Genomic DNA, 115,343 nt, shown 5'->3' with positions numbered 1-115,343 from the left:
GACCGGACAGGTGGTCACCTGCGGCATCGGCCTGCACGCCCAACGGCACCGGGACACCCCTGCCCGTTGGCATTTCGTCGCCGACGGCCGCATCGGCGAGGACTTCTCGCTGCTCACCGACGACGACCGGCCGCTGACGAAGAAGCAGCTGGCCGCCGAACTCGCCCCGCTCGGCGTGGAACCGATCGCCTCGACCACCGACTACCGGGCCGCTGTCGACCAGCGGCTGTTCGGCCTCGGCCGGGAGCGCTACGAACAGCTGCTCACCCTCATCCTCACGCTGCGCCGACCGCAGCTGGCCAAGAACCTCGACCCGGTCAGGCTCTCCGACACCCTCACCGAGGGTCTGCGCCCGCTGGACGAGGACCTGATCGGCGAGGCCGCCCGCTCCTTCGACGACATGGAGTCCGTTCAGCGAACCCTGGAAGGTCTGGTCGCCGCCGACGAGGCCACTGGGTCATTTCTCGCCGCCTACTCGACGTACCTGCGGGTCAACGCCCGGGTCGCCGCCGACCGGCTCAGCGCACGGCGGGCCGAGAGCACGGAACGCGAACGCGCCCACGCCGCGGCGCAAACGGAACTCGACGAGGCCCGCGAGAAGCGGGCGGCGGCCGGCACCCGAGCCGACGAGGCCGAGGCGGCGCTCGGCGCGCTGCGCGCCCGCCTGGAGCAGCTGCGATCCTCGGCCGCCTACCAGGCCGTCGAGCAACTCGCCGACCTGGAACGCCTGGTACGCACCTGCGAGCAGACCGCCCGGCAGGCCACCTCTGAGCGCGAACGGCGCACCGCCGCCACCGGTCGGGCCCGCGCCGAGGCCGAACGCGCCGGGCAACTGGCCGCCGAACTCGCCACCGCCGTCAGCACCTCGGCAGCCGCCCTCGCCGACCACGCACACCGCGCCGGTATCGCCTGGAGTGCCGCCGACACCGCCCCCTCCGTGCTCACCGAACGTGCTTCGGCCCGCGCCGCTGCCCGCCACGAAGGCGTACGGGTGGTCCGGGCCGCCGGAGGGCACTTGAGGGACGCTGTGCGGACCCGCCAGGCGGCCCGCGCCGGACAGGAGCGTGCCCAGGAAGCGGCCTGGGCCGCCGAGCAGGAAGAACAGACGGCACAGGCCGCGCTCACTGCCGCGCACCAGCAACTGCGGGAGCAGTACGGGCGGTGGACCGGCCAGTACGGCGGACTGCTCCCCGAGGACGCCGCGGACCGCCTCGAGGCAGCCCTCGACGCGGCCGCCGAGCCGGACGGCGCGGGAGCTGGTACCCCCACACTCACCGACCTGTTCACCGAGGCCACCGCCCCAGCCGTGCAAGACCTGCGCGACCGCCTGGCCGCCCTGCGCACCCAGCGCGAGGCGCTTGAGGACCACCGGGCCAAGACCGAGGCCGAACGGACACGGATCGCCGCCGAGCACGACGACGCCCCGCCTGGCGCCCGCGGCCGCACCACTGACCGGGAAGGCCTGGAAGGCGCCCTGCCCCTGTGGCGCCTGGTCGACTTCGCCGACGGCCTCGACGACGCGGGGCGCGCAGGCGTGGAAGCGGCCCTGGAGGCGTCCGGCCTGCTCGACGCGCTCGTCACCTCCGAGGACCACCCTCAAGCCGCCGGCGACGGGTACCTCCGCGCCACCACCCCCGTCGACGGGCCCAGTCTCGCCGACCTGCTGCGCCCAGAGACCGGCACGTGCATCCCGGCCGCCAGGATCACCGCCGTCCTGGAGTCGGTAGCAGTCTCCGACGTGGCGGGGGCATCCACCGCCATCTGCCCGGACGGCCGGTACGCCGCCGGGATCCTCATCGGCGCCCACGCCAAACCGCACGCCGAGTACGTCGGCGCCACCGCCCGGATGCGCCGCCGCGCCGCCCGCATCGCCGCCTGCGACACACTCCTGGCCGAACTCGACACCCAGCTCGCAGAGGTGACGCGGGCCAGGTCCGGCTGCGAGCAGTCCCTCCAGGAGTACGACACCGCCCGCGCGGCCCTTCCCCGCACCACCGTCCTCACCCCACACCTGCGCGCCCTGGACCGGGCCGTCGCCGCCCTGCGCGCCAAGCGCGAGGCCGCGGACTTCGCCCAGTCGGCCTACGACGAGACCCAGGCCGCCTGCGCGGTCGCCGAACGCGCACTGCACCGCGCCGAGTCGGAGCACGGCGTCACCGCCACGGGCGCGGACGACACCGAGTCCGCCACCCGCGCCTTCGAGCAGGCGGCGAGCGAACTGGCCGTCCGGCGCCGTGAGCACACCCGGCAGACCGAGACCGCCGCGGCCGCCGCCGACCGGCTCACCACCGCCGCTGAGGACGAGGAGAGCACCGCCGAAGCCGAGCGTGCCGCCCGCCGCCGCCACGCCGAGGAAGCCGCCGGACTCCAGGCGCTGCGTGAGGCCGTCGGTGCCGAGGCGCAGCAGGTCATGGCCCGGGTCGAGGAGACCGGGAACAGCCTGGAGACCGCTGCGCAGGAGACAGAGGCCGCCCGCTCCGCCAAGGACGAGGCGATCGGCCGCCTGGCCGCAGCCGAGGCCCGCCGCACCGCCGCCGCCGAGGCCCGGCAGGTCGCCGTCGCCGAAGAGCAGGACACCGCCCGCGGCCTCGCTCCGTACGCGGCCCGCGAACTACTCGACATCCTGCGCTGCCCGCCCCACCTGGCGTGGCCCGCCCAGGAAGCCGACTGGATCGGCCAGGTCCTGCCGCCCGCCGCTGTCGCCGTCCACGAGGGGATCCTGACTGCCACCCGCGACCTGACCCCCACCGAGTCCAGCGTCAAACAGTCCGTCACCCGCCTCACCACGGCCCTGGAGGACCTGCACGCCCAGCTCGCCGCCGCAGGACAGGACTACCAACCCGCCTGGGACAGCTCCAGCGGCGTCATCACCGTCACCGTCGCCGACGAGCAGGGCCCGCTGCCCATCGCCGCCTTCGCCGAGAAGATCGCCTCCCACCGCCGAGACCAGGCCGAGCTCCTCTCCGACTCCGAACAGCGGATCCTTGAGGACGCCCTGCTCACCCGCCTCGCTCAGCAGATCCACGACCGAACCGTCGACGCGCGCGACCTGATCCGCCGTATGAACACCGACATGCGCGAACGCCGTATGTCCTCGGGCACCACCGTCGGTGTGAGCTGGCTGCTCGCCGACAGCCTCGACGACGAACAGCGCGCCGTCTGCGCCCTCCTGGACGCCGACGCGGCCCGCCTCGGCCCCGAGAAGCTGGCCCGGATGCGCACCCACTTTGCCGCGCAGATCAAGACCGCCCGTGCCCGGCAGCGCGAAACCCCCTATCGGCAGCTGCTCGCCGAGGTCCTGGACTACCGGCGCTGGCGCCAGTTCGCCTTCCAGCTGGTTCGCCCCGGCGGCGTCGAAGAACGCCTCACAAGGGCCCGGCACAGCCGCCTGTCCGGCGGCGAGCAGTCCGTCTCCCTGCACCTGCCGCTGTTCGCCGCCGCCCACGCCATGCTGAACTCCGCCCACCCCGGCGCGCCCCGCCTGCTCGCCCTCGACGAGGCCTTCGCCGGCGTCGACGACACCGGGCGCGGCGAACTCATGTCACTGGCCGCCCAGTTCGACCTCGACCTGTTCATGACCGGCTACGACCTGTGGGCCGTGCACAGCGCGGTCGGCGCCGCTGCCCACTACGACCTCGCCCACTCCGCCGTCGACCACACCGTCTCTGCCCTATTGCTCCTGTGGGACGGCGAGCGCCTGCACGCCGACGACACCGGTACCCTGAGCGCCGCACTCGGCTCACCGGGTACCCGCTCCGTACGTCGGGAGGCCCAGCTTGCCAACTGAGCCGCACCCCCCGTCGTACACGGAACTGGGTGAGGAGGGTTGGCAGCGCCTCCTCGCCGCCGCCCGTCGCCGCCTGGAACGCACCGGCGGCGCCCTCGACGGCGGCATCGGCCTCACCACCCCCACCGAAGCCGAACGCCGCGCAGTCATCGGCCTCACCGGCCGCTACCGCCCCGAGACCGCCAAACGCCTCATCGTCCCCCTGACCGACCTCGACAACTACCTTTACGGACGTTACGGAACCGGCCTGCTCAAGACCCTGGGCCGACTGCACGGGCCCCTGCGCGACCGGCCGGCCGAGCGCGCCGACGAGGCGTCCGCCCGTGCCCGGGCCCTCGAAGCCGCCCATGCCTCACCCCTCGCTGCCCAGGACTGGTACCCGGCCTGGCTGGAGGGGATCGCCGCTGACGGCACCCTCACCCGCTTGCTGCGGCGCGGCGACGGCGCCCTGCTCCAGGCCGCCGTCCGCGTCCTGGAGAAGCTGCCCGGGGCATGTGGAGACGCCGGCCGGGGCCTGCTCCCGCTGCCCGTTCTGGCGGAGTGGGCCACCGGAGACACCAAGGCCCTGCTTCCCGGCAGCCCACTCGAACAGCTCGTTCTGCGCGCCCTCGTCCTGCGCGCCACGCCCGGCGGTGACGAACCGGGCCATGTTCCACGTGACCGGGCCGGACGCCGCACCCTGTGGGAGAGCGCCGGAGCCGTCGTCGACGACCTCGCCAGCCAAGTCCTCGTCCTCAACATCGGCGCCCGGGGCGGCGACGTGGTCTGCGACTGGCTGCGCGACGCCGCCGACTTCGGTATCCCCTTCCGCCTCACCCTCCACCAGCTGGCTGTCTCCGATGTCGTTCCCGCCGCCCGTGAGATCCACGTCTGTGAGAACCCCGCCGTACTGCGCGCGGCCGCCGCCGAACTCGAAAACCGCGCCGCGGCCCTGGTCTGCACCGAAGGCATCCCCTCCGCCGCGTGCCACAAGCTCCTCGCCGGCGCTGCCCGATCCGGTGCCCGCCTGCACTGGCGCGCCGACTTCGACTGGACCGGTCTGCGTATCACCGCCGCCGCCATGGAACGCCACGGCGCCCTGCCCTGGCGCATGACCACGAACGACTACCGCGGTGCCCTGGAACGGGGCGAGTCCACCCCGCTGACCGGATCGCCCGCCTCCAGCCCCTGGGACTGCGCCCTCGCTCCCGCACTGAGCGAGTCGGGCCAGGCAGTCATGGAGGAACGGCTGCTTCCCGAACTCCTCTCGGACCTCGGCTGATGAGCTCGGTACGGGCGGCGTGCCGGCGGAGCCGTCGCTTTGCGCACATGAGGAGCGTGGCAGTCGTGAACTTTCTCGCCGAGGCGAGGCCCGGACCGATTCCCAGCGCCCCAGGATGTCGTCCGCCTGGCTACGCAGCGGTGGCGTTCCGGTGCTGCCAGACCGTTCCTCGGCGCTCGTACTCGAAGAGCTGGTCACCCTGGCAACGAGCCTCCTGACCCTGCGGCTACGCGTCCAAGAACGCGGCCGTATGTCCCATGACACCCTGGCGGCTGGCCAGGGTGTCACGCCATCCATCCGAAGATGTCCTCGGCGATGCCAGTGCCGCGGAGGTACGCCGGCGCGATCTTCCGCAGCGCCGCCGCCCTCGGCATGGACGCCGTGCTGCTCTCCCCGGACTGCGCGGACCCGCTCTACCGCCGCTCCGTCAAGGTCTCGATGGGCGCGGTCTTCTCCGTCCCCTGCGCCCGTCTCGACACCTGGCCCAAGGCCCTGGAGACCGTACGGGAAGCGGGCTTCGAACTGCTCGCACTGACCCCGGACGAAAAGGCCAGCAGCATCGAGGAGGCGGCACCGCACCGGATGGACAAGGTGGCGCTGATGCTCGGTGCCGAGGGCGACGGACTCTCCACCCAGGCCCTGGTCGCCGCCGACCAATGGGTCCGCATCCCGATGGCGCACGGCGTCGACTCACTGAACGTGGGAGCGGCCGCCGCGGTCGCGTTCTACGCCGTGGCATCGGGCCGCCCGCAGAGCTGACCACAGAGCCGGCCGACTACTGGACCCGCAGGCTCCGCATCGTCTCGCTCTCGCTCTGGCTCTGCGTCTGTGACTGGGGCTGCTCCGTGGGCTGCGTCCGGCCCGTGCCCAGACCGCGGGCCGGGCCCTGGCAGCCCTGCGCCGCCGCGATGCCCAGCGCCACCAGCAGCGTCACCACGACGAAGACCACGAGCCGCTGCCGCAGCAGCCGCGGATTGGCCGGACGGCGCCCCGTCGAGGTCTTGCGGGCCCCGGGCCGCGTACCCGGTCGGCCGTTCGTCCCGTTCGTGCCCTGCGGGCGCCTGCCGGACCGCGTGGTGCTGCGCGGGGGCTGGTGCGGGTGATGCTGCGCGGGGCGTGAACCACCGGTACGGGGCGACCCCGCCCGCGACGACGTGGCCTGCCGGCCGCTCTGCGGTTGCTTCTGCTGACGGGGTGCCGGAGGGGCCGTGCGCCGGGTGTGCTGCTCGGTGTACGGGCCGTCGAGACGGCCGGTCGGCCGGTCCAGCTCCCGCGCCGAACGCTGCACGGGCGGGCGGGTCTCGTGCAGCCCCTGCGCCTCCCTCGCCGCGATCTCCTTGAGCCGCATGGAGAGTTGAAGCGTGCTCGGCCGCTCCTCCGGGTCCTTCGCCAGGCAGGCGCTCACCAGTGGTGCGAGCGCGTCGTGCACGTCGTACAACTGCGGTTCCTCGTGCACCACGCGGTACAGCATCACCTCGGAACTGCCGTGCCCGAAAGGTGAGTCGGCCATCGCCGCGTACGCCAGCGTGGCACCGAGCGAGAACACGTCCGTCGCGGGCGTCACCGCCGCCCCGCGCACCTGCTCGGGAGCGAGGAATCCGGGCGAGCCCACGGCCGTACCGACATGGGTGAGCGTGGAGGCACCGGTCGCCCAGGCGATCCCGAAGTCGATGATCCTGGGGCCCTTGGGGGAGAGGAGGATGTTCGACGGCTTGAGGTCGCGGTGGACGACACCGGCCTCGTGCACCGCCACCAGGCCCTCGGAGAGCGCCGCCCCGATCGAGGCCACCTCGGCCGCCGACAGCGGACCCTCCTCGGCCACCTTGTCGTGCAGCGACGGCCCCGGGACGTACTGCGTGGCGAACCAGGGGCGATCCGCCTCCAGGTCCGCGGCCACCAGACGTGCCGTACAGCCACCGCGGATCCGCCGTGCGGCGGACACCTCGCGCGCGAACCGCGAGCGGAACTCCTGGTCCTCCGCCAGATCCGGCCGGATCACCTTCAGGGCCACCCGCTGGCCCCGCCGGTCGGAACCGAGATAGACGACCCCCATGCCGCCCGCCCCGAGCCGCCGGTGCAGCCTGAACGAGCCGACGACACGCGGGTCCTCGCGCCGGAGCCGCATCATCGCCATGTCTGCCCATCCCCGCTGCCTGGTACGCCTGACGAGGCACAGCTTACGTACCCGGCGCCCGGGGCGCTCAGAGGCCGCGCCCTCGCCCGCCGATCGATTGCCGGTGCGCGGCCCGGTCCATGACGGACAGTCGGCACGGACCCCTCCCCGCGACGCCGTGGCAACCCGTCCCAACGCGGTTGCGGGGGCGGGAGGTTGGCTGCCCGCAGGCGCCCCGACCGGCGGGCACGCGACCTCACCGGTCGCGGCCGCGCAGCCGTGGCCGGGGGCGGGGAGGCGGGGCGCGGGCGAGTGAGTGAAGTCACGGGGCCCCATGGCTGCGCGGGAACGCGGCGGGGTGTCCGTGCCCGGGGTCACCTTCGCGCCGTAGCCGCCGTAGCCGCCGTAGCCGCCGGGCCCGGACAGGCCCGAGGAGTCCACGGTCACCCTGAGGGTCACCGAGCGTCCCGGGGCCGGATCGGTGCGGCTGCGGTTCTCCGAGAGCCAGGTCACGTCGTCACCGGGGTCGTTCACCGTCCAGCCCTGGCGCGGCGTTGTCCCCGACCAGTTCTCGAATGCATCGGAGGTTGCCGGGCGCAGGACGTAGGGCGCCCCCTCCGGGAAGACCCCGGTACGAGGCGGCCGATCTCCACCCAGGGGAGTACATCGGCTACCCACGGCTCATCCTCCGGGAGGCCCGGCAATCGGTACGCGGGCATGACGTCGTACGTCTTCCGCTTCCCTAATGTTGAGGTCAAGCGGCGGGCGCTGCACTCGTCCCTCGAGGTCACACGCCCGCCGCCCCACATCGAGTCAGGAGAGGAACCATGGCGGACACGGCAACGCGGACCATGATCCGCACGCGGGGACGCAGGGTCCAGGCGTCGTTCGGCGGCCGCCCGTCGTCCGGCACGCGTCACCCGCTGGTGGCGACGGCGATGGTTCTTCCTCTGGCGGCCCTGCTCGTGGTCGTCTTCGGCGGCTGGGACGCAGTGGTCACACAGGCGTCGTCCGTGGGCGTGATGCTGGGGCGCTGAGCGGCGCCCCGGGTCCGGAAGAGCGGTCCGGACCGGGACATCCGGCCAACAACCCCGTGGGGACGGGGGTGCGGCGGACGGCAGCGTTTGTCCGGTCAGCTGGGGAGCTGACCGGACATCGCGCTGTCCGGGGCTTTCCGGGGCTCTTCACGACGACCCCCACGGCTTTCGCGCCGCCCACGGAGCTCACGCCGCCCAGGGCTTCCGTGGTGCCCGCGCCGTTCGCGCCGCCCAGGGTCTGCGCGGCGCCCACGGTGTTCGCGGGGCTTGCCGTCCTTGCGCCGCACGAGGGGCGTCGTCGTGCCCACGGCGTTCGCGCCGCCCCGCCGGCTCGTCCGCGGAACCGTCGCGGACCGAGCCGCCCGTACTCTCGTGGAGGCCCGACACAAAAGCCGGGCCGCCGCCCGCGCCTGCCAGCCACCGGGGAGACCGTGACCACCGCAGTCGTACGCGCGCTCGGCGCCCTCGCCCACCGGGCCGCCCATGTACACCCCGAGCACCCCTGCGCCTGCCCGCCCCCGGCGGTGCTCGCCGACCGCGCGGACGGCACCGTGGTCCGCAGCGGAGCCGTCGTCGCCAAGGCCCACGCCCCCGACGCGGACAGCGTCGACCTGCTGGCCCGCCTCACCCTCGCGAAGGACCCGCTCCTCGCCGGCATCCTGCTCGCCCCGCTGTCACCCTCCGCCCCGGCGACCCGGCCGCTGAGGCCGTCCGCCACTCCCATCGGGCCACCCGCGCCTTCCACCGCCCTCCGCGGCCGCCCCGTCACCCTGTGGCCCCATGGCGAGCCGGTCGACCCCGGCGACCCCGACGCCGCCCCCTGGCAGGAGGCCGCCGCGTTGCTGGCCGGGCTGCACCGGACCCCGCCCCCGCCCGCCCTCGCTCTCCCGCCGATGCGCGGTCCCGCCAAGGCCGCGTTCGCCGTCGCCCGGATGCGCGCCGCCCGGCCCGGCGACCCGGCCACCGCTCCCGTGCTCGAAGCCTGGCGCCGACTGCCCGCCTGGGCCCGCGGCGAAGCCGACGCGCCCCCGCACCGCTCACGCTTCCTCTGCCACGGCGACTTCCACCTCGGGCAGCTCGTCCGTCACCCCGCGCCCCGCGGCCCCTGGCTGCTCATCGACGTCGACGACGTCGGCCTCGGCGACCCAGCCTGGGACCTCGCCCGCCCCGCCGCCTGGTACACGGCGGGGCTGCTGCCCCCCGACGTCTGGCTTCGCTTCCTGGACTCCTACCGGGCAGCGGGCGGACCCGCCGTGCGCGCCGACGGCGACGTCTGGTCCGAACTGGACGCCCCGGCCCGGACCCTGACCATTCAGACCGCGGCGCTGGCGTTCGCCAAGTCCGCAGCAGAGGGGCGGGCTCCGGATGAGGTGGAGCGGACGATGATCAATGCCTGTGCCCGAATCGCCGCTCTCCCGCCCGAGTTGGCCGCAGGGCACTCGTCGTAGGCTGAACCGACCGTCGGCGGGCACGCATTCCGGCGACGGCGAACCGACGGCGAGGAGTGAGCCGAACCATGCAGTGCCCCAAGTGCCACGCGCAGATGCACACGTACAACCGCAACGGCATACAGATCGAACAGTGCAGCGGCTGCCGGGGGATCTTTCTCGACTACGGCGAGTTGGAGACCCTGACCCGGATCGAGGCGCAGTGGACCCAGCAGGCCCCGCCTCCGCCGCCCGCCCCGCAGGCGTACCCGGCCGCCCCGGCTCCGGCCTGGGGTGCCCCGCAGCACCACGGCGGTCACTACCGGCACAAGAGCTTCGGCCACATGCTCTTCTCGTCCTGACCGGCCCGACACCGGTGCGTGCCTGATCAAAGGCCCGGAAACCGGTGCGAGCCCGATCGTGGGCCCGGCGGCTCCTCGGCCGGGCCCGCGATGCGTTCCGTCGGTCGGCCGCTCACTGGTGCGTGCGCATCGTGGAACGTGGAACGACGAAGCCCCGGTCGTCGAGACGACCGGGGCTTTCGGTGGTGCGCGATACTGGGATTGAACCAGTGACCTCTTCCGTGTCAGGGAAGCGCTCTCCCGCTGAGCTAATCGCGCAGGGTGAAACTGCGTGTACTGCGTGCGCGATACTGGGATTGAACCAGTGACCTCTTCCGTGTCAGGGAAGCGCTCTCCCGCTGAGCTAATCGCGCGGGGATCCTTGTGGATCAGTGGACGATACTGGGATTGAACCAGTGACCTCTTCCGTGTCAGGGAAGCGCTCTCCCGCTGAGCTAATCGTCCGTGGAGGTGGAGACGGGATTTGAACCCGTGTAGACGGCTTTGCAGGCCGTTGCCTCGCCTCTCGGCCACTCCACCAGGAGTGAGGGTTCGGGAAGATCCCCCACTTTCTGCGAGCGGACGACCAGGTTCGAACTGGCGACCTCAACCTTGGCAAGGTTGCGCTCTACCAACTGAGCTACGTCCGCTTGTCCTTCCCGGTCCGCTTGCGCGTCCCGGCGACGTGTTGAACTCTAGCGGATTCCCGGGCCAGTACAAAAACGCGTTTGTGCAGCGTGCTGAGGTGCGTTCGCCCCGGCGCAGGTCATCGGGCGCCGTCCTAGACTCAACGGCGTGCACGACCTCGCTCCAATGGCCCGCTTCGGCGGCCTCGTCGCCTCCGATCTCCAGGACGTGACCAGTGATCCCGCAGCCCTCGACTCGTCCGGCTTCTGGGCCGTATCCGCCGATTTCGAGGGCCGCCTCGTCTGCGCGCGATTCGGCACCGTACGCACCGAGGAGGTGCCCGCCCCGGTGCGCGGCGCCTGGCGCGGGCCCGCGGCCGGTGACTGGAACTCGTCCCTGGGCCGTGCCGCGTACACCGAGGGCGTACGGCTGATCCGCGCGTACATCGCGGCGGGCGAGGTCTATCAGGCCAACCTTTGCCGGGTGATGACCGCGGAGCTGCCCGACCCCGCCGCCGCGGACGTGGACGCGCTGACCTCGCTGCTCGCGCGCGGCAACCCCGCGCCGTACGCGGGAACGATCCGGCTGCCCGCGCACGGCGTGGAGATCGCCACCGCGTCCCCCGAACTGTTCCTGAAGCGCGACGGCCGGACCGTCGAGTCCGGACCGATCAAGGGCACCGGACGGACCGAGCACGACCTGCTGGAGAAGGACCACGCCGAGAACGTGATGATCGTCGACCTGGTCCGCAACGACCTCGGCCGGGTCTGCGCCACCGGATCGGTCACGGTCCCCGACCTCTGCGCGGTGGAGAAGCACCCCGGCCTCGTCCACCTCGTCTCCACCGTGCGCGGAGCGCTCGCCGAGGGCGTCGGCTGGCCCGAACTCCTCGCCGCCGCGTTTCCGCCCGGCTCCGTCACCGGGGCACCCAAGTCCAGCGCGCTCAGGATCATCGAAGAGCTGGAGACCGCGCCGCGGGGGCCCTACTGCGGCGGTATCGGCTGGGTCGACGCCGACCGCCGCACCGCCTCCCTGGCTGTCGGCATACGGACGTTCTGGATCGACCGGACAGCGGCCGCCCCGGTACTGCGCTTCGGTACCGGGGCAGGCATCACCTGGGGCTCCGATCCGGAGCGCGAATGGGACGAGACCGAACTCAAGGCGTCCCGACTGCTCGCTGTAGCGTCGGGCACTTACGAAGCGACGGGAAGGACGGCGTGATGAGGATTTGGGTCAACGGCGAACTGCGGGACGCCGACGACGCCCGGGTGTCCGTGCTCGACCACGGACTCACCGTGGGGGACGGCATCTTCGAGACGGTCAAGACCGTCGACGGCAGGCCCTTCGCCCTCACCCGCCACCTCGACCGGCTGACCCGCTCGGCCCGGGGCCTCGGCCTCCCCGAGCCCGACCTCGACGAGGTGCGCCATGCCTGCTCCGTCGTCGTGGAAGCCAATCCGATGGCGCTCGGCCGGCTGCGCATCACCTACACGGGCGGACTCTCCCCGCTCGGCTCCGACCGCGGGGACACCGGCCCCGGCCTCGTCGTCGCCCTGGGGGAGGCGAGGCGCCGCCCCGACACCACCGCCGTGATCACCGTCCCCTGGACGCGCAACGAACGCAGTGCGCTCGCCGGGCTGAAGACCACCTCGTACGCCGAGAACGTCGTCGCCCTCGCCCGCGCCCATGAGCACGGCGCGTCGGAGGCGCTCTTCGCCAACACGATCGGGCGGCTCTGCGAAGGCACCGGGTCCAATGTCTTCGTCGTGCTCGACGGACAACTGCACACCCCGCCGGTCGCCTCCGGCTGTCTCGCCGGGATCACCCGCGCGCTGGCCGTCGAGTGGACAGGGGCTCAGGAGACCGACCTGCCCTTCGATGTCCTGGAACGGGCCGAGGAAATCTTCCTGACCTCCACGCTGCGCGACGTGCAGGCCGTCCACCGGGTGGACGACCGGGTGCTGTCCGGCGGACCGGGCCCGGTGACGGCCAAGGCCATGCGGATCTTCGAGGAGCGGGCCGGAAACGACCTCGACCCGTAGGACCCGTACCTCGGATCGGTAAAACCGGGTGACGGGCCCGGGGCCGGCGGATAGAAAGTTCCCGATGACCACGACCCTCCGGCCCACCGGGCCGATCCAGCAAGGCGCCGACGGCGCGAAGAGCCGCGCGTACGACGTGTGCGACAACGGGCGGCCCGTCGGCGCCGTCGAGATCGGCACCGATCCGAGGTTCGGTGCGAAGGCCGGTGAGCTCCGCTCCCTGAGCATCGACGAGCCGAGCCGGCGGCGGGGGCGCGGCACCATAGCCGCGCTCGCCGCCGAAGAGGTGCTGCGCGGATGGGGATGCGGCCAGGTGTCCCTCTCGGTACCGGCGGGCAATGAGGGAGCCCAGCGGCTGGCCGCCGCACTCGGCTACACCGAACGCAGCCGGAACATGCTCAAGGACCTCGACCGGACGGCTCCGGGGCTCCCGGACGGTGTCGCCGCCCGCCCGATGAGTACCGAGGAGTTCGCGCAATGGCAGCGCACCAGCGTCGACACGTACGCGCAGTCCTGGATCGACCAGGGCGTCCCCGCCGAGCAGGCCCTGCAGAAGTCCCGGTCCGACCACGCCCGTAACCTGCCGAACGGCATCGGCACCGAGGGCATGCGTTTCCATGTGCTCGTGCACGAGGGCGCGGTCGTCGGTCACGTGTGGGTGTCGGTGCACGAAGACGGCCCGAGCGGGACGACCGGATTCGTCTTCGACGTCGAGGTGGACGAGGAGTACCGGGGCCGTGGCCATGGACGTGCCCTGATGTGGCAGGCCGAGCGCATCACGCTGGACGCGGGTGCCCATCGGCTGGGACTCCACGTCTTCGCGTCCAACACACCGGCCCTGCGGCTGTACGAGTCGCTCGGTTACCGGACGACTCGGTACAACCTGGCCAAAGCGTTGTAGGGCGTTCGGAAGTGGCCCCGCCGGCCCCCAGGGTGGGCGGCGCCACCGGCACGTCCCGGGGCCCCTCGGCTCAGTCCCGCTCGGCGAGCAGCCGGTCGGCGATCTCCTCGATGCGGTCGCGCAGCCCGTCCTGGCTCTTTCCGCCGTCCAGCCGCTCGTCACCGATCACATACGTCGGCGTGCCGGTGACCCCGATCGCCTTGCCCTCGGCCTGGTCGGCATCGACGATCAGCATGTGGCGTCCGTCGATCAGAGCGGTGTCCATCTCCTCCGCGTCCAGGCCGAGTTCCCGCGCCACCTCGATCAGGAGTGGTTCACCGGCGCGGCCGAGGTCGGCGGTGCGGGCGAGGACCGCCTCGATGTACGGCCAGCCCTTGCCCTGTTCCACCGCCTCCTCGGCCGCCTGCGCGGCGGCGTAGGCATGCTTGTGCTTCTCCAGCGGGAAGTGCCGCAGTCGCACCTCGATGCGGTCGCCGTACTTGGCCCGCAGGGCCCGCACATCGGCGAGGGACTGGTGGCAGTCGGGGCACTGCAGCTCGCACCAGAGGTCGAGGACGACAGGGGCCGCAGGGGTGGAATCGCTCATGCGGCCAGTCTCCCAGGGCTCCCGCGCGCGTCCCAATCGGCACCCGGTCCGGCGCCGGCCCGGGATGACGGCGATGCCGCCGAATCGGCACCTGGGGATGATCCCGGCCCTGAAATGTCCCCGATGTGGGCCCGGACCGTGGCCGCTCGGCCGGTGGGCGGTGCAGGATGGAAGGGACGTTTCCCCTTGCGCCCTGGAGGCCCTGATGCTTGCCGAGACCATCTGCTCCGCGGTGTCCGCGGCGGGCTTGGGCATCGCCGCCGTCACCGCGTACCGGAAGCGCTTCCTCACCGCGGCCCGGATCGCCGCCTACTCCCTGGTCCCGATCGGCCTGGTGCTCACCGGGGTCGTGGACTGGGTCGTCGGCATCGCCTTCAAGCCGAGTGTGTGGCTCGGCTTCGGGCTGCTGGCCGTGGCCTGGTTGCTGTTCATGACCACGCGTGCGATCGAGCGCCGCGGCCTGGGAACCCGCAAGGAGCGCAAGGCCGCCGCGCGCGCGGCGCAGGGCGGGGCCGTCGCCCCCGCGGCTTCGGCACCCTCCCTGGGGTCCGGACTCCCGGCGACCCGCGCGCAGTCCGGCGCGAAGGCGAAGCCGGAGCGGTCCGCCTCGTCGGGCGACGACTTCAGTGACATCGAGGCCATCCTGAAGAAGCACGGCATCTGACCCCTGCCCCCGCCGTCTCCCGGCGGGGGGCACGCGTGCCCCTGATGGTGAATCGATTCATGGATCACCTTGGCACCACCTTGACGATGTACGGGAGGCAGCCGGCGTCCGAGGCCGGATTGAAGCAAGTCATTGCGCAGTGGCGACAGCGGGTGGCGGCCCGGGACGACGCAGTTCCGCGCAACCGCGTCCGTACGATGGGGCGATGCCGCGGACCCGTGCGGCAGCGGGCATCAGTGGGGCAGGGCAAGTGGCGCGTGTGGCAGGGATCAAGGATGTGGCCCGGCAGGCCGGAGTCTCCGTGGGCACCGTGTCCAACGTGATCAACCGGCCCGAGGCGGTGCTGCCGGAGACCCGCGCCCGGGTGCTGGCGGCCATCGAGGAACTCGGGTACGTCCGCAGCGAGTCGGCCCGGCAGCTCAGGGCGGGCCGCAGCCGGATCATGGCCCTGCTCGTCCTCGACATGGGCAATCCCTTCTTCGTCGACGTGGCCCGTGGCGCCGAGCGCGCCGCCCGTGCGGCCGGCCTCGGCGTCATGGTCTGCAACAGTGGCCAGAGCCCGGCGGAGGAGGCCGAGTACCTCGGACTCTTCGCCGAACAGCGGGTATGCGGCGTGCTGGTCACCCCGGCCGACGCGACCGGCCGCAATCTGGAGGCGTTCAGCCGCCACCGGATCCCCTTCGTGCTGGTGGACCGGGTGGCATCGGGCGCGGGGACCTGCGCGGTCTCCGTCGACGATGTGCGCGGGGGTGCGCTCGCCGTCGGTCATCTGGTGTCGGCCGGGCACCGCTCGGTGGCCTACGTCAGCGGGCCCGGCGACCTCCACCAGATCAGGGACCGGCGCCAGGGTGCCCTGTCGGCGCTGGCCGACGCCGGACTGCCGCCCGAAGCACTCGTCGAGATCCCCTCCGACCGCCTGGACGTGGCCGCCGGCCGCGATGCCGGGGCCCGGCTGCTCGGTCTCGTCCCCCGGCCGACCGCGGTGTTCTGTGCCAACGATCTGCTCGCCCTCGGCGTGCTGCAGGCCCTGTACGCGGCGGGCGTGCGCGTGCCGCACGACATCGCCATCGTCGGCTACGACGACATCGAATTCGCCGCAGCCGCTGCCGTACCGCTCACCTCGGTCCGCCAGCCCGCGGTCGTGATGGGCCGGATGGCCGCGGAACTCCTGCTGGAGGAAGCGGACGACGAGGACGGCACTCACGAACATCGCGGCGTGGTGCTCCAGCCGGAGCTCGTGGTGCGCGCCTCCAGCGCGGCGCCCCGCTGAGACCGCGGCCCGCCGGCTGTGCCCCCGCTCCCGCCGTCCCGGTCCAACTGTGCGACCGCGGAACGGAGTCCGGTGATCCGATCGGCCCCGGGCCTTCCGGTGGTGCGTCGGTGACCGGTCGGGCCGTCTTCCCGCGGTTCGAGAATTCGGTAGGTACGGTGCGGCGTTGGGCGACGCCCGGGTCCGGGCGGGGCCGTTCACCGGCCGTCGGGCCGAAAACCTGACGGCCGATCGGACGTCAGGGCGATTCCCGTTCGGTACCTGGGTGGGGGAACTCCCCGTGTGAACAGGCGTGTTGATCGCCAACGGGGGCCGAACTGAGTCATGATCGTCCCGAGATGGTGGACACCTCCCCGGGCGATGCCCCCGCACCCCCTGCCGAAGAGCCGCGCGGCTGCCTCTTCGCGCTTTCCCAGCCCCCTCTGATGATCTTCCTCGCGGTGATCGGCAGCCTGCTGCTGATGGCCGCGGTGCATGATCTCTTCATGCTGTGAACGGTCAGCCGGCCGCTTCCTTGCGGCGCGCCCGGTACGCGGCCACATGCAGACGATTACCGCAGGTCCGGCTTGAGCAGTAGCGGCGGGAGCGGTTGCGGGAGAGGTCGACGAAGGCGTGGCGGCAGTCCGGCGCCTCGCAGCGCCGCAGCCGTTCCTGCTCGCCCGCCACCACGATGAAGGCCAGTGCCATGCCGCAGTCGGCCGCGAGGTGATCGGCGATCGAGGCGTCCGGCGCGAAATAGTGCACATGCCAGTCGTAGCCGTCGTGATTGCTGAGCTGCGGCGTGGTGCCGGCGGCGGCCACGAGGGCGTTGACGAGCGAGGCCGCGATCCGGGCGTCGTCCGTCGCGAAGATCGCGGCGAAACGCGCCCGCACGTCCCGTACGGCGCGCAGGTCCTTCTCGTGGAGCTCGCCCACGCCGCTGATGCGATGGCGCCGCGCGAAGTCGTAGAGCGCTTCGATACCGGCGAGCCCGTCGGCCGGCCCGGCTTCCGGCTGCCCGCTCGCCGGCGGCTCGCTCTCCGGTGCGGTGTTCAGCAGATCGACCACCGTGTCGAGGGCGATCCGGGTGTCGTGGGGGATCAGCACGCTTTCGCTCCCTGGCCTCCGGCGGGCGGGTGTCCGCCGATGCCGGCTGACTCTACTGGCTCGGCGACGGCGCACAGAGGGCCGAGAGGGCCCGTGACGGGTGCGGGGAACGCTTACCGGCCACCCGGTGGTACGTGTGGGGTGCGGGCGCCCGCCCGGGCCGAGAGGGGCCCTCCGGGGCTTCGGGGCTTGCATCCGTGCGTGTGCGGCCGCAGGGCGACGCGCGCCGACGCCGTCACCACGGTGGATTCCGTGATGACGGCGTCGGTGTCAGCCCTATGAGGTTGTCCGCGCGGCGCCGTCTCCCCGAGTCGGACGGCGCCGTGCAGCTCTCGGCCTGGCTCAGCTCTCGGCCAGGATGTGTGAGAGCTCCGTGTCGAGGTCGAAATGACGATGCTCGGTGCCCGGCGGAACTGCGGCGTCGGTCCGCTTCAGGAACGACTCCAGCGCCCTCGCCGGGGCTTCGAGCAGGGCTTCGCCCTCTGGGGAGCTCAGTGCGATGCAGACGACGCCCTGGCCGTGACTACGGGATGGCCAGACGCGGACGTCTCCGGTGCCGGTGGGCCGGTGCAGCCCCTCGGCAAGGAGGTCGCGGGCGAAAACCCATTCGACCGTTTCCTCCGCTCCGGTGTGGAAGGTGGCGTGCACGGCATAAGGATCGGCCGTGTCATACCGCAGGCCCGCGGGTACAGGCAGTGAGGACTCGCTCGACACAACGAGGCGCAGGTGCAGCTCGCAGCTGACCGTGGTGTTCATAAGCGCCAGGGCCTTTCGCTCAGTGTGCGCTCGGGGATTCGCACGTCGGCGAAATCGACATGCCACCTACGGTGGCGTTGTAAACCCCTCTGACCTTTTTATGGCCCTTCAGGTAGCTCGTACGGCGGTGTGTAACTTTGGGTTATGCGGCCATTCCGGTGACGAAGGCCGTTCCGGTAGGTTGGCTCCCATGAACGCGGAGAGCGACGAGCGGGACGGGGGCGCCGTACCGGCGAAACTGTTGTCCGCCGCGGGGGACGTGACGGAGGGTGTGACCAAGGAGGTCCGGAAGCTCGGCTCCCGGGCGCCCGGATTCATCAAGGCCTCCAGGGCGCTGCATCTGAGCTGGCAGGTCGGCGTCTTCGTGGTCGGCCTCGCGGTGGTCGTGGCGGGGATCATCATGCTTCCGCTGCCCGGCCCCGGCTGGCTGGTGATCTTCGGCGGCATGGCGATCTGGGCGACCGAGTTCGTGTGGGCGCAGCTGGTGCTGCGCTGGACCCGCAGGAAGGTCACCGAGGCCGCTCAGAGGGCGCTCGATCCCAAGGTCCGGCGGCGCAACATCATCCTCACGGTGACCGGTCTGGTGATCATCGTGGTGCTGGTGGGGATCTACGTCTGGAAGTTCGGCGTCATCATGCCGTGGAAGATCCACGAGTGACCCGGGCGTGGTCATGGGGCACCGCTGACATGGGGTAATGTTTGGCCTGCGCCCGGGCGATTAGCTCAGTGGGAGAGCGCTTCGTTCACACCGAAGAGGTCACTGGTTCGAACCCAGTATCGCCCACCCGGAACAGAGGGCCCGTGAGACCGCAGAGTCTCACGGGCCCTTTGCGTTTCTTCATCCACTCAAAGGGCCGTGGCTCATCTACTCAATGGGCCGTGGCCGCGCGCATGGAAGGAATCCACCCTTCGAGAAGAATCGTCCGGATATCGGGATCGGGGCGGACTTCCACGGCCGCCCTGCCGGATCACGGGAATTGACCGGAAGGAGTTCGGACTCCGGACCTCGCTGGGCAATGCATCCCGATGCCTTGCGGAACTCCGCGCATTCGATCAGCGCGAAAAGCGCCTGCCGTGCGAATGCCAGGGGCAGTCGGGCCGTGTCTGCGTCCTGTCCGGTACGCCCCGATGGACGCCCTGACGACCACCCGCCGGCCCGAGCCCGTCAAGGCCCCGGACCGGCCGCGCGGCACACCGTCAACGCATCCGGCCCAGAACCTCCTTCAGTCGTCGGGCATCGCGCAGCCGCTGCTCGTACGTCGCGCCGACCATCAGCAGCAGCACCCCGGCCAGGGCGGGCGGCAGCCAGCGCGGCAGCGCGCCGACGACCTGGACCACGTACGGCGCGAGTTCGTGCAGAGCGACCAGCGCCAGCACCGCACCACCGAGCAGCAGCAGCGCCTGCAGCCGCAGCCGCGCGCCCGCCAGGGTGATCACCAGCGCCGCCACGCCGAGCAGGAGTGGCCGCAACCAGTGCGGATCGACCCACGCCGTGAAGAGACTCGGCACCAACGTCGCGGCGAGACCCGCCCCGTACGCCGTCCACGACGACGCCTGCGGATCACGGCGCCGACGCAGCACACCGACCGCCAGGGCGGGCACTGTCACCGGGAGGGTGTACGCCTCCGGGACCGACACCCCCGAAGCCGACAGCCGCAGCCAGGCAGCCAGGACGAACAGCACCATCGCCAGAGGGCCAGCCACCGGCCGCCGCTCGGGCCGCACACCTGTGCCCGCCGCCAGCACTCCGCACAGCGCCAGCACCAGCGCGAGGAACGGCAGGTCCGGCACCGCCATGCCCACCGCCACCACACCCGCGACGCCGCCGGTCAGCTCGACCGACAGAGCGGGCGGGCGGCCCCGCAGCCGCGCCCCGAGGAGCGCGGTCACCGTGGGGACGACCAGCATGACCGGCGCCGCCCGATACCCGGCGAGCCCCAGCAACTCCCCGACCGCGCGGGCCAGCACCATCGCGCACATCACCGCGCCGCACGCGGGTACTGCCTGCACGAGCTGCGACGTCCGTACCGCCCGCACCGCCTGGACGGCAGGGAGCGGCGGCAGCGCCCGCGCCGCGGAAGCCGGGGCGCCGTCGAGCACCACCGCGGCCGCCCCGAACACCATCAGCAGCACCGTGAACGCCGCGTACGTCGCGACCTCCGTGGCGAGCGACAGCATCCCCGCGCCCGCCGCACCGATCAGACCGCACACCAGAGCGGTCGCCCCCACCCCGCCCGGCCCGCCGCGCAGACCGCGTACCGCGACCGCGAAGACACCGGCGACCAGCGCCAACTGCATCGACACGGCAGCGGCGTACGACAACCCCAGCACCGCGGGGAGGGCGGTGAGCCCTGCCCAGCCGAGCGCCACCGCGCCGGCCCCCGCCGGGGCCCGCCACGCGGGCCCCGGCGACAGCACCGGTCCGGCTGCCCGCGATACCCGCTCCCAGAACCGGTGCACAGCCCCCAGCAGACCGGCCACCGCCAGCAGCGCGACCGGCGCGGAGACCAGGTGGGACCACGTCGGCCCCTCGGTGCCCAGTGCTCCCCGGACGCCGCCGTCGGGCGCCCCCGACCACACCCGGAACAGTTGCGTCACGGTACCGATCAGCGACATGCCGACCGGCGGCAGCGCGGCCAGCACCGCCCCCGCGGTCACCGCGGCCGAGGCCCACACCAGCCCCTGTCCGACCGGGCGCGGCAGCGCAGCGCGCACCGCCGCCAGCAGCGCCACCCCGCACAGGAGATACACCGGCACCGACCAGTCCCAGGTCATCCCGGCACGCACCACTCCGCCCACCGCCGCCACCCCGCACAGCCCGGCCACCAGACCACCGGCCACCGCCTGCGCCGACGGTGCACGCCACGCCCCGAGGACCGCGACCGCCGCACCCGCGAGCAACAACGCGCCCGGCGCCGAAGCGGCCCACATCCCATCGGCGGACACCGACTGGCCCAGGGCCACCAGCAGCCCCACCAGACCCGTCGCCCAGCCACCGACGCAGGCCGTCACCCGTACCGCAACGCCTCTGCCCCACAAGGCGATCGCGCAGTCCGACGCGGCCGTCAGCAGCAGCGCCCAGCCGAACGCCGTGGCACCCGCACCCGCCGACCACGCCCAGAGCAGCAGCGGCAGCTGCGCGCTCACCACCGCGAGCGGCAGTGGCAGCCGGAGCCGGCCGAGAAGCAGTCCGTAGGCCGTCCACAGCGCGGCGAGCACCGCCGCGGCGACCGCGGCGAACCCGCGTCCGTCGGCCTCGGGCACGGCCACCCGGTGCAGCGCATACGCGTCCAGCACCGTCAGCACCGCCGCTAGGGCGGCGAGCGACTCGGCCGTCGAGGAGAGCCCGCGCCGCAGCAGCACGGCAGGAGCGGCCAGCGCCGCCACCGTCACCACCGCGAGTACCGCCGAGCGGCCCGCGATCCCCATGTCGCCCCAGCTCACCAGGGTGAACGCGACAGCCGCGACGGTCAGCAACAGACCGCCCAGGGTGAGCAGCACATTCTGCGCACTGCGCGGCGGTCCGGCCGGTGCACCGGGGCGTCCGGGCGGAGCCGCGAACGGCGGGGCGGGCGGCGCGGCGGACGGTGCGACCGGGCTCCCGAGCGCACTCAGCAGCCAGGCACGACGCATCAGCAACTGGGACCGGCGGGCGTCCAGCCGGGCCAGCTCACGATCGAGGAGCGCCAATTCCTCGGCGGGCGGCGGCACATGTTCCATGAACCGGAGTGTGGCGCGAGCCACAGGATCGGACATGCGCTCGGATACTCAGTTCCCCGGCTGAGTACGAGCAGACTGGGGTCATGGACTGGAGTCACTACCGATTCGTGAGTGTCTGGGACCTGCCGGGACCGCCCGACACCGTGTACGAGATCCTCGGACGCCCCGACGACTACCCGTGCTGGTGGCCGCAGGTCCGTGAGGTCACCTCGGTCGACGACATCACCGGTACCACCCGGATCCGCTCCTTCCTCCCGTACGACCTCGTCATGACCGTCCGCGAACGCCGCCGCGACCCCACGGCCCGGGTCCTCGAAGCGGCCCTCGGTGGGGACCTCGACGGCTGGGCCAGGTGGACGGTCACCGCGCGCGATGGCGGCAGCCGGGCCACCTACGAGCAGGAGGTCGTGGTCCGCAGACCGCTGATGCGACTCCTGGCGGTGCCAGGGCGCGTCGTGTTCCGGGCCAACCACGCCCTGATGATGCGAGCCGGACGCCGGGGCCTCACGGCCAGGCTGGGAGCGGTTTGAACCGGACCCGCCGGGCCCTGTATGGTTCAACCCGTTCCCGGGCGATTAGCTCAGTGGGAGAGCGCTTCGTTCACACCGAAGAGGTCACTGGTTCGAACCCAGTATCGCCCACCCGGGAGAGGCCGGTCCGTCAGCAGAATCGACGGACCGGCTTCTGCGTGTCCGGACCCGGAAGCCGTGCCGGCGTTCACCGGCCCGCCCGTCCGGTCACGCCGCGGTGGGAAGCTCCGGGCGCAGCGGCCACGCAGGATCCACCGTCTCCGCCGTGCCGTTCTTCGCGAACCACGCCTGGAGGCCCCGCGCCTGCGCCGCGTGCCAGACGGCTTGCAAGGTGTGCAGCTCCGGCGGCGTGAGCCGCTCCAGGCGGGTCGAGAAGCGCCGGGCCACCGCCCGTACCAGCTCCAGCGAGGCCGTCGCGTCGGCCGCCGCGTCATGTGCGCCGTCCAGCACCACGCCGTACAGCTCGCAGAGATCGGTGAGAGTGCGCCGCCCCTTGCGGTAGCGGTCCAGATGCTTGTCGAGCACGCGTGGATCCAGCACGCACAGCGGAGAGTTCTGCAGATAGCCGGCGAGCGACGACGCGCGATGGCGCCTCAGTTCGCGGTCCAGCAGCGTCAGATCGAACGGAGCGTTCATCACGACGAGCGGGCGGCCGGCCGCGCACTGCTCGCTCAGCGCGCGGGCTATCTCCTCCATCACCGGCGCCGGCCAACGGCCGTTGCGCTGGAGGTGATCGTCGGTCAGGCCGTGTATCTCGGTCGCCCCGACGGGTACCGGAACCCCCGGATTCACCAGCCAACGGGTGACGCGCACCCGTCCGCCCGCCGTGTCCTGGACGACCAGGGCGGCCGAAACGATCCGGTCCTCCTCGACGTCCACTCCCGTTGTCTCGGTGTCAAAAGCGGCCAGTGGCCCCTCGTACCAATGAGTCATCCCCGAACTCCTCGTGCCCGAACGGCAGATGGTGTGATTCCCCTGCCCGGTCCGGTGATACCCGCCCCCTTTGCCTGATACGCCGTTTGCGAGCCGTCCCGTGCGGTGACAACACAAGTGACGGGCAGGAGAGTTGCCCGTCGTCCCCGCTCCGAAGAACCGATCGGCACAGCCCGGAAGGCACACGCAGCCATGGCGCTCGCGAAGCCCGAACCGAGCGGGCTGTTGCCCCAGCGGATCGCACCGCTGCGCGGCACACTCGCCACCACCGCCTGCATGGAGACTCTTCAGGTGGGCTACCTGCACGCGGTCGCGGCCGCGGCCGGATGTTCGCTGTCGCAGCCCTTCCCCGACAACGGCATCGACTGGCACGTCAGCCACGGCGCCCCCGGTCATGCCGTGGACGACGAGGTGACCATCAAGGTGCAGCTGAAATGCACCTACCAGATTCCGCCGCAACCGCCGGGACCGACGTTCGCCTTCACGCTCGACAACGCACACCTCGTGAAGCTCGCCCGTACCCCCGTCTCGGTGCACAAGATCCTGGTCGTGATGATCGTGCCGCGCAGCCAGGACGACTGGCTGCGCGCCGGACACGACCGGCTCGACCTGCGGCACTGCTGTTACTGGACCAACTTGGCCGGCCACGCGGTGACGGGCCGGCACCGGACCACCGTGCGGATCCCGACCTCGCGCATATTCGACGATCGGGCGCTCTGCGAGATCATGACCCGCGTAGGGGCGGGAGGGAGACCCTGATGCACCGGTCGATGGACGATTCCGCCGACGAAGCGATCCCGTCGGCCACCCGCCCGCACCCCGGCGAATCCGCGGCGCCGTGGCCCACTGCCTCCCAGCCGCCCGGGGACGTCCCCGACCCCGGCCGTGTCGACCCCGTGGTCCTCGGCGCCCTGCTCGACCGGCACGGCTGGCGTCGCCGCGGCGGGGCGGCCGGGCGCTACAGCCGCTGGACGCCACCGGGACCACCGGCCCCGCCCGGCGGGGGTACGAGCCTCCTCGTCCCCGACACCACTGCCTTTCCCGACAGCGAGGACCTCCTCGGCGAGGCGCTGACCGCGCTCGCCCGCAGCGCCGCCCCCTCCGCCCGAGAGGTCCTGATCTCCCTCGCCGTGCCCAGCGACGAGATCCGCTGGTGGCGCGAGGCCCCCGAACCGGTCGGGGGAGTGGCCGGAGCGGCCAGCTGGACGGGCGCTGAACAGCTGCGCACCGCCGCCCGGCAGATCCTGCTCGCCGGAGCCCTGGCCGTGCGGGGACGCACCGGCTACCACGGGGCGCGCCACCGTCGCCGGGCGCGCGCGGCCCTCGAAGGCATCCTCGTCGGACCCGTGTCCGACGGGTGCGACCTCACCGCGTTCGTCCCCGTGGAACCGGACCGCGCCGTCGCCGTACGGCTCCACCACGCGTTGCACGCCACGCGCGACGCCGTGGACTACCAGCGGGCCACCGGGAGGCTCGAAGCCTTCGACGCCGCCGTCGAGGCGGGCGTCAGCCGGGAACTCACCGAGGCCCTCATCACACTCGTCCGGGGTTCGGAAGGGGTCGGCATCGCGCTGGATTGGGCGCCCGCCGCCGGGGTTCCCGAGGGCTGCCCGGCGCGCCCCGAGCCGGTGGAATTCTCCCCCGGGGACCTGCCCGCCCTGCGCCGGGCGGGCGCCCGCTACCTGAGGGAGGAGCCCGCGGTGACGGTACGGATCACCGGCGCCGTCGTCCGGCTGCGCCGCTCGGGACCGCGTGGCGCCGGAGTCGTGCGGCTGCGGGTGCTGGCCGGCGCCGAGGTGCCGCACGTACGGCTGGAGCTGGACGAGGAGGCGTACCGGATCGCCGGCCACGCCCACCTGGTCGGGCTGCCGGTCCGGGTGGAGGGCAGGCTGGAGAGCCGCGGCGGTTTCCGGCGGCTGACCCGGGCCTCGCAGGTGGTGCCGGTGCAGGTGGACGAGGCGGAACGGGACCGGCTGATGAAGGCGCTCCAGGAGAACGTCGACTATTTCGAGGAGGCCTGCACCGGCGAACAGTGACGTGGGGGCGTGCCGCGGGGGAGCGCGGGGCCTTCGCGGCTCAACCGTTTCGCAGAGGGGGCCCGCGGCTCGGTACGATTCGTATCGCACGCGCACCACGCATTGCGTGCGTACCCCCTGAGTCAGGAGAGACCGGTGTCAGACGTCCGTGTGATCATCCAACGCGATTCCGAGCGGGAAGAGCGCGTGGTGACGACGGGCACTACGGCTGCCGAGCTCTTCCCCGGCGAGCGCACCGTCGTCGCCGCCCGGGTCGCCGGCGAGCTGAAGGACCTCGCGTACGCCGTCGCCGACGGAGAGGTCGTCGAGCCTGTGGAGATCTCCTCCGAGGACGGCCTGAACATCCTCCGGCACTCCACCGCGCACGTCATGGCGCAGGCCGTGCAGGAGCTCTTCCCCGAGGCCAAGCTGGGCATCGGTCCGCCGGTCAAGGACGGTTTCTACTACGACTTCGACGTCGAGAAGCCGTTCACTCCCGAGGACCTCAAGGCCATCGAGAAGAAGATGCAGGAGATCCAGAAGCGGGGGCAGAGGTTCTCCCGCCGGGTCGTGACGGACGAGGCAGCCCGCGAGGAGCTGGCCGGCGAGCCGTACAAGCTGGAGCTCATCGGCATCAAGGGCTCCGACTCCGTCGAGAACGCCGGCGACGGCGCGGACGTCGAGGTGGGCGGCGGCGAGCTGACCATCTACGACAACCTCGACCCGAAGACCGGCGCGCTGTGCTGGAAGGACCTCTGTCGGGGTCCGCACCTGCCCACCACCCGGAACATCCCGGCGTTCAAGCTGATGCGGAACGCCGCGGCGTACTGGCGTGGCAGCGAGAAGAACCCCATGCTGCAGCGCATCTACGGCACCGCGTGGCCCACCAAGGACGAGCTCAAGGCGCACCTGGAGTTCCTGGAGGAGGCCGCCAAGCGCGACCACCGCAAGCTCGGCAACGAGCTGGACCTCTTCTCCTTCCCGGACGAGATCGGCCCCGGTCTCGCGGTCTTCCACCCCAAGGGCGGCATCATCCGCCGCGCCATGGAGGACTACTCGCGACGGCGTCACGAGGAGGAGGGCTACGAGTTCGTCTACTCCCCGCACGCCACCAAGGGCAAGCTCTTCGAGAAGTCCGGTCACCTGGACTGGTACGCCGACGGCATGTACCCGCCCATGCAGCTCGACGACGGGGTGGACTACTACCTCAAGCCGATGAACTGCCCGATGCACAATCTGATCTTCGATGCGCGCGGGCGCTCGTACCGTGAACTGCCGCTGCGCCTCTTCGAGTTCGGCACGGTGTACCGGTACGAGAAGTCCGGCGTGGTGCACGGACTGACCCGCTCGCGCGGCTTCACGCAGGACGACGCGCACATCTACTGCACCAGGGAGCAGATGGCGGAGGAGCTCGACCGGACGCTCACCTTCGTCCTGAACCTGCTCCGCGACTACGGCCTGACCGACTTCTACCTGGAGCTCTCCACCAAGGACCCGGAGAAGTTCGTCGGCTCGGACGAGGTGTGGGAGGAGGCGACCGAGACACTGCGCCAGGTCGCCGAGAAGCAGGGTCTGCCGCTGGTCCCGGACCCGGGCGGCGCCGCGTTCTACGGCCCGAAGATCTCGGTGCAGTGCAAGGACGCCATCGGCCGCACCTGGCAGATGTCGACCGTGCAGCTCGACTTCAACCTGCCGGAGCGCTTCGACCTGGAGTACACCGGCCCGGACGGCAGCAAGCAGCGCCCGGTCATGATCCACCGCGCCCTGTTCGGTTCCATCGAGCGCTTCTTCGCGGTGCTCCTGGAGCACTACGCGGGTGCGTTCCCGGTCTGGCTGGCCCCGGTCCAGGCGGTCGGCATCCCGATCGGCGACGCGCACATCCCGTACCTCCAGGAGTTCGCGGCCAAGGCCCGGAAGAAGGGGCTCCGAGTGGACGTGGACGCCTCCTCCGACCGGATGCAGAAGAAGATCCGCAACCAGCAGAAGGCCAAGGTGCCCTTCATGATCATCGCTGGCGACGAGGACATGGCGAACGGCGCCGTCTCCTTCCGCTACCGCGACGGATCGCAGGAGAACGGCATCCCCGTCGAGGACGCCCTCGCCAAGATCCAGAAGGCCGTCGAGGACCGCGTCCAGGTCTGACGGCCCCGGGCCCGGATCCGGCCCGCGCGGAGTCCGGGCCCGACGGCACGGAGTGAGAGGCCCCCGGAGCGCTACCCGCCCTCCGGGGGCCTCTTCTCGTCCTCCCGTCTGAACACGTGCAGCAACCACGACGAGAACGAACCGGTCACCGCCCCCAGCAGCCCCAGCCCGCAGGCCATCAGGCACGCCGCGACGACGCGGCCGCTCGGTGTGACCGGCACCGTGTCCCCGTACCCCACCGTCGTGAGCGTCTCGCACGCCCACCACGCCGCGTCGCCGAAGGTAACGATCGAGGCACCCTGTGCCAGGTGTTCCTGGTGGTACACGGCGAGTGCGGCGGAGAAGCCGAGCAGCAGAGCGGTCGCACTCGCGTATGCGATCACGCGGGCGTACAGGCTCAGCCGCGGCTGTTCCCTGCGGCGCTGGACCGCGGTGTAGACCCGGATCAGGCGCAGCGGGCGCAGCAGGGGAAGCAGCAGGACCAGCGTGTCCAGCCAGTGCACCCGGAAGAAGCGGTGACCGAGCCCGCTGAGGCGGAGTCGTACGACGTAGTCCGCGGCGAAGAGCAGCCAGGTGGCACAGACCAGGGCGAGGGCGAGGCCGCGCCAGGGCTCCGCGTCGTGGGGAACCAGTACGCGGACCGCATAACCGAGCAGGAAGAGCAGCGAGGCGCCGAAGAGCGGCAGTTCCGTGCGCTGCTCCCAGCGCCTGAAAGGAAGAGGGACGGATTCCGCGGGCTGGTCGCTCATCGCCTCAGCATCTCCGGGCCCTGACGGGTGCGGCCCCGGCGACACGCTGCCGAGGGCTGAAGCAATATGCTGATCGGCATGACGAGTGAGCCGGAACAGCAGATCGGAGTGGGGACGCCCGACGCGTTCCAGCGCCTGTGGACGCCCCACCGGATGGCGTATATCCAGGGCGAGAACAAGCCGACCGGTCCGGAGGCCGGCGACGGCTGTCCGTTCTGTGCGATCCCGTCGAAATCGGATGAAGACGGGCTTGTCGTCGCGCGCGGCGAGAAGGTGTACGCCGTGCTGAACCTGTATCCGTACAACGGCGGGCATCTGATGGTGGTGCCGTACCGGCATGTCGCCGACTACACGGAGCTGGACGGTCCGGAGACCATGGAACTGGCCGATTTCACCAAGCGTGCGATGGTGGCCCTGCGGGCGGCGTCGGGCGCGCACGGGTTCAACATCGGGCTGAACCAGGGTGCTTCCGCGGGAGCCGGTATCGCCGCGCACCTGCACCAACACTTGGTGCCGCGCTGGGGCGGCGACACCAACTTCATGCCGGTGATCGGGCATACGAAGGTGCTGCCGCAGCTGCTCGCCGATACGCGCACGATGCTGGCCGACGCCTGGCCCGCGGCCTGATCCGAGCTCTCGCTTCCGTGTGGGCGCCCCGCTCGTGCCGGGGCGCCCACACCGCGTCTACGCGTCGTACAGGTCGGCCTTGCGCGGGGTCGGGTCCTGCACGGCACCGCTCAGAATCATCGAGCGGTTGTCGAAGCGTTCGGTGTCGACGCCGTTCTCCTCCAGGACGCGCAGGGCGGCGGTGTGCACGGCGCGCAGGACGGGGGTGGCGGCGCGCATCGCGTCATCGGCCATGAAGCGGTGGCGCCACGGCTTCTCGGCCCAGGCGTGGCGCAGCCCGAACGGCTCGGGCAGGGCGATCTTGCCGCCCAGGTAGTCGAGGAGCGGCGGGTACCAGGTGAACGGGGCGCGCAGGGCGAGGCGGACGACCTCGCGGGGCTCGACCAGCGCGAGGGTGATGTCGCGGGTCTCCCAGAACCGGACGGTCTTGTTGACCGTCTTCGTCTTCGCCGACGGCTTGCTGGTGAAGAGCGAGTGGACCGGTCCGAGCGCGTGTCCGGTGACCTCGATGCGCAGGGTTTCGTAGAGCACGGTGACCGTGATCATCATGGTGATGACCAACTGACCGTCCCAGAGGGTGAACTGGACGCCCAGGTAGTGCCGGTCGCCGCCGCCGAACTGCTGGTGGTTGCAGATCCGCTGTATCTCGTGCGGCTTGACCTGGAAGGTGGCGACGTCCTCGCCGTCGGGGCGGGAGATCGAGTCGGCGTTCTCACCGACGGGTGACACGATCCAGTGGGTGACCGACGGAGTGGGGAATCCTCCGGTGTTCAGCGGGCCGCGCTCCAGCACCTTGAGCTGGTCGTGGATGGCCCGAATCAGGTCCCAGCTGCGGAACTGATGGAATTCCTTGCCGGGCTCCTTGGACACGAGCTCCTCGGCGAGCTGCCAGCTGCCCCAGCGGGTGCCCATGCCGAGGATTCCCTTGGGGCCCGCGTAGAAGACCGAGTTGGACTGCTGCTCGGCAGAGAGCTTCTCCAGGCCCTGGCGCAGTGCCTCGCGGGCGGTCTCGTTGGGGTTCTTGGGGACGGCCTCGGGGATCTTGGCGATGACGCCGCCGCCGGAGAGCAGCCCTTCCCAGCGGGCGCGCATGTCCTTGGCGGAGGACTCGGCGATCCGCTTGGCGAGGAGCCAGCCGACGACGGGGGCGACGATCATCGCCCGTGCGTAGAGCGCCAGGAATCCGGTGAGCGGCAGCTTGACCAGGAAGAACAGGGCCACGATGCCGACGACCGGGAGCAGGGCGTTGCCCAGGGCCGCGAGGGCCTTGTCCTTGGTGCCGCTGAGCCCGTCGCGCAGCCGGAAGGTGATGATCCACAGGAGCATTCCGGGCAGGAAGAGAAAGCCGAACAGGGCGGTGACGGCGGTCAGTTTGGTATCGCGTGCCCTGCGGAGGCGAGTCGCGGACAGGCAGTGCTCGACGACCATCCGCGGGTCGGTCCCGAAGGACTGGACGAGGGCCTTCCGGGCACCGCCCAGCATCCGCTCCTGGACGGCACGGGAGAACGCCTCACCGAGATTGGGCTTGAAGTAGTCGGACTTCAGGAATTTGGAACGGCCGACCTTCACTTCGGACTTGTGCCACTCGCTGTTGGCGTCAAGGATCTGCTCCACCGGGCTGTCGCGGTACGCGGCCGAGGCGAGGGCGTTCGTCGCCACCGCCTGTCCGCCCGAGCCCTGGAGCGGGATCTGCGCTCCAGGAGAGAAATCGAATCCGTCGTTGGCCACTGTCGCCCCCACTCGCCGCCAAGCATCTGCTCCTGCGGCTGTTTCCCAACTGCCGTGCCCGGCACACCTTCTGAGCTGGGACCACAGCGTATCGTCCGGATCAATACGGCGCCCGCCCTTGTGGACAAGGACGGGCGGCACAGTCGATTACGCGTCGTTCGGGTTGTTTTGCTGCTGTTCGCGGATGCGTTCCGCGAGCTGTGGAGGCATGGCTTCATGCCGGGCGTACGCCCGGTCGAACCGGCCGGCGCCATGGGACAGGGAGCGCAGGTCGATCGCGTACCTGCCGATCTCCAGTTCGGGCACCTCGGCCCGGACGAGGGTGCGTCCGGGGCCGGACTGCTCGGTCCCGATCACCCTGCCGCGCCGCCCCGACAGATCGCTCATCACCGGCCCGACGTAGCCGTCCGGGACCAGGACCTGGACCTCGGCGACGGGTTCGAGGAGCTGGATACGGGTGTCCGCGGCCGCTTCGCGCAGGGCCAGCGCGCCCGCCGTCTGGAACGCGGCGTCGGAGGAATCCACCGAGTGGGACTTCCCGTCCCGCAGGGTGACGCGTACGTCGACGAGCGGGTGTCCCGCCGCCACCCCGCGGGCAGCCTGGGCGCGCACGCCCTTCTCGACGGAGGGGATGAACTGGCGCGGCACCGCCCCGCCGACCACCTTGTCGACGAATTCGATGCCCGAACCCGGAGGCAGCGGTTCCACGTCGATCTCGCAGATGGCGTACTGGCCGTGGCCGCCGGACTGTTTCACATGCCGGCCGCGCCCGGTCGAGGGGGCGGCGAAGGTCTCCCGGAGCGACACCTTGTGGGGTATGGCGTCGACCTGGACGCCGTAGTGGCTGCGCAGCCGGTCCAGGGCCACGTCCTGGTGTGCCTCGCCGAGGCACCACAGAACCACCTGGTGGGTGTCCTGGTTCTGTTCGAGGCGCATGGTCGGGTCCTCGGCGACGAGCCGGGAGAGTCCCTGGGAGAGCTTGTCCTCGTCGGCCTTGCTGTGTGCCTCGATGGCGAGCGGCAGCAGCGGGTCGGGCGCCGTCCAGGGGTCCATCAGCAGCGGCCGGTCCTTGGCGGAGAGGGTGTCCCCGGTCTCGGCGTCGCCCAGTTTGGCGACGCAGGCCAGATCTCCGGCGATGCACGCCGTGAGGGGACGCTGCTGTTTGCCGAAGGGGGAGGAGAGCGCGCCGACGCGGATCTCCGCCTCGTGGAAGGGCCGCGGCTCGTGGCCGGGGGCGGTCAGGCCGTGCCCGAACACGTGGACGGTTTCGTCGGGACGCAGGGTGCCGGAGAAGACGCGGACGAGCGAGACCCGGCCGACGTAGGGGTCGGAGGCGGTCTTGACGACCTCGGCGACCAGCGGACCCCGCGGGTCGCAGGTCAGGACGGGCCGAGGGGCCCCGTGCAGGGGGGTGACCTCGGGCAGCGGACGCTCCAGCGGGGTGGGGAAGCCGCCCGTGATCAGGTCCAGCAGTTCGACCGTGCCGATGCCCTGGCGGGCGCCTTCGGCGGCGGGGGCCGCGGTGAGCACGGGGTGGAAGGCGCCGCGGGCGACAGCGCGTTCCAGATCGTCGACGAGTGTTTTGATGTCGATCTGTGCCCCGTCCAGGTACCGGTCCATCAGGGTCTCGTCCTCGCTCTCCGCGATGATTCCCTCGATGAGCCGGTTGCGGGCCTCCTGGAGCCGGGGCTGCTGGGCGTCGGCGGGTGGGGTCTCCCGTCGCTCGCCCGAGGAGTAGTCGAAGATCCGCTGGGTGAGCAGTCCGGTGAGCCCGGTGAGCGGCGCGTGCCCGTCGGGGCCCTCGGAGCCGAGGACGGGCAGATAGAGCGGGAGTACGGCGTCGGGGTCGTCGCCGCCGAAGATCTCTCCGCAGACCCGGGTCATCTCGTCGAACGAGGTGCGCGCCGTGTCGAGGTGGGTGACGACGATCGCCCGGGGCATGCCCACGGCGGCGCACTCCTCCCACACAGCGCGGGTGGCGCCCGCCACGGCATCGGCCTCCTGGGCGGCGGACACCACGAACAGGGCCGCGTCCGCCGCCCGCAGACCGGCCCTGAGCTCCCCGACGAAATCGGCGTATCCGGGGGTGTCCAGCAGATTGATCTTGTACCCGTCCCATTCGACGGGCACCAGGGAGAGCTGTACGGAACGCTGCTGGCGGTGCTCGATCTCGTCGTAGTCGGAGACCGTGGCGCCGTCTTCGACGCGGCCGGCCCGGTTGACCGCCCCGGCGGCCAGTGCGAGGGCCTCGACGAGGGTGGTCTTGCCGGAGCCGCTGTGGCCGACCAGCACCACATTCCGTACGGATGAGGGCCGGTCGGCCGTCGCTGCCCTGCCGGCGGCCCCGGTGTGTGCGTGTGTCCTGTCGCCCATGATGCGTGCCTCCCAGTGAGTGGCGCGGAGCGGGAAGAAGAACCGGCGCGATGGGGGAGAAGATGCTCGGGCATGTCCAGCCGCCGCGGCGGCCACGGCGACGCCCGCGGTAATTCGAGCTTTCCACTCGGGCCGGATTGCGTCCATACGTCGTGCCCCGCCGCGCGAGGCCGGGTGCCCGGACGGTGGAGTGCGGCGGGCGTGACTACGATGGGCCAGCCGGTGGCTAAGGGGCCGCTCGGCCCACCGACCCTCGGGAAGGCCATGCTGAACAAGTACGCGCGTGCATTTTTCACGCGTGTCCTCACACCGTTCGCCGCACTGTTGCTCCGTCTCGGCGTGAGCCCTGACGCGGTCACTCTGATCGGTACGGCCGGGGTGATGGCAGGTGCGCTGGTCTTCTTCCCGATGGGAGAGTTCTTCTGGGGCACGATCGTCATCACGATCTTCGTGTTCTCCGACCTCGTCGACGGCAACATGGCCCGGCAGGCCGGCATCTCCAGTCGTTGGGGCGCGTTCCTGGACTCGACCCTGGACCGGGTCGCCGACGGGGCGATTTTCGGCGGGTTCGCGCTCTGGTACGCGGGCAAGGGCGACGACAACGTGCTGTGCGCGGTCGCGATCTTCTGCCTGGCGAGCGGCCAGGTGGTCTCGTACACGAAGGCGCGCGGCGAGTCGATCGGGCTGCCGGTCGCGGTCAACGGGCTCGTGGAGCGCGCCGAGCGGCTGGTGATCTCACTGGTCGCAGCCGGATTCGCCGGTCTCCACAAGTTCGGCGTCCCGGGGATCCAGATCCTGCTGCCGATCGCGCTGTGGATCGTCGCCGCGGGCAGTCTGGTGACGCTCGTGCAGCGGGTCGTGACCGTACGCCGCGAGTCCGCGGAGGCCGATGCGGCCGATGCGGCCAAGGCCGCCGCTGCGGACCGGGGGAGCGGGGCCGCGCAGTGAGCGGCGCACCGGGCGAGGCGCGAACCGGCCTGCGGGACCGGCTGACCGACGGGCTGTACGGGCTCGGCTGGGCGGCGGTGAAGCAGCTCCCCGAACCGGCCGCCCGCGCTCTCTTCCGCACCATCGCCGACCAGGCGTGGAAGCGCCGGGGCAAGGGCGTGCTGCGGCTGGAGTCGAATCTGGCGCGAGTGGTGCCCGGGGCGACCCCGGCTGGGCTCGCCGCTCTCTCCAAGGCCGGGATGCGCTCGTACATGCGCTACTGGATGGAGTCGTTCCGGCTGCCCACCTGGAGCCCGGAGCGGATCAAGGCGTCCATAGAGGTGACGGACGCGTACCGGCTGACCGACGGGCTGGAGGCCGGCCGCGGCGTCATCCTCGCCCTCCCGCACCTGGGGAACTGGGACCTCGCGGGAGCGTGGGTCACCACCGACCTCAAGGTGCCCTTCACCACGGTCGCGGAGCGGCTCAAACCCGAGACGCTGTACGACCGGTTCGTGGCCTACCGCGAGGGGCTCGGCATGGAGGTCCTGCCGCACAGTGGCGGCGCGGCCTTCGGCACCCTGGCGCGGCGGCTGCGCGCGGGCGGCCTGGTCTGTCTGGTCGCCGACCGCGATCTGTCGGCGTCCGGCGTCGAGGTGACGTTCTTCGGCGACACCGCGCGCATGCCCGCCGGACCGGCGCTGCTGGCCCAGCAGACCGGGGCCCTGCTCCTGCCGGTTACACTCAGTTATGACGACACGCCCGTGATGAAGGCGCGCATCCATCCGCCGATCGAGGTACCGGAGTCAGGCAGTCGTGCGGAGATGACGTCCTCGATGACACAGGCGCTGGCCGATGCCTTCGCCGTCGGGATCGCCGAGCATCCGGAGGACTGGCACATGCTGCAGCGGCTCTGGTCGGCCGACCTGGAGAACCGGGAGGACCGACCGTGAAGATCGGCATCGTGTGTCCGTACTCCTGGGACGTCCCGGGCGGCGTGCAGTTCCACATCCGGGACCTGGCCGAACACCTGATCCGTCTGGGACATCAGGTGTCGGTGCTGGCGCCCGCCGACGACGAGACGCCGCTGCCGCCGTACGTGGTCTCGGCCGGCCGGGCCGTGCCCGTCCCGTACAACGGCTCCGTGGCCCGGCTGAACTTCGGCTTCCTCTCGGCCGCCCGGGTGCGCCGCTGGCTGCACGACGGCACCTTCGACGTGATCCACATCCATGAGCCGACCTCGCCCTCGCTGGGCCTGCTCGCCTGCTGGGCCGCGCAGGGACCGATCGTCGCCACCTTCCACACCTCCAACCCGCGCTCCCGGGCCATGATCGCCGCGTACCCGATCCTGCAGCCCGCGCTGGAGAAGATCAGCGCGCGCATCGCGGTGAGCGAGTACGCGCGCCGGACCCTGGTCGAGCACCTGGGCGGCGACGCGGTCGTCATCCCGAACGGGGTCGACGTCGACTTCTTCGCCGAGGCCGAACCCAAGGCCGAGTGGCAGTCGAAGGGGGCGCGAGGCCCGCTTGAGGGTGCTGGTGGGAGACGGGAGGGTGGCACGATCGGCTTCATCGGGCGCATCGACGAGCCCCGCAAGGGCCTGCCCGTCCTGATGAGGGCGCTGCCCGCGATCCTCGGCGCATGCCCGGACACCCGGCTGCTGGTGGCGGGCCGGGGTGACGAGGAGGAGGCCGTCGCCTCGCTGCCCGGGGAGATGCGAGGACGCGTCGAATTTCTCGGCATGGTGAGCGACGAGGACAAGGCACGGCTGCTGCGCAGCGTCGATCTGTACGTCGCCCCCAACACGGGCGGCGAGAGCTTCGGCATCATCCTGGTCGAGGCGATGTCAGCCGGCGCGCCGGTCCTCGCGAGCGATCTGGACGCGTTCGCGCAGGTCCTGGACCTGGGCTCGGCGGGCGAACTCTTCGCCAACGAGGACGCCGACGCGCTGGCGGCGGCGGCGATCCGGCTGCTCGGCGACTCGGAGCGGCGTGCCGAGCTGCGTGAGCGGGGCGCGGCGCACGTGCGGCGCTTCGACTGGTCGACGGTCGGGGCGGACATCCTCGCCGTGTACGAGACGGTGACGGACGGAGCGGCATCGGTGGCGGCCGACGAGCGCACGGGCCTGCGGGCACGCTTCGGACTGGCGCGGGACTGAGAGCTGTCCCGTAATCCCTCGGCGGGCGCGCAGGGTATTTCGCCCGGATCATGCCGGGCTCGCGCGCCCCGGTGCCGCAGTGGCCGGGGTGCCCGGCGGCGACGCCCGTCCGCCCGCGCCGCATCCGCGCCCCGGTGGGACGGTCACACCGCCCGCGGGCCGACGGTAGCCTTGCCGCCCGTGATCGAAACCCTCATCTGGATCGCCGTCGCGGTGGTCGCGATCGGTATGTACCTCAGCTGGACAGCCGGACGGCTGGACCGCCTGCACACCCGCATCGACGCCGCCCGTGCCGCCCTCGACGCCCAACTCCTGCGCCGTGCCTCGGTCACCCAGGAACTGGCCACCTCGGGTGTCCTCGACCCGGCCGCGTCCATCGTGCTGTACGAGGCGGCGCACGCCGCCCGGCAGGCGGAGGAGGAACACCGCGAGGTCGCGGAGAGCGAGTTGAGCACCGCGCTGCGGGCGGTCTTCGGCGAGCCGGCCCAGGTGGAGACCGTGAAGGAGATCCCCGGCGGCGAGGAGGCGGCCGTTGAACTCGCCGCCGCCGTGCGCCGGGTCCCGATGGCCCGGCGGTTCCACAACGACGCGGTGCGGGCGGCGCGTGCGCTGCGGCGGCACCGCACGGTGCGGTGGTTCCGGCTGGCCGGGCACGCGCCCTTCCCGCTCGCCTTCGAGATGGACGATGAACCACCGGTCGCCCTCGCGGACCGCCCCGTCAGCTGACCCGGCGGCCCGCCCCACCCCGTACGTGACCGGGCTCACAAGCCATCCCGTACACGTTCAAAACGATCCACCGGCCTTCCATTGGCCCTTGCTGTGGACTGGTCCCGGAGAGTTTGCTCAGCACTGCATCAATCAGCGCTTTCAGCGACTTTTTCTCCGAGTGAGGTCGATCCGTGTCCACGCTTCCCACCACCCCGCAGTCCGCCGACTCCCCGGCCACCGGCACCGCGCGCGTCAAGCGTGGCATGGCCGAGCAGCTCAAGGGCGGCGTGATCATGGACGTCGTCAATGCCGAGCAGGCGAAGATCGCCGAGGACGCGGGCGCCGTGGCCGTCATGGCCCTGGAGCGGGTGCCGGCCGACATCCGCAAGGATGGTGGCGTGGCCCGGATGTCCGACCCGAACATGATCGAGGAGATCATCGAGGCCGTCTCCATCCCCGTGATGGCGAAGTCGCGCATCGGGCACTTCGTCGAGGCCCAGGTCCTGCAGTCCCTCGGTGTCGACTACATCGACGAGTCCGAGGTGCTCACCCCGGCCGACGAGGTCAACCACAGCGACAAGTTCGCCTTCACCACCCCGTTCGTCTGCGGCGCCACCAACCTGGGCGAGGCCCTGCGCCGTATCGCCGAGGGCGCGGCCATGATCCGCTCGAAGGGTGAGGCCGGCACCGGAAACGTCGTCGAGGCCGTCCGTCACCTGCGCCAGATCAAGAATGAGATCGCCCGGCTGCGCGGCTACGACAACAACGAGCTGTACGCCGCCGCCAAGGAGCTCCGCGCCCCGTACGAGCTGGTCAAGGAGGTCGCCGAGCTCGGCAAGCTGCCCGTCGTGCTGTTCTCCGCGGGCGGCGTCGCCACCCCCGCCGACGCCGCGCTGATGCGCCAGCTCGGTGCCGAGGGCGTCTTCGTCGGATCCGGCATCTTCAAGTCCGGCGACCCGGCCAAGCGCGCCGCCGCCATCGTCAAGGCCACCACCTTCTTCGACGACCCGAAGATCATCGCGGACGCCTCCCGGAACCTGGGCGAAGCCATGGTCGGCATCAACTGCGACACGCTGCCCGAGGCCGAGCGCTACGCCAACCGTGGCTGGTAAGCACTGATGAGCGACACCCCTGTGATCGGAGTCCTGGCTCTCCAGGGCGACGTACGGGAACATCTGATCGCCCTGGCCTCGGCGGACGCCCTGGCCAGGCCGATCCGGCGTCCCGAGGAACTCGCCGAGGTCGACGGCCTGGTCATTCCCGGTGGCGAGTCCACCACGATGTCCAAGCTGGCGTCCCTGTTCGGCATGCTGGAACCGCTGCGCGAGCGGGTACGGGACGGAATGCCGGTCTACGGCACCTGTGCCGGAATGATTCTGCTCGCCGACAAGATCCTCGACCCGCGCTCGGGCCAGGAGACGGTCGGCGGGATCGACATGATCGTGCGCCGCAACGCCTTCGGACGGCAGAACGAGTCCTTCGAGGCGGCCGTGGAGGTTGCCGGTGTCGAGGGCAGCCCGGTGGAAGGCGTGTTCATCCGGGCTCCGTGGGTGGAGTCGGTCGGTGCTCGGGCCGAGGTGGTGGCCGAGCACGGTGGCCACATCGTCGCCGTACGTCAGGGAAACGCCCTGGCGACGTCCTTCCATCCTGAACTGACCGGGGACCACAGGGTTCACGCGTTGTTCGTGGACATGGTGCGCGCAGTCGGCTGACTCGATCCCGGTAGGATCTCCCGGGTTCGGATCGATTTTTGGTGACGCGAAGGAGAAGGCAGATGTCCGGCCACTCTAAATGGGCTACGACGAAGCACAAGAAGGCCGTGATCGATGCCAAGCGCGGCAAGCTCTTCGCGAAGCTGATCAAGAACATCGAGGTCGCGGCCCGTACCGGAGGCGTGGACCCCGATGGGAATCCGACCCTCGTCGACGCGATCCAGAAGGCGAAGAAGAGCTCCGTACCGAACAAGAACATCGACTCCGCGGTCAAGCGCGGCGGTGGTCTCGAAGCGGGCGGCGTCGATTACCAGACGATCATGTACGAGGGTTACGGCCCGAACGGCGTCGCGGTGCTCATCGAGTGCCTCACCGACAACCGCAACCGTGCCGCGTCCGACGTGCGTGTCGCCATGACCCGCAACGGCGGTTCGATGGCCGACCCCGGTTCGGTCTCGTACCTCTTCAACCGCAAGGGCGTCGTGATCGTCCCCAAGGGCGAGCTGACCGAGGACGACGTCCTGGACGCCGTGCTCGACGCGGGCGCCGAGGAGGTCAACGACCTCGGTGAGAGCTACGAGGTCGTCAGCGAGGCCACCGACATGGTCGCGGTCCGCACCGCGCTCCAGCAGGCCGGCATCGACTACGACTCGGCCGAGGCCAACTTCCTGCCCACCATGCAGGTCGAGCTGGACGAGGAGGGGGCGCGCAAGATCTTCAAGCTGATCGACGCGCTGGAGGACAGCGACGACGTCCAGAACGTCTTCGCCAACTTCGATGTCTCGGACGAGGTCATGGAAAAGGTCGACGCCTGAGCCACGCTCAGCGCAGCCCTCACGGACGGGCCGACGGGGACACACCCCGTCGGCCCGTCGCATTGTCAGTGCGAGCCGATAGCCTGCGGGAACAGTTGACCGATCGGTACGGAGGGGGCGTCCATGCGGGTAATCGGTGTCGACCCGGGGCTGACCCGGTGCGGTGTCGGCGTCGTCGAGGGCGTAGCCGGTCGGCCCCTGACGATGCTCGGCGTGGGTGTCGTCCGGACCTCGGCCGATGCGGAACTCGGCCACCGGCTGGTCGCCATCGAACGCGGCATCGAGGAATGGCTCGACGAGCACCGGCCCGAATGCGTCGCCGTGGAGCGGGTGTTCAGCCAGCACAACGTCCGTACGGTGATGGGCACCGCCCAGGCCAGTGCGGTCGCCATGCTCTGCGCGTCCCGGCGCGGCATACCGGTCGCCCTGCACACGCCCAGCGAGGTCAAGGCGGCCGTCACCGGCAGCGGCCGCGCGGACAAGGCGCAGGTCGGCGCGATGGTCACCCGGCTGCTGAGACTCGACGCCCCGCCGAAACCCGCCGACGCGGCCGACGCCCTCGCGCTCGCCATCTGCCACATCTGGCGAGCACCCGCCGTCAACCGCCTCCAGCAGGCGCACGCGGCAGCGGCCGCGGCGGCCCGCACCCCGCGCGTTCCCCGTACACCCGCAGTTCCCGTCCGGAAGGTCCCCCGATGATCGCCTTCGTCAGCGGCCCAGTCGCCGCACTCGCCCCGACCACGGCCGTGATCGAGGTCGGCGGCATCGGCATGGCCGTCCAGTGCACGCCGGACACCCTCGCCGGGCTCCGGATCGGCAAGGAGGCCAGGCTGGCCACCTCCCTCGTCGTGCGGGAGGACTCGCTGACCCTGTACGGCTTCGCCGACGACGACGAGCGGCAGGTCTTCGAGCTGCTCCAGACCGCCAGCGGGGTCGGCCCCCGGCTCGCCCAGGCCATGCTCGCCACCCACAGCCCGGACGCCCTGCGGATCGCGGTCGCCACCGGCGACGAGAAGGCGCTCACCGCCGTCTCCGGCATCGGCAAGAAGGGCGCGCAGAAACTCCTCCTCGAACTGAAGGACAGACTCGGCGAGCCCCTCGGCGCCCACATCGGTCAGCAGGGCATCGGCACCGCCGTCACCTCCTCCTGGCGCGATCAGCTGCAGGCCGCCCTGATCGGCCTCGGCTACGCCACCCGCGAGGCCGACGAAGCGGTCGCCGCTGTCGCCCCGCAGGCCGAGGCGGCTCTGGCCGAGAACGGACAGGCGCCCGTGCCGCAACTGCTGCGCGCCGCGCTGCAGACCCTCAACCGCGCGCGCTGACCCGGGCGCGGCACATCCGGGGACACCCCGACGCCGGGCCGGGCACCGCACGGCACCGAAACACCCGAGGCGGGACAGACTGAATGAACTGGGACGAGACCGGACCCGACACCGACGAGCGATTCGACGAGCGCCTTGTCGCCGCCGGCGCGGACGGCGAGGACACCGCGGTCGAAGCGGCACTGCGGCCGAAGGATCTCGACGAATTCGTCGGCCAGGAGAGGGTGCGCGAACAGCTCGACCTGGTCCTCAAGGCGGCCAGGGCCCGCGGCGCCACCGCCGACCACGTCCTGCTCTCCGGCGCGCCCGGCCTCGGCAAGACCACCCTGTCCATGATCATCGCGGCCGAGATGGGCGCGCCGATCCGGATCACCTCGGGCCCCGCGATCCAGCACGCGGGTGATCTCGCCGCGATCCTCTCCTCCCTCCAAGAGGGTGAAGTCCTCTTCCTCGACGAGATCCACCGCATGTCGCGGCCGGCCGAGGAGATGCTCTACATGGCGATGGAGGACTTCAGGGTCGACGTCATCGTGGGCAAGGGCCCCGGAGCCACCGCCATCCCGCTGGAACTGCCCCCCTTCACCCTGGTCGGAGCCACCACCCGGGCAGGACTGCTGCCGCCCCCGCTGCGCGACCGCTTCGGCTTCACCGGGCACATGGAGTTCTACGCCCCCAGCGAGCTGGAACGCGTCATCCACCGCTCCGCGCGCCTCCTCGACGTGGCGATAGACACGGACGGCGCAGCCGAGATCGCCGGGCGCTCCCGCGGCACCCCCCGTATCGCCAACCGGCTGCTGCGCCGCGTCCGGGACTACGCACAGGTCAAGGCCGACGGACGGATCGACCGCGCCGTCGCCGCCGTGGCGCTCGGGGTGTACGAGGTGGACGCCCGCGGCCTCGACCGGCTGGACCGCGCGGTGCTCGGCGCCCTGCTCAAGCTTTTCGGCGGCGGTCCTGTCGGGCTGTCCACCCTCGCGGTCGCCGTGGGCGAGGAGCGCGAAACCGTGGAGGAGGTCGCGGAGCCCTTCCTGGTGCGCGAAGGGCTGCTGGCCAGGACGCCGCGCGGGCGTGTCGCGACACCCGCGGCCTGGGCCCATCTCGGTCTCGTGCCTCCACAGCACGGCGGAAAGGGACAACAGGGCCTGTTCGGGGCGTGATGCGTCACAGGTTCACCCGGACAGGAACCACCGGGCGTCGCGGGGCGTTGTTCCATCGATGCGGACTCGCTTAGACTCCGCCGATGCCGCCCTTAAAGGTCGGTGTACCCACCCCCGTAGATCAGGCCGCCTTCCAGCGCGGTCGTGCGAAGGAAACTCGTCCCGTGAATCCCGTGACTCTCCTCCCCTTCATCGTGCTCATCGGGGCCATGTTCCTGATGACGCGGTCCGCCAAGAAGAAGCAGGCGGCCGCCGCCCAGATGCGCAATGAGATGCAGCCCGGCACCGGCGTCCGGACGATCGGGGGCATGTACGCCACCGTCAAGGAGCTTCACGACGACACGGTCCTCCTTGAGATCGCGCCCGGCGTCCACGCCATCTACGCCAAGAACGCCATCGGCGCCGTCCTCGACGACGCCGAGTACAACCGCATCGTTCACGGCGACGGCGAGGACGCCCTCGACCTCGACGGCACCGTCGTGCCGGACGACGCCTCCTCGCTGACCGAGGCGGGCGACGACGAGGACACCTCGGACGACGACGCCAAGATCGACCTGGGCAAGAAGGCCGAGGCCGACGACGCAGAGCCGACGGACGCCGGGTCCGACAAGTCCGACAAGAAGTCCGAGGGCAAGACCGACGGCGAGGCCGACGCGAAGTAACCCACGACCCGGGGAGTGTCGTGGGCCCACCGGCGCCCGGCACTCCCCGGACCGTGCGATCTTCTGCGGGGGCGGGTCCCCACTACACTTCGTGGCCGCTCGGGCGCGCACCCGGCGCGGGGCGGTTGGACAGGGAGAAACGAGAAGGTGGCAGCACCGAAGAAGAGCCGAGGGCCGGCCGGCGGTCAGGGCAGGCCGGGGCGTTCCCTGGCTCTGATCCTGATCGCCATGGTCGCGCTCACCGGCGGGATGTTCCTGGCGCATCAGCCGACGCCACGACTGGGCATCGACCTGGCGGGCGGCACGTCCATCACGCTTGAGGCGAAGAGCGAGCCGGGGCAGGAATCGGCGATCAACAAGACCAATATGGACACGGCGGTCCAGATCATGGAACGCCGTGTCAATGGTCTGGGTGTCTCCGAGGCCGAGGTCCAGACACAGGGCGATCGCAACATCATCGTCAACATCCCCAAGGGCACGAACTCCGCCCAGGCCCGCGAGCAGGTCGGCACCACCGCCAAGCTCTACTTCCGGCCGGTGCTGACCGTCGCTCAGGGCACACCCACTCCGACGCCCAGCGCCTCGTCGTCCGGCAAGCCCGATGCGTCCACGAGCCCGAGCGCCTCGGCGGGTGACAAGGGGAAGGCGACGCCGAACGCGAGCGCCACGACCCAGGGCCGCGCGGTCACCGACGGCCTCAAGGCCGACTCCACGCCGGACCCCAAGGCGAGTGGTTCCGCCGCCACGACGCCGTCGCCCTCCGCGTCCGCTCCCTCGGCCGAGGAATCCGCGGCCGCCACCAAGCTGCAGCAGCAGTTCGCTGACCTCGACTGCTCCAGCAAGGCCTCCCGCTCGAAGGCCGCACAGGGCGCCAAGCCCACGGACACGGTCGTCGCGTGCAGCTCCGAGGGCGACGCCAAGTACGTTCTCGGCCCGGCCGAGGTGTCCGGCACCGAGGTCAACAACGCCAAGGCCGGCTTCGACCAGCAGCGCGGCATGTGGATCGTCAACATGGAGTTCACCAAGAAGGGCTCCAAGGAATTCCAGACGATCACGAAGAAGCTCTCCGCGCAGCCGTCCCCGCAGAACCAGTTCGCCATCGCCCTGGACGGCGAGGTCGTCTCCGCCCCTCAGGTGAACACGACGCTCAGCGGCAGCGCCGAGATCTCCGGCAGCTTCACCCAGCAGTCCGCCGATGACCTGGCCAACGTGCTCTCCTACGGTGCGCTCCCGCTCTCGTTCAAGGAGCAGAGCGTCACCACCGTCACCGCCGCACTCGGTGGCGAGCAGCTCCAGGCCGGCCTGATCGCCGGTGCCATCGGTCTGGCTCTGGTCATCATCTACCTGGTGGCGTACTACCGCGGACTGGCGTTCATCGCGCTCCTGAGCCTGCTGGCCTCCGGCATCCTGACCTACACGCTCATGTCGCTGCTCGGCCCGGCCATCGGCTTCGCGCTGAACCTCCCGGCGGTCTGCGGCGCCATCGTGGCCATCGGTATCACCGCGGACTCCTTCATCGTGTACTTCGAGAGGATCCGCGACGAGATCCGCGAGGGACGAACGCTCCGCCCGGCCGTCGAGCGTGCCTGGCCGCGTGCCCGGCGCACCATCCTGGTCTCCGACTTCGTGTCGTTCCTCGCCGCCGCGGTGCTCTTCGTGGTCACCGTCGGCAAGGTCCAGGGCTTCGCGTTCACGCTGGGTCTCACCACCCTGCTCGACGTGGTCGTGGTCTTCCTCTTCACCAAGCCCGTCATGACGCTGATGGCCCGTACGAAGTTCTTCTCCAGCGGTCACCCGTGGTCCGGACTGGATCCGAAGCGGCTCGGCGCCAAGCCGCCGCTGCGCCGCTCGCGCCGTGTCAACGCCCCCACTGACCCGAAGGAGGCGTGAGATGTCGCGACTCGGCAGTCTCGGCGCCCGTCTCTACCGAGGCGAGGTCGGCTACGACTTCATCGGCAAGCGCAGGATCTGGTACGGGATCTCGATCCTGATCACCATCACGGCCATCGTCGGCCTGGCGGTCAGCGGCCTGAACATGGGCATCGAGTTCAAGGGCGGCGCGGTCTTCACCACGCCGAAGACGAGCGTGGGTGTCACCGACGCGGAGAAGCTGGCGACGGAGGCCTCCGGACACCAGGCGATCGTCCAGAAGCTCGGCAACGGCGGTCTGCGCATCCAGATCACCGAGGTCGACACCGCGAAGTCCGACCAGATCAAGGACCAGCTCTCCGAGGACCTCAACGTCCCGACGGAGAAGATCGCCGCCGACCTGGTCGGCCCCAGCTGGGGTGAGCAGATCGCCAACAAGGCCTGGACCGGCCTCGGCATCTTCATGGTCCTGGTCGTGATCTACCTGGCCATCGCCTTCGAGTGGCGCATGGCCATCGCGGCCCTGGTCGCGCTGATCCACGACATCACCATCACGGTCGGGGTCTACGCCCTCGTCGGCTTCGAGGTCACCCCGGGCACCGTGATCGGTCTGCTGACCATCCTCGGCTACTCCCTCTACGACACGGTCGTCGTCTTCGACAGCCTCAAGGAGGGCACGCAGGGGATCACCAAGCAGACCCGGTGGACGTACAGCGAGATCGCCAACCGCTCCATCAACGGCACGCTGGTCCGCTCCATCAACACCACCGTCGTGGCGTTGCTGCCGGTCGCCGGACTGCTGTTCATCGGTGGCGGTGTCCTCGGTGCCGGCATGCTGAACGACATCTCGCTGGCGCTCTTCGTCGGCCTCGCGGCCGGTGCGTACTCCTCGATCTTCATCGCCACGCCGCTCGTCGCCGACCTCAAGGAACGCGACCCGCAGATGAAGGCCCTGAAGAAGCGGATCCTCGCCAAGCGTGCGGCCGCGGCAGCCAAGGGTGAGTCCGCCGAGGAAGACCGGCCGGACGACGGCTTCCCGGCGGACGCCGCACCCGCCGCCGCGGTCGTCGGCCAGCGCCAGCAGCCCCCCAGGGGCCACGGCCGGACCCCGGGGAAGCGTTGATGACCAGCACCACCGCGACCACCCGCGAGCTCCTGCTCAGCCGGATCCGCGATGTGCCGGACTATCCGAAGGAGGGCGTGATGTTCAAGGACATCACCCCCCTGCTCGCGGACCCGGCGGCGTTCACGGCCCTCACCGACACCCTCGCGGAGCTGTGCGTACGGCACGGCGCCACGAAGATCGTCGGCCTTGAGGCGCGCGGCTTCATCCTGGCCGCCCCGGTCGCGGTCCGGGCCGGGATCGGCTTCGTACCCGTCCGTAAGGCGGGGAAGCTGCCGGGGGCCACGCTCAGCCAGGCGTACGAGCTGGAGTACGGCACCGCCGAGATCGAGATCCATGCGGAGGACCTGTCCGCTGACGACCGGATCATGGTCATCGACGACATCCTCGCCACGGGTGGCACCGCCGAGGCCTCGCTGGAGCTGATCCGGCGGGCCGGAGCCGAGGTGGCGGGCGTCGCGGTCCTCATGGAGCTCGGCTTCCTGGACGGGCGCGCCCGTCTGGAGCAGGGTCTGCGCGGTGCGCCGCTGGAGGCTCTGATCACGGTCTGAGCAGCAGCCGACCGCAGATGGCAACGGCTCATGAGCGAAGGACGGGCACCCGGGAACAACCGGGTGCCCGTCCCGCGTTGTCAGGGGTCCCACGGTCCCCGGGGGAGGTCCGGCCACAGGATCGATACGATGGCCTTTCCGGGTATCCGGATCCGCATGAGGAGCGCTCTTGCCAGACGAGGCCCAGCCAGTCGCCGCCCCGCAGCCCGACAAGCACGCGGCGGCCCCAGCCGCGCCTGGGAAGAAGCAGCCCGCACAGAAGCCGAAGCCCCCGGCCCCCGAGCCCGGCACGGGCCCGGAGCGGGCCGGTGCCGCGACGCTGCGCCCGGCGCCCGCTTCCCCCGCTCAGCCGGTCGCCCCCGCCTCCCCGGCCGCGTCCGCCCCGAAGCCCCCGGCGAAGCCGGTGACCCCGGCTGCTCCAGCGACCCGCTCGGGCGGCTCCTCCAACCGGGTCAGGGCCAGGCTCGCCCGCCTGGGCGTGCAGCGCTCCAGCCCGTACAACCCGGTCCTCGAACCGTTGCTGCGCATCGTCCGCAGCAACGACGCCAAGATCGAGACCGCCACGCTGCGCCAGATCGAGCGCGCCTACCAGGTCGCCGAGCGCTGGCACCGCGGGCAGAAGCGCAAGAGCGGCGACCCGTACATCACGCACCCGCTCGCCGTCACCACGATCCTCGCCGAGCTCGGCATGGACCCGGCGACGCTGATGGCGGGACTGCTGCACGACACCGTCGAGGACACCGAGTACGGCCTGGACACCCTGCGCCGCGACTTCGGCGACCAGGTCGCGCTGCTTGTCGACGGCGTGACCAAGCTGGACAAGGTCAAGTTCGGCGAGGCCGCACAGGCCGAGACCGTACGCAAGATGGTCGTCGCCATGGCCAAGGACCCCAGGGTCCTCGTCATCAAGCTCGCCGACCGGCTGCACAACATGCGCACCATGCGCTACCTCAAGCGGGAGAAGCAGGAGAAGAAGGCCCGCGAGACGCTTGAGATCTATGCCCCGCTGGCACACCGCCTGGGCATGAACACCATCAAGTGGGAGCTGGAGGACCTCGCCTTCGCGATCCTCTACCCCAAGATGTACGACGAGATCGTCCGCCTGGTCGCCGAGCGGGCCCCCAAGCGCGACGAGTACCTCGCCATAGTGACCGACGAGGTCCAGGCCGATCTGCGCGCCGCCCGGATCAAGGCCACCGTCACCGGCCGGCCGAAGCACTACTACAGCGTCTATCAGAAGATGATCGTGCGGGGCCGGGACTTCGCGGAGATCTACGACCTGGTGGGCATCCGGGTCCTCGTCGACACCGTCCGCGACTGCTACGCGGCGCTCGGCACCGTCCACGCGCGATGGAATCCGGTCCCCGGCCGGTTCAAGGACTACATCGCGATGCCCAAGTTCAACATGTACCAGTCGCTGCACACCACGGTGATCGGTCCCAGCGGCAAACCCGTCGAGCTGCAGATCCGCACCTTCGACATGCACCGTCGCGCCGAGTACGGCATCGCCGCGCACTGGAAGTACAAGCAGGAGGCCGTCGCGGGCGCCTCCAAGGTGCGCACCGACGTCCCCAAGAACACCGGGCGGGGCCAGGACACCGTCAACGACATGGCGTGGCTGCGCCAGCTCCTGGACTGGCAGAAGGAGACCGAGGACCCCAGCGAGTTCCTGGAGTCCCTGCGCTTCGACCTCTCCCGCAACGAGGTCTTCGTCTTCACGCCCAAGGGCGACGTCATAGCGCTCCCGGCGGGTGCGACGCCGGTCGACTTCGCGTACGCCGTGCACACGGAGGTCGGCCACCGGACCATAGGAGCGCGGGTCAACGGGCGGCTCGTACCGCTCGAATCGACCCTCGACAACGGCGACCTGGTGGAGGTCTTCACCTCCAAGGCGGCCGGCGCCGGGCCCTCCCGTGACTGGCTGGGCTTCGTCAAGTCCCCACGCGCCCGCAACAAGATCCGCGCCTGGTTCTCCAAGGAGCGCCGCGACGAGGCGATCGAGCAGGGCAAGGACGCCATCGCGCGTGCCATGCGCAAGCAGAACCTGCCGATCCAGCGCATCCTGACCGGTGACTCCCTGGTCACCCTCGCCCACGAGATGCGCTATCCCGACATCTCCTCCCTGTACGCGGCGATCGGCGAGGGCCACGTGGCCGCCGCCGGTGTCGTGCAGAAGCTGGTGCAGGCGCTCGGCGGAGAGGACGCCGCCAACGAGGACATCGCCGAGAGTTCGCCGCCCTCGCGCAGTCGCAACAAGCGCCGCTCCAACGCCGATCCGGGGGTCGTCGTCAAGGGCGTCGAGGACGTCTGGGTCAAGCTCGCGCGCTGCTGCACGCCCGTGCCCGGCGACCCGATCATCGGCTTCGTCACCCGCGGCAGCGGCGTCTCCGTGCATCGCGCCGACTGCGTCAACGTCGACTCCCTGTCGCAGCAGCCGGAGCGGATCCTGGACGTCGAGTGGGCGCCGACCCAGTCCTCGGTCTTCCTGGTCGCCATCCAGGTCGAGGCCCTGGACCGGTCGCGGTTGCTCTCCGACGTCACCCGCGTCCTGTCCGACCAGCACGTCAACATCCTGTCGGCGGCCGTGCAGACCTCCCGGGACCGGGTCGCCACCTCGCGCTTCACCTTCGAGATGGGAGACCCGAAACACCTCGGGCACGTACTGAAGGCGGTACGGGGTGTGGAGGGTGTCTACGACGTCTACCGGGTGACCTCGGCGCGCAGGCCGTAGCAGGCGCTTTGCCGCTCAGCCCGGCTCCCTCGGGTTCCTCCCGGACAGCGGCTCGCGCGGGACGACCCCGCCGGGCGGAGCCGCCGGGGGGAGAGCCGGACACGCTGTCGGGCCGACGTGTGGAGCCGGTTCCCCGCGGACCCCGTGGTCAAGGTGCGCGAGGCATTCCGCCATGCCCCTCGACCGCGCGGAGAAGAGCAGCGGCCCGGCTGCTGCCGCCCTGCGACCGGGGACCGGGCGGGCCCCCTCGTACACGAAGAGGGCCGGCGGGCCCCCTCGTACACGAAGAAGAAGGGGCCCCTCGCACACGTCCCGGGAGACGTGTGCGAGGGGCCCTGCCGCATGCCGATCAGCGGATGAGGCCGGTCGGCGGCGGGTGCTGCCTGCTCAGCCGCCGAACTCCTCCAGGCCCTTGAGCGCCTGATCCAGCAGTGCCTGCCGGCCTTCGAGCTCCTTGGCCAGCTTGTCGGCGCGGGCGTTGTTGCCGGAGGCGCGGGCCGTGTCGATCTGCGTACGCAGCTTGTCCACGGCCGCCTGCAGCTGACCGGTCAGACCGGCGGCACGCGCACGCGCCTCCGGGTTCGTCCGGCGCCACTCCGACTCCTCGGCCTCCTGGAGCGCCCGCTCCACCGCGTGCATCCGCCCCTCGACCTTCGGACGGGCGTCACGCGGCACATGGCCGATGGCCTCCCAGCGCTCGTTGATGGCCCGGAACGCGGCCCTGGCCGCCTTCAGGTCCTTCACGGGCACCAGCTTCTCGGCCTCGACCGCGAGCTCCTCCTTGAGCTTGAGGTTCTCGCCCTGCTCCGCGTCCCGCTCGGCGAAGACCTCGCCGCGGGCGGCGAAGAAGACGTCCTGGGCACCGCGGAAGCGGTTCCACAGATCGTCCTCGGCCTCGCGCTGGGCGCGGCCCGCCGCCTTCCACTCCGTCATCAGGTCGCGATAGCGGGCGGCCGTCGCTCCCCAGTCCGTGGAGCCGGAGAGCGACTCGGCCTCGGTGACCAGCTTCTCCTTGGCCTTACGGGCCTCCTCGCGCTGGGCGTCCAGCGAGGCGAAGTGGGCCTTGCGGCGCTTGGAGAACGCCGAGCGGGCGTGCGAGAAGCGGTGCCACAGCTCGTCATCGGACTTGCGGTCGAGCCGCGGCAGGCCCTTCCACGTGTCGACGAGCGCACGGAGCCGCTCGCCCGCGGAGCGCCACTGCTCGCTCTGTGCCAGCTCCTCGGCCTCGGCGACCAGTGCCTCCTTGGCGTGCTTCGCCTCGTCGGTCTGCTTCGCCTTCTGGGCCTTGCGCTCCTCGCGCCGCGAGTCGACCGTCGCGACCAGCGCGTCGAGTCGCTTGCGCAGCGCGTCGAGGTCTCCGACGGCGTGATGCTCGTCCACCTGGAGCCGCAGATGCTCGATGGCGGTCGTGGCGTCCTTCGCCGACAGATCGGTGGTCTTCACCCGCCGTTCGAGGAGGCCGATCTCGACCACAATGCCCTCGTACTTGCGCTCGAAGTAGGCCAGAGCCTCCTCGGGGGAACCCGCCTGCCACGATCCGACGACCTGTTCGCCATCGGCTGTACGCACGTACACGGTGCCCGTCTCATCGACGCGGCCCCACGGGTCGCTGCTCACAGCGCCTCCTCCACCTGATGCCCGCGAGAGGGTTCGCCCCCCTGGCATCGTCCACAGTTTCCTGGGGCGGGCAGCGCCCGCCCTGCACAACGCCAATCTAGGCGACCGGCCGCCCGGCTGTCCGCACTCAGCGCGGCCGAAAATAATCCGGCCCACCTCGTCGTACCGGCCGGCCCGGTCCCGTCACGACTTGTCGACAGCGGCCTTCGAGATGTCCACGGCCTTCTTCGGCGCACCATCGGCGGCTCCGCCGGCCACCCCCGCCGCACCGATGCCCTTGACGGCCTTCAGCGAGGCGTCGTTCATCGTGCCGAACGGCGTGTAGGTGGGCGGCAGTTTGCTGTCCTTGTACACGAGGAAGAACTGGCTGCCACCGGAGTGCGCCTGGCCGGTGTTCGCCATCGCCACCGTGCCCGCCGGATAGGTGACCGTGCCGTCCTTGCCCGCCTTGCCCAGCGCCGTCAGATTCTCGTCGGGAATCGTGTAGCCGGGGCCGCCCGTGCCGTCTCCCTTGGGGTCACCGCACTGCAGGACGAAAATGCCCTGCGTGGTCAGCCGGTGGCACTTCGTACCGTCGAAGAAGCCCTTGTCGGCGAGCGACTTGAAGGAGTTCGTGGTGTGCGGGGTCTTCGCCGCGTCCATCGTGAACGCGATGTCGCCCTGGCTCGTCTTGAGCGACATCGTGTACTTCGCCGTTTTGTCGATCTCCATCGCGGGCTCGGGCGTGCTGCTCTTGCTCGGCGACGGGGAGTCCGACGGGCTCGCGGCCGCGTCGCTCTTGTCCTTCTTGCCGTCACCGTCCAGGGCGAGATACGAACCGACCCCGACGACCGCCACCACGGCCACCGCGGAAGCGATGACGACGGTCAGCCGCCGCGTCCTGCGGCGAGCCTCCTCCCGGCGCTGCTGCTGCCGCTCGAACTTCTCCCTGGCGAGCTGCCGCCGCCGCTGATCGCTGCTGACCACCGGGTGATCTCCTTGTGGGTCGTGTGATGGGGCCTGGGCTGCCCGTACCGTATATGGGTTAGCTGTGGAATGAGGAGCGCCGGTAGGCTCTGGAGTGCTGCGACCTCCTCAGTCGCGATTCGCCGTCGGACGACCATTAAGGACGATCGTGCTCATTGCCGGGTTCCCCGCCGGGGCCTGGGGGACCAACTGTTACCTGGTCGCCCCGGCCGCAGGCGAGGAGTGCGTGATCATCGACCCCGGCCATCAGGCCGCGTCAGGAGTCGAGGAAGCACTGAAGAAGCATCGGCTGAAGCCCGTCGCCGTCGTACTGACCCACGGCCACATCGACCATGTCGCCTCGGTCGTCCCGGTGTGCGGCGCGCACGACGTCCCCGCCTGGATCCATCCGGAGGACCGGTACATGATGAGCGACCCGGAGAAGGCCCTGGGCCGCTCCATCGGGAGGCCGCTCATGGGTGAGCTGACGGTGGGGGAGCCGGACGACGTCAAGGAACTGAGCGACGGCGCCCTGCTGAAGCTGGCCGGTCTGGAGTTCGGTGTCGCGCACGCGCCGGGCCATACCAAGGGGTCGGTGACGTTCAGGATGCCCGAGGCCGCGGATGTTCCGCAGATCCTCTTCTCGGGCGACCTGCTCTTCGCCGGCTCCGTCGGACGTACCGACCTGCCCGGCGGCGACCACGCCGAGCTGCTTGAGTCGCTGGCCCGTGTGTGCCTGCCGCTCGACGACTCGACCGTGGTGCTGTCCGGCCACGGCCCCCAGACGACCATCGGCCGCGAGCGCGCCTCGAATCCGTATCTGCACGGTATGGACGCGCCCCGACGAGGAATGTGACGAGAGAAAAACCCGTGAGCACCTTCAAGGCCCCCAAGGGCACGTACGACCTGACCCCGCCCGATTCCGCGAAGTACCTCGCGGTGCGCGAGGCGATCGCCGCACCCCTGAAGAACTCCGGCTACGGCTACATCGAGACGCCCGGCTTCGAGGACGTCGCCCTCTTCTCGCGCGGTGTCGGTGAGTCCACCGACATCGTGACCAAGGAGATGTACACCCTCACCACCAAGGGCGGCTCCGAGCTGGCGCTGCGCCCCGAGGGCACCGCGTCCGTGCTGCGCGCCGCTCTGGAGGCCAACCTCCACAAGCTCGGCAACCTGCCCGTGAAGCTCTGGTACTCCGGCTCGTACTACCGCTACGAGCGCCCGCAGAAGGGCCGCTACCGGCACTTCTCGCAGGTCGGTGCCGAGGCCATCGGCGCCGAGGACCCGGTGCTGGACGCCGAGCTGATCATCCTGGCCGACCAGGCGTACCGCACGCTGGGCCTGCGGAACTTCCGCATCCTGCTCAACTCGCTGGGCGACAAGGAGTGCCGCCCGGTTTACCGGGACGCGCTCCAGGGCTTCCTGCGCGAGCTCGACCTGGACGAGGAGACGCGTCGCCGCATCGAGATCAACCCGCTCCGGGTCCTCGACGACAAGCGGCCCGAGGTGCAGCAGCAGCTGGTCGGCGCCCCCGTGCTGCGCGACTACCTGTGCGACGCCTGCAAGGCGTACCACGAGGAGGTGCGCGACCTGCTCTCCGCGGCCGGTGTGGTGTACGAGGACGACGAGAAGCTCGTCCGCGGCCTCGACTACTACACCCGCACCACCTTCGAGTTCGTCCACGACGGGCTCGGCTCGCAGTCCGCGGTGGGCGGCGGTGGACGCTACGACGGCCTGTCCGAGATGATCGGCGGCCCGGCGCTCCCGTCGGTCGGCTGGGCGCTCGGCGTGGACCGTACCGTGCTCGCGCTGGAGGCGGAGGGCATCGAGCTCGAACTGCCCGCGACCACCAGCGTCTTCGCCGTACCGCTGGGCGAGGAGGCCCGGCGGGTGCTCTTCGGGATCGTCACACAACTGCGCCGTGAGGGCGTGGCGGCGGACTTCGCGTACGGAAACCGCGGCCTCAAGGGTGCGATGAAGAGCGCGAACCGGTCGGGAGCGCGGCTGACGATCGTGGCGGGCGAGCGGGATCTGGCCGAGGGACTCGTCCAGCTCAAGGACATGGAGTCCGGCGAGCAGACGGCGGTGCCCCTGACGGTCGTGACCGAGGCGATCCGGGAGCGACTGGCCTAGGTTTTCCGCTCGGATCCCGCCGGACGGACCCGAGTGGCGCGGGGCTCGCCGGACGGGCCGGAACACCGGCTCGTCCGGCGGTCACGCGCGGGGCCGACCGGCGTCACCCCGTTCATCGGCGTCACCCCGCTCAGTGGAGCCGTTCAGTGGCGGACGGTCCGTCCAGCGGACCGGCGTCGGGCATGGCACAGGACAGCCGGCCCGAGTACGGGACACCCGGTGCCGATGTGATGACGTCCCCGTAGCCGCGCGGCCCGGGGAGACGGTGGGCGAAGCGCGTCATCGCCTCGCATGCGTCAACTCGGCGGCCGTGGATTCACCCTGCCGGACGGTTCCCGCCCGCTGTCCCGACGGCGGTTGGCGGATACCGGGTCCACGCCGAGCACCGGGGCCCTCTCCGCGCCGAGCCACGACGGCCCCCGGGGACTGCCAGGCGGCGCTCCTTGCGCCCGTGCCCGGCCCGAGCGCTCCCCGCCTCGACGGATCCCCAGGTCCGAGACGTCGACCACGGCCGGTCCGCCGCAGCGCCCGCGCGGGACGCCCACCGCCACCCCGGCCCCGGTGCGGCCCGGGGCCGTACCCGGACCCGAGTGTTCCGATCCGGTCGTGCACGGAGCTTCACGTACACCTTTATGTCCATCGAACAGAAGCCCAGTGGTGTGGTGCGGCACAATGACCGTGCCCAGCAGGCCACTCACTGATGGAACGGCGATATGACGACTGCAGCGGTTGACCATCCCTCCTCCGACCAGGACGAGGACGGCGTGACGAGGACCATCGGCGGCAGTCGGGCGTTCGCACTGCTGCTGGTGATCACGGGCGCCGCCGGACTCCTCGCCGCCTGGGCCATCACGATCGACAAGTTCAAGTTGCTGGAGGACCCCAACTTCACCCCGGGCTGCAGTCTCAACCCGGTCGTCGCCTGCGGCAACATCATGAAGAGCGAGCAGGCCGCCGCCTTCGGCTTCCCGAACCCGATGCTCGGTCTGGTCACCTACTCAGTGATCATCGGCATCGGTCTGGCGCTGCTTGCGGGCGCCCGCTTCCGCAGCTGGTACTGGCTCGGAATGAACGCCGGCACGCTGTTCGGCGTCGGCTTCTGTACCTGGCTCCAGTACCAGTCGCTCTACAACATCAACTCGCTCTGCCTGTGGTGCTGCCTCGCCTGGGTCGCCACGATCTTCATGTTCTGCTACGTCACCACGCACAACATCAAGCACCGGATCATTCCGGCGCCGAACTGGCTGCGCAGCGGCCTGACGGAGTTCCACTGGGTGCCGCCGGTCCTGTGGATCGGCATCATCGGCATGCTGATCCTGACCCGCTGGTGGGACTTCTGGACCAGCTGACCGGCGCCCGCCGCCCGGCCCCCCGCCGGGCGACCGGCCCGGCAGGGGATGTCAGTGCCGTGACATAGGGTTCAAAACGTGGAGCCCGACCTCTTTACCGCAGCCGCCGAAGACCGCCAGGACAAGGACCCGTCCAGCAGCCCCCTGGCTGTCCGGATGCGCCCGCGCACCCTCGACGAGGTCGTCGGCCAGCAGCATCTGCTCAAGCCGGGCTCGCCGCTGCGCCGTCTCGTCGGCGAGGGGAACGGCGGGCCGGCGGGCCCGTCGTCCGTGATCCTCTGGGGCCCGCCCGGCATCGGGAAGACGACTCTCGCGTATGTGGTCAGCAAGGCCACCAACAAACGCTTCGTCGAGCTCTCCGCGATCACCGCCGGCGTCAAGGAGGTGCGGGCCGTCATCGAGGGCGCCCGTCGTGCGACCGGGGGCTACGGCAAGGAGACGGTCCTCTTTCTCGACGAGATCCACCGCTTCTCCAAGGCGCAGCAGGACTCCCTGCTCCCGGCCGTGGAGAACCGCTGGGTGACCCTGATCGCCGCGACCACCGAGAATCCGTACTTCTCGATCATCTCGCCGCTGCTGTCGCGCTCGCTGCTGCTCACCCTGGAATCCCTCACCGACGACGATCTGCGCGGCCTGCTGCGGCGTGCCCTGGGCGACGAACGCGGACTCGGCGGCGCGGTGGCCCTGCCGAAGGACGCCGAGTCGCATCTGCTGCGCATCGCGGGCGGCGACGCCCGCCGGGCGCTCACGGCGCTGGAGGCCGCGGCCGGTGCGGCGCTGTCCAAGCAGGAGAAGGAGATCAGCCTCCTGACCCTGGAGGAGACCGTCGACCGCGCCGCCGTCACGTACGACCGGGACGGCGACCAGCACTACGACGTGACGAGTGCGCTCATCAAATCGATCCGCGGCTCCGACGTGGATGCCGCGCTCCATTACCTGGCCCGGATGATCGAGGCGGGGGAGGACCCCAGGTTCATCGCCCGGCGGCTGATGATCTCGGCGAGCGAGGACATCGGACTCGCCGACCCCACGGCGCTGCCCACCGCCGTCGCGGCAGCCCAGGCGGTTGCCATGATCGGATTCCCGGAGGCGGCGCTCATCCTGAGCCAGGCCACGATCGCCCTGGCGCTCGCCCCCAAGTCCAATGCGGCGACACTGGCGATCTTCGCCGCCCAGGAGGATGTACGGAAGGGACTCGCGGGCCCCGTCCCGGCGCATCTGCGTGACGGCCACTACAAGGGCGCTGCCAAACTGGGCCATGCCGTGGGCTATGTGTATCCGCACGATGTCCCCGGAGGTATCGCCGCCCAGCAGTACGCCCCGGACGCAGTCCGTGACCAGCGGTACTACCAGCCCACGCGCTACGGCGCGGAGGCGCGCTACGCGGATGTGGTGGAGCGGGTCCGTGGGCGGCTCGGCCGCACGGGCCCCGACGGCGGCGCGAGCCCGTCCGCCGGCTGAGCACGACGGAGAAGGGAGCTCGGGGGCCGCTGAAGACGTGCAGGGCCTTGAAGCGCGGGGGTCTTTCGGCTCAGCTCGCCGAGGCCTCGAAGAGCGTGTGCATGGCGTGGCGCAGCTCGCCGATGTCGTGCACCGGCCCGGGGAACTCGAAGCGTGCATCGAAGCAGCGGTCGCGGTCCTCGCACAGACGCACCCGCAGTCCGTACCGGTCCAGCGCGAGCGGCACCACGGAGGACCGGCGGGCCGCGCGGGAATGAGCCGGACGCTCGCCGAGCAGCCCGTACAGCGCGTCCAACTGTTCGCCGTGCGCCGCGTGCAGATGCTGGAGCAGCTCCGCCTCGTGTCCGACGAGCGGGTCGGGGGCCGCGTCCCGGAACGCGTCGGGTTCGACCTCCTCGGCGCCCCACAGATCGTCGATGTACGCCTTGCCCGTCTCCAGCCGCAGCGTCGTCCGGCCGGGCCCGGACAGGCCCGGTACGGTGGTGAGCCGGCCGGAGACCCACGCGCGAGCGCGGATGCGGTGGGGCACGGAGACCGGGGCGACGTCCGTGAGCTCCAGCACAGCGGTCAGCTCGTCGTCCTCGGCGTGCGGCGCCGCCCGTACGGCCGGGGAATCCGCGGGGAGTTCGAGGAACAGATCCCCGTCGGGGCCCACGTGCCTGGTCAGCGGCATCAGCTGATGCGGACCTGCGGTGTTCAGCCCGGGGACGAGCAGTACCGCCGAACAGGTACTCTGTACGAGAGTTCGTGTGCGCTCGGCTGCTGACGGCATCCGAGTGTTTTCAAGCCCGCCGGGACGCGGCTGACCACGATCTGATCGGTCCTCCGTCGTATCGGCACCCTGAGAGGTGTCGACGCTGTCAGTGCTGTCCGTGATGTGTGTGGTGTTCCCCGGGCGAGACATGCGATCTCCTCAAGTAAGGTGAGCCTAACCTAACCTACAACGGAGGTCTGGAGAACGTGCCTAACCAGTCGCGTCCCAAGGTCAAGAAGAGCCGCGCGCTCGGCATCGCGCTGACGCCGAAGGCCGTCAAGTACTTCGAGGCCCGCCCCTACCCGCCGGGCGAGCACGGCCGTGGCCGCAAGCAGAACTCGGACTACAAGGTCCGTCTGCTGGAGAAGCAGCGCCTGCGTGCCCAGTACGACATCAGCGAGCGCCAGATGGCGCGTGCCTACGACCGCGCCAAGAAGGCCGAAGGCAAGACGGGCGAGGCGCTCGTCGTCGAGCTGGAGCGTCGCCTCGACGCCCTGGTGCTGCGTTCGGGCATTGCCAGGACCATCTACCAGGCCCGCCAGATGGTCGTCCACGGTCACATCGAGGTCGACGGCCACAAGGTCGACAAGCCGTCCTTCCGTGTCCGTCCCGACAACATCGTGATGGTCCGCGAGCGCAGCCGCGACAAGCACCCCTTCCAGGTTGCCCGCGCCGGTGGCTACGCCCCCGACGGTGAGACCCCGCGCTACCTGCAGGTGAACCTGCAGGCCCTGGCCTTCCGTCTTGACCGGGACCCGAACCGCAAGGAAATCCCCGTGATCTGCGACGAGCAGCTCGTCGTCGAGTACTACGCCCGCTGATCCAGGCATAGCCGCCCTCAGCAGCGCTCCGGCCCGCCCCTCCCCGATGTACGGGAGGCGGCGGGCCTCCGCGTTTTCCCGGGGCCGGGCAGCCGGACCAGCGGCTGCGCCGGTTGCGCGGGCCCGCTCCTGAGCGCCCTGGCCACCGCCGCGTCCAGATCGAGCTGCCCACCCGCCCGCAGCCCCGACTCGTAGGGACCGTCGCCCAGCTCCCGGCGGGCCAGCTCCTCGCACATGTCGTCCGTGAGGAGCGCCAAACACCCCATCCGGTGCACCGCGTACGCGAGCGCCGTGGAGTCGCCCGCCCGGTCCGCCTCGTCCCGGCACTCCTGCAGCGCGCAGACCGCACCGACCGGGTCGCCCTGCAGCACGGCCACATGTCCGAGCACCCACAACGCCTTCAGCCGCGAGGAGTCGTACGATGACTCCTCCTCCAGCACATGGTTCAGCCAGTGCCTGCCCTCCGAGAGGCGTCCGCATCCCACCCAGAGGAACCAGAGGGTGCCCGCCAGATACTGCGCGAGATGCGCCTCGCCCGCGCTGTCCAGCGAACACTCCATCGCCCGCCGCAGATTCGGCAGTTCGCTCTCCACCCGGGCGGCCGCCTCGTCCTGCCGCGGGCTGAACCAGTCGAGCTCGCACATCGTCGCAAGCCCCAGGAACCAGTCCCGGTGGCGGCGTCTCAACCGGTCCGTCCCACCCGTGGCCGCCAGCCACTCGGCGCCGTACTCGCGCACCGTGTCCAGCATCCGGTAGCGGGTGCCGGCCACCGAGTCCTCACGCAGGACGACGGACTGCGTCAGCAGCCCGGACAGCACGTCGAGCACCGATTCGGCCGGCAGATCGGCGCCGCTGCAGATGTATTCGACAGCCTCCAGATCGAACTGCCCGGCGAACACCGAGAGCCGCGCCCACAGCAGCCGCTGCTCCGGCGCGCAGAGCTCATGACTCCAGCCGATGGCCGTACGGAGTGTCTGGTGGCGCGCCAGCGCGCTGCGGCTGGAGCCGGTCAGCAGCTGGAGGCGGTCGTCCAGGCGCTGCAGCACCTGCTCGGTGGACAGGGCGCGCAGCCGTCCGGCGGCCAGTTCGAGCGCGAGCGGGATTCCGTCCAGCCGGTGGCACAGCTCGCGCGCGGTCGTGCGGTTGTGGTCGGTCAGCCGGAACTCCGGCCGTACCGCGGCGGCCCGCTCCTCGAAGAGGAGCATCGCGTCCTCGTCGGTCATCGGCGCGAGCGGGAAGGTGACCTCGCCGTCCAGTTCCAGGGGCAGCCGCCCGGCGGCCAGCACCCGCAGTCGGGGGGCCCGGCGCAGCAGTTCACGTACCAGCTCGGCGCAGGCGTCCACGAAGTGCTCGAACCCATCGATCACCAGGAGCAGTTGGCGCCCGGCGAGATGTTCGAGGAGTGTCGTGCGCGGTGGTCTGCCGGTGTGATCGGTGAGTCCGAGGGCGTCGACCAGTGCGTGGTCCAGCAGCTCCGGATCGTGGAGGGCGGACAGCTCCACCATCCAGACGCCGTCGCAGTACCGTTTCTCCAGAAGTGTCGCGATCTTGGCTGCGCAGCGGGTCTTGCCCACTCCGCCGACCCCGACCACGGTGACGAGCCTCGACTCGTTCAGCAGCCGACCGAGGTCGGCCAGTTCGTCCTTCCGCCCCACGAATCTGTTCAGTTCCGCCGGGAGATTGCCGAGGGCGCCGGCAGGGCCGCTCGGATCGTGGGGGGTCGGGCGGGAGCGCTGGGGGCGTCGCATGAAACACGCAGAGTATTGGTTCGGAAGCTCTCCGTACAATCTCCTTATGGCAACTCGGGCCTTCCCGCCGGTAATGCGGTACGGGGCGCGACCACCGGCGCGATAGGCTCGGGAGGCGACGGCTGGCTGTGGTGACAGCGGTCGCCGGACCGAGCAGAGACAGACAGTACAGAGACAGCGACAAGCTAGAGAGCGGTGCACTGTGTCCGGTGGAGAGGTGGCCGGGATCCTGGTGGCCGTCTTCTGGGCGATCCTGGTTTCGTTCCTCGCCGTCGTACTGGTGAGGCTGGCCCAGACGCTCAGGGCGACCACCAAGCTCGTGGCGGACGTGACCGAGCAGGCGGTCCCGCTGCTTGCCGACGCCTCCGCCACCGTGCGTTCCGCGCAGACCCAGCTCGACAAGGTCGACGCGATCGCGACGGACGTCCAGGAAGTCACCTCGAACGCCTCGGCGCTCTCCACCACCGTCGCCTCGGCCTTCGGCGGCCCGCTCGTCAAGGTCGCCGCGTTCGGTTACGGGGTACGGCAGGCCATCGGCCGCAAGGCCGATCCGGAATCCGAATCTGCCCGTCGGCCGGCCCGTCACACGGTGATCGTCGGCCGCACCGTGCCGTCCGCGCGCGGCAGGAAGCGCAACGGCAGAAACTCCCGCGGATCTAAGGACTGACGCAGCGATGTTCCGCCGTACGTTCTGGTTCACCGCCGGCGCAGCCGCCGGTGTCTGGGCCACCACCAAGGTCAACCGGAAACTCAGGCAGCTGACCCCGGAGAGTCTCGCGGCGCAGGCCGCGGACAAGGCGATCGAGACCGGCCACAAGCTCAAGGACTTCGCTCTGGACGTCCGTGAGTCGATGGCCCGGCGAGAGGCCGAACTGGGCGAGGCGCTGGGCCTGGAGGCGCCGGTCGACCCCGACCTCCCCGTACGACGTCATTTCGCCGTCGAGGCGGCCGAACCCGTCGGACCGGACAGGCCCCTCGACGTCGGCAACCACCGCAAGCTCCCCTACAACTCGTACAACCGGAATGAGGACCACTGATGGAGTCGGCTGAAATTCGTCGCCGCTGGCTGAGCTTCTTCGAGGAGCGCGGCCACACCGTCGTCCCTTCGGCGTCGCTCATCGCGGACGACCCGACTCTGCTGCTGGTCCCCGCGGGCATGGTCCCCTTCAAGCCGTACTTCCTGGGCGAGGTCAAGCCGCCCGCGCCGCGGGTCACCAGCGTGCAGAAGTGTGTCCGTACGCCGGACATCGAGGAGGTCGGCAAGACCACCCGGCACGGCACGTTCTTCCAGATGTGCGGCAACTTCTCCTTCGGGGACTACTTCAAGGAAGGCGCCATCAGCTACGCCTGGGAGGCTCTGACGAGCTCCGTGGCGGACGGCGGCTTCGGTCTCGACCCCGAGCGGCTGTGGATCACGGTCTATCTGGACGACGACGAGGCCGAGCAGATCTGGCGCGACAAGATCGGCGTACCGGCTGAGCGCATCCAGCGCCTGGGCAAGAAGGACAACTTCTGGTCCATGGGTGTCCCGGGTCCGTGCGGCCCGTGCTCCGAGATCAACTACGACCGCGGCCCCGAGTTCGGGGTCGAGGGCGGCCCGGCCGTCAACGACGAGCGGTACGTGGAGATCTGGAACCTGGTCTTCATGCAGTACGAGCGGGGCGCCGGTGACGGCAAGGAGGACTTCCCGATCCTCGGCGACCTGCCGTCGAAGAACATCGACACGGGTCTGGGCCTGGAACGCCTCGCCATGATCCTGCAGGGCGTACAGAACATGTACGAGACCGACACCCTGCGCGTCGTCATGGACAAGGCCACCGAGCTGACTGGTGTGCGGTACGGCGCCGACCACGGCTCGGACGTCTCGCTGCGCGTGGTCGCCGACCACATCCGCACCTCCGTGATGCTCATCGGTGACGGCGTCACCCCCGGCAACGAGGGCCGCGGCTACGTGCTGCGCCGCATCATGCGCCGAGCCATCCGCAACATGCGGCTGATGGGTGCCACCGGACCGGTCGTCCAGGACCTGGTCGATGTCGTGATCGACACGATGGGGCAGCAGTACCCGGAGCTGCTTACCGACCGCAAGCGTATCGAGACCGTCGCCCTCGCCGAGGAGGCCGCGTTCCTCAAGGCCCTCAAGGGCGGCACCAACATCCTCGACACCGCCGTCACGGAGACCAAGGCCGGCGGTGGCAAGGTCCTCGCCGGCGACAAGGCGTTCCTGCTCCACGACACCTGGGGTTTCCCGATCGACCTCACCCTGGAGATGGCCGCCGAACAGGGCCTCTCGGTCGACGAGGACGGCTTCCGCCGCCTGATGAGGGAGCAGCGGGAGCGGGCCAAGGCCGACGCCAAGGCGAAGAAGACCGGCCATGCCGACCTCTCCGCCTACCGCGAGGTCGCCGACCACTCCGGCATCACCGAGTTCACCGGCTACACCGCCACCGAGGGCGAGTCGACGATCGTCGGCCTGCTCGTCGACGGCGTGCCCTCGCCCGCCGCCTCCGAGGGTGACGAGGTCGAAGTCGTCCTGGACCGCACCCCGTTCTACGCCGAGGGCGGCGGCCAGCTCGCCGACCAGGGTCGGATCCGGCTCGACAGCGGTGCCGTCATCCAGGTCCGCGACGTCCAGCAGCCCGTCCCCGGCGTCTCCGTCCACAAGGGTTCGGTGCAGGTCGGCGAGGTGACCGTCGGCGCCAGTGCCTACGCCGCCATCGACAACACCCGCCGCCGCGCCATCGCCCGCGCCCACAGCGCCACGCACCTCACGCACCAGGCGCTGCGTGACGCGCTGGGACCGACGGCCGCCCAGGCCGGTTCGGAGAACTCGCCGGGCCGCTTCCGCTTCGACTTCGGTTCGCCCGCCGCCGTACCCGGCACGGTACTCACCGACGTCGAGCAGAAGATCAACGAGGTGCTCGCCCGCGAACTCGACGTCCAGGCCGAGGTCATGCCGATCGACGAGGCCAAGAAGCAGGGCGCCATCGCCGAGTTCGGCGAGAAGTACGGCGAGCAGGTCCGGGTCGTCACCATCGGCGACTTCTCCAAGGAGCTCTGCGGCGGCACGCACGTGCACAACACCGCCCAGCTGGGCCTGGTGAAGCTGCTCGGCGAATCGTCCATCGGTTCCGGCGTGCGCCGCATCGAGGCCCTCGTCGGCGTCGACGCGTACAACTTCCTCGCCAGGGAGCACACGGTCGTCGCCCAGCTCCAGGAGCTGGTCAAGGGCCGTCCCGAGGAGCTTCCGGAGAAGATCGCCGGAATGCTCGGCAAGCTGAAGGACGCCGAGAAGGAGATCGAGAAGTTCCGCGCGGAGAAGGTCCTCCAGGCCGCTGCCGGACTGGTCGATTCCGCCAAGGACGTACGCGGCGTCGCCCTGGTCACGGGCCAGGTACCGGACGGCACCTCGGCCGATGACCTGCGAAAGCTCGTCCTGGACGTCCGAGGACGCATCCAGGGCGGCCGACCGGCCGTCGTGGCCCTGTTCACCACCGCCAACGGCCGTCCCCTGACCGTGATCGCCACCAACGAGGCCGCCCGGGAACGCGGGCTCAAGGCCGGTGACCTGGTCCGTACGGCCGCCAAGACCCTCGGCGGCGGTGGCGGCGGCAAGCCGGACGTCGCCCAGGGCGGCGGCCAGGACCCCGAGGCCATCGGCGCGGCCGTGGCCGCGGTCGAACGCCTCGTCACCGAGACGGCGTGACGGCGGGGATGACGCGTATGCGCCGCGGTCGTCGGCTCGCGATCGATGTCGGGGACGCCCGGATCGGGGTCGCCTCGTGCGACCCCGACGGGATCCTCGCGACGCCGGTGGAGACCGTTCCGGGGCGCGATGTCCCGGCGGCCCACCGGCGGCTCGGACAGATCGTCCAGGAGTACGAGCCGATCGAGATCATCATTGGCCTGCCGCGGTCCCTCGGCGGCGGTGAAGGACCCGCCGCCGCCAAGATCCGCGTTTTCGCCCAGGAGGTCGCCCGCTCGGTCGCACCCATTCCGGTGCGACTGGTGGACGAGAGGATGACCACAGTAACGGCGAGTCAGGGACTGCGCGCCTCGGGCGTGAAGTCCAGGAAAGGCCGTTCCGTCATCGATCAGGCTGCCGCTGTGGTGATCCTTCAGAACGCTCTGGAGTCCGAACGGGCGTCAGGCAGAGCCCCGGGCGAAGGCGTCGAAACGGTTGGCTGATCGCGATACGGTAACGTTCCGCGCGATGTGGCGGTGTTCGAACAAATACCGCACAGCAAAGAGGCGGAACGTCGTCTCGCGGCTCTAGGGGATCGATGACTGAGTATGGCCGGGGCCCCGGCTCCGAACCGTGGCATCCCGAGGACCCCTTGTACGGGGACCAGGGGTGGGGAGGGCAGCAGTCCGCCCACGGCCAGAACCAGTACGGCGGCGGGCAGCAGCCCTACCCTCAGGACCCGTACGCGCAGCAGTCGCACCCGCAGCAGCAGGACCCGTACGCGCAGCAGGATCCGTACGCGCAGCAGCAACAGCAATTCCCGGACTCGTACGCACAGCAGCAGCCTAACCAGCCGCAGCAGCCGGCGTACGGGGTCCCGCAGGATCCGTATGCGCAGCAGCAACCCCAGCAGCCTCAGTACGACAACGGCGGCTGGGACACCGGGCAGCAGTCCGCCGGGATGCCCTACGACCCCCAGGCGCCGGCCGACCCCTACGACGGCGGGCAGCCCGGTTACGGCGAGACGCCCGACCACTACGGCACGCCGGAGGCCTACCCGCCGCCGCAGCCCCCGGGCCGCCGGCAGGCCGTTCCTGAGCAGCCCCCCGCGCAGAGTCCCGACTGGGACCCGGAGGTCCAGCCGGAGGAGACCCACCCCTTCTTCACGGGCGCGGACGACGGGGGCGACAAGGACGACGAGTACGACGACGACCCGCGTGAGTCACGCCGCGGCGGTCGCGGCGGCAACGAACGCCGGGGCAAGGGCAAGAAGAAGAGCCGCAGCGGCTGCGCGTGCCTGGTCGTCTCGCTGGTCCTGGTCGGCGGCCTCGGGGGAGTGGGCTACCTCGGATACTCGTACTGGCAGGACAAGTTCGGCGCGGCGCCCGACTACACCGGGACCGGCACCGGCGACGTCGAGGTCGAGATCGCGAAGGGCGCCCTCGGCTACGACATCGGCAACATCCTGAAGCAGAAGGGCGTCGTCAAGAGCGTCGACGCGTTCGTCGCCGCGCAGAACGACAACCCCAAGGGCAAGTCCATCCAGGCAGGCGTCTATCTGCTCCACGAGAAGATGTCCGCGGCCGAGGCCGTGAAGATGATGCTCGACCCGAAGAGCCAGAATCTTCTGATCATTCCCGAGGGTTCCCGCAATGTCGCCGTCTACGCGTTGGTCGACAAGAAGCTGGGTCTCAAAAAGGGAACGACCAAGGGAATTGCCACGTCCCAGGAGTCCGGCCTCGGTCTGCCCGATTGGGCGAGCAATGGCAAGGACATCAAGGACCCCCTGGAAGGATTCCTTTACCCGGCCGCATATCCGGTCACCAAGGAAACCAAGCCGGAGGCTCTCCTCAAGAAGATGGTCTCCCGCGCCAACGAGGAGTACGACAAGCTCGACCTCGAGGGAACGGCCAAGAAGTACAACCTGGACGGTCCATGGCAGGTTCTCACTGTCGCCAGCCTGGTCCAGGCGGAGGGCCTCACGCACGACGACTTCCGCAAGATGGCCGAAGTCGTCTACAACCGCTTGAAGCCGGACAACACGGTCACGAACCGTAAGCTTGAATTCGACTCCGCATTCAATTACCTCAAGAATCAGAGCGAGATCAAGATCCGGTCGAGTGAGATCCGGACCAATCCGGACCCGTACAACACCTACTACCACGCCGGTCTGCCGCCCGGTCCCATCAGCAATCCCGGCGACGAAGCCCTGCGTGCGACGCTCAATCCCACCGGCGACGGGTGGATGTTCTTCATCTCGCTCGACGGCAAGAAGACCCAGTTCACCAAGACGGCCGCCGAGCACGAGAAGCTCAACCAGAAGTTCAAGGAACAGCATGACCTCGGCTGACCCGCGTCACCGGGCGGCCGTTCTCGGCTCGCCCATCGCCCACTCGCTCTCCCCAGTCCTGCACCGGGCCGCGTATGCCGAACTCGGCCTCACCCACTGGACATACGACCGGTTCGAGGTCGACGAGGCGGGCCTGCCCGCCTTCATCGAGGGGCTTGACTCCGCCTGGGCCGGGCTCTCGCTGACCATGCCGCTCAAGCGGGCGATCATCCCGCTGCTCGACTCCGTCAGCGAGACGGCCTCCTCGGTCGAGGCTGTGAACACGGTCGTGTTCACTGAAGCTGGCCGTCGTGTCGGCGATAACACCGACATCCCCGGTATGATCGCGGCTCTACGCGAGCGAGGCGTGGAAAAGGTGGAGTCCGCCGCCGTCCTCGGCGCCGGAGCCACCGCCTCCTCGGCCGTTGCCGCCCTCGCGGCGATTTGCACGGGGCCAGTCACTGCCTACGTACGCAGCCGGGAACGCGGCGACGAGATGCGCGGCTGGGGGGAACGGATTGGCGTCCAAATGCGCACCGCTGATTGGGCGGATGCGGCTGAGGCTTTCCGGGCACCGCTGGTTATCGCGACGACACCTGCTGGCGCCACGGACGCGCTCGTGACTGCGATCCCCGCACGGCTAGGTGTCCTCTTCGACGTGCTCTATGACCCGTGGCCGACTGTCCTGGCGGCAGGTTGGTCGGCACATGGCGGTGCCGTGATCGGTGGCCTCGACCTGCTGGTGCACCAGGCTGCCCTTCAAGTGGAGCAGATGACACACCTCCCACTGCTTCCGCTTGCCGTTATGCGTGCCGCAGGGGAGGCAGCACTTTCATCCCGATGAATCGGAGGTCTGCGGTGCTCTGCCTGTGCCTCTACTGAATTCGCCCTGGCCGACTCCGGCCAGGGCGAATTCATGATTTATTGAAATTTTACTGGCGCTGTTCAGCCGCAGTTTCCAAGTGGGCTCGTGTATGTTTCGTACCAGCCGCTAGATGCGCCACTCTGGAATGTGTTGCCCCAAAACTGTACACACTTCCCGGCGGCGTTGACGTAAACTGGGCCAGCGTAATAGGCGTATGAGCCTTCGTCCTTGACCCAGGATCCGCCCTCGGCGCGGATTCCGGCGCCCAGAGTGGTCTTGCCTCCGTAGAAAGACGACGAATTTGGGTGCTTCAAGGTGACTGCGCAGTTCCGCTTGGAGCCGGAGTTGTAGAGCTGGAAGGAGGTGACGCCCTGCGTAGCGCTACTAGACAGTTGCTGAGATCTTTGGACGTAGTAGCCTGACCCGCAAATTGATACAGCCGTGTCTGCGAGACTTGCGGCGTGGGCTGGACTCCCGAGGAGTATTGAACTGAAGAGCGCTGTGGTGGCTCCAACTGTGGAGACTCTTCGGGCTGCTGTCAGCATGAATTCCTCATCTCTGGAATTATCAACCGATTCGCGATGGCTGTCGTTGATCCTATCTGATTGATCGCGTTGATGGGTGGTAAATTTCCCAATCGTAGTTTGTGTCAATTTTCGTTGTATGCTCTCAAGTTTCTTTATCTGTTAATTTTCAACGCTTTGGGCGTCTCGGTTGTTTCACCGTGACCGCTTTGCACGCGTCCGTCTGCTGGACCGGCGACCGGTTCACGCCCGCGGGCGTGGGAGGATCGAAGGCGGCGGGCCAGGGTCGCGCACCCGGTCGCGCCGTCGCAGTTCCAGGCGCGAGCATGAGGAGCACCGTTGAGCAGGTTGCGCTGGCTGACCGCGGGGGAGTCGCACGGCCCCGCACTCGTGGCGACGCTGGAGGGTCTTCCCGCCGGCGTCCCGATCACCACGGAGATGGTGGCGGACGCACTCGCCCGGCGGCGGCTCGGATACGGCCGCGGTGCGCGGATGAAGTTCGAGAGGGACGAGGTCACCTTCCTCGGCGGGGTGCGCCACGGTCTCACGATGGGCTCCCCGGTCGCCGTGATGGTGGGCAACACCGAGTGGCCCAAGTGGGAACAGGTCATGGCGGCCGACCCGGTCGACCCTGAGGAACTGGCCGCGCTGGCCCGCAACGCCCCGCTGACGCGCCCGCGGCCCGGTCACGCTGACCTCGCGGGCATGCAGAAGTACGGCTTCGACGAGGCCCGGCCGATCCTGGAGCGCGCCAGCGCCCGTGAGACGGCGGCCCGGGTCGCGCTCGGCGCCGTCGCGCGGTCGTACCTCAAGGAGACCGCGGGCATCGAGATCGTCAGCCATGTCGTCGAGCTGGCCGCGGCCAAGGCTCCGTACGGCGTCCTGCCGACGCCCGCCGACGTCGAGCGGCTCGACGCCGACCCGGTGCGCTGCCTGGACGCCGACGCGAGCAAGGCGATGGTCGCCGAGATCGACCAGGCCCACAAGGACGGCGACACCCTCGGCGGTGTGGTCGAGGTGCTGGCGTACGGGGTGCCCGTCGGCCTCGGCTCGCACGTGCACTGGGACCGCCGTCTCGACGCCCGGCTCGCCGCGGCCCTGATGGGCATCCAGGCCATCAAGGGGGTCGAGGTCGGCGACGGCTTCGATCTGGCCCGGGTTCCCGGCTCCAAGGCGCACGACGAGATCCTGGTCACCGACGACGGCATCAAGCGCGCATCCGGCCGCTCCGGCGGCACCGAGGGCGGTCTGACCACCGGCGAGCTGCTGCGGGTCCGTGCCGCGATGAAGCCCATCGCGACCGTGCCCCGCGCGCTCGCCACCGTCGACGTCGTCACCGGTGAACCCGCCAAGGCTCACCACCAGCGCTCCGATGTCTGTGCCGTTCCGGCTGCGGGCATCGTCGCCGAGGCGATGGTCGCGCTGGTCCTGGCCGACGCCGTGGCCGAGAAGTTCGGCGGGGACAGCGTCCCCGAGACCCGCCGCAATGTGCGGTCGTACCTCGACCACCTCCAGATCCGATGACCGGCCCCTTGATCGTCCTCGTCGGCCCGATGGGCGTGGGCAAGTCCACGGTCGGTGAACTGCTCGCGGACCGGCTCGGCACCACCTACCGGGACACCGACGCGGACGTCGTCGCCACGGCCGGCAAGCCGATTCCGGAGATCTTCTACGACGAGGGCGAGGAACACTTCCGGGAGCTGGAGCGACAGGCCGTGCACGCCGCCGTCGCCGAGCACACCGGTGTCCTCTCCCTCGGCGGCGGTGCCGTGCTGGACGACACCACCCGAGCGCTGCTCGCCGGTCACCCCGTCGTCTATCTCTCGATGGACGTGGAGGAGGCCGTCAAGCGGGTCGGCCTGAACACCGCCCGCCCGCTGCTCGCCGTCAACCCTCGCCGCCAGTGGCGCGAACTGATGGACGCCCGCCGCCACCTGTACACCGAGGTGGCCCGCGCGACCGTCGCCACCGACGAGCGCACCCCCGAAGAGGTCGCCCAGGCGGTCCTCGACGCACTGGAACTGCCGGAACGCACGGACGACCCCGTCACCCCCGGCCGGGAGAACACATGACCGAGCAGGGCCCCACCCGTATCCGGATCGCCGGCAGCGCGGGCACCGACCCGTACGAGGTGCTGATCGGCCAGCAGCTGCTGGGTGAGCTGCCGGCGCTCGTCGGCGACCGCGCCAAGCGGGTCGCCGTCCTGCACCCCGAGGCGCTCGCCGAGACCGGTGAGGCGGTCCGCCAGGACCTCGCCGCGCAGGGCTACGAGGCCATCGCGATCCAGCTGCCGAACGCCGAGGAGGCCAAGACCGTCGAGGTCGCGGCGTACTGCTGGAAGGCGCTCGGGCAGACCGGTTTCACCCGCACCGACGTCATCGTCGGCGTCGGCGGCGGAGCCACCACCGATGTGGCCGGATTCGTCGCGGCGACCTGGCTGCGCGGGGTGCGCTGGATCGCCGTGCCCACCACCGTCCTCGCCATGGTCGACGCGGCCGTCGGCGGGAAGACCGGCATCAACACCGCCGAGGGCAAGAATCTCGTCGGCGCCTTCCACCCGCCCGCCGGGGTCCTGTGCGACCTCGCCGCCCTGGACTCGCTGCCCGTCCACGACTACGTCAGCGGCATGGCCGAGATCATCAAGGCCGGCTTCATCGCCGATCCGGTGATCCTCGACCTCATCGAGGCCGATCCGGAGGGCGCCCGTACCCCCACCGGGCCGCACACCGCCGAGCTGATCGAACGCGCCATCCGGGTCAAGGCCGAGGTCGTCTCCAGCGACCTCAAGGAATCCGGACTGCGCGAGATCCTCAACTACGGCCACACCCTGGCCCACGCCATCGAGAAGAACGAGCGCTACAAGTGGCGTCACGGCGCGGCCGTGTCGGTGGGTATGGTCTTCGCCGCGGAGCTGGGCAGGCTGGCCGGACGCCTCGACGACGCCACCGCCGACCGGCACCGCGCGGTCCTGGAGTCCGTCGGACTGCCGCTCACCTACCGCGGCGACCAGTGGCCCAAGCTGCTGGAGAACATGAAGGTCGACAAGAAGTCCCGCGGCGACCTGCTGCGCTTCATCGTCCTCGACGGGCTCGGCAAGCCCACCGTGCTGGAGGGCCCCGACCCGGCCGTGCTGCTCGCCGCCTACGGGGAGGTGTCGGCGTGACCCGCCGGGTTCTCGTCCTGAACGGTCCGAATCTCGGCCGGCTCGGCTCCCGCGAGCCCGATGTGTACGGCGCCACGTCGTACGCCGGACTCGTCGAAACCTGTCAGGCTCTCGGCAAGGAGCTCGGTTTCGATGTCGACGTCCGGGAGACCAACGACGAGGGAGAGCTGATCCGCTGGCTTCACGAGGCAGCGGACGGTTCAGTTCCGGTCGTTCTCAACCCGGGGGCGTTCACCCACTATTCGTACGGAATGCGGGACGCGGCGGCCCAGCGCACCGCCCCGCTGATCGAGGTGCACATCTCGAATCCGTACGCACGGGAGGAATTCCGCCACAACTCCGTGGTCGCACCGGTCGCCACGGGAACCGTGGCCGGATTCGGCATCGGTTCCTACCGCCTCGCCCTGCGTGCTCTCGCCGACGAGCTGACCGACTGACGGACCGGCACACCGGCACACCGGAAGGCCGAGCGGCCGACCGGGCACTGTGCGCCGTCCCCGACCGTTGCCTCTGTGGCGGCCGGGGACGGTACGGTTGCCGTTCCACCAGCGGCAGCCCCTAGTTGCCTGTACGAGACGGAGTGGCACCGGATGCAGCACGCAGTGGGGGCCCCGCTGCCGCCGCCCCAAGGCCCCGGAGGCGGACCTGTCGGCTGGACGCACCAGGCCCGACATCCCGGACCGCCGGGGCCGCCGCCCACCACCCCTCCCACGCCCCAGGGCTGGAGCGGACCTGCCCCGCAGCACGCCCCGCCTCCCTCCAGGGAGACCGCCGGACACGTCCAGCTGCCGCCCGGCGGCCCCGTCCCGTTGCCCGCGCGGCCTGCCGAGCCCAGCACCGGCAGCGCGACCCTCGCCGTCCTCCTGATCGGCCCAGCGGGCGCCGGCAAGACCACCGTGGCCAAGCTCTGGGCCAGCCGCCGCCGGGTTCCCACGGCCCACGTCAGCCTCGACGACGTCCGTGAATGGGTCTGCTCCGGCTTCGCCGACCCGCAGGCCGGATGGAACGACCACTCCGAGGCCCAGTACCGCCTCGCCCGCCGCACCTGCGGCTTCGCCGCCCGCAACTTCCTGGCCAACGGCATCTCCTGCATCCTGGACGACGCCGTCTTCCCGGACCGGCCGGTCGTCGGCCTCGGCGGGTGGAAGCGCCATGTCGGCCCCGGGCTGCTGCCCGTCGTGCTGCTGCCCGGTCTGGAGATCGTGCTGGAACGCAATGCGGCCCGCAGCGGCAACCGCCGCCTCTCGGACGAGGAGGTCGCCCGGATCCACGGCCGGATGGCCGGCTGGTACGGCTCCGGACTGCCGATCATCGACAACTCGACCTACGACGTGGAGACCACCGCCCGCGTCCTGGACGACATACTCGCCCGTTCCATAGCCAGCCCGCCGGCCTGGTGAACCCCGGGGGACGCTGAGCAGGCCCGGTGACGAGTCCGGCCGCGGCCCCCGGTCGGATGCGCTGACCGAGCAGGCACGCGCAAGCGCTCGTAGGCTCGTGACATGTCAGACGTGTACGCCGTCCGCCGCGGGCTGCTCCGCGACCGGTGCGCCGCCGTCGGATCCGCGGCCGCTCTGGTCTCCCGCCCCGCCAACGTCCGCTACCTCGCGGGCGGAGCGCCCCCCGGTGCCGTGCTGCTGCTCGGCCCCGGCGAGGACGTCCTGCTCTGCGCCCGCGAGCCGACCGGCGAGCCCGCCGAAGGACGTACCGACGATCAGCTGCGGGTGTCCTCGCTGCCCGCCACCGACGGCGATCCGGCGGTCGCGGCCGCCGATCTGGCCGGCGCCTCGGGTGCGGAGTCCCTCGCCGTCGAGGAACACCATCTGACGGTTGCCCGCCACCGGGCCATGGGCTCGGTCGCCCCCCGGCTCCGGCTGGCCGATCTCGGAGCCACGGTCGAACAGCTGAGGGTCGTCAAGGACGAGGAGGAGATCGCCTGTCTGCGGATCGCGGCGGAGATCACCGACCAGGCCCTGGGCGAACTCCTCGAATCCATCCTGGTGGGGCGCACCGAACGGCATCTCGCCCTGGAGCTGGAGAGGCGCCTGGTGGACCACGGCGCCGACGGCCCCGCCTTCGCCACCTCGGTGGCCACCGGGCCGAACTCCGGCCAGGGCCGCCACCGGCCCTCGGACCGGCGGGTGGAGGAAGGGGATTTCCTCTCCGTCTGCCTCGGTGCGAACTATCGCGGCTACCGCTGCGAGATCGGCCGTACGTTTGTCATCGGGACGACGCCCGCCGACTGGCAGATCGAGCTCTACGACCTGGTTTTCGCCGCTCAGCGGGCCGGACGCGAGGCCCTCGTGCCCGGTGCCGCGTACCGCGATGTGGACCGCGCCGCCCGCCATCTCCTGGACTCGGCGGGCCACGGCGGGGGTCTCGTGCCCTGGACCGGGCACGGGGTGGGGCTCGAAATCGACGAGGACCCGCAGCTGACACCTGCAGCCATGGGTAAACTGGACGCTTGTGTGCCGGTCACCGTCGAACCGGGGGTCCACCTCCCGGGCCGGGGCGGGGTCCGGATCGATGACACGCTCGTCGTGCGCCCCGAGGCGGACGGCGGACCCGAGCTACTCACCATTACGACCAAGGAGCTGCTCGCGCTCTAGCGCGCATCCTCGGTCGTTCCACCAGCTTCAGTCCAGGAGATTCCGCAACCGTGGCTTCCACGAACGACCTCAAGAACGGCCTGGTGCTCAAGCTCGACGGAGGCCAGCTCTGGTCCGTCGTCGAGTTCCAGCACGTCAAGCCCGGCAAGGGCCCGGCCTTCGTGCGCACCAAGCTCAAGAACGTGCTCTCCGGCAAGGTCGTCGACAAGACGTTCAACGCCGGCGTGAAGGTCGAAACGGCCACCATCGACCGTCGCGACATGCAGTTCTCGTACATGGACGGCGAGTACTTCGTCTTCATGGACATGGACACGTACGACCAGCTCATGGTCGACCGCAAGGCTGTCGGCGACGCCGCCAACTTCCTGATCGAGGGCTTCACCGCCTCCGTCGCCCAGTACGAGGGCGAGGTGCTCTACGTCGAGCTGCCCGCCGCCGTCGAGCTGACCGTCCAGCACACCGACCCGGGCGTCCAGGGCGACCGCTCCACCGGCGGCACCAAGCCCGCCACGCTGGAGACCGGCTACGAGATCGGTGTCCCGCTCTTCATCACCACCGGTGAGAAGATCAAGGTCGACACCCGCACGGGCGACTACCTCGGCCGGGTGAACAGCTAACCGTGGCTGCTCGGAACACGGCCCGCAAGCGTGCCTTCCAGATCCTCTTCGAGGCCGATCAGCGCGGTGAGTCCGTGCAGACGGTCCTCGCGGACTGGGTGCGGCACTCGCGGACCGACAACCGTCAGCCGCCGGTCACCGAGTACACGATGGAGCTCGTCGAGGGGTACGCGCAGTACGCGGACCGGATCGACGACCTCATCGTGACCTATGCCGTGGACTGGGAGATCGACCGCATGCCGGTCGTCGACCGGAACATCCTGCGGCTCGGTGCGTACGAGCTGATCTGGGTGGACGGGACCCCGGACGCGGTGGTGATCGACGAGGCTGTCCAGCTCGCCAAGGAGTTCTCCACCGATGAATCCCCGTCCTTCGTGAACGGGCTGCTGGCCCGGTTCAAGGACCTCAAGCCGAACCTCCGCCGGGAGCAGTAGCCGCCGGTGGCGTTCAGCCGACGAAGGGCCCACGGTCACTCGACCGTGGGCCCTTCGGCATGAGGCGTCCGACCGCCGCGGACAGAAAAGCCGTGCCGGCGCGGGCGCCCGGACGGGCGACCCGCACCGGCACGGCGGTACGTTTCTCCAGAGGGCTGTCAGCCCTCCTCGTGGGCGACGGCGCGACGCGCGTCCGCGTCCAGCACGCCCCAGCTGATCAGCTGTTCCGTGAGCACGGACGGCGACTGGTCGTAGATCACGGCCAGCGTGCGCAGATCGTCCTGACGGATCGAGAGCACCTTGCCGTTGTAGTCACCGCGCTGACTCTGGATCGTCGCGGCATAGCGCTGCAGCGGTCCGGCCTTCTCCGGCGGGACGTGGGCGAGGCGCTCCAGGTCCAGGACAAGCTTCGGCGGCGGCTCGGCGGCACCGCCGGGCGTCGTACCGGGCAGGAGCTCCTGCACCGGAACCCCGTAGAAATCCGCGAGCTCGGCGAGGCGCTGCACGGTCACGGCACGGTCGCCGCGCTCGTACGAACCGACCACGACGGCCTTCCAGCGGCCCTGGGACTTCTCCTCCACGCCGTGGAGGGAGAGGCCCTGCTGGGTGCGGATGGCACGGAGTTTGGCCCCGAGCTGCTTTGCGTATTCGCTGGACATAAGGCTCCCCGGACGCTGGAACAGTGCGCGGCTCCGCCGCGTGGCTGGTAACTCACTGTGAGGTTACGCAGCGTTACTTGGATGCGTCAAGCCGAATGGTCCGGACCGGCACCTCCCGGGGCGTGACCTGGGCCCGGCGCAAGCCCTGGTAACGTTGATGACGCAATTTCGACGTCCTTTAAGGTCCGTCCAGTGAGGCGGAGAAGGAGGTCCGTTTCTTATGGACGCACAGCACGAAGCCACCGGCAACGCGGCACGCCCCGTTCTGGAGGCTCCCGACATCGCCCGGGTAATGACCCGGATCGCCCACGAGATCGTCGAACGCGCCAAGGGCGCCGACGACGTGGTGCTCCTCGGCATTCCGACGCGAGGTGTCTTCCTCGCCCGTCGGCTCGCCGAAAAACTCCAGGAGATCACCGGCCGGAAGATGCCGGTCGGCTCCCTCGACATCACCATGTACCGCGACGACCTTCGGCTGCGTCCGGCGCGCGCCCTGGCCCGCACCGAGATCCCCGGCGAGGGCATCGAGGGCCGTCTGGTCGTCCTCGTCGACGATGTCCTCTTCTCGGGCCGCACGATCCGCGCCGCGCTCGATGCGCTGGGCGACATCGGCCGCCCCCGCGCGGTCCAGCTCGCGGTCCTCGTCGACCGTGGGCACCGCGAACTTCCGATCCGTGCCGACTACGTCGGCAAGAACCTCCCCACGTCGCTGCGGGAGACGGTCAAGGTCCAGCTCGCCGAGGAGGACGGCCGCGACGCCGTGCTGCTCGGTGTCCAGCGGACCGCCCCGGCGGACGCGCAGTAGCCGCAGCACACCCATACGGGCGACGCCGAGCCCGTAGGGCGGTTTCCGCACGCCCGTATGCCTGAATCCTCCAGCCACCCGGAGAACACCCAGATGAAGCGTCACCTCATCTCGGCCGCCGACCTCACCCGCGACGACGCCGTCCTGATCCTCGACACCGCCGAGGAGATGGCACGGGTCGCGGACCGGCCGATCAAGAAGCTCCCGACCCTGCGCGGCCGTACTGTCGTCAACCTCTTCTTCGAGGACTCGACGCGTACCCGCATCTCCTTCGAGGCCGCCGCCAAGCGCCTCTCCGCCGATGTCATCAACTTCTCCGCGAAGGGCTCGTCCGTCTCCAAGGGCGAGTCGCTCAAGGACACCGCGCTGACCCTGGAGGCGATGGGCGCCGACGCCGTCGTCATCCGGCACGGCGCCTCCGGCGCCCCGTACCGCCTCGCCACGTCCGGCTGGATCGACGGCGCCGTCGTCAACGCCGGTGACGGCACCCACGAGCACCCCACCCAGGCTCTCCTGGACGCCTTCACCATGCGCCGCCGCCTGGTCGGGGCCGACGCCGGTCTCGGCCGGGACCTCGAAGGCCGCCGGATCACCATCGTCGGCGACATCCTGCACAGCCGGGTGGCCCGCTCCAACGTCCACCTGCTGACCACGCTCGGCGCCCGCGTCACTCTGGTGGCCCCGCCGACCCTCGTCCCGGTCGGCGTCGAGCAGTGGCCGTGCGAGGTCAGCTACGGCCTCGACGAGGTGCTGCCGAAGTCCGACGCGGTGATGATGCTTCGTGTGCAGCGCGAACGGATGAACGCCGCGTACTTCCCCACCGAGCGCGAGTACTCCCGCCGCTACGGCCTGGACGGCGACCGCATGGCGAAGATGCCCGAGCACGCCATCGTCATGCACCCCGGCCCGATGGTCCGCGGCATGGAGATCACCGCCGAGGTCGCCGACTCCGACCGGTGCACGGCCGTCGAGCAGGTGGCCAACGGCGTCTCGATCCGCATGGCCGTCCTGTACCTGCTGCTGGGCGGCTCCCAGCCCGCCGCCCCGGCCCACCCGTCGCCCGCCACCCCCGCCCGTACCGAGGAGAACAAGTAACCATGAGCAAGATCCTTATCCGCGGCGCGAAGATCCTTGGCGGCGAGGCCCAGGACGTCCTGATCGACGGCGAGACCATCGCGGCGGTCGGGACCGGGCTGGACGGCGGCGACGCGACCGTCATCGAGGCCGCGGGCCAGATCCTGCTGCCCGGCCTCGTCGACCTCCACACCCATCTGCGCGAGCCCGGCCGCGAGGACTCCGAGACCGTCCTCACCGGCACCAAGGCCGCGGCCGTCGGCGGCTTCACCGCCGTGCACGCCATGGCCAACACCTTCCCGGTCGCCGACACCGCCGGTGTCGTCGAGCAGGTCTGGCGGCTCGGCAAGGAGTCCGGCTACTGCGACGTGCAGCCGATCGGCGCCGTCACTGTCGGCCTGGAGGGCAAGAAGCTCGCCGAGCTCGGCGCCATGCACGACTCGGCCGCCGGGGTGAAGGTCTTCTCCGACGACGGCAAGTGCGTCGACGACGCGGTGATCATGCGCCGCGCGCTGGAGTACGTGAAGGCCTTCGACGGTGTGGTCGCCCAGCACGCCCAGGAGCCCCGCCTCACCGAGGGCGCCCAGATGAACGAGGGCGTCGTCTCCGCGGAACTCGGTCTCGGCGGCTGGCCCGCCGTCGCCGAGGAGTCGATCATCGCCCGCGACGTCCTGCTCGCCGCCCACGTCGGCTCCCGGGTGCACATCTGCCACCTGTCGACCGCCGGCTCCGTCGAGATCGTCCGCTGGGCCAAGTCCAAGGGCTGGGACGTCACCGCCGAGGTCACACCGCACCACCTGCTTCTCACCGACGAGCTCGTACGGTCCTACAACCCCGTCTACAAGGTGAACCCGCCGCTGCGCACGGAGGCCGACGTCATGGCCCTGCGCGAGGCGCTCGCGGACGGCACCATCGACTGCGTCGCCACCGACCACGCCCCGCACCCGCACGAGGACAAGGACTGCGAGTGGGCCGCCGCCGCCATGGGGATGGTGGGTCTGGAGACCGCGCTCTCCGTCGTCCAGCAGACGATGGTGGACACCGGCCTCATCGACTGGGCGGGCGTCGCCGACCGGATGTCGTTCCGCCCGGCCGCCATCGGCCGGCTCGACGGACACGGCCGGCCCGTCTCGGCCGGTGAGCCCGCCAACCTCACCCTGGTCGATCCGTCATACCGTGGTGTCGTGGACCCCGCGGGCTTCGCCTCCCGCAGCCGCAACACTCCCTACGAGGGTCGTGAGCTGCCGGGCCGAGTGACCCACACCTTCCTGCGGGGCCGTGCCACGGTCGTCGACGGGAAGCTCGCGTGACATCACTCACCCCCCTGTACCTCCAGCTCGCCGCCGAGCAGAAGTCGGCCGAAGTGACCGACTGGTCCGCTCGCATCAGCTGGGTCGTCGGACTGCTCGTCCTCATCGCCTTCGTCTACTGGCTGATGCGCCAGGGATGGAAGTGGCGCGGGAGCCTCCAGTCCGATCTGCCGGAACTCGAATCCACGCCCGAGGGGTTCGCGGACAGCGAGCCGCTGCTGACGCTGACCGGCCGGTACCACGCCTCGACGACCGCCGGACAGTGGCTCGACCGCATCGTCGCCCACGGCCTCGGCACCCGCAGCCGCGTCGAGCTGACCCTGACCGACCAGGGCCTCGACGTCGTACGACCCGGGGCAGCCGACTTCTTCGTACCGGCCGCCGCCCTGCGCGAGGCCCGGCTCGACAAGGGCATCGCCGGCAAGGTCCTCCCCGAGGGCGGCCTGTTGATCATCACCTGGGCGCACGGCGACAAGCTGATCGACTCCGGCTTCCGCTCCGACCGTTCGGCCGAGCACCCGGCCTGGGTCGAGGCCGTCAACCATCTCACCAGCTCTACGGAAGGCACCGCACGATGACGATCTCCACCCGGGGAGCCGGCAAGGCTCCCGCCGTACTCGTCCTGGAGGACGGCCGCGCCTTCCGCGGCCGTGCCTACGGGGCCGAGGGGGAGACCTTCGGCGAGGCGGTTTTCTCCACCGGCATGACCGGCTACCAGGAGACGCTGACCGACCCCTCCTACCACCGCCAGGTCGTCGTGATGACCGCCCCGCACGTCGGCAACACCGGTGTGAACGACGAGGACCCCGAGTCCGGACGCATCTGGGTCTCCGGCTACGTCGTCCGCGACCCCGCCCGGGTGCCGTCCAACTGGCGCTCGCGGCGCTCGCTCGACGAAGAGCTGGAGCGCCAGGGAGTCGTCGGCATCAGCGGCATCGACACCCGCGCCCTCACCCGCCACCTGCGCGAGCGCGGCGCCATGCGCGTCGGCATCTTCTCCGGCGACGCCCTCGCCGACGAGGCCGCGCTGCTGGCCCGCGTCCAGCAGGCCCCCGAGATGGTGGGTGCCGACCTCTCCACCGAGGTCGCCACCAAGGAGACGTACGTCGTCCCCGCGATCGGCACCAAGAGGTTCACCGTCGCCGCGATCGACCTCGGTATCAAGGGCATGACCCCGCACCGGATGGCCGAACGCGGCATCGAGGTGCACGTACTGCCCGCCACCGCCACCCTGGAGGAGGTGTACGCGGTCGAACCCGACGGCGTCTTCTTCTCCAACGGCCCCGGCGACCCGGCCACCGCCGACCACCCGGTCGCCGTGATGAAGGGCGTCCTGGAGCGCGGGACCCCGCTCTTCGGCATCTGCTTCGGCAACCAGATCCTGGGCCGCGCGCTCGGTTTCGGCACGTACAAGCTGAAGTACGGCCACCGCGGCATCAACCAGCCCGTGCAGGACCGCACGACCGGCAAGGTCGAGGTCACCGCGCACAACCACGGCTTCGCCGTCGACGCCCCGCTCGACCAGGTGTCCGACACGGAGTTCGGTCGTGCCGAGGTGTCCCACGTCTGCCTGAACGACCAGGTCGTCGAGGGACTCCAGCTCCTCGACCGACCGGCCTTCAGCGTCCAGTATCACCCCGAAGCGGCCGCGGGCCCGCACGACGCCGCGTACCTCTTCGACCGCTTCGTTTCCCTGATGGAGGGCCAGCGTGCCTAAGCGCTCCGATATCCAGTCCGTCCTGGTCATCGGCTCCGGCCCGATCGTCATCGGGCAGGCCGCCGAGTTCGACTACTCCGGCACCCAGGCCTGCCGCGTCCTCAAGGCCGAGGGCCTGCGTGTCATCCTGGTCAACTCCAATCCCGCGACGATCATGACCGACCCGGAGATCGCCGACGCCACCTACGTCGAGCCGATCACCCCCGAGTTCGTCGAGAAGATCATCGCCAAGGAGCGCCCGGACGCGCTGCTCCCGACCCTGGGCGGCCAGACCGCCCTCAATACCGCGATCTCGATGCACGAGAACGGCGTCCTGGAGAAGTACGGCGTCGAGCTCATCGGCGCCAATGTCGAGGCCATCAACAAGGGTGAGGACCGCGACCTCTTCAAGGGGGTCGTCGAGGCCGTCAACGCCAAGATCGGCCACGGCGAGTCCGCCCGCTCGGTCATCTGCCACTCCATGGACGACGTCCTGGCGGGCGTCGAGACGCTCGGCGGCTACCCCGTGGTCGTCCGACCCTCCTTCACCATGGGCGGCGCCGGCTCCGGCTTCGCCCACGACGAGGAGGAGCTGCGCCGCATCGCCGGTCAGGGCCTCACGCTCTCCCCGACCACCGAGGTGCTCCTGGAGGAGTCCATCCTCGGCTGGAAGGAGTACGAGCTGGAGCTGATGCGCGACAGGAACGACAACGTCGTGGTCGTCTGCTCCATCGAGAACTTCGACCCGATGGGCGTCCACACGGGTGACTCGATCACCGTCGCCCCGGCGATGACGCTCACCGACCGCGAGTACCAGCGGCTGCGCGACATCGGCATCGCGATCATCCGCGAGGTCGGCGTCGACACCGGCGGCTGCAACATCCAGTTCGCCATCGACCCGACCGACGGCCGGGTCATCGTGATCGAGATGAACCCGCGCGTCTCCCGCTCCTCGGCGCTCGCCTCGAAGGCCACCGGTTTCCCGATCGCCAAGATCGCCGCCAAGCTGGCTGTCGGCTACACGCTCGACGAGATCCCGAACGACATCACCGAGAAGACCCCCGCCTCCTTCGAACCGACCCTCGACTACGTCGTGGTCAAGGCCCCGCGGTTCGCCTTCGAGAAGTTCCCCTCCGCCGACTCCACCCTCACCACCACCATGAAGTCGGTGGGCGAGGCCATGGCGATCGGCCGGAACTTCACCGAGGCCCTCCAGAAGGCCCTGCGCTCCCTGGAGAAGAAGGGCTCGCAGTTCGCCTTCACCGGCGAGCCCGGCGACAAGGCCGAGCTGCTGGCCGAGGCGGTCCGCCCGACCGACGGCCGGATCAACACCGTCATGCAGGCGATCCGGGCCGGTGCCACCCAGGAGGAGGTCTTCGACGCCACGAAGATCGACCCCTGGTTCGTCGACCAGCTCTTCCTGATCAAGGAGATCGCCGACGAGCTGGCCGCCGCCGACGAGCTCGGCGCCGAACTGCTCGCCGAGGCCAAGCGGCACGGCTTCTCCGACGCCCAGATCGCCGACATCCGCAGCCTGCGCGAGGACGTCGTACGCGAGGTGCGGCACGCGCTGGGCATCCGCCCGGTCTACAAGACCGTCGACACCTGCGCCGCGGAGTTCGCCGCGAAGACGCCGTACTTCTACTCCAGTTATGACGAGGAGACCGAGGTCGCGGCCCGCACCAGGCCTGCGGTGATCATCCTGGGCTCCGGCCCCAACCGCATCGGTCAGGGCATCGAGTTCGACTACTCCTGCGTCCACGCCTCCTTCGCACTGAGCGACGCGGGCTACGAGACCGTGATGGTCAACTGCAACCCGGAGACCGTCTCCACCGACTACGACACCTCCGACCGTCTGTACTTCGAGCCGCTGACGCTGGAGGACGTGCTGGAGATCGTGCACGCCGAGTCCCTGGCGGGCCCGGTGGCCGGGGTCGTCGTCCAGCTCGGCGGCCAGACCCCGCTGGGTCTGTCCCAGGCGCTCAAGGACAACGGCGTACCGGTGGTCGGCACGTCTCCGGAGGCGATCCACGCCGCCGAGGACCGCGGCGCCTTCGGCCGCGTCCTGGCCGAGGCCGGACTCCCGGCCCCGAAGCACGGCACCGCCACCACGTTCGACGAGGCCAAGGGCATCGCCGACGAGATCGGCTACCCCGTCCTGGTACGCCCCAGCTACGTGCTCGGCGGCCGGGGCATGGAGATCGTGTACGACGAGACGCGGCTCTCCTCGTACATCGCCGAGTCCACCGAGATCAGCCCCACCCGGCCGGTCCTGGTCGACCGCTTCCTCGACGACGCGATCGAGATCGACGTCGACGCGCTCTACGACGGCACCGAGCTCTACCTCGGCGGCGTCATGGAGCACATCGAGGAGGCCGGTATCCACTCCGGCGACTCCGCCTGCGCGCTGCCCCCGATCACACTCGGCGGCTACGACATCAAGCGGCTGCGCGCCTCCACCGAGGGCATCGCCAAGGGCGTCGGCGTACGCGGACTGATCAACATCCAGTTCGCGCTCTCCGGCGACATCCTGTACGTCCTGGAGGCCAACCCGCGCGCCTCCCGGACCGTCCCCTTCACCTCGAAGGCGACCGCGGTCCCGCTCGCCAAGGCCGCCGCCCGGATCTCGCTGGGCGCGACCATCGCCGAGCTGCGCGCGGAGGGCCTGCTCCCGGCGAACGGCGACGGCGGCACCCTGCCGCTCGACGCGCCGATCTCGGTCAAGGAGGCCGTCATGCCGTGGTCGCGCTTCCGCGACATCCACGGCCGCGGCGTCGACACCGTCCTCGGCCCGGAGATGCGCTCCACCGGCGAGGTCATGGGCATCGACTCGGTGTTCGGCACGGCGTACGCCAAGTCGCAGGCTGGCGCCTACGGCCCGCTGCCCACCAAGGGCCGCGCCTTCATCTCGGTCGCCAACCGCGACAAGCGCTCGATGATCTTCCCGGCGCGTGAACTCGTCGCCCACGGCTTCGAGCTGCTCGCCACCTCCGGCACCGCCGAGGTCCTCAAGCGCAACGGCATCAACGCCACGACCGTGCGCAAGCAGTCGGAGGGCGTGGGCCCGCAGGGCGAGAAGACCATCGTCCAGCTGATCCACGACGGCGAGGTCGACCTGATCGTCAACACGCCGTACGGAACCGGTGGCCGGCTCGACGGCTACGAGATCCGTACCGCCGCCGTGGCCCGGTCCGTGCCGTGCCTGACGACGGTCCAGGCGCTCGCCGCCGCCGTCCAGGGCATCGACGCGCTCACCCACGGAGACGTCGGCGTCCGATCGCTCCAGGAACACGCGGAACACTTGACCGCGGCCCGCGACTAGCAGCAGGCAGGGGGACACCGGAAACGGTGTCCCCCTCTCTGTGAGGACACCGAGGACACCCCGATGTACAAATTCTTCTTCCAGCTGGTCTTCAAGCGGATGGACCCGGAACAGGCGCACCACCTGGCCTTCCGCTGGATCCGTCTCGCCGTACGCATCCCCGTACTGCGCACCTTCGTCGCCGCGGCGCTCGCTCCCCGCCACAAGGAACTGCGCACCGAGGCCCTCGGCCTGCGGATGCACGGCCCCTTCGGCCTCGCCGCAGGCTTCGACAAGAACGCCGTGGCGATCGACGGCATGGCGATGCTCGGCTTCGACCACGTCGAAATCGGCACGGTCACCGGCGAGCCGCAGCCCGGCAACCCCAGGAAGCGCCTCTTCCGCCTCCTCGCGGACCGCGCGCTGATCAACCGCATGGGCTTCAACAACGAGGGCTCGGCCGCCGTGGCCGCACGCCTGGGCGCCCGCAGGCCGGTCTTCAGGACCACGGTCGGCGTCAACATCGGCAAGACGAAGGTCGTGCCGGAGGCCGAAGCGGCCGACGACTACGTGAAGTCCACCGAGCGCCTCGCCGCCCACGCCGACTACCTCGTCGTGAACGTCTCCTCGCCCAACACCCCCGGTCTGCGCAACCTCCAGGCCACCGAGGCGCTCCGGCCGCTGCTCGGCGCGGTGCGCGAGGCGGCCGACCGGACCGTCACCGACCGGCGGGTCCCCCTGCTCGTCAAGATCGCCCCCGACCTCGCGGACGAGGACGTCGACGCCGTCGCCGATCTCGCGGTCGAGCTGGGTCTGGACGGCATCATCGCCACCAACACCACCATCGCCAGGGACGGCCTCGGCCTGAAGTCCTCGCCGTCCCTGGTCGCGGAGGCCGGCGGACTGTCCGGTGCGCCGCTCAAGGCACGGTCCCTGGAGGTCCTGAGCCGTCTGTACGCGCGAGTGGGCGACCGGATCACCCTGGTGGGTGTCGGGGGCATCGAGAACGCCGAGGACGCCTGGCAGCGCATCCTCGCCGGGGCCACCCTCGTCCAGGGCTACAGCGCCTTCATCTACGAGGGGCCCTTCTACGCCAGGGCGATCCACAAGGGCCTGGCCGCGCGCCTGGCCGCCTCCCCGTACGCCACCCTCGCCGAAGCCGTCGGCGCAGAAACCAGGAAGGCCACCGCATGATCCCGGAACCGTTCGGCGCACGCCTGCGCCGCGCCATGGACACCCGCGGCCCGCTCTGCGTCGGCATCGACCCGCACGCCTCGCTCCTCACCGCCTGGGGCCTGACCGACGATGTCGCGGGGCTGGAGCGCTTCACACGTACGGTCGTCGAGGCGCTGGCGGACCGGGTCGCCGTGCTCAAGCCGCAGTCCGCGTTCTTCGAGCGGTTCGGCTCGCGCGGCATCGCGGTCCTGGAGAAGGCCGTCGAGGAGGCGCGGGCGGCCGGCGCGCTCGTCCTGATGGACGCCAAGCGCGGTGACATCGGCTCCACCATGGGCGCCTACGCGGCGACCTATCTGGACCAGGAGTCGCCGCTGTTCTCGGACGCGGTCACCGTCTCGCCGTACCTGGGCTTCGGCTCCCTGCGCCCGGCGCTCGACGCGGCGGTGCTCTCCGGCGCGGGCGTCTTCGTGCTGGCCCTCACCTCCAACCCGGAGGGTGCGGAGGTGCAGCGTGCCACTGCCGCCGACGGCCGGCCGCTGGCCCAGCTGATGCTCGACCACATGGCCGCCGAGAACGAGGGGGCGACGCCGCTCGGCTCCGTCGGCGCGGTGGTCGGAGCCACACTCGGCGACGCGGGTGTGAATCTCGCCATCAACGGTCCGCTGCTCGCCCCCGGGATCGGTGCCCAGGGCGCGACGCCCGCGGATCTGCCGGGAGTCTTCGGCGACGCGGTGGGCAACGTACTGCCCAGTGTGAGCCGCGGCGTACTGAGCCGGGGGCCGGACGCGGCGGGGTTGCGCGCGGCCGCCGATCGGCTCACGGACGAGGTCCGGACGGCCGTCGCGGGTGGATGACCGGGCCACGTCCACAGCGTGTTGACTGAATCCTGACCAAAAAACTCGGTTGTTATGCCTGAAATGTCCTGGTCGGCCAAGGCTGACCAGGACTTTTCGTTGGTTCTCGCTGACTCGGGCGGTCTTGGCCGCTAGTCTCCGTCGAGAGCCGACGTACACGCGTTGTCCGTCGCTCACCTGGTGTGGAGCGTCCAGCTTCCGCACCGGTCCGTATCCGACAGATCGACATCCGAGGTGACGTAGGCGTGGCTCTTCCGCCCCTTACCCCTGAACAGCGCGCAGCCGCGCTCGAAAAGGCCGCCGCGGCTCGCCGGGAGCGGGCCGAGGTCAAGAATCGACTCAAGCACTCCGGCGCCTCCCTCCACGAGGTCATCAAGCAGGGCCAGGAGAACGACGTCATCGGGAAGATGAAGGTCTCCGCCCTCCTGGAGTCCCTGCCGGGCGTGGGCAAGGTCCGCGCCAAGCAGATCATGGAGCGGCTCGGCATCTCCGAGAGCCGCCGGGTCCGGGGTCTGGGCTCCAACCAGATCGCATCCCTGGAGCGTGAGTTCGGCAGCAAGGCGGCCTGAGGTTCTCGGGCACGCCCGAGAACCTGGATAATCGCTCCATGGCTGCAACATCCCGGGGGACGTCCCCCGTACCCCCGGACGTACGTCCGCGGCTGACCGTGCTCTCCGGCCCCTCAGGGGTCGGTAAGAGCACGGTCGTCGCTCATATGCGCAAGGCCCACCCCGAGGTATGGCTCTCGGTGTCGGCGACGACCCGCAAGCCGCGCCCCGGCGAGCGCAACGGCGTCCACTACTTCTTCGTGGACAACGACGAGTTCGACAAGCTGATCGCCAACGGCGAACTGCTGGAGTGGGCCGAGTTCGCCGGCAACCGGTACGGCACGCCCCGCCGCGCCGTGCTCGACCGCCTGGAGGCGGGCGAGCCGGTGCTGCTGGAGATCGATCTCCAGGGCGCGCGGCTGGTCCGGCAGTCGATGTCGGACGCCCGGCTCGTCTTCCTGGCCCCGCCGAGCTGGGAGGAGCTGGTGCGCCGGCTCACCGGTCGGGGCACCGAGTCCGCCGAGGTGATCGAGCGCCGGCTCGCCGCCGCCCGGATCGAACTGGCCGCCGAGTCCGAGTTCGATACGACACTGGTCAACACCTCCGTCGAGGACGTGGCGCGTGAGCTGCTAGCCTTGATGATGGATTCTCCCGGCCACCGCGCGGGCAGCGACTGACGCAGCCGGCATGGGCGGTACCACGGAATTCCGCACCGTCAAAGGTTTCTTTGATCTTTACCCCCTTCGGAAGGCAGAGAGTGTCCTCTTCCATCACCACGCCCGAGGGCATCATCAACCCGCCGATTGATGAGCTCCTTGAGGCCACCGACTCGAAGTACAGCCTCGTGATCTACGCCGCCAAGCGCGCGCGTCAGATCAACGCGTACTACTCGCAGCTCGGCGAAGGTCTCCTGGAGTACGTCGGTCCGCTCGTCGACACCCACGTGCACGAGAAGCCGCTCTCGATCGCGCTCCGCGAGATCAACGCGGGCCTGCTCACCTCCGAGGCCATCGAGGGCCCCGCGCAGTAAGCAGGAGTTGCACCTTCACCACAGGCCCGGCGGCCGCGACCGCCGGGCCTGTGGTGTGCCCGGGGCGACAGCACCGGGCCGGGGGCGGTGAGGCAGCATGGGGGTGTTCGTATCCGAGTGCGGGGAGACGCAGTGGAGAAGCCGAAGGTCGTTCTTGGGGTCAGCGGGGGCATCGCCGCGTACAAGGCGTGCGAGCTGCTGCGCCGGCTGACCGAGTCCGGTCACGACGTCAGGGTCGTCCCGACCGAGTCGGCGCTGCACTTCGTGGGGGCGGCCACCTGGTCGGCGCTCTCCGGCTACCCGGTCGCCACGGAGGTCTGGAACGACGTCCACGAGGTGCCGCACGTCAGGACCGGTCAGAGCGCCGACCTGGTCGTCGTCGCCCCCGCCACCGCAGACATGCTCGCCAAGGCCGCCCACGGTCTCGCCGACGACCTGCTCACCAACACGCTCCTCACCGCCCGCTGTCCGGTCGTCTTCGCGCCCGCCATGCACACCGAGATGTGGGAACACCCGGCCACCCGGGAGAACGTGGCCACGCTGCGCCGCCGCGGCGCCGTCGTCATCGAACCCGCCGTCGGCCGGCTGACCGGCGTCGACACCGGCAAGGGCAGGCTCCCCGACCCCGGGGAGATCTTCGAGGTGTGCCGCCGGGTGCTGACCCGCGGGCCCGCCGAACCCGATCTGGCGGGCCGACACGTCGTGATCAGCGCGGGCGGTACGCGGGAGCCCCTCGACCCGGTGCGCTACCTCGGCAACCGCTCCTCCGGCAAGCAGGGCTACGCACTGGCGCGCACCGCGGTCGCCCGCGGTGCCCGGGTCACGCTGATCGAGGCCAACACCGGCCTGCCCGATCCGGCCGGTGCCGACGTCCGGCACGCCGGGACCGCCGTACAGCTGCGCGAAGCCGTGCTGAAGGCAGCCGCGGACGCCGATGTGGTCGTGATGGCGGCGGCGGTCGCCGACTTCCGGCCCGCCGAGTACGCGCCTGGGAAGATCAAGAAGAAGGACGGCCAGGAGCCCGCGCCCATCACGCTCGTCCGGAATCCCGACATCCTTGCCGAGGTCGCCGGTGCGCGCGCCCGGCCGGACCAGATCGTCGTCGGTTTCGCCGCCGAGACCGACAACGTCCTCGCCAACGGCCGGGAGAAGCTCCGCCGCAAGGGCTGCGATCTCCTCGTCGTCAACGAGGTCGGTGAGCGCAGGACCTTCGGCTCCGAGGAGAACGAAGCGGTGGTGCTCGCGGCCGACGGCGGCGAGACGCCGGTGCCGCACGGTCCCAAGGAGGCGCTGGCCGACACGGTCTGGGATCTCGTGTCGTCGCGATGGGCATGAATTTCTCGATTCGCGCCTTCGAACAGGCCGAAACCCTTGAAATATGGGGGTAAATGGCTTTCTCGGCAGGCGATTTTCGTACAGCCGCCGGCCGTGCCACAGGTCACAGAACTCCCAAAGGGCGAGACACGCTGTCCGCTGAACGAAAGCGACAGATAAACTGGTCCCGGACCGTGTCGGGCGCAGCTCCCGGCGGTCCGCCAAATGATCAGCCAGCAGCCGCTGCAACCCCAGGGAGCGATGTGTCCCGCCGTCTCTTCACCTCGGAGTCCGTCACCGAGGGCCACCCCGACAAGATCGCTGACCAGATCAGCGACACCATTCTCGACGCGCTGCTCCGTGAGGACCCCCGGTCCCGCGTCGCGGTCGAGACCTTGATCACCACCGGTCTGGTGCACGTTGCGGGTGAGGTCACGACCAAGGCCTACGCCGACATCCCCACCCTCGTACGCAACAAGGTCCTCGAAATCGGCTACGACTCCTCCAAGAAGGGCTTCGACGGCGCCTCCTGCGGTGTCTCGGTGTCCATCGGCGCGCAGTCGCCCGACATCGCGCAGGGCGTCGACACCGCGTACGAGAAGCGGGTCGAGGGTTCCGCCGCGGGCGAGGAAGACGACGAGCTCGACAAGCAGGGCGCCGGTGACCAGGGCCTGATGTTCGGGTACGCCTGCGACGAGACGCCCGAGCTCATGCCGCTTCCGATCTACCTCGCGCACCGGCTCTCGCGCCGGCTCTCCGATGTCCGCAAGAACGGGACCATCCCGTACCTGCGCCCGGACGGCAAGACGCAGGTGACCATCGAGTACGACGGCGACAAGGCAGTCCGTCTCGACACGGTCGTCGTCTCCTCGCAGCACGCCAGCGACATCGACCTCGACTCGCTGCTCGCGCCCGACATCCGCGAGTTCGTCGTCGAGCACGTGCTCGGGCAGCTCATCGAGGACGGCATCAAGCTGGACACCGAGGGCTACCGGCTGCTGGTCAACCCGACCGGCCGCTTCGAGATCGGCGGCCCGATGGGCGACGCCGGTCTGACCGGCCGCAAGATCATCATCGACACCTACGGCGGCATGGCCCGCCACGGCGGTGGCGCCTTCTCGGGCAAGGACCCGTCGAAGGTCGACCGCTCCGCCGCGTACGCCATGCGCTGGGTCGCCAAGAACGTCGTCGCCGCGGGTCTCGCCGCTCGCTGTGAGGTGCAGGTCGCGTACGCGATCGGCAAGGCCGAGCCCGTCGGTCTGTTCGTCGAGACGTTCGGCACCGCCGCGATCGAGACCGAGAAGATCGAGCACGCCATCGGCGAGGTCTTCGACCTCCGCCCGGCCGCGATCATCCGCGACCTCGACCTGCTCCGCCCGATCTACGCCCAGACCGCGGCGTACGGCCACTTCGGCCGCGAGCTGCCCGACTTCACGTGGGAGCGCACGGACCGCGTGGACGCGCTGCGCACGGCGGCCGGGCTGTAGGCCCGCCGCCCTCCGTCTGTACGCCGGGGCCCGGACGCCGCACAAGGTGTCCGGGCCCCGGTGCGTGCGGGCCGCCGGGTGGGACGCCAAGGCCGCTTGTCAGTGGTGTCTGGTAGGAATTTGGCTGTGAGCAGCGACAACGAGCGATCCGAGGACCCCGAGCGCGGGGCCCCGGAGCAGCTTGCGCTGATTCGGGAGACGGTACGGCAGGCGAAGGTGCCGCGGGCCAAGCCCCGGACCTGGCGCGGCGCCGCGCTCGCCAAGGAGCTGCCCGTCGCCCGGGTGCTCGTCAACAAGGGCGCGCTCCATCTCGACCAGTACTTCGACTACGCCGTGCCCGAGGAGCTGGACGCCGATGCCCAGCCCGGAGTGCGGGTGCGGGTGCGGTTCGGGGCCGGGGCGCGCCATGTCCGCGGCGGTCGGCGCGAGGGGGGCGGGCTGATCGACGGATTCCTCGTCGAGCGGCTCGCCGAATCGGACTACACGGGAGCCCTCGCCGCGCTCGCCTATGTCGTTTCGCCGGAACCGGTGCTGGGACCGGAGCTGCTCACCCTCGCACGGGCCGTCGCCGACCGCTACGCGGGCAGCCTCGCCGATGTGCTGCAGCTGGCTGTGCCGCCCAGGAACGGACGGGCCGAGTCCAAGCCCTCGCCCGCCCCCCTGCCACCGCCCCCCGCGCCCTCGGCGGGGAGCTGGGAACGGTACGCGCAGGGGCCGGCGTTCCTGCGCGCGCTGGCCGGCGGCGGTGCGCCCCGGGCCGTATGGACCGCGCTGCCCGGACCGCACTGGCCCGAGGAGATCGCCAGGGCCATGGCCGCGACGCTCGCCTCCGGGCGCGGCGCACTCGTCGTCGTGCCGGACGGGCGGACCGCGGGGCGGGTGGATGCCGCGCTCACCGGACTGCTCGGCAAGGGGCATCACGCACTGCTGACCGCCGACTCCGGACCGGAGAAGCGGTACCGGGAGTGGCTCGGCGTGCGGCGAGGCTCCGTGCGGGCCGTCGTGGGGACGAGGGCCGCGATGTTCGCGCCCGTCACCGATCTCGGCCTGGTCGCCGTCTGGGACGACGGGGACTCCAGCCACAGCGACGACCACGCCCCCTTCCCGCACGTCCGCGAGGTGCTCGAACTACGGGCGGCGCACGGCCGGTGCGCATTCCTGCTCGGCGGTACGAACTGCACCGTGGAGGCCGCCCAGCTGGTGGAGAGCGGCTGGGCGCTGCCGCTGCGTGCGGACCGGGAGCAGCTGCGGATCGCCGCGCCGTTGGTGAGGACGGTCGGCGACGGGGAGCTGGCGCGGGACGGTGCCGCGCGGGCGGCCCGGCTGCCCAGTCTGGCCTGGCAGACGGTACGGGACGGGCTGCGCAGCGGCCCCGTCCTGGTCCAGGTGCCGCGCCGCGGCTACGCGCCGCGGCTGGCCTGTGAGCGCTGCCGGGAACCCGCTCGGTGCAGGCACTGCGCCGGACCGCTGCAGGCACCGGACCAACGTGATCTCAACTGTGCCTGGTGCGGGCGGGCCGAGACCGCGTGGCACTGTGTCGCCTGCGGGTCCGATCGGCTGCGGGCCCGCATCGTCGGCGCCCGCCGGACCGCCGAGGAGCTGGGCCGGGCGTTCCCCGCCGTGCCCGTACGGACGTCGGGCCGCGATCACATCCTGGATTCGGTGCCGCAGGCGCCGGCGCTGGTGGTCAGCACGCCGGGTGCCGAACCCGTCGCCGAGGGCGGCTACGCGGCGGCGCTGCTGCTGGACGGCTGGGCGATGGTCGGGCGCCCCGACCTGCGGGCGGGCGAGGAGGCGCTGCGCCGCTGGACGGCCGCGGCCTCGCTGGTACGGGGACAGCCGGAGGGCGGCACGGTGGTGATCGTCGCCGAACCGACGCTGCGGCCGGTGCAGGCCCTGGTGCGCTGGGACCCGGTCGGACACGCCCGCCGCGAGCTGGCGGAGCGCGCCGAGCTCGGCTTTCCGCCGGTGTCCCGGATGGCCGCGGTGACGGGCTCGCCGGACGCGCTCGCCGCGTTTCTCACGGCTGCGGAACTGCCACCGGAGACCCAGGTGCTCGGCCCGGTCCCGGTGCCCGGTGCCGAACCCGGCAGGCCCCGCCGGTTCGGCGACGCACCGCCGGGGGAGTCCTGGGAGCGGGCGCTGCTCAGAGTCCCTCCGGGGTGCGGGGCAGCGCTCGCGGCCGCGTTGAAGGCGGCGCAGGCGGCGCGGTTGTCCCGGGGCAGTGGTGAACAGGTCCGGATCAGGGTGGATCCGCCGGACATCGGGTGACGGCGAGGTGCTGCCGGGCGCGGGTCGACCGGGGGCCGGGCGTGGAGACGCGGCTGCCCCGCCGTGCGTGGGGCGCGGCGGGGCAGGAGTGGGGTGGTCAGCCGTTGCGTGGGCCGGGGAAGACCCCCGGGCGCAGGTCCTCGCGCAGTGTCGGACGCTCCGCCGACGGCTGCGGGGGCATGGAGCGTGCGGCGGGCACGACGGGCAGGCTCGACGCGTTGGAGGGGCCGGGGGCGGCGGGCAGTGGGCGCGGCACCGCGGTCTCCGCGACGGCCTCCGCCGCCCCCGGCTGACGGGTGTTGCGGCGAGCGCCGTAGCGGCGGTGGACCGCCTGCTTGGTGACTCCGAGCGCGGAGCCCACCGCGTCCCAGGAGAAGCCCAGCGAGCGGTCGAAATCCACCGCTGCGGTGACCAGGGTCTCGACGCTGTCGCGCAGTTCCTGTGCCAGCCTGACAGTGGGGGCCGGGGCCCTGCCGTAGACGACGAAGCCCGTGGACGGGCCGGAGCGGCGCGGACGGTAGACGTTGCCCAGTTGGGCGGTGAGCGTGCGCAGCGCGTCCACCTGCCGCCGGACCCGCTCGATGTCCCGCACCAACAGGTGCAGGCTGGCCCGCGCTTGAGCGTCGTGGGTTGCGTGGTCGGCCATGAAGAAGCCTCTCGAACCGGCGTTGAAAGGGATAGGGCCGCTCCATGGCGGCTCGCTTCGGTCAATCTCTCTTGACCAACGCGGCAGCCGGGGGTCTGGTCACGCTGGAGGGGCGCGTGCGCATGTCCAAGGGGCGCGCAGTGATGCGTACGCCCCCCGGTCGCGTGGCCCATAGACTTGTGCGTTGCTCGTCACCGTACGTTTCGGCCTGAGAGGCAGTCAGCCACCCATGAAGCTCGTCTTCGCAGGCACCCCCGAGGTAGCCGTACCCGCCCTGGACGCACTGATCGCCTCCGACCGGCACGAGGTGGCCGCAGTCGTCACCCGGCCCGACGCCCCTGCCGGGCGAGGCCGCCGCCTGGTCGCCAGCCCTGTCGCCGAGCGCGCCGAGGAGGCCGGGATCGAGGTGCTCAAGCCCGCCCGGCCGCGCGACGAGGACTTCCTGGCGCGGCTGCGGGAGATCGCCCCGGACTGCTGTCCGGTCGTCGCCTACGGGGCGCTGCTGCCCAAGGTCACGCTCGACGTACCCGCCCACGGCTGGGTCAACCTCCACTTCTCGCTGCTGCCCGCCTGGCGCGGCGCGGCCCCCGTGCAGCACTCGATCATGGCCGGGGACGAGGTGACCGGCGCGTCGACCTTCCTGATCGAGGAGGGGCTCGACTCCGGCCCGGTCTACGGCGTCCTCACCGAAGAGGTACGGCCCATCGACACCAGCGGTGATCTGCTCACCCGGCTGGCGTTCGCCGGTGCCGGGCTGCTCGTCGCGACCATGGACGGCATCGAGGACGGCACGCTGCACGCCGTGCCGCAGCCCGCCGAGGGAGTCACCCTCGCACCGAAGATCACCGTCGAGGACGCCCGGGTGCAGTGGTCCGCCCCTGCCCTGCGGGTCGATCGTGTGGTGCGCGGCTGCACGCCCGCTCCCGGTGCGTGGACGGTGTTCCGGGGGGAACGGCTGAAGCTGATCCAGGCGGTGCCCGTGCTGGACCGCGCGGATCTGGCGCCCGGCGAGCTGTCCGCCGCCAAGAACAATGTGTACGTCGGCACCGGGTCGCACGCCGTCGAGCTGCTCTGGGTGCAGCCGCAGGGCAAGAAGCCGATGCGGGCCGCCGACTGGGCCCGCGGGGTGCGGATCGTCCACGGCGAGCTGCTGGGGAGCTAGTGCCCCTCCCGGCAAGCTTTGCCCCGTCGCGCCGCCCAGCGCGCACGCTCGCCGCGTTGGCCAAAAGCCCTGGTAGCTCCGCTACAAGGACTTCCGACCGCCTTGCGATCGCACGCACTGGACGACGCTCCTTCCGGGCAAACACTGCCGGTCGCGGCATTAGGGTCTCTCGCTCGGATCCTGCCGGGCTCGCGTGCCCCGGTGCCGTGACCCGAGAGGTCTGCCGGGCCTCGCGAGCCGGTGGACCTCTCAGGTCGGGTCGCCGCACCGGGAAACCGGGGGACGGGGCGGCGACGTAGGCTGGGAGGGTTCGTCCTCTCATCATCAGCGGAGCACCTTTCACGTGAACGACCAGCAGCGTCGCCGTCCCGCCAAGCCGCATCGCCGTCCCAAGAAGGACCCCGTCCGGTTCCTCGCCTTCGAAGCGCTCAGGGCCGTCGACGAACGTGACGCGTACGCCAACCTCGTACTGCCCCCGCTCCTGAAGAAGGCCCGTGCCAAGGGCGACTTCGACAACCGGGACGCGGCGCTGGCGACCGAGCTGGTCTACGGGACGCTGCGTCGCCAGGGGACGTACGACGCGATCGTCGCGGCCTGCATCGACCGGCCGCTGCGTGAGGTCGACCCGCCGGTCCTCGATGTGCTCAACATGGGTGTGCACCAGCTGCTCGGCACCCGTATCCCCACCCATGCCGCGGTCTCCGCCAGCGTGGAACTGGCCCGGGTGGTGCTCGGCGAGGGCCGGGCCAAGTTCGTCAACGCCGTTCTGCGGAAGGTCTCCGCGGACGACCTCGACGGCTGGGTCGCGCGCGTCGCCCCGGCCTACGACGAGGACGCCGAGGACCACCTCGCCGTCGTGCACTCGCATCCGCGATGGGTCGTGTCCGCCCTCTGGGACGCGCTGGGCGGTGGCCGTGCCGGGATCGAGGACCTCCTCGAAGCGGACAACGAAAGGCCGGAGGTCACCCTGGTGGCCCGCCCCGGCCGTGCCACCACCGTCGAGCTGCTCACCGCTCTCGGCGACGAGAACGGCCTGCCCGGCCGCTGGTCGCCCTACGCGGTACGGATGGCGGAGGGCGGCGAGCCCGGTGCCCTGACGGCCGTGCGGGAGAGTCGCGCCGGGGTCCAGGACGAGGGCAGCCAGCTGGTGGCCGCCGCCCTCGCCGCCGCGCCGGTGGAGGGCAGCGACACCCGGTGGCTCGACGGCTGTGCGGGGCCCGGCGGCAAGGCCGCCCTCCTCGGCGCGCTCGCCGCCGAACGCGGCGCCGCCCTGCTCGCCGCGGAGAAGCAGCCGCACCGGGCCCGCCTCGTCGAGCGCGCGCTGGCCGGCAACCCCGGCCCGTACCAGGTGATCACTGCCGACGGCACCCGCCCGCCGTGGCGGCCGGGCAGCTTCGACCGGGTCCTGATGGATGTGCCGTGCTCGGGCCTCGGCGCGCTGCGCCGCCGCCCGGAGGCCCGGTGGCGTCGGCGCCCGGAGGATCTGGAGAGCTTCGCCCCGCTGCAGCGCGGTCTGCTGCGCGAGGCCATGAAGGCGGTACGGGTCGGCGGCGTCGTCGGCTACGCGACCTGTTCCCCGCATCTCGCGGAGACCCGGGTCGTCGTCGAGGACGTGCTCAAGGGGCGCGGCGGGCAGCCGGTCGAGGCGGAGTGGATCGACGTCCGCCCGCTGATGCCGGGAGTGCCGGCGCTCGGCGAAGGCCCCGATGTCCAGCTCTGGCCGCACCTGCACGGAACCGACGCGATGTACCTGGCCCTGCTGCGGCGCACCGCCTGAATCGGCCGGAACGGGGAGGCGGGCCCGCTCGCACCGGGGCCCGCACCGCCCCCGGAGAGCGCTTCGCGGGCTGAAAAGCCCGGATCGCCCGGCCGGACGGCCCGGATTCGGCGAACTGTAATGATCCCGTGAGGCTTTGGCCCGCACCAGGGCGGGGAAGTGCTGCGGAACATGGCAGGCTTGGCACATGGCCCAGATCAATCCCAGCATCTTGTCCGCCGACTTCGCCCGCCTCGCCGAGGAGGCGAAGGCAGTCGAAGGTGCCGACTGGCTCCATGTCGACGTGATGGACAACCACTTCGTGCCCAACCTGACCCTCGGCGTACCGATCGTGGAATCGCTCAGCCGGGCCACGGACACCCCGCTGGACTGCCACCTGATGATCGAGGACCCGGACCGCTGGGCGCCTCAGTACGTCGAGGCGGGCGCCGGTTCCGTCACCTTCCATGTGGAGGCCGCCGCCGCCCCGGTACGGCTGGCGCGGGAGATCCGGGCCAAGGGCGCCCGCGCCTCCATGGCGCTCAAGCCCGCCACGCCCATCGAGCCGTACGAGGACCTGCTCCCCGAGCTTGACATGCTGCTGATCATGACGGTGGAGCCGGGCTTCGGCGGCCAGGCGTTCCTGGACATCATGCTGCCGAAGATCCGCCGCACCCGTGAGCTGATCTCCAAGCACGGACTCGAACTGTGGCTCCAGGTGGACGGCGGCGTCTCCGCCTCCACGATCGAGCGGTGTGCCGACGCCGGCGCGGACGTGTTCGTCGCCGGCTCGGCGGTGTACGGGGCCGGGGACCCCGCCGAGGCGGTGCGCGCACTGCGAACCAGGGCGGACGAGGCCACCGCCGCGGCGGCCTGGGCGTGCCGTCACTGACGCCGGGACCTGCCGCGGCCCCGATTACGGGTCGGCCCGGCCAAGGGCAGATGAACGTGGTCCGACGGGACCGGTCAGGGATCGCCGGATCTGACAGGATGAACGGCGTATCGAGAGTGTGAACAGCAGTGAGGAGATCGCGGTGTCTGCAATGTCGGCGGGACGGTCCGCCCTGCGGATGGGGCCCGCGGAGCTGGTGCAGGCGGCGGCCATGGCCCGCCGCTTCTACCTCGAAGGAAAGTCGAAGATCCAGATCGCCGAGGAGTTCGGCGTCAGCCGCTTCAAGGTGGCCCGGGTCCTGGAGACGGCTCTGGAGCGCGACCTCGTACGGATCGAGATCCGCGTTCCCGCCGAGCTGGACGCCGAGCGGTCCGACGCTCTCCGAGCTCGCTACGGGCTGCGTCACGCGGTCGTCGTCGAATCTCCCGCGGAGGAGCAGGACGACGCACCCGACCCGGAGAATCTGGGGGAGGTCGCGGCCGACCTCCTCGGCGAACTGGTGAACGAGGGCGATGTGCTGGGCCTGGCCTGGGGCCGGTCCACCATCCACATGGCGGCGGCGCTCGACCGGCTGCCGCCGTGCACGGTCGTGCAGCTCACCGGGGTGTACGACGCGGGAACGGCGGAGCGCGGCTCGGTCGAGGCGGTCCGGCGGGCCGCCCAGGTGGCCGGCGGCGAGGCCCACCCGATCTATGCGCCGATGCTGCTGCCCGACCCGGCCACGGCCGCCGCGCTGCGTCACCAGACCGGGATCGCCCGTGCCTTCGAGTACTTCGACAAGGTGACGGTCGCCGCGGTCTCCATCGGTTCCTGGGAGCCGGGCATCTCCACCGTCCACGACATGCTCTCGGACGAGGAGCGGGCGCACTACGCCTCGCTCGGCGTCGCCGCGGAGATGTCCGCGCACCTCTTCGACAAGGAGGGGCGGCGGGTCGGCCGGGACCTGGGGGAGCGGTGCATCACGGTCGAGGCCGACCGGCTGCGCCGGATCCCGGAGGTGGTGGCGATCGCGGGCGGCCAGCGCAAGGCCGCGGCGATCGGGGCGGTGCTGCGGTCCGGTCTGGTCACCAGCCTGGTGACGGACACGGCGGCGGCCGACTATCTGCTGACCGAGTCGGCGGCGCCGCGGCGGCCCGCCCTGGAGCGCGCGGACCCGGACGGGGACTGAGCTCCTCCGAGTGGGCGGTGGCGGTGATCCGTACCGTCCCCGCCCGACGCGCGGGACCGGCCCGGACAGCCGATGAGCCGTCCGGGCGGGATTCCTGCCCGGCGGGTCAGTCCCGGGCCGCGCCCAGGACCGTCGACTCCAGGTACTGCTCCGGCGCGCTGTACTGGCTCACATCGGCGGGGTTGTAGCGGGGCGTCTGCCGCGACCAGTCCAGATTGCCGCGCATCCAGCTCCGCATCCCGTCCAGGTACGGCGTGAGCATCCAGGAAAGCTGCGGGTACGCGGCCAGCAGCTCGGCCTCGGCGGTGAGGAACCGCTCCGTCTCCGCGGCGATCTCCGCGCAGACGTGTGCGAGCGCCTCCTGCTTGCCGTATCCGCGGTGGTGACGGACCAGATGGACGAGATTGTGGATCTCGCCGAGCACCTGTTCCTTCTCGTACGAGTACACGTCGTTGGCCCAGCACACGACATTGCACGACGCTTCGAGCGCGGTGATGAACCGGGAGTCGTTGTGGATCGACTCGGGAGCCTCGATCCCGGCCACGATCTCTATCAGGTCCATGCAGACATGTATCGCGCCGGTGTGGCGGCGCTTGGCGATGTAGGTCTCCTCGGACGGCACCACGCCCGCCGCCCGGTTCCCGGCCTCCCAGGTGGTGGTCGTGGTGAGGTACGTGGTCAGGTGCCAGCCGAACCGGGTGCGCCAGTGCGCGGCCGCGGTCGGCATCGTCCGTTCCCACAGATCGACCAGGGCCACCACGGCGGCGGGAAGGTCCTCGTCCGGCAGGGTGCCCGTGCCCTTGCCCTCGATCACGGAACACATCACCGCGACCACATCACGTACCCGCTCGGGGCTGCGGCCGAGATGTCCGTCGTCGAGCTGGTCGTCGACGAGGAACAGCCACACGAACCAGTCGGCGACGAGGTCGAGGTTCTTGCCGTCGGCGGTCGGGTACACCATGCCGACGAACGCGCCGAAGTCCGCTTGCTCGAAGCGCTTCCTGGCTGAATCACGGTGCACCAGACCGGTGTTGCGGATCCAGCTGTCGAGGTGGACTCGGGTGTGCCCGACGTGCGGATTCGTCCGCTGGGGGAACGGGCAGTAGATGTCCGGCAGTTCGCTCTCCACGGGTGGGTCGTGATCCTCTCCGGTCGTACGGGTGACGGAAGTTGTGACCTCTCCGCCTGTTCCTCCGGGGCGCAGTGGTGACCCACGGGACCTGCGGGTTTGAAGCTACCCGACCCTTTGTCGCCAGGTCCAGGGAAGATGATCGCGAATGATTCGCACGCCGTTCGGGTAGGGTCCGTGAGCAAGGCAGGTTCCACTTGCCCCGGACTCCCGCGGTTCCCTTGGAGGAACATACGAGCGCGGGGGTCGTTTGCTGTGTCTTCGTGGAAGCGACCTGCTCCGTTTCGTATGAATAAATGAGCTTATGCGTTTTCTTGAGCCCGGCACCGGTCGCTACACAGAGTCCCCTTCGGTCCCGTACGACCTCACGTACGACGATGTCTTCATGGTTCCGGGCCGTTCGGCGGTCGGTTCTCGCCAGGGTGTCGATCTCTCCGCGCCCGACGGCACAGGCACCACCATTCCGCTCGTCGTCGCGAACATGACGGCCATCGCGGGCCGCCGGATGGCCGAAACGGTCGCCCGTCGCGGCGGGCTCGTCGTCATCCCCCAGGACATCCCGATCGAGGTCGTCACCGATGTCGTCTCCTGGGTGAAAACGCGCCACCTGGTGCTGGACACGCCGATCGTGCTGACCCCGGGCCAGACGGTCGCCGACGCGCTGTCCCTGCTGCCCAAGCGCGCGCACGGCGCGGGCGTCGTCGTCGACGAGGACCGGCGCCCCGTCGGTGTCGTCACCGATCACGACCTGACCGGCGTCGACCGCTTCACCCAGCTGTCCGAGGTCATGTCCAGGGACCTGGTGCTGCTCGACGCGGACATCGACCCGCGCGACGCGTTCAACAAGCTCGACGGCGCCCACCGCAAGCTCGCCCCCGCGGTCGACGCGGACGGCCGGCTCGTCGGCATCCTCACTCGTAAGGCCGCACTGCGCGCCACTCTGTACACCCCCGCCACCGACGCCGACGGTGCGCTGCGGATCGCCGCGGCCGTGGGGATCAACGGCGATGTCGCGGGCAAGGCCAAGCAACTGCTCGACGCGGGTGTCGACACACTCGTCGTGGACACCGCCCACGGCCACCAGGAGTCCATGATCAACGCGGTCAGGGCCGTCCGGGCGCTCGACCCGCAGGTGCCGATCGTCGCGGGCAACATCGTCGCCGCCGCGGGTGTGCGCGACCTCGTCGAGGCTGGCGCGGACATCATCAAGGTCGGTGTCGGCCCCGGCGCCATGTGTACCACCCGGATGATGACCGGCGTGGGGCGCCCGCAGTTCTCCGCCGTCCTGGAGTGCGCCGCCGAGGCGAAGAAGTACGGCAAGCACGTCTGGGCCGACGGCGGCGTCCGTCACCCGCGCGATGTCGCGATGGCGCTCGCCGCGGGCGCGTCCAACGTGATGATCGGTTCCTGGTTCGCCGGTACGTACGAGTCGCCGGGCGACCTCCAGCAGTCCGCCGACGGCCGCTTCTACAAGGAGTCCTTCGGCATGGCCTCCGCGCGTGCGGTGAAGAACCGCACGTCGGACGAGTCGGCGTACGACCGCGCCCGCAAGGCGCTCTTCGAGGAGGGCATCTCCACCTCGCGGATGTTCCTCGACCCGGCCCGGCCCGGCGTCGAGGACCTGATCGACTCGATCATCGCGGGCGTCCGCTCCTCCTGCACCTACGCCGGGGCGGCCTCCCTGGAGGAGTTCGCCGAGAAGGCCGTCGTCGGGGTGCAGAGCGCCGCCGGCTACGCCGAGGGCAAGCCGCTGCACGCCAGCTGGAGCTGATCCCGCGCTTTCGCACCACTCTTGCCCCTCACGGCCGTTCGCGCCGTGGGGGGCAACGTCGTTCTCGGGCGTCCTCGGACATCGGGGATGTCCGATTCCGGCCCTCGGATCCCGTGGTGATCCGCTTCAACCCCATTGAAATGTAAGTAATATGAAGCGCAATCAGCTGCCCGCCTCTCTGCGGTAAGGGATCTCATGTCCTTCTTCACCGACCTGGCCCATCAGTACATCGACGGAGAGTGGAGGCCGGGCAAGGGCTCCTGGGACATCATCGACTTCAATCCGTACAACGGGGAGAAGCTCGCCTCGATCACGGTCGCCACGGCCGAGGAGGTGGACCAGGCGTACCGGTCCGCCGAGGCCGCCCAGCGGGCATGGGGCGACACCAACCCGTACACCCGTCGGCTGGTGCTGGAGCGGGCGCTGCGCATCGTCGAGGAGCGCGAGTCCGAGATCAGCGACGCGATCGTCGCGGAACTCGGCGGTACCCGGCTGAAGGCCGCCTTCGAGCTGCATCTCGTCAAGGAGTTCCTGCGGGAGTCGATCCAGCTCGCGCTGCGGCCCGCCGGGCAGATCCTGCCCTCGCCGACCGAGGGCAAGGAGAACCGTGTCTACCGGGTGCCCGTCGGCGTGGTGGGTGTCATCAGCCCCTTCAACTTCCCGTTCCTGCTGTCGCTGAAGTCGGTCGCCCCCGCGCTGGCGCTCGGCAACGCCGTGGTGCTCAAGCCGCACCAGAACACCCCGGTCTGCGGCGGCACGCTGGTGGCCAAGGTGTTCGAGGAGGCGGGGCTGCCGGCCGGGCTCCTGAACGTCGTGGTCACCGATATCGCCGAGATCGGTGACGCGCTGCTGGAGCACCCCGTTCCGCAGGTCATCTCCTTCACCGGCTCGGACAAGGTGGGACGGCACGTCGCCACGGTGTGCGCGGCGCACCTCAAGCGCGCCGTGCTCGAACTCGGCGGCAACAGCGCACTCATCGTCCTCGACGACGCCGATCTGGACTACGCCGTGGACGCGGCCGTGTTCAGCCGTTACGTGCACCAGGGCCAGGTCTGCATGGCCGCGAACCGTATCCTGGTCGACCGGGCGGTGGAGAAGGAGTTCACCGAGAAGTTCGTGGCCAAGGTCGCGTCGCTACCGGTCGGTGACCCGGCCGACCCGCGGACCGTGATCGGCCCGCTGATCAACTCCTCCCAGGCCGAGGCCATTTCCTCGCTCGTCGACCAGACCGTCGAGGCCGGCGCGACGGCCCTGCTGCACGGTCGGACGGAAGGCAATCTGGTGAGCCCGTCCGTGCTCACCGGTCTGGCCGCCGATTCCCCCGTCCTGTCCCAGGAGATCTTCGGACCGGTCGCGCTCCTCGTGCCGTTCGACGGGGAGGACGAGGCGGTACGGATCGCCAACGACACCCCGTACGGTCTGAGCGGCGCGGTGCACACGGGCGACATCGAGCGCGGTGTACGGATCGGCCGGCGCATCCACACCGGCATGATCCACATCAACGACGGCACGGTCCACGACGAGCCCATCGTCCCGTTCGGCGGCGAGAAGAGCTCCGGCCTCGGCCGGCTGAACGGCGAGTCGATGGTCGAGGCCTTCACCACCCAGAAGTGGATCTCGGTCCAGCACGGCCGCTCGCAGTTCCCGTTCTGACCGGTCACCGGATGCGGTGAGCGCGCCCGGCGGGGCGGCGCCGTGGTCTACTTCGGGGGCGGCCCACGTCGCCCCCGGAGCAGACCATCGCAGAGAAGTGAACCGCCCGAAGTGCGCCTGAACGACCTCGACGAACGCATCGTCCACGCCCTCGCCGAAGACGCCCGGCGCTCCTACGCGGACATCGGCGCGATCATCGGCCTGTCCGCGCCCGCCGTGAAACGCCGCGTCGACCGCCTGCGCGCCGAGGGCGCCATCACCGGCTTCACGGTGCGGGTGGACCCGGCCGCGCTGGGCTGGGAGACCGAGGGTTTCATCGAGATCTACTGCAGCCGCAACACCTCGCCGGAGGCGATCAAACAGGGACTGGCGCGGTACCCGGAGATCGCATCGGCCTCCACGGTGACGGGGGAGGCGGATGCGATCGTGCAGGTCTTCGCCGCGGACATGCGCCACTTCGAGCAGGTGCTCGAACGGATCGCCGGAGAGCCGTACGTGGAGCGGACGAAGTCCGTGCTGGTGCTCTCGCCGCTGCTGCGGCGGTATTCGTCGGGGTCGCCGGGATAGGGGTGCGGGGCATCCGGCGACGGCCGCCCCGTCCGCCGTCGCCGGACGGGCCCGAGGCGTGCCGGTCGGACCGGGGCGCACGGGCGGTCCCGAGGCGTGCCGGGCGGGGACCGGTCCTGCGGGGCGGCTTGGGCGTGCGGGGTGGGACATTGCGGGAATGAGACCTGCGTCACCCAGCTGACCTGCGAAGACGTCCTGCGCAATGAATCGCCGCGGCAGGCCGTCGGAGCGCAATGGATCGACGGTGTACGCGCAACAGTCGCGCCTTGTCCGGGCCGAGCGGGGGACCGTACCTTCGATACGTCCCCGCCCAGCCCGCACCGCCCGAGGTCAGCCATGCCGCCGTTGCGCACCGCCCTGCTCCAGAGTTCCGGACGACCCGGCCATGTGGACGAGAACATCAAGGTGCTCGACGAAGCCGCGCGGCGCGCGGCGGACGCCGGGGCCCGCCTGCTGGTCTGTCCCGAACTGTTCCTCACCGGATACGCGATCGGTGCCGACGTGCCCCGGCTGGCCGAGCCGGCCGACGGGCCGTCGGCCCACGCCGTCGCCGGGATCGCCGCACGGCACGGTCTCGCGGTCCTCTACGGCTACGCGGAGCGCGCGGGCGAGAAGATCTTCAACGCCGCGCAGCTCGTCGGACCGGACGGGGCCGCGCTCGCGAACTACCGCAAGACCCATCTCTTCGGCTGCTTCGAGCAGGAGTGGTTCACCCCGGGCGAGCAGACCGTGGTCCAGGCCGAACTGGACGGCGTCCACGTCGGGATCATGATCTGCTACGACGTCGAGTTCCCGGAGAACGTCCGCTCGCACGCCCTCGCCGGCACCGATCTGCTGCTGGTGCCCACCGCGCAGATGCACCCCTTCCAGTTCGTCGCCGAGTCCGTCGTACCGGTCCGCGCCTTCGAGAACCAGCTGTATGTGGCGTACGTCAACAGGACCGGACCGGAAGGGGAGTTCGAGTTCGTCGGACTGAGCTGTCTGGCCGGCCCCGACGGCACCGTCCGCACCCGTGCCGGACGTGGTGAGGAACTGGTCATCGGTGAGGTCGACCCCGAGTTCCTGAGCGCGTCGCGCGCCGCCAACCCGTACCTGAGCGACCGTCGCCCCGGTCTGTACGGCTCCCTCGTCTGAGAGCCTGTCGGGCGGCCTCTGATCGGGCGGCCACGCCCCGGCATGCACTCCCCCAAGGCCTTGAGGGCCAGGGGGACCCCCTCCCGCGTTGCCGAAATGCCCTGGTAGCTCCATCCCCGAGCTCTCGGCTTCGTTCGAGCAGGGGAGACCCCGTCCGAGGACATCCCGGCGCCTTGGAATCGCACGCACCAGACCGCGTCCGCGTCCGCTGTCCGATCGAAGGCCACCCGACAGGCTCTGAGCCCGCCGCCCCGTTCCACCCCCTTTTTTTCGTGCAAGGAGTCCGTACCCCATGACGTCCACGGTGCCCAACGCCGTCCAGCACACCGACGCCGCCGAGCCGATCACCATGTTCGGGCCGGACTTCCCCTACGCGTACGACGACTTCCTGGCCCACCCCGCGGGCATCGGGCAGATACCGGCGACCGAGCACGGCACCGAGGTCGCCGTCATCGGCGGCGGGCTCTCCGGCATCGTCGCCGCGTACGAGCTGATGAAGATGGGGCTCAAGCCCGTCGTCTACGAGGCGGACCGGATCGGCGGGCGGCTGCGCACCGTCGGATTCGACGGCTGCGACCCGCAGCTCACCGCGGAGATGGGCGCGATGCGCTTCCCGCCGTCGTCCACCGCGCTCCAGCACTACATCGATCTGGTGGGCCTGGAGACCAGGCCGTTCCCCAACCCGCTCTCCCCGGCCACCCCGTCGACCGTCGTCGACCTCAAGGGCGAGTCGCACTACGCGCGGACCATCGACGATCTGCCGCAGGTCTACCGCGATGTGATGGACGCCTGGAACCGGTGCCTGGAGGAGGGCGCCGACTTCTCCGACATGAACCGCGCGATGCGCGAACGCGATGTGCCGCGCATCCGGGAGATCTGGGCGGAGCTCGTCCGCAAGCTCGACAACCAGACCTTCTACGGATTCCTCTGCGACTCCGACGCCTTCAAGTCGTTCCGGCACCGGGAGATCTTCGGGCAGGTCGGCTTCGGCACCGGCGGCTGGGACACCGACTTCCCCAACTCCATCTTGGAGATCCTGCGCGTCGTCTACACCGAGGCGGACGACCACCACCGGGGCATCGTCGGCGGCAGCCAGCAGCTTCCGCTGCGGCTCTGGGACCGCGAACCGCACAAGATCGTCCACTGGCCGCTCGGTACCTCGCTGTCCTCGCTGCACGGCGGAGAACCCCGCCCCGCCGTGACCCGGCTGACCCGCACCGCCGGGAACCGGATCACCGTCGCCGACGCCACGGGTGACATCCGCACGTACCCGGCCGCGATCTTCACCGGGCAGTCCTGGCTGCTGCTCTCGAAGATCGACTGTGACGACGCGCTCTTCCCGATCGACCACTGGACGGCGATGGAGCGCACCCACTACATGGAGTCGTCCAAGCTGTTCGTGCCCGTCGACCGGCCGTTCTGGCTGGACGCGGCGGTGGACGACAAAGGCGCGCCGACCGGGCGGGACACCATGTCGATGACGCTCACCGACCGGATGACCCGCGGCACGTACCTCCTGGATGACGGCCCCGACGAGCCGGCCGTCATCTGCCTCTCGTACACCTGGTGCGACGACAGCCTGAAGTGGCTGCCGCTCTCCCCGAACGAGCGCATGGACGTCATGCTGAAGTCGCTCGGCGAGATCTATCCCGACGTCGACATCAGGAAGCACATCATCGGCAACCCGGTGACGGTCTCGTGGGAGAACGAGCCCTGGTTCATGGGGGCGTTCAAGGCAAATCTGCCGGGCCACTACCGCTACCAGCGGCGGCTGTTCACCCACTTCATGCAGGACCGGCTGCCCGCCGACCGGCGGGGGCTGTTCCTCGCGGGCGACGACATCTCCTGGACGGCCGGATGGGCCGAGGGCGCCGTACAGACCGCGCTCAACGCCGTCTGGGGTGTGATGACCCGGTTCGGCGGCGCGACCGATCCGACGAACCCCGGCCCCGGCGACGTCTTCGACGACATCGCCCCGGTCGAACTCCCGGAGGACTGAGGCTGGTTCGCGACCCGTTCGGTGCTAGGCGGGCCGGCAGACACTGCGCTGCCGGCCGAGGCCCGAGATCTCGACCTCCATCACATCGTCCGGGCCCAGGTAGGGGAACCGGCCCGACAGCGCCACCCCCTGCGGAGTACCGGTGTTGATGATGTCGCCGGGCTCCAGCACCAGGTACTGCGACAGATGGTGCACCAGATGCGCCACGCTGAAGATCATGTCCGCGGTGCTGGAGTCCTGCCGCGGCTCCCCGTTCACATGGCTGCGCAGCCGCAGCCGCTGCGGGTCGCCGACCTCGTCGGCCGTCACCAGCACCGGGCCCAGCGGGTTGAACGTGGCGCAGCTCTTGCCCTTGGACCACTGGCCGCCCGACTCCTCCAGCTGGAAGGCGCGCTCGGAGACGTCGTTACTGACGGCGTATCCCGCGATGTGCGCGGCGGCGTCGGCAGGGGAGTCCAGGTAGGAGGCGCGGCGGCCGATGACGACGGCCAGCTCCACCTCCCAGTCCGTCTTCTTCGAGCCGCGCGGGATCAGCACGTCGTCGTACGGACCGACGATCGTGTTCGGCGACTTGTAGAACAGGATCGGCTGCTCGGGCGGCTCGCTGCCCGACTCCGCCGCGTGGGCCGCGTAGTTCTGGCCGATGCAGAGCAGCGCGGAGGGGCGGGCCACCGGGGCGCCGATCCGCTGACCGGTGATGTCGATCCCGGGGAGCGCCGGCTCGGCGGGGACCAGGTGCGGATTGTCCGCGAGCGCGGCGAGGAACGCGCCGTCGATGTCGTCGGTGATGCCGGACAGGTCGTGGTGACGGCCTTCGGGGCAGACGAGGACCGGGCGCTCGTGGCCCGGCTCGCCGATGCGCATCAGTCGCATGAAGGTGAATTCTCCTGATGGGTACGGGGGTGGGGATACTCAGTGCAGGCGCGTGAGGGCGTCGATCGTGACGGCGTGGACCGGGGGACGCCCGGCCAGCAGCCGCAGCACCTCGTCGACCGCGCTCGTGCCGAGCCGCCGCCGGCACTCGACACTGCCCGCCGCCTGGTGCGGGGTGAGCAGCACGTTCGGCAGGGAACGGAAGGGGTGGCCGACGGGCAGCGGCTCGGCGTCGAAGACATCGATCGCCGCGTCCAGCCGTCCGGTCGACAGCTCGGCGAGGAGCGCGTCCTCGTCGACCAGCCACGACCTGGCGGTGTTCACCAGGCCCGCCCCGTCCGGCATCAACGCCAGCTGTTCGGCGCCGATCATCCGGTGGGTCCCCTCGGTGACCGGCGCGTGCACGGCCACGATCCTGCTGCGGGACAGCAGCGTCTCCAGAGGCACGCACTCCACGCCGAGCGCCTCGGCGTCCGCGGCGGAGAGGTACGGGTCGGTGACGCCGACCCGCGCCCCCATCGCTCGTGCCAGGGCGATGTAGGCACGTCCGGTGCGGGAGGCGCCGATCACGCCGATGTCGCTGCCGTGGATCTCGTGGCGCGGCGGGGCCTCGCTCGCCGCCGCCCACTCCAGCCCGCCGCGCAGGGCGTGGTCGAAGCGCTGGACGCGGTGGAGCAGCGTGAGCGTGAACGCCAGAGCCACCTCGGCGACCGGGCGGGCCATCTCGTCCCCCGCCTGGGTGACCAGGATGCCCCGCCGGAACACCTCCTCGGTGACATAGGGCGCGACCGCCGAACCGGTGTGTGCCACCAGCTCCAACCGGTCGGCCGATGCGAGGAGTCCGGCGTCCACCCTGGGCGCGCGCCACGAGGTGATCAGCGCGCGGGCGCCGGGCAGCGCCGCGGCCACCGCCGCCCGGTCCCAGTGGTCGTCCAGGACCGTCAGCTCCGCCGCGCGTGCCAGCTCCCGCCAGACCTCGGCGGTGAAGAACTGGGCCCGCAGGTCCGGCGGTACGGCGACGACCACCCGGGAGCGATCGGCAGGATCAGGAGAGCCAGGCATCGAGGTGCTCCGCAACGAAGGCGTCATCGGTCAGCCAAGGGTAGGCCGCAGCCACCCGGCTGATCTCCTCGGCCTGTCCGGGGGAGAGCGTCTCGGCCGGGTCAAGGCACCGGATGTTCGCCAACAACCCCTGGCGACGCAGCACTTCGTGCACCCCGGCGATGCAGCCGCGGAACGCGCCGCGCACATCGAAGACCGCGCTGTTGGCATCGGTCAGCTCGGAGCGACGGGTCAGAGCGCGCACCATCGCCTCGTGGTCCCCGCCGCGCGCCCTGCGCACGTCGTCGAGGAGCGTCACCGCGGAGCTCGTCCACACGGCCCACTGGCCGAGAAGTCCGCCCGCGAACCAACGGGGCGTGCCGCCCGCCGTCTCGTACGGGGTGAGCAGATCACCGACGATGTCGTCGTCGTTGCCGGTGTACAGCGCCACCTCGTCGGCGCGGTCCGCGGCGGCCACCGCCCGTACGACATCGGCCGTGCGGTACCGGTCGAACGGGGCGATCTTCACCGCGACCGTGTTCGGCAGATCGGTGAACGCGGACCAGAAGCCCGGCGACAGGTACCGCCCGCCCACGGCCTCCTGGAGGTAGAAGCCGATCACCGGCAGCACTTCGCCGACGGCCCTGGCCCGGTCCAGCAGCCCCTTCTCGTCCGCGCCGGGCACGGCCGGGCTGAGCAGCACCGCGTCGTAGCCGAGCGCGGCTGCGGTCTCGGCCTCGGCGACGGCCTGTGCGGTGTACCCGCAGGCCCCGGCGACCTTGATGAACGGCCGGCCGGCCTCAGCGTCGATCGTCTCGGCGGCCAGCTCCAGGACCGGCCGGAACAGACCGACCTCCGGTTCCCGGATCTCGAACTGTGTGGTGTGGACGGCGACGGCGACCCCGCCCGCGCCGGAGGCGAGGTAGTAGCGGGTCAGCGCGCGCTGCCGGCGCTCGTCGAAGGAGCCGTCGGCGTGCAGGGCCAGCGGGTGGGCGGGGATCACGGCACCGCGGGCCAGCGCGTCCAGGGCGGGGGTGGACAGGAGGGAGGGAGTGGACATGGAGTGGATCAGAACCTTCCGTCACGGACCTGGAACTTGGTGGGCTTGCCGGACACCGGCAGCCCGCGGCGCAGCCAGTCGGCCTGCCACTCGACGAGGGTGCGCAGCGCGACATCCGGATAGCCGAAGAGGGCGTGGCAGCGGCTCGCGTCGGAGAGCAGCGCGGTGGGTGCCTCCTCGCCGGCGAGGACCGGTTCCCGGTCGAACTCCTCGCCGAACCACTGAGCGATGCGGCGCACCGACGCGGTCTCGGGTCCGGTCAGGTTGAGGGTGAACGCCTCGCCGCCGGTGGCGTGCAGCAGGGAACGCAGCGCGACCTCGTTGGCGTACCCCTGCCACACCACATTGGCGTGACCGGTCGTCACATCGACCGGCTCGCCCACCTGTACGCGATCGGCGATGTCGGCGAGGACGCCGTAGCGCAGGTCGACCGCGTAGTTGAGCCGGATGTTGGCGACCCGGGTGCCCCGGGTCAGCGCCGCGTGGTCGAACATCCGCTCGCGGCCCAGGCACGACATGGCGTACTCGCCGACCGGGCCGACCGGGTCGCTCTCGGTGCAGCCGCCGGAGGAGACCGGCACCAGCGGGTACACGTTGCCGGTGGAGAACGCGGCGATCCGCGAGCCCGGCCAGCGGCGCGCCACCCGGTCCGGCATCGCCGCGTTCACGGCCCAGGCGTGCGAGGGCGCCCCGGCGGAGCCGAACTTGGCGCCGACCATGAAGACGATGTTCCCGGCGTCGGGCAGCTCGGCCAGATCGGCGGCCGGGTCCATCAGGTCGAAGGCGACGGTGGAGACCCCGGCCGCCTCCAGTGCGTCGGCGGCGGACTTGTCGGACCAGCGGGAGACCGCGTACACGGTCACATCGCTGCGGCCCGCGGCGTCCAGCGCCCGGCGGGCCAGCTTGCACAGGCTGGGGCCCATCTTGCCGCCGGCGCCGAGCACCAGCAGATCGCCTTCGAGGCGGCCGAGGTCGGCGACGAGCGCGGGGGAGGGGGTGGCGAGCCGCTCTTCCAGAGCGGCCTCATCGGTGAACATTCGTAGCTATCCCTTGATTCCGGACGCGGTGACGCCCTCGGTGAAGTAGCGCTGGCCCACCATGTACGCGGCAAAGATGGGCACGAACGCGATGACGGAGCCGGAGAGCACCACATTGAGCGGCACGTTCTGCTGCTGGAGCGAGGCGATGCCGACGGTGAGGGTGCGCATGTCGGTGGACTGGCCGATGACCAGCGGCCACAGGAAGTCGTTCCAGTGCCACAGGAAGACGAAGACGCCGAGCGTGGCGAGGATCGGCTTCAGCAGCGGCAGCACGATGCGGTAGAAGATCTGCCACTCGTTGCAGCCGTCCAGCCGGGCGGCCTCGAAGAGTTCGTCCGGCAGTCCCTGGATGAACTGCCGCATCAGGAACACCGCCTGGGCATTGGCCAGGGTCGGCACGATCAGGCCCCAGTAGGTGTCCACGCCGCCCAGCTTCGCGATCATCGCGAACGTGGGGATCATCGTGACGTGGTAGGGGACCATCACCATCGACAGGAACGACCAGAACATCGTCTCCCGGCCCGGGAAGCGCTTCTTGGCGAACGCGTACCCGGCGAGCGAGGCGAGCAGCAGTACGCCGACGACCGAGACGACCGAGTAGACCAGCGTGTTGACCAGCCAGCGCGGCACGTCCTGGGCGTTCATGACGGTGTCGTACGCCTCGCCGGTCAGCGGCCACGGCAGCAGACTGCCGGGGAACTCGACTGCCGCGGACGGCTTCAGGGAGAGCACGACCATCGCGTAGAACGGGAAGATCGTCACGATCGCGGCCACCGTGAGCAGCACGGCGCGCCCGATCCGGCCGGCCCGGGTGGGGCGCATGCCGTGCGGGACGGTGTCCTGTTCCGACAGCTTGCGCAGTGCGCGTTCGGCGCGCCGCGCGGCCCGGTCGGGTGTCGCGGGGGCCTTGCTGACGGGCGGGGTCTCGGTCTCTACGGGTGCTGCGGTCATGGTCACTGGTCCTTCCCGATCACGAGCCGCTGGATCACCGCGACCACCACGGTCAGCGCGAAGAGCGCGACGCCGATGGCGGAGGCGTAACCCAGGTCGAAGTACTTGAAGCCCGCGTCGTAGAGCTGGAAGACGAGCGTGTAGCTGGCGTTGGCGGGGCCGCCGCCGGTCATGGTGTAGACCGCGTCGAAGACCTGGAACGAGGCCGTCGTCTCGATCACGCCGAGGAAGAACAGGGCGGGCTTGAGCTGCGGCAGCACGATGTAGCGGAACCGCTGCCAGGGGCCCGCGCCATCGGTGAGGGCGGCTTCCTCCAGCTCGCGCGGAATGTCCTGCATTCGGGCCAGCAGGATGAGCATCCCGTACCCGAAGCGGGACCAGACTCCGACGAGCGCGAGCGCGGGCAGCACCAGCACGTCGTCGGAGAGCCAGGAGCCCTCGGACATCCCGAACCAGCCCATCAGGGTGGACCACGGGCCGCCGGTCGAGAAGATCCAGACGAAGACGGTGGCGGCCAGCACCAGCGAGGTGACCACCGGCAGGAAGAACACCGAGCGGAAGAACTTGGCGCCGCGGAACGCGCGGCGGGTGATCAGGGCCAGGGACACCGACGCGATGAGCGTGCCCGGCACCGCGAGCACGGTGTAGAGGACCGTGACCTTCAGCGCCTGCCAGAACAGCGGGTCGTCCCACAGGCGGGTGAAGTTGTCGAGCCCGATGAAGCTGCCGCCGCCGGTCAGGGAGTAGTCGGTGAAGCTCATCAGCACACCGGCGACGCCCGGACCGAAGCGGAAGGCGAGGAAGAGCAGGAAACACGGAAGGACGAAGAGCAGGCCGATCCGGGCCTCGCGGCGCGCCTGCGGCCCGCTGCGACGGCCCCGGCGGGTGGGTTCCGCGACGACTGCCACGGGGATCTCCTTGCGGTACGGGGGAATTGCGGGGGCTCGGGGGAGCGTGCTCCCCAGGGGGCGCGGGGCCGGGGTCCGGGTGCGGCCGGACCCCGGCCCCGCGCGTGATCAGCGGCCGAGCATCGCCTGCGCGGCCTTCTGCGCGGCGTTCAGCGCCTCCTGCGGGCTCTTCTTGCCCAGCAGAGCCGCCTGGATCTCCGGTGCGAGCACGCCCTGGACCTCACGGGCCTTGTCCTGGAGCGGACCCACGGTCATGCTCGGCAGCGTCGCGCCGACCGCCGTCTGCAGCGCGTCGTCCGGGTACAGGTCGCCACCGGACTTGCGGGCGGGGAAGTAGCCCGCGGCCTTCTGCAGACCGGCCGCGTTCTTCGACTCGGCGACGAAGTTCAGCCAGTCGCCGGTGTTCTTCTTGTCGGCGCCCTTCAGCATCGACAGGGCGCCCACGGTGCCGTAGCCGACCGACTCGACGTCCTTCAGCGGCGGCTGGACGACGATGTTCTCCTTGCCCCAGAACGGCTCGACGTCCGCCGGGGTGTTCTGCCAGGTGCAGGCGATCTTGCCCTTGGCGGTGGGGGTCTGCTCCAGCTTGGGTGTGGTGGTGACCAGGTCCCTGTCGGTGTAGCCGCCGTCGACGAGCTTCTTCAGGTACGTCAGGGCCTTGACGCCGGCCGCGTCGTTGAAGGTGACGTTCTTGCCGTCCTCGGAGAAGACGTCGCCGCCGGCCTGCCACAGCAGCGGGTAGAAGGTCATGTTGAGCGTCTGCTGGGTGTCACCGCTGTAGCTGGTGGCGTAGTAGCCCTTCTCCTTCAGCTTCGGGGCCAGCGCCTCCAGGTCCGCCCAGCTCGTCGGGTAGGTCTTCTCGCCGATCGCGGCGAACACTCGCTTGTCGCAGATCAGCGGGTTGGCGCTGGTCAGGATCGGGGTGGCGAGCGCCTTGCCGTCGACCGTGACGGACTTCAGCGCGAAGTCCGTGTAGTCCGACTTGGCGTCGGCCGGCATGTAGTCGTCGGCCGGGACGATGCTCTTGGCGTACTTCGGCAGCTGGTCCGGGATCAGGTAGACCGCGTCCGGGCCCTTGCCGGAGGCGATCGCGGTGGCCAGCGCGGTGTCGCGGTTGGCCCACGGGAAGGTCTCCACCTTCACCTTGACGCCCGAGTGCTTCTTCTCGAACGCCTTGACCAGACCGTCCCAGTAGGCCTTGTTCTTGGCCTCGTCGAAGATGACGGGGTAGGTCCACATGGTGACGGTGTTGTCGTCGCTGCCGCTGCCGGAGCAGCCGGCCAGCACGCCGGCGGCGAGGGCGGTGGCGAGGACGGGGGCGGCGACGGCGCGCACTCTGGAACGGCGGGTGAGGAGACGGGACATGAGGTGGTCCTCCGAGGACGTGAGGGTGGGAAGGGGAAGAGGGTCTGTCGTTCGGATCAGGCCGGATCAGGGAGCGGGGTTCGGTGCGTGCGGCTGCAAGGCGGAGGATTGAGGCAACGCGGAGCGTTGGTGATTGACGACAACGCGGCAGACGTGGGTGCCGGACCCCGCGAGCCCGGCCTGGTCCGAACGACAGACCCTTCAGGGGGCGTCATGCGGTCGGCACCGTTTGGACGGTGCCGGTGTGCCGGGCACGTTCCGCGGCGAACGCCGCGAGATGGCTGCCGAGCGAGGTGCCGGGACCGGAGCGGACGGCCCCGGCGTCACCCGTGGCGACGGCGGTGACGAACGCCTCCACGAGCGCGGCGTCCCCGCCACCGTGCCCGTCGGCCGCGTTCGACCCGGACGCGCCGAGTTCGTGGACGGTGGACTCGCCGGTCCGGAAGTCCTGCACGGTGACCCGCTCGCCGTCACCGATGAGCCAGCCGTGCGAGCCGAAGATCCGGGTCTGCCGGTGCGTCTGCTCGGTGAAGGCCACCATCTGGAACGTGGCGGTCACCCCGTCCGTCAGCTGCATCGCCAGGACCTGGTGGTCGACCACGTCGTTGTCGCTGCGGTACGCGCAGACGCCGTACGGCCCCTCGCGCAGCGCCCGCACGAGACCGGCCTCGTCGGTCGCCTCGGTGACATGGGTGACCGGCCAGACGGCGCCCTTCTCGCGCAGCGTCGGCATGTACAGCTTCAGCGCGCTGTACGGGCAGTCGGACTCGACCGCACAGTCCAGACAGCGGTCGGCGGACCCGGCCGGAGCGTTCTCCGGCCGGAAGTGCTTCAGCCCGCCGAAGCTCGTGACCTGTTCGATCCGGCCGCCCATGACGTACGTGATCCAGTCCAGGTCGTGGCAGGACTTGGCGAGCAGCATCGGGGAAGAGTCCTTCTCGCTGCGCCACGGCCCGCGTACATAGCTGTGGGCGTAGTGCCACCAGCCGACCGGCTCCAGATGGTCGAGGGAGACCAACTGACCGAGCACGCCGGAGTCCACGACCTCCTTCACCAGATCGGTGTACGGCGTGTACCGCATGACGTGGCACACGGCGAAGAGCACCCCGGCCCGCTCCACACCCTCGACGATCCGCCGGGTCTCGTCCTCGGTCGGGGCGAGCGGCTTCTCGGCGAGGATCGCGTATCCGGCCTCGGCCAGGGCCAGTACCGGCTCCACGTGGAAGCGGTCCTGGGTGGCCACGACGACGGCGTCGGCGATGCGGCTGTCGACGAGCGGCCGCCAGTCGTCGAACTCGACGGGTGCGCCGGCGGCGGCCCGCGCCGCGGGGCGCGGATCGGCGACGGCGACCAGTTCGGCGCGCTCGGGGTGCGCCTTGATCCACTCGGCGTACGTCAGACCGCGGTTGCCGGCGCCGACGAGCGCGACCCGTACGGGCCGGCCGGTGATCGGGGTATGCGTGGACACGGGAATCCCTGGTACTCGATGGGGTGGGGCTTTTCGTTCGGCTCGGGCCGGATCGGGGAGCGGACTGCGCGGGCCCGGCGTGATCCGAACGAAAAGCCCCAAGTGGTCAGAAGCGCAGTGTGGCCGCGGTGTGGGCGACCCGGTCGCCCTCGTCGGGCAGCGCGGTGCGTTCGGTGCCGTTCTCGACGCAGCCGGTGTGCAGCAGATGGCTGGTGGTGCCGGCGAACGCCGCGGGCCGCAGTTCGAGCCGGCCGCCGGTGAAGGTGGAGCCGGTGGCCCGGTAACGGTTGGGGCCCTCGGTGACCAGCACATGGGCGGTGCCCTTGGGCGCGGTCGAGTCGAGACCGGTCAGCTGCCAGTCGACGGTCCGTCCGGAGCCGGTGCGGGACAGCAGGGCGCCGTCCTTGTTGGTGCCGGTCAGCCGCGTGCCGTCGACGCGCAGTCGCTGGTCCTTGGACGAGGCCAGCTTCAGCCCGGAGTCGCGGAGTTCACCGCCGAGGACGGTGATGTCGGCGTGTGCGAGCGAGACCGGGGCGGTGTCCTTGGAGCCGGTCAGGGTGCACTGGTCCAGGACGAGTGGGCCGGTGCCGTTGAAGACCGCGCCGTCGACGCCCTTCAGCGTGTTGCGCTGCAGGGTGAGCGGCGCGGTCACATTGGCCTGGGATATCTCCGCGCCCGCGGCGAACGCGAACGAGGAGTCGGCGATCACATTGGGGCGGGCGGACAGGTCCGATGCCTGAGAGACGATCAGCGGGCCGGTGGCCGTGCAGCCGCGCATCTGCACACCGTCGGCGTTGACCCAGAGCATGCCGGAGCCGGCCAGGGACTTCTTGCCGATGACCAGGACGTCTTCCAGTGTCAGATCGGTGATCTTGACCCGGGCGACGAACCAGGAGCAGGCGTGTCTGCGGACGGTGATCCGCTTGGCCCTGCCGCCCCAGGCGGCACCGGAGTTGGCGAACGTCATCAGGCCGGAGTTGCCGGTGTAGACGAGGTCGTGCTCGAACTGGCCGTGCGTCACGAACGGGCCCTCGTCGTCGCCGTCGCCGTGGCAGTTGGTGACGTAGCAGTAGGCGGAGGCCGTGAAGTCGTTGAGATGGCGGGCGTTGGAGGTGTGACAGTCCTCGACGTGCCCGTACAGACAGTAGATCTGCTGGGTGAGGTAGCCCGCGCCGCCGTACGTGACGGACTTGGGGTTGGTCAGCGAGCACTGCTCGGTGCGGTAGCACGTGCACCAGCGGCGCATCACGACCGGCCAGAAGGTGCCGATCGCCTCGATGCCGGAGACGTCGCAGCGGACCGCGTACTCGTACGCGACCGGGTGCGAGCCGGTCATCTCGTCGTCGCCCCAGCCCTCGAAGACCATGTTGCGGACATGGGCGCGGTCGACGGGCTCGATCCGGGTCCAGGTGAGGGTGCGGCCGGCGGCCAGGTCCCAGCCGATCTGGTAGTTGACCCGGATGTGCGTCGAGTCGACGACGTCGGTGACCTGGACGAGGCGCTGGATCTCCTTCTCGTACTTCCCCGCCAGGGCGTTGATCTCCACTGCCCACCACTGGCCGACGGCGAACTTCGACGAGTCGCCCACCTCGAACAGGTCCGAGAGGTCCGGCATCGCCGCGCCCAGGGTGTGTTCGACGGTGGTGTCGGTGACGGTGCCGCGGAAGGAGAGGACGGCGCCGAAGGGGTTGTCGTGGGTGTTCTTCTCGATGCCTTCGGTGCGTATGCGGT

General features: G+C 70.6%; 99 protein-coding genes, 7 tRNA genes and 1 pseudogene (1 of these 107 running past the window's edge). 77 read left to right on the top strand and 30 right to left on the bottom strand.

Translation table 11 applies throughout. The annotated features are described in order from the left end of the window. From ABZ826_RS08305 to ABZ826_RS08295, 3 genes and pseudogenes are all read left to right on the top strand, one after another. On the top strand, positions 1 to 3,787 hold the 3' portion of the coding sequence (locus ABZ826_RS08305) for a TIGR02680 family protein (protein ID WP_361444089.1). It extends 305 nt beyond the left edge of the window; only the last 3,787 of its 4,092 coding nucleotides appear in the window; the start codon falls outside the window, past its left edge; its stop codon occupies positions 3,785 to 3,787. Continuing rightward, on the top strand, positions 3,777 to 5,048 hold the full coding sequence (locus ABZ826_RS08300) for a TIGR02679 family protein (RefSeq protein ID WP_361444086.1): 1,272 nt from the start codon (positions 3,777 to 3,779) through the stop codon (positions 5,046 to 5,048). The genes ABZ826_RS08305 and ABZ826_RS08300 overlap by 11 nt, the downstream gene beginning before the upstream one ends. A 339-nt stretch (positions 5,049 to 5,387) precedes the next feature. After that, positions 5,388 to 5,807: pseudogene (locus ABZ826_RS08295) on the top strand (RNA methyltransferase); the annotation flags it as partial. Between the two features lie 16 nt (positions 5,808 to 5,823). On the opposite strand, the gene ABZ826_RS08290 reads toward ABZ826_RS08295, so the two are convergent. Then, positions 5,824 to 7,182 (bottom strand): serine/threonine-protein kinase, encoded by a 1,359-nt coding sequence (locus ABZ826_RS08290; protein WP_361444083.1) that lies wholly within the window; start codon positions 7,180 to 7,182, stop codon positions 5,824 to 5,826. An 806-nt stretch (positions 7,183 to 7,988) separates the two neighbouring features. On the opposite strand from ABZ826_RS08290, the gene ABZ826_RS08285 reads away from it, so the two are divergent. The 3 genes from ABZ826_RS08285 (at position 7,989) to ABZ826_RS08275 (ending at position 9,987) form a co-directional block, all read left to right on the top strand. Beyond that, a complete protein-coding gene (locus ABZ826_RS08285; protein ID WP_361444080.1) occupies positions 7,989 to 8,198 on the top strand; it encodes a hypothetical protein in 210 nt (69 codons plus the stop codon). Positions 8,199 to 8,629: 431 nt separating this feature from the next. Beyond that, positions 8,630 to 9,646 (top strand): aminoglycoside phosphotransferase family protein, encoded by a 1,017-nt coding sequence (locus ABZ826_RS08280; protein WP_361444077.1) that lies wholly within the window; start codon positions 8,630 to 8,632, stop codon positions 9,644 to 9,646. Positions 9,647 to 9,714: 68 nt separating this feature from the next. After that, complete coding sequence (locus ABZ826_RS08275; RefSeq protein ID WP_361444074.1) at positions 9,715 to 9,987, top strand: zf-TFIIB domain-containing protein; 273 nt, start codon at positions 9,715 to 9,717, stop codon at positions 9,985 to 9,987. 183 nt (positions 9,988 to 10,170) lie between these two features. On the opposite strand, the gene ABZ826_RS08270 is transcribed toward ABZ826_RS08275, so the two are convergent. From ABZ826_RS08270 to ABZ826_RS08250, 5 genes are all read right to left on the bottom strand, one after another. Beyond that, positions 10,171 to 10,245: transfer RNA gene (locus tag ABZ826_RS08270), tRNA-Val, on the bottom strand. A gap of 23 nt (positions 10,246 to 10,268) precedes the next feature. Next, positions 10,269 to 10,340: transfer RNA gene (locus ABZ826_RS08265), tRNA-Val, on the bottom strand. Positions 10,341 to 10,359: 19 nt separating this feature from the next. After that, positions 10,360 to 10,431: transfer RNA gene (locus ABZ826_RS08260), tRNA-Val, on the bottom strand. A gap of 1 nt (position 10,432) precedes the next feature. After that, positions 10,433 to 10,506, bottom strand: a tRNA-Cys gene (locus ABZ826_RS08255). A gap of 37 nt (positions 10,507 to 10,543) precedes the next feature. Then, positions 10,544 to 10,616: transfer RNA gene (locus tag ABZ826_RS08250), tRNA-Gly, on the bottom strand. A gap of 163 nt (positions 10,617 to 10,779) precedes the next feature. On the opposite strand from ABZ826_RS08250, the gene ABZ826_RS08245 reads away from it, so the two are divergent. The 3 genes from ABZ826_RS08245 (at position 10,780) to ABZ826_RS08235 (ending at position 13,536) form a co-directional block, all read left to right on the top strand. After that, a complete protein-coding gene (locus tag ABZ826_RS08245) occupies positions 10,780 to 11,814 on the top strand; it encodes a chorismate-binding protein (protein ID WP_361444388.1) in 1,035 nt (344 codons plus the stop codon). Further along, entirely contained in the window at positions 11,814 to 12,635 is an 822-nt protein-coding gene (locus ABZ826_RS08240; protein ID WP_361444071.1) for an aminodeoxychorismate lyase, read from the top strand. The genes ABZ826_RS08245 and ABZ826_RS08240 overlap by 1 nt, the downstream gene beginning before the upstream one ends. 64 nt (positions 12,636 to 12,699) lie before the next feature. Beyond that, positions 12,700 to 13,536: a GNAT family N-acetyltransferase gene (locus tag ABZ826_RS08235; protein WP_361444068.1), complete on the top strand. Its 837-nt coding sequence runs from the start codon at positions 12,700 to 12,702 to the stop codon at positions 13,534 to 13,536. A gap of 70 nt (positions 13,537 to 13,606) precedes the next feature. Here ABZ826_RS08235 and ABZ826_RS08230 read toward each other — a convergent pair whose 3' ends face one another. Then, entirely contained in the window at positions 13,607 to 14,122 is a 516-nt protein-coding gene (locus tag ABZ826_RS08230) for a DsbA family protein (protein WP_361444065.1), read from the bottom strand. Between the two features lie 205 nt (positions 14,123 to 14,327). Between ABZ826_RS08230 and ABZ826_RS08225 the strand changes: the two genes are divergently transcribed. From ABZ826_RS08225 to ABZ826_RS08215, 3 genes are all read left to right on the top strand, one after another. Continuing rightward, positions 14,328 to 14,786, top strand: a complete 459-nt coding sequence (locus ABZ826_RS08225; protein WP_361444062.1) for a hypothetical protein — start codon at positions 14,328 to 14,330, stop codon at positions 14,784 to 14,786. 250 nt (positions 14,787 to 15,036) lie between these two features. Then, positions 15,037 to 16,056: a LacI family DNA-binding transcriptional regulator gene (locus tag ABZ826_RS08220; protein WP_361444385.1), complete on the top strand. Its 1,020-nt coding sequence runs from the start codon at positions 15,037 to 15,039 to the stop codon at positions 16,054 to 16,056. A gap of 338 nt (positions 16,057 to 16,394) precedes the next feature. Further along, positions 16,395 to 16,550 carry a hypothetical protein gene (locus ABZ826_RS08215; protein WP_351074278.1) on the top strand — a complete coding sequence of 52 codons (156 nt, stop codon included), beginning with the start codon at positions 16,395 to 16,397 and terminating at the stop codon, positions 16,548 to 16,550. Positions 16,551 to 16,554: 4 nt separating this feature from the next. On the opposite strand, the gene ABZ826_RS08210 is transcribed toward ABZ826_RS08215, so the two are convergent. After that, positions 16,555 to 17,142 carry a CGNR zinc finger domain-containing protein gene (locus ABZ826_RS08210; RefSeq protein ID WP_361444059.1) on the bottom strand — a complete coding sequence of 196 codons (588 nt, stop codon included), beginning with the start codon at positions 17,140 to 17,142 and terminating at the stop codon, positions 16,555 to 16,557. 342 nt (positions 17,143 to 17,484) lie between these two features. Further along, on the bottom strand, positions 17,485 to 17,898 hold the full coding sequence (locus ABZ826_RS08205) for an SsgA family sporulation/cell division regulator (protein WP_003959770.1): 414 nt from the start codon (positions 17,896 to 17,898) through the stop codon (positions 17,485 to 17,487). A gap of 190 nt (positions 17,899 to 18,088) precedes the next feature. On the opposite strand from ABZ826_RS08205, the gene ABZ826_RS08200 reads away from it, so the two are divergent. Together ABZ826_RS08200 and ABZ826_RS08195 are read left to right on the top strand one after the other, a co-directional pair. After that, entirely contained in the window at positions 18,089 to 18,556 is a 468-nt protein-coding gene (locus ABZ826_RS08200) for a TIGR02611 family protein (RefSeq protein WP_361444056.1), read from the top strand. A gap of 54 nt (positions 18,557 to 18,610) precedes the next feature. Next, positions 18,611 to 18,682 (top strand) — tRNA-Val (locus ABZ826_RS08195). A gap of 413 nt (positions 18,683 to 19,095) precedes the next feature. Here ABZ826_RS08195 and ABZ826_RS08190 read toward each other — a convergent pair. Further along, positions 19,096 to 21,618, bottom strand: a complete 2,523-nt coding sequence (locus tag ABZ826_RS08190; protein ID WP_361444053.1) for a hypothetical protein — start codon at positions 21,616 to 21,618, stop codon at positions 19,096 to 19,098. Positions 21,619 to 21,701: 83 nt separating this feature from the next. Between ABZ826_RS08190 and ABZ826_RS08185 the strand changes: the two genes are divergently transcribed. Continuing rightward, positions 21,702 to 22,148: an SRPBCC family protein gene (locus ABZ826_RS08185; RefSeq protein ID WP_361444050.1), complete on the top strand. Its 447-nt coding sequence runs from the start codon at positions 21,702 to 21,704 to the stop codon at positions 22,146 to 22,148. Between the two features lie 39 nt (positions 22,149 to 22,187). Next, positions 22,188 to 22,259 (top strand) — tRNA-Val (locus ABZ826_RS08180). Positions 22,260 to 22,355: 96 nt separating this feature from the next. Here ABZ826_RS08180 and ABZ826_RS08175 read toward each other — a convergent pair. Then, entirely contained in the window at positions 22,356 to 23,081 is a 726-nt protein-coding gene (locus ABZ826_RS08175) for a 3'-5' exonuclease (RefSeq protein ID WP_361444047.1), read from the bottom strand. A 192-nt stretch (positions 23,082 to 23,273) separates the two neighbouring features. On the opposite strand from ABZ826_RS08175, the gene ABZ826_RS08170 reads away from it, so the two are divergent. From ABZ826_RS08170 to thrS, 3 genes are all read left to right on the top strand, one after another. Further along, complete coding sequence (locus ABZ826_RS08170) at positions 23,274 to 23,840, top strand: DUF4365 domain-containing protein (RefSeq protein WP_361444044.1); 567 nt, start codon at positions 23,274 to 23,276, stop codon at positions 23,838 to 23,840. Further along, on the top strand, positions 23,840 to 25,117 hold the full coding sequence (locus tag ABZ826_RS08165; protein ID WP_361444041.1) for a hypothetical protein: 1,278 nt from the start codon (positions 23,840 to 23,842) through the stop codon (positions 25,115 to 25,117). The genes ABZ826_RS08170 and ABZ826_RS08165 overlap by 1 nt, the downstream gene beginning before the upstream one ends. A gap of 135 nt (positions 25,118 to 25,252) precedes the next feature. Further along, complete coding sequence (gene thrS, locus ABZ826_RS08160; protein ID WP_361444038.1) at positions 25,253 to 27,238, top strand: threonine--tRNA ligase; 1,986 nt, start codon at positions 25,253 to 25,255, stop codon at positions 27,236 to 27,238. 71 nt (positions 27,239 to 27,309) lie between these two features. Here thrS and ABZ826_RS08155 read toward each other — a convergent pair whose 3' ends face one another. Then, positions 27,310 to 27,987 carry a potassium channel family protein gene (locus ABZ826_RS08155; RefSeq protein ID WP_361444035.1) on the bottom strand — a complete coding sequence of 226 codons (678 nt, stop codon included), beginning with the start codon at positions 27,985 to 27,987 and terminating at the stop codon, positions 27,310 to 27,312. A gap of 66 nt (positions 27,988 to 28,053) precedes the next feature. Here ABZ826_RS08155 and ABZ826_RS08150 point away from each other — a divergent pair, with 66 nt between their 5' ends. Further along, positions 28,054 to 28,614, top strand: coding sequence for an HIT domain-containing protein (locus ABZ826_RS08150; RefSeq protein WP_361444032.1), 561 nt, complete (start codon positions 28,054 to 28,056; stop codon positions 28,612 to 28,614). Positions 28,615 to 28,671: 57 nt separating this feature from the next. Here ABZ826_RS08150 and ABZ826_RS08145 read toward each other — a convergent pair whose 3' ends face one another. Continuing rightward, positions 28,672 to 30,342, bottom strand: a complete 1,671-nt coding sequence (locus tag ABZ826_RS08145; RefSeq protein ID WP_361444382.1) for a hypothetical protein — start codon at positions 30,340 to 30,342, stop codon at positions 28,672 to 28,674. A gap of 147 nt (positions 30,343 to 30,489) precedes the next feature. Continuing rightward, the gene (locus tag ABZ826_RS08140) at positions 30,490 to 32,715 is read right to left on the bottom strand and encodes an elongation factor G-like protein EF-G2 (protein WP_361444029.1); all 2,226 of its coding nucleotides are present in this window, start codon (positions 32,713 to 32,715) and stop codon (positions 30,490 to 30,492) included. Positions 32,716 to 32,979: 264 nt separating this feature from the next. Here ABZ826_RS08140 and pgsA point away from each other — a divergent pair, with 264 nt between their 5' ends. The 15 genes from pgsA (at position 32,980) to ABZ826_RS08065 (ending at position 48,450) form a co-directional block, all read left to right on the top strand. Beyond that, a complete protein-coding gene (pgsA, locus tag ABZ826_RS08135) occupies positions 32,980 to 33,663 on the top strand; it encodes a phosphatidylinositol phosphate synthase (RefSeq protein ID WP_361444379.1) in 684 nt (227 codons plus the stop codon). Then, on the top strand, positions 33,660 to 34,595 hold the full coding sequence (locus ABZ826_RS08130) for a phosphatidylinositol mannoside acyltransferase (RefSeq protein WP_361444026.1): 936 nt from the start codon (positions 33,660 to 33,662) through the stop codon (positions 34,593 to 34,595). The genes pgsA and ABZ826_RS08130 overlap by 4 nt, the downstream gene beginning before the upstream one ends. Further along, positions 34,592 to 35,800, top strand: coding sequence for a glycosyltransferase family 4 protein (locus tag ABZ826_RS08125; protein ID WP_361444023.1), 1,209 nt, complete (start codon positions 34,592 to 34,594; stop codon positions 35,798 to 35,800). The genes ABZ826_RS08130 and ABZ826_RS08125 overlap by 4 nt, the downstream gene beginning before the upstream one ends. 228 nt (positions 35,801 to 36,028) lie before the next feature. Next, positions 36,029 to 36,526 carry a hypothetical protein gene (locus tag ABZ826_RS08120; protein WP_361444376.1) on the top strand — a complete coding sequence of 166 codons (498 nt, stop codon included), beginning with the start codon at positions 36,029 to 36,031 and terminating at the stop codon, positions 36,524 to 36,526. A gap of 173 nt (positions 36,527 to 36,699) precedes the next feature. Next, positions 36,700 to 37,620, top strand: coding sequence for a pyridoxal 5'-phosphate synthase lyase subunit PdxS (gene pdxS, locus ABZ826_RS08115; protein ID WP_361444020.1), 921 nt, complete (start codon positions 36,700 to 36,702; stop codon positions 37,618 to 37,620). Between the two features lie 6 nt (positions 37,621 to 37,626). Continuing rightward, positions 37,627 to 38,220, top strand: a complete 594-nt coding sequence (pdxT, locus tag ABZ826_RS08110) for a pyridoxal 5'-phosphate synthase glutaminase subunit PdxT (protein WP_361444017.1) — start codon at positions 37,627 to 37,629, stop codon at positions 38,218 to 38,220. Between the two features lie 62 nt (positions 38,221 to 38,282). Next, positions 38,283 to 39,035: a YebC/PmpR family DNA-binding transcriptional regulator gene (locus ABZ826_RS08105; protein ID WP_361444014.1), complete on the top strand. Its 753-nt coding sequence runs from the start codon at positions 38,283 to 38,285 to the stop codon at positions 39,033 to 39,035. A 123-nt stretch (positions 39,036 to 39,158) separates the two neighbouring features. Then, on the top strand, positions 39,159 to 39,734 hold the full coding sequence (gene ruvC / locus ABZ826_RS08100) for a crossover junction endodeoxyribonuclease RuvC (RefSeq protein WP_361444011.1): 576 nt from the start codon (positions 39,159 to 39,161) through the stop codon (positions 39,732 to 39,734). After that, a complete protein-coding gene (gene ruvA / locus ABZ826_RS08095; protein WP_361444008.1) occupies positions 39,731 to 40,357 on the top strand; it encodes a Holliday junction branch migration protein RuvA in 627 nt (208 codons plus the stop codon). The genes ruvC and ruvA overlap by 4 nt, the downstream gene beginning before the upstream one ends. Before the next feature lie 83 nt (positions 40,358 to 40,440). Next, positions 40,441 to 41,514, top strand: a complete 1,074-nt coding sequence (gene ruvB / locus ABZ826_RS08090; RefSeq protein WP_361444005.1) for a Holliday junction branch migration DNA helicase RuvB — start codon at positions 40,441 to 40,443, stop codon at positions 41,512 to 41,514. Between the two features lie 164 nt (positions 41,515 to 41,678). After that, entirely contained in the window at positions 41,679 to 42,176 is a 498-nt protein-coding gene (gene yajC, locus ABZ826_RS08085) for a preprotein translocase subunit YajC (RefSeq protein ID WP_361444002.1), read from the top strand. A gap of 147 nt (positions 42,177 to 42,323) precedes the next feature. Further along, positions 42,324 to 44,066 carry a protein translocase subunit SecD gene (secD, locus tag ABZ826_RS08080; protein ID WP_361443999.1) on the top strand — a complete coding sequence of 581 codons (1,743 nt, stop codon included), beginning with the start codon at positions 42,324 to 42,326 and terminating at the stop codon, positions 44,064 to 44,066. A gap of 1 nt (position 44,067) precedes the next feature. Continuing rightward, positions 44,068 to 45,168, top strand: coding sequence for a protein translocase subunit SecF (secF, locus tag ABZ826_RS08075; RefSeq protein WP_361443996.1), 1,101 nt, complete (start codon positions 44,068 to 44,070; stop codon positions 45,166 to 45,168). Further along, positions 45,168 to 45,719, top strand: a complete 552-nt coding sequence (locus ABZ826_RS08070) for an adenine phosphoribosyltransferase (protein ID WP_361443993.1) — start codon at positions 45,168 to 45,170, stop codon at positions 45,717 to 45,719. The genes secF and ABZ826_RS08070 overlap by 1 nt, the downstream gene beginning before the upstream one ends. A 169-nt stretch (positions 45,720 to 45,888) precedes the next feature. Further along, positions 45,889 to 48,450 (top strand): bifunctional (p)ppGpp synthetase/guanosine-3',5'-bis(diphosphate) 3'-pyrophosphohydrolase, encoded by a 2,562-nt coding sequence (locus ABZ826_RS08065; protein ID WP_361443991.1) that lies wholly within the window; start codon positions 45,889 to 45,891, stop codon positions 48,448 to 48,450. 387 nt (positions 48,451 to 48,837) lie between these two features. Here the strand turns inward: ABZ826_RS08065 and ABZ826_RS08060 are convergent, their stop codons facing one another. Both ABZ826_RS08060 and ABZ826_RS08055 read right to left on the bottom strand, forming a co-directional pair. Then, positions 48,838 to 50,067 carry a DUF349 domain-containing protein gene (locus ABZ826_RS08060; protein ID WP_361443988.1) on the bottom strand — a complete coding sequence of 410 codons (1,230 nt, stop codon included), beginning with the start codon at positions 50,065 to 50,067 and terminating at the stop codon, positions 48,838 to 48,840. A gap of 183 nt (positions 50,068 to 50,250) precedes the next feature. After that, the gene (locus ABZ826_RS08055) at positions 50,251 to 51,033 is read right to left on the bottom strand and encodes a peptidylprolyl isomerase (RefSeq protein ID WP_361443985.1); all 783 of its coding nucleotides are present in this window, start codon (positions 51,031 to 51,033) and stop codon (positions 50,251 to 50,253) included. A 148-nt stretch (positions 51,034 to 51,181) separates the two neighbouring features. Between ABZ826_RS08055 and ABZ826_RS08050 the strand changes: the two genes are divergently transcribed. From ABZ826_RS08050 to ABZ826_RS08035, 4 genes are all read left to right on the top strand, one after another. Continuing rightward, entirely contained in the window at positions 51,182 to 51,868 is a 687-nt protein-coding gene (locus ABZ826_RS08050; RefSeq protein WP_361443982.1) for an MBL fold metallo-hydrolase, read from the top strand. Positions 51,869 to 51,882: 14 nt separating this feature from the next. After that, positions 51,883 to 53,145 carry a histidine--tRNA ligase gene (hisS, locus tag ABZ826_RS08045; protein ID WP_361443979.1) on the top strand — a complete coding sequence of 421 codons (1,263 nt, stop codon included), beginning with the start codon at positions 51,883 to 51,885 and terminating at the stop codon, positions 53,143 to 53,145. A 713-nt stretch (positions 53,146 to 53,858) separates the two neighbouring features. After that, complete coding sequence (locus ABZ826_RS08040) at positions 53,859 to 54,494, top strand: vitamin K epoxide reductase family protein (protein WP_361443976.1); 636 nt, start codon at positions 53,859 to 53,861, stop codon at positions 54,492 to 54,494. 78 nt (positions 54,495 to 54,572) lie between these two features. After that, complete coding sequence (locus tag ABZ826_RS08035; protein ID WP_361443973.1) at positions 54,573 to 55,955, top strand: replication-associated recombination protein A; 1,383 nt, start codon at positions 54,573 to 54,575, stop codon at positions 55,953 to 55,955. Positions 55,956 to 56,025: 70 nt separating this feature from the next. Here ABZ826_RS08035 and ABZ826_RS08030 read toward each other — a convergent pair whose 3' ends face one another. Continuing rightward, positions 56,026 to 56,727, bottom strand: coding sequence for a DUF2470 domain-containing protein (locus tag ABZ826_RS08030; RefSeq protein WP_361443970.1), 702 nt, complete (start codon positions 56,725 to 56,727; stop codon positions 56,026 to 56,028). 188 nt (positions 56,728 to 56,915) lie between these two features. Between ABZ826_RS08030 and rpsD the strand changes: the two genes are divergently transcribed. Then, on the top strand, positions 56,916 to 57,530 hold the full coding sequence (gene rpsD / locus ABZ826_RS08025; protein ID WP_361443967.1) for a 30S ribosomal protein S4: 615 nt from the start codon (positions 56,916 to 56,918) through the stop codon (positions 57,528 to 57,530). A gap of 17 nt (positions 57,531 to 57,547) precedes the next feature. On the opposite strand, the gene ABZ826_RS08020 is transcribed toward rpsD, so the two are convergent. Next, positions 57,548 to 59,278 (bottom strand): AAA family ATPase, encoded by a 1,731-nt coding sequence (locus ABZ826_RS08020; protein WP_361443964.1) that lies wholly within the window; start codon positions 59,276 to 59,278, stop codon positions 57,548 to 57,550. A gap of 217 nt (positions 59,279 to 59,495) precedes the next feature. On the opposite strand from ABZ826_RS08020, the gene ABZ826_RS08015 reads away from it, so the two are divergent. The 14 genes from ABZ826_RS08015 (at position 59,496) to nusB (ending at position 73,504) form a co-directional block, all read left to right on the top strand. Further along, complete coding sequence (locus ABZ826_RS08015) at positions 59,496 to 59,945, top strand: DUF948 domain-containing protein (protein ID WP_361444373.1); 450 nt, start codon at positions 59,496 to 59,498, stop codon at positions 59,943 to 59,945. 7 nt (positions 59,946 to 59,952) lie between these two features. Then, the gene (locus ABZ826_RS08010; RefSeq protein WP_361443961.1) at positions 59,953 to 60,315 is read left to right on the top strand and encodes a DUF6167 family protein; all 363 of its coding nucleotides are present in this window, start codon (positions 59,953 to 59,955) and stop codon (positions 60,313 to 60,315) included. Continuing rightward, complete coding sequence (alaS, locus tag ABZ826_RS08005) at positions 60,315 to 62,984, top strand: alanine--tRNA ligase (RefSeq protein ID WP_361443958.1); 2,670 nt, start codon at positions 60,315 to 60,317, stop codon at positions 62,982 to 62,984. The genes ABZ826_RS08010 and alaS overlap by 1 nt, the downstream gene beginning before the upstream one ends. An 8-nt stretch (positions 62,985 to 62,992) precedes the next feature. After that, positions 62,993 to 63,466, top strand: coding sequence for a Holliday junction resolvase RuvX (gene ruvX / locus ABZ826_RS08000; RefSeq protein WP_361443955.1), 474 nt, complete (start codon positions 62,993 to 62,995; stop codon positions 63,464 to 63,466). 95 nt (positions 63,467 to 63,561) lie between these two features. Beyond that, entirely contained in the window at positions 63,562 to 65,313 is a 1,752-nt protein-coding gene (mltG, locus tag ABZ826_RS07995; RefSeq protein ID WP_361443952.1) for an endolytic transglycosylase MltG, read from the top strand. Beyond that, on the top strand, positions 65,300 to 66,136 hold the full coding sequence (locus ABZ826_RS07990) for a shikimate dehydrogenase (RefSeq protein WP_361443949.1): 837 nt from the start codon (positions 65,300 to 65,302) through the stop codon (positions 66,134 to 66,136). Before mltG ends, ABZ826_RS07990 begins: the two co-directional genes overlap by 14 nt. 884 nt (positions 66,137 to 67,020) lie before the next feature. Then, complete coding sequence (gene aroC, locus ABZ826_RS07985; protein WP_361443946.1) at positions 67,021 to 68,205, top strand: chorismate synthase; 1,185 nt, start codon at positions 67,021 to 67,023, stop codon at positions 68,203 to 68,205. Further along, complete coding sequence (locus tag ABZ826_RS07980) at positions 68,202 to 68,753, top strand: shikimate kinase (RefSeq protein WP_361443943.1); 552 nt, start codon at positions 68,202 to 68,204, stop codon at positions 68,751 to 68,753. Before aroC ends, ABZ826_RS07980 begins: the two co-directional genes overlap by 4 nt. Continuing rightward, the gene (gene aroB / locus ABZ826_RS07975; protein WP_361443940.1) at positions 68,750 to 69,844 is read left to right on the top strand and encodes a 3-dehydroquinate synthase; all 1,095 of its coding nucleotides are present in this window, start codon (positions 68,750 to 68,752) and stop codon (positions 69,842 to 69,844) included. The genes ABZ826_RS07980 and aroB overlap by 4 nt, the downstream gene beginning before the upstream one ends. After that, complete coding sequence (aroQ, locus tag ABZ826_RS07970; RefSeq protein WP_361443937.1) at positions 69,841 to 70,281, top strand: type II 3-dehydroquinate dehydratase; 441 nt, start codon at positions 69,841 to 69,843, stop codon at positions 70,279 to 70,281. Before aroB ends, aroQ begins: the two co-directional genes overlap by 4 nt. Positions 70,282 to 70,434: 153 nt before the next feature. After that, positions 70,435 to 71,244 (top strand): Pro-rich N-terminal domain-containing protein, encoded by an 810-nt coding sequence (locus ABZ826_RS07965; protein ID WP_361443934.1) that lies wholly within the window; start codon positions 70,435 to 70,437, stop codon positions 71,242 to 71,244. A 102-nt stretch (positions 71,245 to 71,346) separates the two neighbouring features. Continuing rightward, on the top strand, positions 71,347 to 72,453 hold the full coding sequence (locus tag ABZ826_RS07960; protein ID WP_361443931.1) for an aminopeptidase P family protein: 1,107 nt from the start codon (positions 71,347 to 71,349) through the stop codon (positions 72,451 to 72,453). A gap of 50 nt (positions 72,454 to 72,503) precedes the next feature. Then, on the top strand, positions 72,504 to 73,070 hold the full coding sequence (gene efp / locus ABZ826_RS07955; RefSeq protein ID WP_361443928.1) for an elongation factor P: 567 nt from the start codon (positions 72,504 to 72,506) through the stop codon (positions 73,068 to 73,070). A 2-nt stretch (positions 73,071 to 73,072) separates the two neighbouring features. Further along, positions 73,073 to 73,504, top strand: a complete 432-nt coding sequence (gene nusB, locus ABZ826_RS07950; RefSeq protein ID WP_361443925.1) for a transcription antitermination factor NusB — start codon at positions 73,073 to 73,075, stop codon at positions 73,502 to 73,504. A 158-nt stretch (positions 73,505 to 73,662) separates the two neighbouring features. Here nusB and bldD read toward each other — a convergent pair whose 3' ends face one another. After that, entirely contained in the window at positions 73,663 to 74,163 is a 501-nt protein-coding gene (gene bldD, locus ABZ826_RS07945) for a transcriptional regulator BldD (protein ID WP_014044812.1), read from the bottom strand. Between the two features lie 220 nt (positions 74,164 to 74,383). Here bldD and pyrR point away from each other — a divergent pair, with 220 nt between their 5' ends. The 14 genes from pyrR (at position 74,384) to ABZ826_RS07875 (ending at position 91,029) form a co-directional block, all read left to right on the top strand. Beyond that, complete coding sequence (gene pyrR, locus ABZ826_RS07940; protein WP_361443922.1) at positions 74,384 to 74,968, top strand: bifunctional pyr operon transcriptional regulator/uracil phosphoribosyltransferase PyrR; 585 nt, start codon at positions 74,384 to 74,386, stop codon at positions 74,966 to 74,968. A 93-nt stretch (positions 74,969 to 75,061) separates the two neighbouring features. Further along, positions 75,062 to 76,063, top strand: coding sequence for an aspartate carbamoyltransferase catalytic subunit (locus tag ABZ826_RS07935; protein WP_361444370.1), 1,002 nt, complete (start codon positions 75,062 to 75,064; stop codon positions 76,061 to 76,063). Positions 76,064 to 76,065: 2 nt separating this feature from the next. After that, entirely contained in the window at positions 76,066 to 77,352 is a 1,287-nt protein-coding gene (locus ABZ826_RS07930; protein ID WP_361443919.1) for a dihydroorotase, read from the top strand. After that, positions 77,349 to 77,930 carry a hypothetical protein gene (locus tag ABZ826_RS07925; protein WP_361443916.1) on the top strand — a complete coding sequence of 194 codons (582 nt, stop codon included), beginning with the start codon at positions 77,349 to 77,351 and terminating at the stop codon, positions 77,928 to 77,930. Before ABZ826_RS07930 ends, ABZ826_RS07925 begins: the two co-directional genes overlap by 4 nt. After that, positions 77,927 to 79,069 carry a glutamine-hydrolyzing carbamoyl-phosphate synthase small subunit gene (carA, locus tag ABZ826_RS07920; protein WP_361443913.1) on the top strand — a complete coding sequence of 381 codons (1,143 nt, stop codon included), beginning with the start codon at positions 77,927 to 77,929 and terminating at the stop codon, positions 79,067 to 79,069. The genes ABZ826_RS07925 and carA overlap by 4 nt, the downstream gene beginning before the upstream one ends. After that, positions 79,062 to 82,370: a carbamoyl-phosphate synthase large subunit gene (gene carB, locus ABZ826_RS07915; RefSeq protein ID WP_361443910.1), complete on the top strand. Its 3,309-nt coding sequence runs from the start codon at positions 79,062 to 79,064 to the stop codon at positions 82,368 to 82,370. The genes carA and carB overlap by 8 nt, the downstream gene beginning before the upstream one ends. 63 nt (positions 82,371 to 82,433) lie before the next feature. Then, positions 82,434 to 83,543: a quinone-dependent dihydroorotate dehydrogenase gene (locus ABZ826_RS07910; protein WP_361443907.1), complete on the top strand. Its 1,110-nt coding sequence runs from the start codon at positions 82,434 to 82,436 to the stop codon at positions 83,541 to 83,543. Further along, the gene (gene pyrF / locus ABZ826_RS07905; RefSeq protein WP_361443904.1) at positions 83,540 to 84,379 is read left to right on the top strand and encodes an orotidine-5'-phosphate decarboxylase; all 840 of its coding nucleotides are present in this window, start codon (positions 83,540 to 83,542) and stop codon (positions 84,377 to 84,379) included. Before ABZ826_RS07910 ends, pyrF begins: the two co-directional genes overlap by 4 nt. 245 nt (positions 84,380 to 84,624) lie before the next feature. Further along, positions 84,625 to 84,948, top strand: a complete 324-nt coding sequence (locus tag ABZ826_RS07900; RefSeq protein ID WP_099197641.1) for an integration host factor — start codon at positions 84,625 to 84,627, stop codon at positions 84,946 to 84,948. Positions 84,949 to 84,986: 38 nt separating this feature from the next. Beyond that, positions 84,987 to 85,604, top strand: coding sequence for a guanylate kinase (gene gmk, locus ABZ826_RS07895; RefSeq protein WP_361443900.1), 618 nt, complete (start codon positions 84,987 to 84,989; stop codon positions 85,602 to 85,604). Positions 85,605 to 85,684: 80 nt separating this feature from the next. Next, positions 85,685 to 85,957: a DNA-directed RNA polymerase subunit omega gene (rpoZ, locus tag ABZ826_RS07890; RefSeq protein WP_003970369.1), complete on the top strand. Its 273-nt coding sequence runs from the start codon at positions 85,685 to 85,687 to the stop codon at positions 85,955 to 85,957. Between the two features lie 132 nt (positions 85,958 to 86,089). Then, on the top strand, positions 86,090 to 87,292 hold the full coding sequence (gene coaBC / locus ABZ826_RS07885; RefSeq protein ID WP_361443897.1) for a bifunctional phosphopantothenoylcysteine decarboxylase/phosphopantothenate--cysteine ligase CoaBC: 1,203 nt from the start codon (positions 86,090 to 86,092) through the stop codon (positions 87,290 to 87,292). A 242-nt stretch (positions 87,293 to 87,534) separates the two neighbouring features. Further along, positions 87,535 to 88,758, top strand: coding sequence for a methionine adenosyltransferase (metK, locus tag ABZ826_RS07880; RefSeq protein ID WP_361443894.1), 1,224 nt, complete (start codon positions 87,535 to 87,537; stop codon positions 88,756 to 88,758). Positions 88,759 to 88,884: 126 nt separating this feature from the next. After that, positions 88,885 to 91,029, top strand: coding sequence for a primosomal protein N' (locus tag ABZ826_RS07875; protein WP_361443891.1), 2,145 nt, complete (start codon positions 88,885 to 88,887; stop codon positions 91,027 to 91,029). A 97-nt stretch (positions 91,030 to 91,126) separates the two neighbouring features. Here ABZ826_RS07875 and ABZ826_RS07870 read toward each other — a convergent pair whose 3' ends face one another. Further along, the gene (locus ABZ826_RS07870) at positions 91,127 to 91,675 is read right to left on the bottom strand and encodes a hypothetical protein (RefSeq protein ID WP_361443888.1); all 549 of its coding nucleotides are present in this window, start codon (positions 91,673 to 91,675) and stop codon (positions 91,127 to 91,129) included. A gap of 229 nt (positions 91,676 to 91,904) precedes the next feature. On the opposite strand from ABZ826_RS07870, the gene fmt reads away from it, so the two are divergent. From fmt to ABZ826_RS07850, 4 genes are all read left to right on the top strand, one after another. After that, the gene (gene fmt / locus ABZ826_RS07865) at positions 91,905 to 92,837 is read left to right on the top strand and encodes a methionyl-tRNA formyltransferase (RefSeq protein WP_361443885.1); all 933 of its coding nucleotides are present in this window, start codon (positions 91,905 to 91,907) and stop codon (positions 92,835 to 92,837) included. A 343-nt stretch (positions 92,838 to 93,180) separates the two neighbouring features. Then, positions 93,181 to 94,614 (top strand): transcription antitermination factor NusB, encoded by a 1,434-nt coding sequence (locus tag ABZ826_RS07860; RefSeq protein ID WP_361443882.1) that lies wholly within the window; start codon positions 93,181 to 93,183, stop codon positions 94,612 to 94,614. Between the two features lie 187 nt (positions 94,615 to 94,801). Then, complete coding sequence (rpe, locus tag ABZ826_RS07855) at positions 94,802 to 95,485, top strand: ribulose-phosphate 3-epimerase (RefSeq protein ID WP_361443879.1); 684 nt, start codon at positions 94,802 to 94,804, stop codon at positions 95,483 to 95,485. Positions 95,486 to 95,636: 151 nt separating this feature from the next. Further along, the gene (locus ABZ826_RS07850; RefSeq protein ID WP_361444367.1) at positions 95,637 to 96,653 is read left to right on the top strand and encodes a sugar-binding domain-containing protein; all 1,017 of its coding nucleotides are present in this window, start codon (positions 95,637 to 95,639) and stop codon (positions 96,651 to 96,653) included. 106 nt (positions 96,654 to 96,759) lie between these two features. Here ABZ826_RS07850 and ABZ826_RS07845 read toward each other — a convergent pair whose 3' ends face one another. Then, positions 96,760 to 97,782, bottom strand: a complete 1,023-nt coding sequence (locus tag ABZ826_RS07845; protein WP_361443876.1) for a terpene cyclase — start codon at positions 97,780 to 97,782, stop codon at positions 96,760 to 96,762. 304 nt (positions 97,783 to 98,086) lie between these two features. On the opposite strand from ABZ826_RS07845, the gene ABZ826_RS07840 reads away from it, so the two are divergent. From ABZ826_RS07840 to ABZ826_RS07820, 5 genes are all read left to right on the top strand, one after another. Next, on the top strand, positions 98,087 to 99,553 hold the full coding sequence (locus ABZ826_RS07840; RefSeq protein ID WP_361443873.1) for a GuaB1 family IMP dehydrogenase-related protein: 1,467 nt from the start codon (positions 98,087 to 98,089) through the stop codon (positions 99,551 to 99,553). Positions 99,554 to 99,748: 195 nt separating this feature from the next. Then, entirely contained in the window at positions 99,749 to 101,206 is a 1,458-nt protein-coding gene (locus ABZ826_RS07835; RefSeq protein ID WP_361443870.1) for an aldehyde dehydrogenase family protein, read from the top strand. A 111-nt stretch (positions 101,207 to 101,317) separates the two neighbouring features. Continuing rightward, positions 101,318 to 101,773: an Lrp/AsnC family transcriptional regulator gene (locus ABZ826_RS07830; protein WP_351083545.1), complete on the top strand. Its 456-nt coding sequence runs from the start codon at positions 101,318 to 101,320 to the stop codon at positions 101,771 to 101,773. 336 nt (positions 101,774 to 102,109) lie between these two features. Further along, positions 102,110 to 102,907 carry a carbon-nitrogen hydrolase family protein gene (locus tag ABZ826_RS07825; protein ID WP_361443867.1) on the top strand — a complete coding sequence of 266 codons (798 nt, stop codon included), beginning with the start codon at positions 102,110 to 102,112 and terminating at the stop codon, positions 102,905 to 102,907. A 292-nt stretch (positions 102,908 to 103,199) separates the two neighbouring features. Further along, on the top strand, positions 103,200 to 104,906 hold the full coding sequence (locus ABZ826_RS07820; protein ID WP_361443864.1) for an NAD(P)/FAD-dependent oxidoreductase: 1,707 nt from the start codon (positions 103,200 to 103,202) through the stop codon (positions 104,904 to 104,906). Positions 104,907 to 104,930: 24 nt separating this feature from the next. Here ABZ826_RS07820 and ABZ826_RS07815 read toward each other — a convergent pair whose 3' ends face one another. The 9 genes from ABZ826_RS07815 to ABZ826_RS07775 all read right to left on the bottom strand — a co-directional run. Then, the gene (locus ABZ826_RS07815; RefSeq protein ID WP_361443862.1) at positions 104,931 to 105,779 is read right to left on the bottom strand and encodes a fumarylacetoacetate hydrolase family protein; all 849 of its coding nucleotides are present in this window, start codon (positions 105,777 to 105,779) and stop codon (positions 104,931 to 104,933) included. Positions 105,780 to 105,818: 39 nt separating this feature from the next. Then, the gene (locus tag ABZ826_RS07810; protein ID WP_361443860.1) at positions 105,819 to 106,841 is read right to left on the bottom strand and encodes a hydroxyacid dehydrogenase; all 1,023 of its coding nucleotides are present in this window, start codon (positions 106,839 to 106,841) and stop codon (positions 105,819 to 105,821) included. Further along, positions 106,825 to 107,880: a dihydrodipicolinate synthase family protein gene (locus tag ABZ826_RS07805; RefSeq protein ID WP_361443858.1), complete on the bottom strand. Its 1,056-nt coding sequence runs from the start codon at positions 107,878 to 107,880 to the stop codon at positions 106,825 to 106,827. The genes ABZ826_RS07810 and ABZ826_RS07805 overlap by 17 nt, the downstream gene beginning before the upstream one ends. Before the next feature lie 8 nt (positions 107,881 to 107,888). Next, positions 107,889 to 108,917: an NAD-dependent epimerase/dehydratase family protein gene (locus tag ABZ826_RS07800; protein ID WP_361443855.1), complete on the bottom strand. Its 1,029-nt coding sequence runs from the start codon at positions 108,915 to 108,917 to the stop codon at positions 107,889 to 107,891. Positions 108,918 to 108,923: 6 nt separating this feature from the next. Further along, positions 108,924 to 109,742 (bottom strand): carbohydrate ABC transporter permease, encoded by an 819-nt coding sequence (locus tag ABZ826_RS07795; protein ID WP_361444364.1) that lies wholly within the window; start codon positions 109,740 to 109,742, stop codon positions 108,924 to 108,926. Positions 109,743 to 109,873: 131 nt separating this feature from the next. After that, positions 109,874 to 110,779 carry a sugar ABC transporter permease gene (locus ABZ826_RS07790; protein WP_361443852.1) on the bottom strand — a complete coding sequence of 302 codons (906 nt, stop codon included), beginning with the start codon at positions 110,777 to 110,779 and terminating at the stop codon, positions 109,874 to 109,876. Positions 110,780 to 110,887: 108 nt separating this feature from the next. Then, positions 110,888 to 112,144: an extracellular solute-binding protein gene (locus ABZ826_RS07785; protein ID WP_361443849.1), complete on the bottom strand. Its 1,257-nt coding sequence runs from the start codon at positions 112,142 to 112,144 to the stop codon at positions 110,888 to 110,890. Positions 112,145 to 112,355: 211 nt separating this feature from the next. Then, complete coding sequence (locus ABZ826_RS07780) at positions 112,356 to 113,612, bottom strand: Gfo/Idh/MocA family oxidoreductase (protein ID WP_361443846.1); 1,257 nt, start codon at positions 113,610 to 113,612, stop codon at positions 112,356 to 112,358. Positions 113,613 to 113,718: 106 nt separating this feature from the next. Then, on the bottom strand, positions 113,719 to 115,343 hold a 1,625-nt coding region (locus ABZ826_RS07775; protein ID WP_361443843.1), incomplete at its 5' end, for a peptidase C14.

The sequence above is a fragment of the Streptomyces sp. NPDC047515 genome (assembly GCF_040643055.1).
Taxonomy (GTDB): domain Bacteria; phylum Actinomycetota; class Actinomycetes; order Streptomycetales; family Streptomycetaceae; genus Streptomyces.
This window is presented reverse-complemented; position numbering and strand designations above follow the sequence as displayed.

Excerpts from the sequence above, each read along its gene's own strand:
- ABZ826_RS08275 (WP_361444074.1), top strand. The coding sequence starts at position 9,715 with ATGCAGTGCCCCAAGTGCCACGCGCAGATGCACACGTACAACCGCAAC.
- ABZ826_RS08285 (WP_361444080.1), top strand. The coding sequence starts at position 7,989 with ATGGCGGACACGGCAACGCGGACCATGATCCGCACGCGGGGACGCAGG.
- ABZ826_RS08290 (WP_361444083.1), bottom strand. The coding sequence starts at position 7,182 with ATGGCGATGATGCGGCTCCGGCGCGAGGACCCGCGTGTCGTCGGCTCG.
- ABZ826_RS07820 (WP_361443864.1), top strand. The coding sequence starts at position 103,200 with ATGACGTCCACGGTGCCCAACGCCGTCCAGCACACCGACGCCGCCGAG.
- ABZ826_RS07840 (WP_361443873.1), top strand. The coding sequence starts at position 98,087 with ATGCGTTTTCTTGAGCCCGGCACCGGTCGCTACACAGAGTCCCCTTCG.
- ruvX (WP_361443955.1), top strand. The coding sequence starts at position 62,993 with ATGACGCGTATGCGCCGCGGTCGTCGGCTCGCGATCGATGTCGGGGAC.
- ABZ826_RS08150 (WP_361444032.1), top strand. The coding sequence starts at position 28,054 with ATGCTGATCGGCATGACGAGTGAGCCGGAACAGCAGATCGGAGTGGGG.
- ABZ826_RS08165 (WP_361444041.1), top strand. The coding sequence starts at position 23,840 with ATGCACCGGTCGATGGACGATTCCGCCGACGAAGCGATCCCGTCGGCC.
- ABZ826_RS07910 (WP_361443907.1), top strand. The coding sequence starts at position 82,434 with ATGTACAAATTCTTCTTCCAGCTGGTCTTCAAGCGGATGGACCCGGAA.
- ruvB (WP_361444005.1), top strand. The coding sequence starts at position 40,441 with ATGAACTGGGACGAGACCGGACCCGACACCGACGAGCGATTCGACGAG.
- bldD (WP_014044812.1), bottom strand. The coding sequence starts at position 74,163 with ATGTCCAGCGAATACGCAAAGCAGCTCGGGGCCAAACTCCGTGCCATC.
- aroB (WP_361443940.1), top strand. The coding sequence starts at position 68,750 with ATGACCGAGCAGGGCCCCACCCGTATCCGGATCGCCGGCAGCGCGGGC.
- pyrR (WP_361443922.1), top strand. The coding sequence starts at position 74,384 with ATGGACGCACAGCACGAAGCCACCGGCAACGCGGCACGCCCCGTTCTG.
- secF (WP_361443996.1), top strand. The coding sequence starts at position 44,068 with ATGTCGCGACTCGGCAGTCTCGGCGCCCGTCTCTACCGAGGCGAGGTC.
- ABZ826_RS07965 (WP_361443934.1), top strand. The coding sequence starts at position 70,435 with ATGCAGCACGCAGTGGGGGCCCCGCTGCCGCCGCCCCAAGGCCCCGGA.
- ruvC (WP_361444011.1), top strand. The coding sequence starts at position 39,159 with ATGCGGGTAATCGGTGTCGACCCGGGGCTGACCCGGTGCGGTGTCGGC.
- ABZ826_RS07850 (WP_361444367.1), top strand. The coding sequence starts at position 95,637 with ATGTCGGCGGGACGGTCCGCCCTGCGGATGGGGCCCGCGGAGCTGGTG.
- ABZ826_RS08205 (WP_003959770.1), bottom strand. The coding sequence starts at position 17,898 with ATGAACACCACGGTCAGCTGCGAGCTGCACCTGCGCCTCGTTGTGTCG.
- ABZ826_RS08230 (WP_361444065.1), bottom strand. The coding sequence starts at position 14,122 with ATGAGCGATTCCACCCCTGCGGCCCCTGTCGTCCTCGACCTCTGGTGC.
- pgsA (WP_361444379.1), top strand. The coding sequence starts at position 32,980 with ATGCTGAACAAGTACGCGCGTGCATTTTTCACGCGTGTCCTCACACCG.
- ABZ826_RS07795 (WP_361444364.1), bottom strand. The coding sequence starts at position 109,742 with ATGCGCCCCACCCGGGCCGGCCGGATCGGGCGCGCCGTGCTGCTCACG.
- ABZ826_RS08105 (WP_361444014.1), top strand. The coding sequence starts at position 38,283 with ATGTCCGGCCACTCTAAATGGGCTACGACGAAGCACAAGAAGGCCGTG.
- ABZ826_RS07815 (WP_361443862.1), bottom strand. The coding sequence starts at position 105,779 with ATGCGACTGATGCGCATCGGCGAGCCGGGCCACGAGCGCCCGGTCCTC.
- ABZ826_RS07980 (WP_361443943.1), top strand. The coding sequence starts at position 68,202 with ATGACCGGCCCCTTGATCGTCCTCGTCGGCCCGATGGGCGTGGGCAAG.
- ABZ826_RS08030 (WP_361443970.1), bottom strand. The coding sequence starts at position 56,727 with ATGCCGTCAGCAGCCGAGCGCACACGAACTCTCGTACAGAGTACCTGT.
- ABZ826_RS08010 (WP_361443961.1), top strand. The coding sequence starts at position 59,953 with ATGTTCCGCCGTACGTTCTGGTTCACCGCCGGCGCAGCCGCCGGTGTC.
- carA (WP_361443913.1), top strand. The coding sequence starts at position 77,927 with ATGACGATCTCCACCCGGGGAGCCGGCAAGGCTCCCGCCGTACTCGTC.
- ABZ826_RS07805 (WP_361443858.1), bottom strand. The coding sequence starts at position 107,880 with ATGTCCACTCCCTCCCTCCTGTCCACCCCCGCCCTGGACGCGCTGGCC.
- ABZ826_RS07825 (WP_361443867.1), top strand. The coding sequence starts at position 102,110 with ATGCCGCCGTTGCGCACCGCCCTGCTCCAGAGTTCCGGACGACCCGGC.
- ruvA (WP_361444008.1), top strand. The coding sequence starts at position 39,731 with ATGATCGCCTTCGTCAGCGGCCCAGTCGCCGCACTCGCCCCGACCACG.
- ABZ826_RS08200 (WP_361444056.1), top strand. The coding sequence starts at position 18,089 with ATGAACGCGGAGAGCGACGAGCGGGACGGGGGCGCCGTACCGGCGAAA.
- ABZ826_RS08175 (WP_361444047.1), bottom strand. The coding sequence starts at position 23,081 with ATGACTCATTGGTACGAGGGGCCACTGGCCGCTTTTGACACCGAGACA.
- ABZ826_RS08215 (WP_351074278.1), top strand. The coding sequence starts at position 16,395 with ATGGTGGACACCTCCCCGGGCGATGCCCCCGCACCCCCTGCCGAAGAG.
- mltG (WP_361443952.1), top strand. The coding sequence starts at position 63,562 with ATGACTGAGTATGGCCGGGGCCCCGGCTCCGAACCGTGGCATCCCGAG.
- pdxT (WP_361444017.1), top strand. The coding sequence starts at position 37,627 with ATGAGCGACACCCCTGTGATCGGAGTCCTGGCTCTCCAGGGCGACGTA.
- ABZ826_RS08235 (WP_361444068.1), top strand. The coding sequence starts at position 12,700 with ATGACCACGACCCTCCGGCCCACCGGGCCGATCCAGCAAGGCGCCGAC.
- ABZ826_RS07935 (WP_361444370.1), top strand. The coding sequence starts at position 75,062 with ATGAAGCGTCACCTCATCTCGGCCGCCGACCTCACCCGCGACGACGCC.
- ABZ826_RS08070 (WP_361443993.1), top strand. The coding sequence starts at position 45,168 with ATGACCAGCACCACCGCGACCACCCGCGAGCTCCTGCTCAGCCGGATC.
- ABZ826_RS08240 (WP_361444071.1), top strand. The coding sequence starts at position 11,814 with ATGAGGATTTGGGTCAACGGCGAACTGCGGGACGCCGACGACGCCCGG.
- rpe (WP_361443879.1), top strand. The coding sequence starts at position 94,802 with ATGGCCCAGATCAATCCCAGCATCTTGTCCGCCGACTTCGCCCGCCTC.
- gmk (WP_361443900.1), top strand. The coding sequence starts at position 84,987 with ATGGCTGCAACATCCCGGGGGACGTCCCCCGTACCCCCGGACGTACGT.
- ABZ826_RS07810 (WP_361443860.1), bottom strand. The coding sequence starts at position 106,841 with ATGCCTGGCTCTCCTGATCCTGCCGATCGCTCCCGGGTGGTCGTCGCC.
- ABZ826_RS08140 (WP_361444029.1), bottom strand. The coding sequence starts at position 32,715 with ATGGGCGACAGGACACACGCACACACCGGGGCCGCCGGCAGGGCAGCG.
- ABZ826_RS08020 (WP_361443964.1), bottom strand. The coding sequence starts at position 59,278 with ATGCGACGCCCCCAGCGCTCCCGCCCGACCCCCCACGATCCGAGCGGC.
- ABZ826_RS07800 (WP_361443855.1), bottom strand. The coding sequence starts at position 108,917 with ATGTTCACCGATGAGGCCGCTCTGGAAGAGCGGCTCGCCACCCCCTCC.
- ABZ826_RS07835 (WP_361443870.1), top strand. The coding sequence starts at position 99,749 with ATGTCCTTCTTCACCGACCTGGCCCATCAGTACATCGACGGAGAGTGG.
- ABZ826_RS07960 (WP_361443931.1), top strand. The coding sequence starts at position 71,347 with ATGTCAGACGTGTACGCCGTCCGCCGCGGGCTGCTCCGCGACCGGTGC.
- pyrF (WP_361443904.1), top strand. The coding sequence starts at position 83,540 with ATGATCCCGGAACCGTTCGGCGCACGCCTGCGCCGCGCCATGGACACC.
- ABZ826_RS08155 (WP_361444035.1), bottom strand. The coding sequence starts at position 27,987 with ATGAGCGACCAGCCCGCGGAATCCGTCCCTCTTCCTTTCAGGCGCTGG.
- ABZ826_RS07930 (WP_361443919.1), top strand. The coding sequence starts at position 76,066 with ATGAGCAAGATCCTTATCCGCGGCGCGAAGATCCTTGGCGGCGAGGCC.
- ABZ826_RS08120 (WP_361444376.1), top strand. The coding sequence starts at position 36,029 with ATGTACCTCAGCTGGACAGCCGGACGGCTGGACCGCCTGCACACCCGC.
- ABZ826_RS08225 (WP_361444062.1), top strand. The coding sequence starts at position 14,328 with ATGCTTGCCGAGACCATCTGCTCCGCGGTGTCCGCGGCGGGCTTGGGC.
- ABZ826_RS07990 (WP_361443949.1), top strand. The coding sequence starts at position 65,300 with ATGACCTCGGCTGACCCGCGTCACCGGGCGGCCGTTCTCGGCTCGCCC.
- ABZ826_RS08185 (WP_361444050.1), top strand. The coding sequence starts at position 21,702 with ATGGACTGGAGTCACTACCGATTCGTGAGTGTCTGGGACCTGCCGGGA.
- ABZ826_RS08040 (WP_361443976.1), top strand. The coding sequence starts at position 53,859 with ATGACGACTGCAGCGGTTGACCATCCCTCCTCCGACCAGGACGAGGAC.
- ABZ826_RS08190 (WP_361444053.1), bottom strand. The coding sequence starts at position 21,618 with ATGGAACATGTGCCGCCGCCCGCCGAGGAATTGGCGCTCCTCGATCGT.
- ABZ826_RS08170 (WP_361444044.1), top strand. The coding sequence starts at position 23,274 with ATGGCGCTCGCGAAGCCCGAACCGAGCGGGCTGTTGCCCCAGCGGATC.
- ABZ826_RS08245 (WP_361444388.1), top strand. The coding sequence starts at position 10,780 with ATGGCCCGCTTCGGCGGCCTCGTCGCCTCCGATCTCCAGGACGTGACC.
- alaS (WP_361443958.1), top strand. The coding sequence starts at position 60,315 with ATGGAGTCGGCTGAAATTCGTCGCCGCTGGCTGAGCTTCTTCGAGGAG.
- ABZ826_RS07870 (WP_361443888.1), bottom strand. The coding sequence starts at position 91,675 with ATGGCCGACCACGCAACCCACGACGCTCAAGCGCGGGCCAGCCTGCAC.
- fmt (WP_361443885.1), top strand. The coding sequence starts at position 91,905 with ATGAAGCTCGTCTTCGCAGGCACCCCCGAGGTAGCCGTACCCGCCCTG.
- ABZ826_RS07785 (WP_361443849.1), bottom strand. The coding sequence starts at position 112,144 with ATGTCCCGTCTCCTCACCCGCCGTTCCAGAGTGCGCGCCGTCGCCGCC.